Origin of the sequence: Wolbachia endosymbiont of Brugia pahangi (assembly GCF_012030695.1) — a bacterium.
Taxonomy (GTDB): Bacteria; Pseudomonadota; Alphaproteobacteria; order Rickettsiales; family Anaplasmataceae; genus Wolbachia.
In genome coordinates, this window is the sequence record NZ_CP050521.1 from 57,672 (window position 1) to 173,014 (window position 115,343).

Annotated in this window: 111 protein-coding genes, 5 tRNA genes and 11 pseudogenes (2 of these 127 cut by a window edge); 76 read left to right on the forward strand and 51 right to left on the reverse strand. The window is 33.7% G+C overall.

From position 1 onward, the window contains the following. Positions 1 to 735 carry the 5' portion of a 4-hydroxy-3-methylbut-2-enyl diphosphate reductase gene (gene ispH, locus WBP_RS00285; protein WP_011256248.1) on the reverse strand. Its footprint begins 195 nt before the window's first position, so only the first 735 of its 930 coding nucleotides appear in the window; its start codon is at positions 733 to 735; the stop codon falls past the left edge of the window. Between the two features lie 19 nt (positions 736 to 754). On the opposite strand from ispH, the gene WBP_RS05305 reads away from it, so the two are divergent. After that, on the forward strand, positions 755 to 976 hold the full coding sequence (locus WBP_RS05305) for a hypothetical protein (protein ID WP_246165979.1): 222 nt from the start codon (positions 755 to 757) through the stop codon (positions 974 to 976). Between the two features lie 364 nt (positions 977 to 1,340). Further along, complete coding sequence (locus tag WBP_RS05975) at positions 1,341 to 1,463, forward strand: hypothetical protein (RefSeq protein ID WP_255324091.1); 123 nt, start codon at positions 1,341 to 1,343, stop codon at positions 1,461 to 1,463. An 861-nt stretch (positions 1,464 to 2,324) separates the two neighbouring features. On the opposite strand, the gene WBP_RS00295 is transcribed toward WBP_RS05975, so the two are convergent. Further along, positions 2,325 to 2,672, reverse strand: a complete 348-nt coding sequence (locus WBP_RS00295; protein ID WP_011256249.1) for a hypothetical protein — start codon at positions 2,670 to 2,672, stop codon at positions 2,325 to 2,327. A gap of 128 nt (positions 2,673 to 2,800) precedes the next feature. Continuing rightward, complete coding sequence (gene elbB / locus WBP_RS00300) at positions 2,801 to 3,493, reverse strand: isoprenoid biosynthesis glyoxalase ElbB (protein ID WP_167895726.1); 693 nt, start codon at positions 3,491 to 3,493, stop codon at positions 2,801 to 2,803. Between the two features lie 396 nt (positions 3,494 to 3,889). Between elbB and WBP_RS05310 the strand changes: the two genes are divergently transcribed. Both WBP_RS05310 and WBP_RS05315 read left to right on the forward strand, forming a co-directional pair. Then, complete coding sequence (locus tag WBP_RS05310) at positions 3,890 to 4,159, forward strand: hypothetical protein (protein WP_246165982.1); 270 nt, start codon at positions 3,890 to 3,892, stop codon at positions 4,157 to 4,159. Between the two features lie 284 nt (positions 4,160 to 4,443). Beyond that, entirely contained in the window at positions 4,444 to 4,584 is a 141-nt protein-coding gene (locus WBP_RS05315) for a hypothetical protein (RefSeq protein WP_225416133.1), read from the forward strand. A 122-nt stretch (positions 4,585 to 4,706) separates the two neighbouring features. On the opposite strand, the gene ffh is transcribed toward WBP_RS05315, so the two are convergent. Continuing rightward, entirely contained in the window at positions 4,707 to 6,050 is a 1,344-nt protein-coding gene (gene ffh / locus WBP_RS00310; protein ID WP_167895727.1) for a signal recognition particle protein, read from the reverse strand. Beyond that, positions 6,035 to 7,585, reverse strand: a complete 1,551-nt coding sequence (locus WBP_RS00315; protein WP_167895728.1) for a proton-conducting transporter transmembrane domain-containing protein — start codon at positions 7,583 to 7,585, stop codon at positions 6,035 to 6,037. The genes ffh and WBP_RS00315 overlap by 16 nt, the downstream gene beginning before the upstream one ends. A gap of 2,645 nt (positions 7,586 to 10,230) precedes the next feature. Here WBP_RS00315 and WBP_RS05325 point away from each other — a divergent pair. The 5 genes from WBP_RS05325 (at position 10,231) to WBP_RS05340 (ending at position 11,156) form a co-directional block, all read left to right on the forward strand. Then, positions 10,231 to 10,359: an ankyrin repeat domain-containing protein gene (locus WBP_RS05325; RefSeq protein ID WP_246165984.1), complete on the forward strand. Its 129-nt coding sequence runs from the start codon at positions 10,231 to 10,233 to the stop codon at positions 10,357 to 10,359. Between the two features lie 154 nt (positions 10,360 to 10,513). Further along, positions 10,514 to 10,732, forward strand: coding sequence for a hypothetical protein (locus WBP_RS05330; protein WP_246166134.1), 219 nt, complete (start codon positions 10,514 to 10,516; stop codon positions 10,730 to 10,732). A gap of 17 nt (positions 10,733 to 10,749) precedes the next feature. Then, a complete protein-coding gene (locus WBP_RS05980) occupies positions 10,750 to 10,872 on the forward strand; it encodes a hypothetical protein (RefSeq protein ID WP_256366192.1) in 123 nt (40 codons plus the stop codon). A gap of 4 nt (positions 10,873 to 10,876) precedes the next feature. After that, positions 10,877 to 11,023, forward strand: coding sequence for an ankyrin repeat domain-containing protein (locus WBP_RS05335; protein ID WP_246165987.1), 147 nt, complete (start codon positions 10,877 to 10,879; stop codon positions 11,021 to 11,023). Then, positions 11,007 to 11,156 carry an ankyrin repeat domain-containing protein gene (locus tag WBP_RS05340; RefSeq protein ID WP_246166137.1) on the forward strand — a complete coding sequence of 50 codons (150 nt, stop codon included), beginning with the start codon at positions 11,007 to 11,009 and terminating at the stop codon, positions 11,154 to 11,156. Before WBP_RS05335 ends, WBP_RS05340 begins: the two co-directional genes overlap by 17 nt. A gap of 567 nt (positions 11,157 to 11,723) precedes the next feature. On the opposite strand, the gene rsmH is transcribed toward WBP_RS05340, so the two are convergent. The 3 genes from rsmH to WBP_RS00345 form a co-directional block, all read right to left on the reverse strand. Continuing rightward, positions 11,724 to 12,725 (reverse strand): 16S rRNA (cytosine(1402)-N(4))-methyltransferase RsmH, encoded by a 1,002-nt coding sequence (rsmH, locus tag WBP_RS00335; RefSeq protein ID WP_167895729.1) that lies wholly within the window; start codon positions 12,723 to 12,725, stop codon positions 11,724 to 11,726. Between the two features lie 272 nt (positions 12,726 to 12,997). Beyond that, positions 12,998 to 13,138, reverse strand: a complete 141-nt coding sequence (locus WBP_RS00340; RefSeq protein ID WP_167895730.1) for a hypothetical protein — start codon at positions 13,136 to 13,138, stop codon at positions 12,998 to 13,000. A 278-nt stretch (positions 13,139 to 13,416) separates the two neighbouring features. Beyond that, the gene (locus WBP_RS00345; protein ID WP_011256308.1) at positions 13,417 to 13,776 is read right to left on the reverse strand and encodes a hypothetical protein; all 360 of its coding nucleotides are present in this window, start codon (positions 13,774 to 13,776) and stop codon (positions 13,417 to 13,419) included. A 298-nt stretch (positions 13,777 to 14,074) separates the two neighbouring features. Here WBP_RS00345 and WBP_RS00350 point away from each other — a divergent pair. The 3 genes and pseudogenes from WBP_RS00350 to WBP_RS05350 all read left to right on the forward strand — a co-directional run. Then, positions 14,075 to 14,195, forward strand: a pseudogene (locus WBP_RS00350) (IS481 family transposase); the annotation flags it as partial. 429 nt (positions 14,196 to 14,624) lie between these two features. Next, complete coding sequence (locus WBP_RS05345) at positions 14,625 to 14,963, forward strand: MFS transporter (RefSeq protein WP_246165990.1); 339 nt, start codon at positions 14,625 to 14,627, stop codon at positions 14,961 to 14,963. A 244-nt stretch (positions 14,964 to 15,207) separates the two neighbouring features. Then, positions 15,208 to 15,477 carry a hypothetical protein gene (locus WBP_RS05350; RefSeq protein WP_246165992.1) on the forward strand — a complete coding sequence of 90 codons (270 nt, stop codon included), beginning with the start codon at positions 15,208 to 15,210 and terminating at the stop codon, positions 15,475 to 15,477. Between the two features lie 105 nt (positions 15,478 to 15,582). Here WBP_RS05350 and WBP_RS00360 read toward each other — a convergent pair whose 3' ends face one another. From WBP_RS00360 to WBP_RS00365, 3 genes are all read right to left on the reverse strand, one after another. Beyond that, a complete protein-coding gene (locus WBP_RS00360) occupies positions 15,583 to 15,774 on the reverse strand; it encodes a hypothetical protein (RefSeq protein WP_167895731.1) in 192 nt (63 codons plus the stop codon). Positions 15,775 to 15,850: 76 nt separating this feature from the next. After that, the gene (locus tag WBP_RS05985; RefSeq protein ID WP_256366193.1) at positions 15,851 to 15,973 is read right to left on the reverse strand and encodes a hypothetical protein; all 123 of its coding nucleotides are present in this window, start codon (positions 15,971 to 15,973) and stop codon (positions 15,851 to 15,853) included. A 56-nt stretch (positions 15,974 to 16,029) separates the two neighbouring features. Next, positions 16,030 to 16,191: a hypothetical protein gene (locus WBP_RS00365; protein ID WP_167895732.1), complete on the reverse strand. Its 162-nt coding sequence runs from the start codon at positions 16,189 to 16,191 to the stop codon at positions 16,030 to 16,032. Positions 16,192 to 17,463: 1,272 nt separating this feature from the next. Between WBP_RS00365 and WBP_RS00370 the strand changes: the two are divergent. The 4 genes and pseudogenes from WBP_RS00370 (at position 17,464) to WBP_RS06120 (ending at position 21,737) form a co-directional block, all read left to right on the forward strand. Beyond that, positions 17,464 to 19,748: pseudogene (locus WBP_RS00370) on the forward strand (AAA family ATPase). Between the two features lie 67 nt (positions 19,749 to 19,815). After that, on the forward strand, positions 19,816 to 20,712 hold the full coding sequence (locus WBP_RS00375) for a class I fructose-bisphosphate aldolase (protein ID WP_167896282.1): 897 nt from the start codon (positions 19,816 to 19,818) through the stop codon (positions 20,710 to 20,712). Positions 20,713 to 20,717: 5 nt separating this feature from the next. Next, positions 20,718 to 20,789 (forward strand) — tRNA-Cys (locus tag WBP_RS00380). Positions 20,790 to 21,572: 783 nt separating this feature from the next. Next, positions 21,573 to 21,737 carry a hypothetical protein gene (locus tag WBP_RS06120; protein ID WP_369799972.1) on the forward strand — a complete coding sequence of 55 codons (165 nt, stop codon included), beginning with the start codon at positions 21,573 to 21,575 and terminating at the stop codon, positions 21,735 to 21,737. Between the two features lie 630 nt (positions 21,738 to 22,367). Here the strand turns inward: WBP_RS06120 and WBP_RS00390 are convergent. Then, positions 22,368 to 22,730: a S41 family peptidase gene (locus WBP_RS00390; RefSeq protein WP_167895733.1), complete on the reverse strand. Its 363-nt coding sequence runs from the start codon at positions 22,728 to 22,730 to the stop codon at positions 22,368 to 22,370. A 356-nt stretch (positions 22,731 to 23,086) separates the two neighbouring features. Between WBP_RS00390 and WBP_RS00395 the strand changes: the two genes are divergently transcribed. From WBP_RS00395 to WBP_RS00405, 3 genes and pseudogenes are all read left to right on the forward strand, one after another. Continuing rightward, positions 23,087 to 24,127: a quinone-dependent dihydroorotate dehydrogenase gene (locus tag WBP_RS00395; protein ID WP_011256300.1), complete on the forward strand. Its 1,041-nt coding sequence runs from the start codon at positions 23,087 to 23,089 to the stop codon at positions 24,125 to 24,127. A 78-nt stretch (positions 24,128 to 24,205) separates the two neighbouring features. Then, on the forward strand, positions 24,206 to 24,907 hold the full coding sequence (gene rnc / locus WBP_RS00400) for a ribonuclease III (protein ID WP_167896283.1): 702 nt from the start codon (positions 24,206 to 24,208) through the stop codon (positions 24,905 to 24,907). Positions 24,908 to 25,222: 315 nt separating this feature from the next. Further along, positions 25,223 to 26,585 (forward strand): annotated as a pseudogene (locus WBP_RS00405) (type II secretion system protein GspD); the annotation flags it as partial. Positions 26,586 to 26,592: 7 nt separating this feature from the next. On the opposite strand, the gene WBP_RS00410 reads toward WBP_RS00405, so the two are convergent. From WBP_RS00410 to WBP_RS00425, 4 genes are all read right to left on the reverse strand, one after another. Then, positions 26,593 to 27,402: a P44/Msp2 family outer membrane protein gene (locus tag WBP_RS00410; protein WP_167895734.1), complete on the reverse strand. Its 810-nt coding sequence runs from the start codon at positions 27,400 to 27,402 to the stop codon at positions 26,593 to 26,595. A gap of 42 nt (positions 27,403 to 27,444) precedes the next feature. Next, positions 27,445 to 28,680 (reverse strand): tRNA (N(6)-L-threonylcarbamoyladenosine(37)-C(2))-methylthiotransferase MtaB, encoded by a 1,236-nt coding sequence (gene mtaB / locus WBP_RS00415; protein ID WP_011256303.1) that lies wholly within the window; start codon positions 28,678 to 28,680, stop codon positions 27,445 to 27,447. Positions 28,681 to 28,858: 178 nt separating this feature from the next. Then, positions 28,859 to 29,212, reverse strand: coding sequence for an Asp-tRNA(Asn)/Glu-tRNA(Gln) amidotransferase subunit GatC (gatC, locus tag WBP_RS00420; protein WP_011256304.1), 354 nt, complete (start codon positions 29,210 to 29,212; stop codon positions 28,859 to 28,861). Beyond that, positions 29,202 to 30,128: a ribose-phosphate diphosphokinase gene (locus WBP_RS00425; protein ID WP_011256305.1), complete on the reverse strand. Its 927-nt coding sequence runs from the start codon at positions 30,126 to 30,128 to the stop codon at positions 29,202 to 29,204. The genes gatC and WBP_RS00425 overlap by 11 nt, the downstream gene beginning before the upstream one ends. A gap of 1,800 nt (positions 30,129 to 31,928) precedes the next feature. Between WBP_RS00425 and nuoE the strand changes: the two genes are divergently transcribed. The 3 genes from nuoE to WBP_RS00440 all read left to right on the forward strand — a co-directional run bounded on the left by nuoE (position 31,929) and on the right by WBP_RS00440 (position 35,215). Continuing rightward, on the forward strand, positions 31,929 to 32,429 hold the full coding sequence (gene nuoE / locus WBP_RS00430; RefSeq protein ID WP_167895735.1) for an NADH-quinone oxidoreductase subunit NuoE: 501 nt from the start codon (positions 31,929 to 31,931) through the stop codon (positions 32,427 to 32,429). Continuing rightward, a complete protein-coding gene (gene tgt / locus WBP_RS00435; RefSeq protein WP_167895736.1) occupies positions 32,430 to 33,620 on the forward strand; it encodes a tRNA guanosine(34) transglycosylase Tgt in 1,191 nt (396 codons plus the stop codon). A gap of 89 nt (positions 33,621 to 33,709) precedes the next feature. Then, complete coding sequence (locus tag WBP_RS00440; RefSeq protein ID WP_167896284.1) at positions 33,710 to 35,215, forward strand: proton-conducting transporter transmembrane domain-containing protein; 1,506 nt, start codon at positions 33,710 to 33,712, stop codon at positions 35,213 to 35,215. 23 nt (positions 35,216 to 35,238) lie between these two features. On the opposite strand, the gene virB9 is transcribed toward WBP_RS00440, so the two are convergent. From virB9 to WBP_RS06125, 3 genes and pseudogenes are all read right to left on the reverse strand, one after another. Beyond that, positions 35,239 to 36,027: a P-type conjugative transfer protein VirB9 gene (gene virB9 / locus WBP_RS00445; RefSeq protein WP_167895737.1), complete on the reverse strand. Its 789-nt coding sequence runs from the start codon at positions 36,025 to 36,027 to the stop codon at positions 35,239 to 35,241. An 80-nt stretch (positions 36,028 to 36,107) separates the two neighbouring features. Continuing rightward, complete coding sequence (locus WBP_RS05355; protein WP_246165994.1) at positions 36,108 to 36,344, reverse strand: RluA family pseudouridine synthase; 237 nt, start codon at positions 36,342 to 36,344, stop codon at positions 36,108 to 36,110. A gap of 930 nt (positions 36,345 to 37,274) precedes the next feature. Next, positions 37,275 to 39,226, reverse strand: a pseudogene (locus WBP_RS06125) (ComEC/Rec2 family competence protein). A 96-nt stretch (positions 39,227 to 39,322) separates the two neighbouring features. On the opposite strand from WBP_RS06125, the gene WBP_RS00460 reads away from it, so the two are divergent. Together WBP_RS00460 and WBP_RS00465 are read left to right on the forward strand one after the other, a co-directional pair. After that, positions 39,323 to 39,396: transfer RNA gene (locus WBP_RS00460), tRNA-Met, on the forward strand. Positions 39,397 to 39,653: 257 nt separating this feature from the next. Then, the gene (locus WBP_RS00465; RefSeq protein WP_167895738.1) at positions 39,654 to 40,172 is read left to right on the forward strand and encodes a hypothetical protein; all 519 of its coding nucleotides are present in this window, start codon (positions 39,654 to 39,656) and stop codon (positions 40,170 to 40,172) included. A gap of 10 nt (positions 40,173 to 40,182) precedes the next feature. Here the strand turns inward: WBP_RS00465 and pdxH are convergent. The 3 genes and pseudogenes from pdxH to WBP_RS00480 all read right to left on the reverse strand — a co-directional run bounded on the left by pdxH (position 40,183) and on the right by WBP_RS00480 (position 41,716). Next, positions 40,183 to 40,776, reverse strand: a pseudogene (gene pdxH, locus WBP_RS00470) (pyridoxamine 5'-phosphate oxidase). A gap of 15 nt (positions 40,777 to 40,791) precedes the next feature. Next, a complete protein-coding gene (gene mutM, locus WBP_RS00475; RefSeq protein WP_167895739.1) occupies positions 40,792 to 41,607 on the reverse strand; it encodes a bifunctional DNA-formamidopyrimidine glycosylase/DNA-(apurinic or apyrimidinic site) lyase in 816 nt (271 codons plus the stop codon). Beyond that, positions 41,573 to 41,716: a hypothetical protein gene (locus tag WBP_RS00480; RefSeq protein WP_167895688.1), complete on the reverse strand. Its 144-nt coding sequence runs from the start codon at positions 41,714 to 41,716 to the stop codon at positions 41,573 to 41,575. Before WBP_RS00480 ends, mutM begins: the two co-directional genes overlap by 35 nt. Before the next feature lie 20 nt (positions 41,717 to 41,736). On the opposite strand from WBP_RS00480, the gene WBP_RS00485 reads away from it, so the two are divergent. Further along, a tRNA-Thr gene (locus tag WBP_RS00485) sits at positions 41,737 to 41,809 on the forward strand. Positions 41,810 to 41,862: 53 nt separating this feature from the next. Here WBP_RS00485 and WBP_RS00490 read toward each other — a convergent pair. Continuing rightward, positions 41,863 to 43,389 carry an acyl-CoA carboxylase subunit beta gene (locus WBP_RS00490; protein WP_167895740.1) on the reverse strand — a complete coding sequence of 509 codons (1,527 nt, stop codon included), beginning with the start codon at positions 43,387 to 43,389 and terminating at the stop codon, positions 41,863 to 41,865. A gap of 107 nt (positions 43,390 to 43,496) precedes the next feature. Then, positions 43,497 to 44,549 carry a hypothetical protein gene (locus WBP_RS00495; protein WP_218938837.1) on the reverse strand — a complete coding sequence of 351 codons (1,053 nt, stop codon included), beginning with the start codon at positions 44,547 to 44,549 and terminating at the stop codon, positions 43,497 to 43,499. Between the two features lie 136 nt (positions 44,550 to 44,685). Between WBP_RS00495 and der the strand changes: the two genes are divergently transcribed. From der to gmk, 8 genes are all read left to right on the forward strand, one after another. Further along, a complete protein-coding gene (gene der / locus WBP_RS00500; RefSeq protein ID WP_167895741.1) occupies positions 44,686 to 46,098 on the forward strand; it encodes a ribosome biogenesis GTPase Der in 1,413 nt (470 codons plus the stop codon). A gap of 25 nt (positions 46,099 to 46,123) precedes the next feature. Continuing rightward, on the forward strand, positions 46,124 to 46,636 hold the full coding sequence (locus WBP_RS00505; protein ID WP_179958978.1) for a disulfide bond formation protein B: 513 nt from the start codon (positions 46,124 to 46,126) through the stop codon (positions 46,634 to 46,636). After that, positions 46,599 to 47,141: a demethoxyubiquinone hydroxylase family protein gene (locus WBP_RS00510; protein ID WP_167895742.1), complete on the forward strand. Its 543-nt coding sequence runs from the start codon at positions 46,599 to 46,601 to the stop codon at positions 47,139 to 47,141. The genes WBP_RS00505 and WBP_RS00510 overlap by 38 nt, the downstream gene beginning before the upstream one ends. 573 nt (positions 47,142 to 47,714) lie before the next feature. Then, positions 47,715 to 48,230 carry an inorganic diphosphatase gene (ppa, locus tag WBP_RS00515; RefSeq protein WP_011256781.1) on the forward strand — a complete coding sequence of 172 codons (516 nt, stop codon included), beginning with the start codon at positions 47,715 to 47,717 and terminating at the stop codon, positions 48,228 to 48,230. Positions 48,231 to 48,380: 150 nt separating this feature from the next. Further along, a tRNA-Ser gene (locus WBP_RS00520) sits at positions 48,381 to 48,470 on the forward strand. Between the two features lie 256 nt (positions 48,471 to 48,726). Next, positions 48,727 to 50,067 (forward strand): ankyrin repeat domain-containing protein, encoded by a 1,341-nt coding sequence (locus tag WBP_RS00525; RefSeq protein ID WP_167895743.1) that lies wholly within the window; start codon positions 48,727 to 48,729, stop codon positions 50,065 to 50,067. Beyond that, positions 50,042 to 51,862 (forward strand): pentapeptide repeat-containing protein, encoded by a 1,821-nt coding sequence (locus tag WBP_RS00530; protein ID WP_179958979.1) that lies wholly within the window; start codon positions 50,042 to 50,044, stop codon positions 51,860 to 51,862. Before WBP_RS00525 ends, WBP_RS00530 begins: the two co-directional genes overlap by 26 nt. Positions 51,863 to 51,914: 52 nt before the next feature. Continuing rightward, positions 51,915 to 52,502 carry a guanylate kinase gene (gmk, locus tag WBP_RS00535; RefSeq protein WP_011256778.1) on the forward strand — a complete coding sequence of 196 codons (588 nt, stop codon included), beginning with the start codon at positions 51,915 to 51,917 and terminating at the stop codon, positions 52,500 to 52,502. Between the two features lie 14 nt (positions 52,503 to 52,516). Here gmk and WBP_RS00540 read toward each other — a convergent pair whose 3' ends face one another. Continuing rightward, positions 52,517 to 52,900, reverse strand: coding sequence for a TraR/DksA family transcriptional regulator (locus WBP_RS00540; protein WP_011256777.1), 384 nt, complete (start codon positions 52,898 to 52,900; stop codon positions 52,517 to 52,519). 178 nt (positions 52,901 to 53,078) lie between these two features. Here WBP_RS00540 and WBP_RS00545 point away from each other — a divergent pair, with 178 nt between their 5' ends. Continuing rightward, positions 53,079 to 53,654, forward strand: a complete 576-nt coding sequence (locus WBP_RS00545; RefSeq protein WP_369799993.1) for a heme exporter protein CcmB — start codon at positions 53,079 to 53,081, stop codon at positions 53,652 to 53,654. Between the two features lie 17 nt (positions 53,655 to 53,671). Here WBP_RS00545 and WBP_RS00550 read toward each other — a convergent pair whose 3' ends face one another. From WBP_RS00550 to WBP_RS00560, 4 genes are all read right to left on the reverse strand, one after another. Next, entirely contained in the window at positions 53,672 to 54,259 is a 588-nt protein-coding gene (locus WBP_RS00550) for an RlmE family RNA methyltransferase (protein ID WP_041571579.1), read from the reverse strand. 144 nt (positions 54,260 to 54,403) lie between these two features. Then, entirely contained in the window at positions 54,404 to 54,532 is a 129-nt protein-coding gene (locus WBP_RS05375) for a DUF2497 domain-containing protein (RefSeq protein ID WP_246166001.1), read from the reverse strand. 76 nt (positions 54,533 to 54,608) lie between these two features. Then, positions 54,609 to 54,911 (reverse strand): hypothetical protein, encoded by a 303-nt coding sequence (locus WBP_RS05380; RefSeq protein WP_246166003.1) that lies wholly within the window; start codon positions 54,909 to 54,911, stop codon positions 54,609 to 54,611. Between the two features lie 19 nt (positions 54,912 to 54,930). After that, complete coding sequence (locus WBP_RS00560) at positions 54,931 to 56,166, reverse strand: TolC family protein (RefSeq protein ID WP_167895745.1); 1,236 nt, start codon at positions 56,164 to 56,166, stop codon at positions 54,931 to 54,933. Between the two features lie 129 nt (positions 56,167 to 56,295). Here WBP_RS00560 and rplM point away from each other — a divergent pair, with 129 nt between their 5' ends. The 3 genes from rplM (at position 56,296) to WBP_RS00575 (ending at position 57,669) form a co-directional block, all read left to right on the forward strand. Beyond that, positions 56,296 to 56,754: a 50S ribosomal protein L13 gene (gene rplM, locus WBP_RS00565; RefSeq protein WP_167896287.1), complete on the forward strand. Its 459-nt coding sequence runs from the start codon at positions 56,296 to 56,298 to the stop codon at positions 56,752 to 56,754. 9 nt (positions 56,755 to 56,763) lie between these two features. Continuing rightward, a complete protein-coding gene (rpsI, locus tag WBP_RS00570; RefSeq protein ID WP_167895746.1) occupies positions 56,764 to 57,210 on the forward strand; it encodes a 30S ribosomal protein S9 in 447 nt (148 codons plus the stop codon). 147 nt (positions 57,211 to 57,357) lie between these two features. Then, entirely contained in the window at positions 57,358 to 57,669 is a 312-nt protein-coding gene (locus WBP_RS00575) for an HU family DNA-binding protein (protein ID WP_011256770.1), read from the forward strand. Here WBP_RS00575 and WBP_RS00580 read toward each other — a convergent pair. From WBP_RS00580 to WBP_RS00600, 6 genes and pseudogenes are all read right to left on the reverse strand, one after another. Continuing rightward, a pseudogene (locus WBP_RS00580) lies at positions 57,662 to 58,353 on the reverse strand (pyridoxine 5'-phosphate synthase). The gene WBP_RS00575 and the pseudogene WBP_RS00580 sit on opposite strands and share 8 nt — an antisense overlap. Before the next feature lie 316 nt (positions 58,354 to 58,669). After that, positions 58,670 to 59,428, reverse strand: coding sequence for a cell division protein FtsQ/DivIB (locus WBP_RS00585; protein ID WP_167895747.1), 759 nt, complete (start codon positions 59,426 to 59,428; stop codon positions 58,670 to 58,672). Further along, positions 59,418 to 60,412 (reverse strand): annotated as a pseudogene (locus tag WBP_RS00590) (D-alanine--D-alanine ligase). The gene WBP_RS00585 and the pseudogene WBP_RS00590 overlap by 11 nt, the downstream one beginning before the upstream one ends. A 189-nt stretch (positions 60,413 to 60,601) precedes the next feature. Then, positions 60,602 to 60,919 (reverse strand): hypothetical protein, encoded by a 318-nt coding sequence (locus WBP_RS05385; protein WP_246166007.1) that lies wholly within the window; start codon positions 60,917 to 60,919, stop codon positions 60,602 to 60,604. Then, complete coding sequence (locus WBP_RS05390) at positions 60,904 to 61,212, reverse strand: RDD family protein (protein ID WP_246166010.1); 309 nt, start codon at positions 61,210 to 61,212, stop codon at positions 60,904 to 60,906. Before WBP_RS05390 ends, WBP_RS05385 begins: the two co-directional genes overlap by 16 nt. A 483-nt stretch (positions 61,213 to 61,695) precedes the next feature. Further along, positions 61,696 to 62,070 carry a ferredoxin family protein gene (locus tag WBP_RS00600; protein ID WP_011256767.1) on the reverse strand — a complete coding sequence of 125 codons (375 nt, stop codon included), beginning with the start codon at positions 62,068 to 62,070 and terminating at the stop codon, positions 61,696 to 61,698. Between the two features lie 348 nt (positions 62,071 to 62,418). Between WBP_RS00600 and WBP_RS05990 the strand changes: the two genes are divergently transcribed. Together WBP_RS05990 and WBP_RS05995 are read left to right on the forward strand one after the other, a co-directional pair. Next, the gene (locus WBP_RS05990; protein WP_255324082.1) at positions 62,419 to 62,670 is read left to right on the forward strand and encodes a DNA-processing protein DprA; all 252 of its coding nucleotides are present in this window, start codon (positions 62,419 to 62,421) and stop codon (positions 62,668 to 62,670) included. A gap of 23 nt (positions 62,671 to 62,693) precedes the next feature. After that, a complete protein-coding gene (locus WBP_RS05995; protein WP_256366210.1) occupies positions 62,694 to 63,020 on the forward strand; it encodes a DNA-processing protein DprA in 327 nt (108 codons plus the stop codon). Positions 63,021 to 63,291: 271 nt separating this feature from the next. Here the strand turns inward: WBP_RS05995 and WBP_RS06130 are convergent. Then, positions 63,292 to 64,487: pseudogene (locus tag WBP_RS06130) on the reverse strand (iron-containing alcohol dehydrogenase). Positions 64,488 to 64,528: 41 nt separating this feature from the next. Between WBP_RS06130 and dapE the strand changes: the two are divergent. The 6 genes from dapE (at position 64,529) to WBP_RS00635 (ending at position 68,706) form a co-directional block, all read left to right on the forward strand. Then, entirely contained in the window at positions 64,529 to 65,734 is a 1,206-nt protein-coding gene (gene dapE / locus WBP_RS00615; protein WP_167895749.1) for a succinyl-diaminopimelate desuccinylase, read from the forward strand. Positions 65,735 to 65,859: 125 nt separating this feature from the next. After that, the gene (locus WBP_RS00620) at positions 65,860 to 66,459 is read left to right on the forward strand and encodes a peroxiredoxin (protein ID WP_167896288.1); all 600 of its coding nucleotides are present in this window, start codon (positions 65,860 to 65,862) and stop codon (positions 66,457 to 66,459) included. Beyond that, positions 66,446 to 67,402, forward strand: coding sequence for a thioredoxin-disulfide reductase (trxB, locus tag WBP_RS00625; protein WP_167895750.1), 957 nt, complete (start codon positions 66,446 to 66,448; stop codon positions 67,400 to 67,402). The genes WBP_RS00620 and trxB overlap by 14 nt, the downstream gene beginning before the upstream one ends. Positions 67,403 to 67,515: 113 nt before the next feature. After that, positions 67,516 to 67,857, forward strand: a complete 342-nt coding sequence (locus WBP_RS05245; protein WP_011256763.1) for an ankyrin repeat domain-containing protein — start codon at positions 67,516 to 67,518, stop codon at positions 67,855 to 67,857. Between the two features lie 131 nt (positions 67,858 to 67,988). Then, positions 67,989 to 68,111, forward strand: a complete 123-nt coding sequence (locus tag WBP_RS05250) for an ankyrin repeat domain-containing protein (RefSeq protein WP_179958980.1) — start codon at positions 67,989 to 67,991, stop codon at positions 68,109 to 68,111. Between the two features lie 442 nt (positions 68,112 to 68,553). Continuing rightward, positions 68,554 to 68,706, forward strand: coding sequence for a hypothetical protein (locus WBP_RS00635; RefSeq protein ID WP_160119451.1), 153 nt, complete (start codon positions 68,554 to 68,556; stop codon positions 68,704 to 68,706). Positions 68,707 to 69,183: 477 nt separating this feature from the next. Here the strand turns inward: WBP_RS00635 and WBP_RS00640 are convergent, their stop codons facing one another. From WBP_RS00640 to WBP_RS00650, 3 genes are read right to left on the reverse strand one after another with little or no spacing between them, the layout of a single operon-like run. Continuing rightward, positions 69,184 to 70,362 (reverse strand): tyrosine-type recombinase/integrase, encoded by a 1,179-nt coding sequence (locus tag WBP_RS00640; protein WP_167895751.1) that lies wholly within the window; start codon positions 70,360 to 70,362, stop codon positions 69,184 to 69,186. Between the two features lie 2 nt (positions 70,363 to 70,364). Further along, positions 70,365 to 71,753, reverse strand: a complete 1,389-nt coding sequence (gene lpdA / locus WBP_RS00645) for a dihydrolipoyl dehydrogenase (RefSeq protein ID WP_167895752.1) — start codon at positions 71,751 to 71,753, stop codon at positions 70,365 to 70,367. After that, positions 71,746 to 72,855 (reverse strand): outer membrane protein assembly factor BamB family protein, encoded by a 1,110-nt coding sequence (locus WBP_RS00650; protein WP_167895753.1) that lies wholly within the window; start codon positions 72,853 to 72,855, stop codon positions 71,746 to 71,748. The genes lpdA (WBP_RS00645) and WBP_RS00650 overlap by 8 nt, the downstream gene beginning before the upstream one ends. 622 nt (positions 72,856 to 73,477) lie before the next feature. On the opposite strand from WBP_RS00650, the gene lpdA (WBP_RS00655) reads away from it, so the two are divergent. Both lpdA (WBP_RS00655) and WBP_RS00665 read left to right on the forward strand, forming a co-directional pair. After that, positions 73,478 to 74,863, forward strand: a complete 1,386-nt coding sequence (gene lpdA / locus WBP_RS00655; protein WP_167896289.1) for a dihydrolipoyl dehydrogenase — start codon at positions 73,478 to 73,480, stop codon at positions 74,861 to 74,863. Between the two features lie 462 nt (positions 74,864 to 75,325). Then, on the forward strand, positions 75,326 to 76,357 hold the full coding sequence (locus WBP_RS00665; RefSeq protein ID WP_167895754.1) for a UDP-N-acetylglucosamine--N-acetylmuramyl-(pentapeptide) pyrophosphoryl-undecaprenol N-acetylglucosamine transferase: 1,032 nt from the start codon (positions 75,326 to 75,328) through the stop codon (positions 76,355 to 76,357). Here the strand turns inward: WBP_RS00665 and gshB are convergent. Together gshB and WBP_RS00675 are read right to left on the reverse strand one after the other, a co-directional pair. Next, complete coding sequence (gene gshB, locus WBP_RS00670) at positions 76,342 to 77,283, reverse strand: glutathione synthase (RefSeq protein WP_167895755.1); 942 nt, start codon at positions 77,281 to 77,283, stop codon at positions 76,342 to 76,344. The two genes, WBP_RS00665 and gshB, sit on opposite strands and share 16 nt — an antisense overlap. Positions 77,284 to 77,335: 52 nt before the next feature. Then, on the reverse strand, positions 77,336 to 77,926 hold the full coding sequence (locus WBP_RS00675; RefSeq protein WP_011256753.1) for a BON domain-containing protein: 591 nt from the start codon (positions 77,924 to 77,926) through the stop codon (positions 77,336 to 77,338). A 139-nt stretch (positions 77,927 to 78,065) separates the two neighbouring features. On the opposite strand from WBP_RS00675, the gene WBP_RS00680 reads away from it, so the two are divergent. The 6 genes from WBP_RS00680 to WBP_RS00705 all read left to right on the forward strand — a co-directional run bounded on the left by WBP_RS00680 (position 78,066) and on the right by WBP_RS00705 (position 84,704). Beyond that, positions 78,066 to 78,147 (forward strand) — tRNA-Leu (locus tag WBP_RS00680). A 159-nt stretch (positions 78,148 to 78,306) separates the two neighbouring features. Continuing rightward, on the forward strand, positions 78,307 to 79,650 hold the full coding sequence (gene tig, locus WBP_RS00685) for a trigger factor (RefSeq protein WP_167895756.1): 1,344 nt from the start codon (positions 78,307 to 78,309) through the stop codon (positions 79,648 to 79,650). Between the two features lie 11 nt (positions 79,651 to 79,661). Further along, positions 79,662 to 80,288: an ATP-dependent Clp endopeptidase proteolytic subunit ClpP gene (gene clpP / locus WBP_RS00690; RefSeq protein WP_011256751.1), complete on the forward strand. Its 627-nt coding sequence runs from the start codon at positions 79,662 to 79,664 to the stop codon at positions 80,286 to 80,288. Continuing rightward, on the forward strand, positions 80,288 to 81,568 hold the full coding sequence (gene clpX / locus WBP_RS00695) for an ATP-dependent Clp protease ATP-binding subunit ClpX (protein WP_011256750.1): 1,281 nt from the start codon (positions 80,288 to 80,290) through the stop codon (positions 81,566 to 81,568). The genes clpP and clpX overlap by 1 nt, the downstream gene beginning before the upstream one ends. 15 nt (positions 81,569 to 81,583) lie before the next feature. Continuing rightward, positions 81,584 to 83,995, forward strand: coding sequence for an endopeptidase La (gene lon, locus WBP_RS00700; RefSeq protein WP_167895757.1), 2,412 nt, complete (start codon positions 81,584 to 81,586; stop codon positions 83,993 to 83,995). Between the two features lie 499 nt (positions 83,996 to 84,494). Further along, positions 84,495 to 84,704 (forward strand): hypothetical protein, encoded by a 210-nt coding sequence (locus tag WBP_RS00705; protein WP_167895758.1) that lies wholly within the window; start codon positions 84,495 to 84,497, stop codon positions 84,702 to 84,704. 240 nt (positions 84,705 to 84,944) lie between these two features. On the opposite strand, the gene surE is transcribed toward WBP_RS00705, so the two are convergent. Continuing rightward, a complete protein-coding gene (gene surE, locus WBP_RS00710; protein WP_011256747.1) occupies positions 84,945 to 85,697 on the reverse strand; it encodes a 5'/3'-nucleotidase SurE in 753 nt (250 codons plus the stop codon). A gap of 202 nt (positions 85,698 to 85,899) precedes the next feature. On the opposite strand from surE, the gene ligA reads away from it, so the two are divergent. Then, the gene (gene ligA, locus WBP_RS00715) at positions 85,900 to 87,951 is read left to right on the forward strand and encodes an NAD-dependent DNA ligase LigA (protein WP_167895759.1); all 2,052 of its coding nucleotides are present in this window, start codon (positions 85,900 to 85,902) and stop codon (positions 87,949 to 87,951) included. A 642-nt stretch (positions 87,952 to 88,593) separates the two neighbouring features. Here the strand turns inward: ligA and WBP_RS05415 are convergent. Next, positions 88,594 to 88,881 (reverse strand): hypothetical protein, encoded by a 288-nt coding sequence (locus WBP_RS05415; RefSeq protein ID WP_246166019.1) that lies wholly within the window; start codon positions 88,879 to 88,881, stop codon positions 88,594 to 88,596. An 854-nt stretch (positions 88,882 to 89,735) separates the two neighbouring features. Between WBP_RS05415 and WBP_RS06135 the strand changes: the two are divergent. The 4 genes and pseudogenes from WBP_RS06135 (at position 89,736) to WBP_RS05425 (ending at position 92,796) form a co-directional block, all read left to right on the forward strand. Next, positions 89,736 to 90,289: pseudogene (locus WBP_RS06135) on the forward strand (CADD family putative folate metabolism protein). 1,528 nt (positions 90,290 to 91,817) lie between these two features. Beyond that, a complete protein-coding gene (locus WBP_RS05420; RefSeq protein ID WP_233417522.1) occupies positions 91,818 to 91,946 on the forward strand; it encodes a hypothetical protein in 129 nt (42 codons plus the stop codon). Between the two features lie 173 nt (positions 91,947 to 92,119). Then, positions 92,120 to 92,349, forward strand: a pseudogene (locus tag WBP_RS00740) (dihydrofolate reductase); the annotation flags it as partial. Positions 92,350 to 92,535: 186 nt separating this feature from the next. Next, positions 92,536 to 92,796, forward strand: coding sequence for a coenzyme F420-0:L-glutamate ligase (locus WBP_RS05425; protein WP_246166022.1), 261 nt, complete (start codon positions 92,536 to 92,538; stop codon positions 92,794 to 92,796). A gap of 21 nt (positions 92,797 to 92,817) precedes the next feature. Here the strand turns inward: WBP_RS05425 and WBP_RS00750 are convergent, their stop codons facing one another. Together WBP_RS00750 and WBP_RS00755 are read right to left on the reverse strand one after the other, a co-directional pair. Further along, positions 92,818 to 93,633: an SDR family oxidoreductase gene (locus WBP_RS00750; protein WP_167895760.1), complete on the reverse strand. Its 816-nt coding sequence runs from the start codon at positions 93,631 to 93,633 to the stop codon at positions 92,818 to 92,820. A 5-nt stretch (positions 93,634 to 93,638) separates the two neighbouring features. Beyond that, on the reverse strand, positions 93,639 to 94,283 hold the full coding sequence (locus WBP_RS00755; protein WP_167895761.1) for an alpha/beta hydrolase: 645 nt from the start codon (positions 94,281 to 94,283) through the stop codon (positions 93,639 to 93,641). A 153-nt stretch (positions 94,284 to 94,436) separates the two neighbouring features. Here WBP_RS00755 and WBP_RS00760 point away from each other — a divergent pair, with 153 nt between their 5' ends. Together WBP_RS00760 and WBP_RS00765 are read left to right on the forward strand one after the other, a co-directional pair. Continuing rightward, the gene (locus tag WBP_RS00760; protein ID WP_167895762.1) at positions 94,437 to 94,736 is read left to right on the forward strand and encodes an ETC complex I subunit; all 300 of its coding nucleotides are present in this window, start codon (positions 94,437 to 94,439) and stop codon (positions 94,734 to 94,736) included. A gap of 539 nt (positions 94,737 to 95,275) precedes the next feature. Then, positions 95,276 to 96,112: pseudogene (locus WBP_RS00765) on the forward strand (Rpn family recombination-promoting nuclease/putative transposase). 65 nt (positions 96,113 to 96,177) lie between these two features. On the opposite strand, the gene WBP_RS00770 reads toward WBP_RS00765, so the two are convergent. The 3 genes from WBP_RS00770 to WBP_RS00780 are packed head-to-tail and all read right to left on the reverse strand — an operon-like array spanning position 96,178 to position 98,201. After that, on the reverse strand, positions 96,178 to 96,792 hold the full coding sequence (locus WBP_RS00770; protein ID WP_011256742.1) for an SCO family protein: 615 nt from the start codon (positions 96,790 to 96,792) through the stop codon (positions 96,178 to 96,180). A 44-nt stretch (positions 96,793 to 96,836) separates the two neighbouring features. Continuing rightward, positions 96,837 to 97,532 (reverse strand): DNA polymerase III subunit epsilon, encoded by a 696-nt coding sequence (gene dnaQ / locus WBP_RS00775; RefSeq protein ID WP_011256741.1) that lies wholly within the window; start codon positions 97,530 to 97,532, stop codon positions 96,837 to 96,839. A gap of 12 nt (positions 97,533 to 97,544) precedes the next feature. After that, positions 97,545 to 98,201 (reverse strand): Tim44/TimA family putative adaptor protein, encoded by a 657-nt coding sequence (locus WBP_RS00780; protein ID WP_167895763.1) that lies wholly within the window; start codon positions 98,199 to 98,201, stop codon positions 97,545 to 97,547. 158 nt (positions 98,202 to 98,359) lie between these two features. Here WBP_RS00780 and secB point away from each other — a divergent pair, with 158 nt between their 5' ends. The 3 genes from secB (at position 98,360) to putA (ending at position 104,906) form a co-directional block, all read left to right on the forward strand. Beyond that, positions 98,360 to 98,863, forward strand: a complete 504-nt coding sequence (gene secB / locus WBP_RS00785; protein WP_011256739.1) for a protein-export chaperone SecB — start codon at positions 98,360 to 98,362, stop codon at positions 98,861 to 98,863. A 158-nt stretch (positions 98,864 to 99,021) separates the two neighbouring features. Then, complete coding sequence (gene acnA, locus WBP_RS00790; protein ID WP_167895764.1) at positions 99,022 to 101,625, forward strand: aconitate hydratase AcnA; 2,604 nt, start codon at positions 99,022 to 99,024, stop codon at positions 101,623 to 101,625. Between the two features lie 140 nt (positions 101,626 to 101,765). Continuing rightward, on the forward strand, positions 101,766 to 104,906 hold the full coding sequence (gene putA, locus WBP_RS00795) for a bifunctional proline dehydrogenase/L-glutamate gamma-semialdehyde dehydrogenase PutA (protein ID WP_167895765.1): 3,141 nt from the start codon (positions 101,766 to 101,768) through the stop codon (positions 104,904 to 104,906). A gap of 19 nt (positions 104,907 to 104,925) precedes the next feature. Here the strand turns inward: putA and WBP_RS00800 are convergent, their stop codons facing one another. Then, the gene (locus WBP_RS00800; protein WP_218938834.1) at positions 104,926 to 105,180 is read right to left on the reverse strand and encodes a hypothetical protein; all 255 of its coding nucleotides are present in this window, start codon (positions 105,178 to 105,180) and stop codon (positions 104,926 to 104,928) included. After that, positions 105,174 to 105,392 carry a hypothetical protein gene (locus WBP_RS00805; RefSeq protein ID WP_167895767.1) on the reverse strand — a complete coding sequence of 73 codons (219 nt, stop codon included), beginning with the start codon at positions 105,390 to 105,392 and terminating at the stop codon, positions 105,174 to 105,176. The genes WBP_RS00800 and WBP_RS00805 overlap by 7 nt, the downstream gene beginning before the upstream one ends. Before the next feature lie 110 nt (positions 105,393 to 105,502). Here WBP_RS00805 and WBP_RS05430 point away from each other — a divergent pair, with 110 nt between their 5' ends. The 13 genes from WBP_RS05430 (at position 105,503) to WBP_RS06005 (ending at position 114,643) form a co-directional block, all read left to right on the forward strand. Continuing rightward, on the forward strand, positions 105,503 to 105,751 hold the full coding sequence (locus tag WBP_RS05430; protein WP_246166025.1) for a hypothetical protein: 249 nt from the start codon (positions 105,503 to 105,505) through the stop codon (positions 105,749 to 105,751). A gap of 304 nt (positions 105,752 to 106,055) precedes the next feature. Continuing rightward, positions 106,056 to 106,397, forward strand: coding sequence for an efflux RND transporter permease subunit (locus WBP_RS05435; RefSeq protein ID WP_246166142.1), 342 nt, complete (start codon positions 106,056 to 106,058; stop codon positions 106,395 to 106,397). 142 nt (positions 106,398 to 106,539) lie between these two features. Further along, positions 106,540 to 106,749, forward strand: a complete 210-nt coding sequence (locus tag WBP_RS05440; protein ID WP_225416099.1) for a hypothetical protein — start codon at positions 106,540 to 106,542, stop codon at positions 106,747 to 106,749. 202 nt (positions 106,750 to 106,951) lie between these two features. Next, a complete protein-coding gene (locus tag WBP_RS06000) occupies positions 106,952 to 107,077 on the forward strand; it encodes a hypothetical protein (RefSeq protein ID WP_256366194.1) in 126 nt (41 codons plus the stop codon). 142 nt (positions 107,078 to 107,219) lie between these two features. Next, positions 107,220 to 107,675 (forward strand): efflux RND transporter permease subunit, encoded by a 456-nt coding sequence (locus WBP_RS05445; protein WP_246166028.1) that lies wholly within the window; start codon positions 107,220 to 107,222, stop codon positions 107,673 to 107,675. Positions 107,676 to 108,167: 492 nt separating this feature from the next. Then, positions 108,168 to 109,730, forward strand: a complete 1,563-nt coding sequence (gene nusA / locus WBP_RS00815; RefSeq protein WP_167895768.1) for a transcription termination factor NusA — start codon at positions 108,168 to 108,170, stop codon at positions 109,728 to 109,730. Position 109,731: 1 nt separating this feature from the next. Continuing rightward, a complete protein-coding gene (gene infB / locus WBP_RS00820) occupies positions 109,732 to 112,065 on the forward strand; it encodes a translation initiation factor IF-2 (RefSeq protein ID WP_167895769.1) in 2,334 nt (777 codons plus the stop codon). A gap of 9 nt (positions 112,066 to 112,074) precedes the next feature. Continuing rightward, positions 112,075 to 112,419, forward strand: a complete 345-nt coding sequence (locus WBP_RS00825) for a ribosome-binding factor A (RefSeq protein ID WP_167895770.1) — start codon at positions 112,075 to 112,077, stop codon at positions 112,417 to 112,419. A 3-nt stretch (positions 112,420 to 112,422) separates the two neighbouring features. Then, positions 112,423 to 113,289, forward strand: a complete 867-nt coding sequence (ubiA, locus tag WBP_RS00830) for a 4-hydroxybenzoate octaprenyltransferase (protein ID WP_167895771.1) — start codon at positions 112,423 to 112,425, stop codon at positions 113,287 to 113,289. Between the two features lie 305 nt (positions 113,290 to 113,594). Next, a complete protein-coding gene (locus WBP_RS05450; protein WP_225416096.1) occupies positions 113,595 to 113,735 on the forward strand; it encodes a hypothetical protein in 141 nt (46 codons plus the stop codon). A 297-nt stretch (positions 113,736 to 114,032) separates the two neighbouring features. After that, on the forward strand, positions 114,033 to 114,314 hold the full coding sequence (locus WBP_RS05455; protein WP_246166031.1) for a hypothetical protein: 282 nt from the start codon (positions 114,033 to 114,035) through the stop codon (positions 114,312 to 114,314). Between the two features lie 19 nt (positions 114,315 to 114,333). Further along, positions 114,334 to 114,504: a hypothetical protein gene (locus WBP_RS05460; RefSeq protein WP_246166034.1), complete on the forward strand. Its 171-nt coding sequence runs from the start codon at positions 114,334 to 114,336 to the stop codon at positions 114,502 to 114,504. A gap of 7 nt (positions 114,505 to 114,511) precedes the next feature. Beyond that, positions 114,512 to 114,643 carry a hypothetical protein gene (locus tag WBP_RS06005; RefSeq protein WP_256366195.1) on the forward strand — a complete coding sequence of 44 codons (132 nt, stop codon included), beginning with the start codon at positions 114,512 to 114,514 and terminating at the stop codon, positions 114,641 to 114,643. A gap of 296 nt (positions 114,644 to 114,939) precedes the next feature. Here WBP_RS06005 and trpS read toward each other — a convergent pair whose 3' ends face one another. After that, positions 114,940 to 115,343 carry the end of a tryptophan--tRNA ligase gene (trpS, locus tag WBP_RS00840; protein ID WP_167895772.1) on the reverse strand. It continues 595 nt past the right edge of the window, so the window shows 404 of its 999 coding nt (coding positions 596-999); its start codon lies off the right edge, out of view — the gene reads right to left on this strand; the stop codon is at positions 114,940 to 114,942.

The following is a 115,343-nucleotide window of genomic DNA, read 5'->3' on the forward strand; positions in this document are numbered from 1 at the left end:
GATTAAGTAAGCTCTTTTTCCTCTGGCAGTGCATAGATCTAACAAGCGATTTGAGTTCGAACTATTTTTACTTCCTATAATTAGCACTATGTCTACAATTTCAGTTAATTTTTTGACAGCATTCTGCCTATTTTGTGTTGCATAACATATATCTTTTAAGTTGGGGCCTGTAATGTTTGGAAATCTGAGCTTTAGGGCAGTAATGATTTCGCGGGTGTCGTCGGTGCTTAACGTGGTTTGTGTAACATAAGATAAATTATCTGGATTTTTAACCTTTAAATCGCGTACATTCTGTAGGGTTTGCACTAAAACTATGGGATTATTCACTCTTCCTCTGATTCCCTTAACTTCTGGGTGGTTTTTATGTCCAATTAGGATTAATTCTTTACCACTATCTTCATACCTTTTTGCTTCTTTATGTACTTTACTAACCAGTGGGCATGTTGCATCAATCACTTGAATGCCCTTTCTTTTTGCTTTGTCTTCTATATTTTTTGACACTCCGTGCGCACTGAAGATCAATATTCCTCTATTGTCCTTGATGTCCCTGATGCTATTCACAAAAATCACGCCTTGTCTCTTAAAGTCCTCTACTATATATTTATTATGAACGATTTCATGCAGCACATAGACTTTGCGTTTGTTTCGATATTTTTTTAAAGTGATGGCTAATATATCTACAGCTCTTTTGACTCCTGCACAAAAACCACGCGGTTCAGCTAAAATGATTTCCATTTTTTTAAATCGAGTAAGTATGCAAACATTGCTTAAAAATAGGCTCTGCTCACTGTACTTTATAGTACCATTATTTGTATTTTATATAATAATTAATTTTCATATATTCTCTTTAATTTTTGGTCAGTTTAGTGCTGTAGAGGATTTAAAAAAGGGTACTAAGGCATACAGGCAACCTAATATTTTAGATAGGAATGAAGTGGTAATAGCAACAAATGTGCCACAACATCACTATATATAGATCCAACTAAAGTGAAAAATCTGGAAGGTATAGTAGCACAACTGCGTTCTATTTTTAATGACCTTGAGTACGAAAACCTGTGTAAAATACTCACTTAAAAAAGAAACTTACTTGGATAAAACGGCATTTAATTTCAAAAGGGTGCTAGCGGTCAAAAGTGCCGGTGTGCCGGAAGTAAATTTTTGCGACAATGTAAGATGTGTCTATCCACACAATAATTTGTTTTCACATGTGCTTAGCTACACTGATATAGATGGCAAGGGCATTGCTGGAGTTGAGGTATACCATAAATAAGACTGGAATCCAGCCTCACGCTACTCGAATGACACCTGGTGAATATGTTCAACTATCCTTAGATACATGAGTGCAAGGTATAGTACATGAAGAACTAACTAAGGCTGTAAATGGATGTCAGGTACTTGGTGGAGTAGGACTTGTTTTAAATGTGAAAAATAAGCAAGATCATTTCAGTGGTCAGCTTGCCTGATTTTGATTCCGATCTGCAAAATAAAGCGAAAAAGAAGTACAAGAGTTTAGTCTCGTTAGTCTTGGAGTGTATGAGATGGGATCAGTGTTAAAATTTTTTACAATAGCTGCAACGCTTGATGCAAACGTTGTAAAAACTAGTGATTTGTATGACGTATCAAAGCCAATCACAATTGGAAAGTGTAAAATTTAGGATTTTCATAAATCTGAAGTCAAAAAAATTACCAAGATATATTTGTGAAATCGTACAACATTAGTGCAGCAAAAGTTGCAGCCGAGTTAGGTACTGAGAAGCAAGTAGAATACTTTAAAACTATGAAACTTTTTTCTACTTTGAAAATGAAATACTAGAGAAATCCACACCAATAACCCCGTATAAATAGAGTGAAAGCACTTTAATAACGGCATCTTGCGGTTATGGAAAGATGTAACCCAGATCCATCTTGTATAGACTGCAGCCGCATTAATCAGCAGTGGGATATTTCACAATGCAACTTTGATGTTAAATAAAGGAAGTATAGGAGAGCAGATTATTGCAAGAAGCGCTTACTGAGAAGTAAGAAAATTATTATGTGCAGCAGTAACAAATAGGATAGGTAGGAGAACAAGCATAAAAGCGTATTTGATAGGAGATAAAACTGTATCAGCAGAAAAAGTTGTAAACGATAAATACAACAAGAATGCAAACATAACATCATTTATAGGAGTGCTAACTACAGTTAACCCAGATATATAGTGCTAATTGTTATTAATGAACCTCAGGTCATACACCACACCTGAGGAATAATCACTGCACCTATAACTAAGAATATTATAAATAAAATAGCACCTATACTTAAATGTTACACCTGAGATGCAAGAATTATGATTTCTTTATTAAAATTTTAAGTTTATAATCTTGTTCATTTTTATCAATACAAAGAAACCCATCTTTTGTTGCACTGCAATTTTCAGGGGCGATGTCTAAATTAATTTTTTTGCCACTGTCATCCATACTCAAATGAACTCTTGGTTCAAAAAAGTCAATTATGTTAGCCTCAAATTTCTTTGTTATCTTTCTATCCGGAGAAACCAGATTAAATTCCCGAATATTGCTTAGGTCAATATTTCCTATATAATTACTACACCCACTGTCTGTGCAATATGAACTCTCAACTATATAGCCTTCACTTGGAACTTCTGTAAAAAAATTCCATAAATCACTTGACATACAAAATACCCTTAATATTTACCACTTGAAGAAGTATATATACTTTTTAAGTATATGTAACCATAATACATCTCAAAATACAAAATTCAACAGTTAATTGTGTGAGAGATAAAATTGCTAATGGCTACTTAAATCCTTTTATTAGTTTTTTTCACCATGCTGTCAATCATGTGTTTTATTCCTTGATATACAGAATATGTACTTTCGTCTCTACGCATATAAGCAGAACAGGAAAACACATTATGTTCTTCGTCTTCTATTGATAACCCTGTGTCACATTTTATGTGCTCACCACCTAGCTTTTCTATCAACTTTTCTCTGTCATCTCCTATAGTAACCTTAATCTTACTTTCTCCTTTACTTGTTTTACTACTTAAAATAGAAACAATTATTGCTGGAGATATACATATAGCTCCTATTGGTTTTTTTGTAGCAAAAAATTCTGAAACTAATCTCTCAAATTCGGGTATTACTGTTACCACTTCTTTATCTTCAGCTAAGTCAGATAGATTTTTTGCAACTCCATATCCACCAGGTACAACTAACATGTCAAAATCTTTGGCTTTAGCTTCTTTTAGGTCACATATTTCGCTTCTTGCAACTCTTGCTGCTTCCACGAGTACATTTCTTTTTTCTTTTACTGCTTCTGTTGTTTTATGGTTCACAACTTGTGTAATATTGATATCAGGTGCAAAGCATTTGACCTCCACTTCCTGCTGATCAAGTACAAGCAGACTTAAAACCACTTCTCTCACTTCTGCACCATCAAGATGACCGCATCCTGATAAAACCACAGCAGCTTTTAATTTTTTTTCACCCATAGAGTACCTTGATTTCATATAATTTAGGTATTGTAATACAAATTCTATGTTTGGAAAGGGGTAATTATATTAATTATTTTGTATTAGTTATAATACAATTAATATGTATAATTAGACATACTTATAATTGATGGAGTTTGGTATGGCGCCTAAAAAGGGAGAAGAACCTCTATTAGAGTAAGATAAATTAGAAGAAACTGTTTCGAGTGTAATAAAAATAATTGCGCAATCCTCACAGGGGAAAAAAAGCAGTTTATTTGAAGCTCTATCAGAACAAGTTGGAAAGATGGATTTTAATGGCTTGGGTTTAGCAATTGATTGCCAAAGTTTGCAAAAGGAAGTGAATAAAGAATTGTTTATAAAATTGATTGAAGGAGCACTTATAAAATCCAACTTTTGAAAAACCACTTAGAGGTAATAGAGGATATTCTAAAATCTGTTGAACATGAGGCGATAAGTAATATTATAAATAGTAATAAAGGCCCGTTAGGTAATCTTAACTATTTTAAATCAGCATCTGCAAATGAAAAAATTGCAATGGCTTCTGCTGGGGTGGTATTGAAAGTGACGTTTTCTCCACTTATTATGTTTGCCACATTAATGATGCTTGTAGCTATTAGAGCGGATTATACAGGGATAAGGATAAGAAAAGCTGTGAAAAAATAAAGGAATGGGTGATTGAAGTAGGGAAAGCGATGAAAAATTTACTTAAAGATTTTATCAATCAATTACCTGAAGTTCGAGCAAGAGAGAATAATTTCGGTAGGTTATATAGGAAGTTGTCTAAATCTATTTATAGATACTGGTAAGTCAGAGAAAGAAGGTGAGGTAAAGAATGCTCGAAATAAGGCAAAGGTAATAGAAATGCTTCAAAACAAGGGACAACAGTCGGCTATAAAAGAGTTAATAAAGGATGGAACATTGATTTTCCAAAGGAAGAAGAGAATATTATGGACAGACTTGTAAAAAAGGGTTACAGTACTCATGAGAAGAATAATATGGCAGTACTTAAGGAGCTTATGGAGAAATTTCTACCTGCAATTATGGCCATTATTAACAACATAGAAGAGGTAAAAGAAAAAGTTAATTAGAAGGTAAGAAAGAAGCCACTTTCTACAATAGAGAGTCTAAGTTCTAAGTGAGTGGGTACAAGAGGACAATTCAAGCACCAATGGCTTTGTTGCATACTCATTAACACCAAAAAAAAGCTGTTCTACTTCCTGCTTAACATATCCATTAAGTCAGATTCTTTGAATTTGCTATGGTCAACTTTGCTGAATTTATTAACCATTGCGCTCATTTGATCATATTGCTTAATTAAAAGATTGACATCTGGTACTCTTGTACCAGAGCCCTTCGCGATTCTAAGCCTCCTCTTGCCATTTAAAATATTCGGATCTTGCCTTTCTTTTTCAGTCATCGAATTTATGATAGCTATATATTTTTTCACTTTACTATCATCGGGCACTCCGCTACTTAGCTTTTTTGTAAATGAGCTTGGAATGAATTTCATTATATTGCTGATACCGTCCATTTTTTTTAGCGTTTTTAGCATTCTTACCAAGTCATTTAAGTCAAGTCTGCCTTTTTTTACTTTCTTTTGTAGTTTGTCAAATTCTTCCTGACCAACGATTTCGGCAGCTCTTTCAACCAATGAGATAACATCACCCATATCGAGTATCCTTTTTGCAATTCTATCGGGGTAAAAATCATCAAGGTCGCTTAGCTTTTCACCACAGGCAATGAACTTAATTGGGCAGTTAGTTACCATTTTCATAGAAAGGGCAGCGCCGCCACGTGCGTCACCATCAACACGGGTGAGAATAATACCGGTTACACCTATTGTTTCGTTAAATGATTTGGCTATGTTTACTGCATCCTGGCCAATCATCGCATCGGCTACTAAAATAACTTCTGCAGGTGAAGCTATTTTCTTCACAGTTTTCAACTCATTCATCATATTGTCGTCTATGTGAAGTCTACCCGCGGTATCTAGTATCAGCACATCATAATTATCGTTTTTTGCTGCCGCCAGTGCCCTTTTTGTAATTGCAGTAGGCTTCTCATCCGTTACTGTAGATAAAGTTTGTATGTCTATTTGTTTTCCAAGCACTTCAAGTTGTTTCTGGGCAGCAGGCCTGTAAATGTCCAAAGAGGCAAGCATCACTTTTTTCTTTTGTTTTTTTAGCTTTAAAGCAAGCTTTCCTGAGGTGGTTGTTTTACCTGCACCTTGCAAGCCTACCATCATGATTACAGCAGGAGGGTTGGCTCCTAGATTTAGATCACTTTTCTCCAGTCCAAGAATTGCAATTAAATTATCCTGCACGACTTTGATTATCATTTGTGCGGGAGAAACGCTTTTTATGACTTTTTCTCCTATTACTTTATCTTTAATGTCGTTGATAAATTTTTTTGCGACTTCAAGAGAAACATCAGCTTCAATTAAAGCTATGCGTATTTCACGTATAGCAAGGTTGAAGTCATCTTCAGAAATGATAGACTTTCCCTTGAGCTTATTAAATACAGAATTTAAACTTTCGGTTAATGATTTAAACATAGCAGCACTAACAAAATACTCATCAAAAAAAGAGAAGAAGCTGAAATAAAACTCACTGAATCATAACTTAGCGCTTCTTTAAGTTTATTAGCATTATTAAAGTATAAATTAGTGAGTGAATTAGTCAAGTTTTGCAGTGCACCAGCAGACATTTTCCTCATTTTGAAAATTAATTTATTGAACAGTGAAACAACATAGGGTATGAGAGCTCTAAAAATCCAATCGATATCCATTTTAAGATTTATTCTTGGCAAAAATAACTTACGTAAAGGAATAAATAGCAAAGTAACACATAGTAGTAAATTAAGTTGTGACCAGATGTTTTTTGTGTTATACGCAAGGTTAAAAATCGAGGGCTTGTTGTAAATAGGCAGGTAAGGATTGCCAGCGATCACGCATATAAATGCTAAAATAATCATAGCTACTCCTCCCCCCTTCTCTGCTAAAAGTTTGGACCTGCTTTTGGTAATAAATATATAATAAAGAAACTTGAGCCCCACACTTAAATAAAGTGATAAATTCAAAATCTTGTGTAAGTTTTTATACAATTCTAAGTTAGTACCATTCATTTTAATTTCGACTGCAATGTATGATTTGCTGATAAATCCAGCAGTTCCTGGAAATGCAGCCATTGTTAGTATTGCGATCAAAGCATATATTCCTTCCGCTGACATGAATTTACCCACTCTATTAAAATTTACTGCTTTTGTCCGCAAGATAATCGAGTTAGCAACAGTGGTGAGCAATAATTGATAGACAATGGAGAAAATTATGTTAAGTATAAGTAGTGGTATGGCATTTTTTGAATGGCTAAGCAGACTCCCTGTCATAATTAGTATGCCCATTTGTCCTACGACGTTGTAGGCTAAAAATCTACGGATGTTTTGTTCAAGGGAAGTAAATATAATACCATAAATTGCAGTGATAGTACCCAAGAATGCTAATATTTCAGCGTGATCTTGCCAAAGGTTGTAGGTATGTAAAAGTGCTATTAAAAAAGAAATCTTAGTAGTAAATAGGGAAAGGTATGATGCACCGTGCAATGACGCAGCAGGGTATGCGTCAACAACCCAGAATGAAAAAGGAAAACAAGCACAAATTATTAATAAACCCATGATTATTAAATTAGGATTTTGAATCGCTAACCCTGCTGTTAGTATAATCCCGACAAAAAAGTGTACGCAAGCGTATCTTATTGCAGGTCCATTATCTTTGCAGCCGGCTGCAATAATAAAAGATGCGCTGATGGCCATTAATTCACAGAATATTATAACCGATATTATCTGCTTAGATAATATTGCACATAGTGAACTAGTAGTGTAGGCAAAAAAAGATAGCATTTCTGAAAAGCTAAAATTTTTTGCTGGTAAGACAATTAAAAATGCAACTGATAAAAAAGATATTAGTATGATGCGAAAGGATAAATCAAAATTTAGAACTGGATAAGACCAATTTACTGTGACTTCAGGTAGTTTTAGAACTATAACCATTAATATAGTCAGCAGAAATAACAGTGAAGATTTGTAAAGTTGCACGATGATTTAAACTAATGTAGTTTATACTACCTTAATGTATAAGTAAAATCAATTTGCTTGTAGTTACTCTTAACTACTAATTAAACTAATTATCATATAATTATATCAGGGTTAAGGGGTTATAGGAGAACGGTCAGATTAGGTTTGTAATCTAACCTGACCGATAGCTTTAATAGTGAGGTAAGCTTTAATATAGCATCCTCGGTTTGTAGTGCTACACTCGTGCACAATTTGTTTTAAATTTGTGCAGGAGTGTTAGTAGATTATTTACTTTTTGAAATAAAATTTAGCATTAATTTTTTATGGCTAACATAAAATCCTTGCTGTTTTCTGTGTTGCCTATATTAAAATAATTATTATAGCATGAAGTTATTAATAATATATATTTTAGCATAGCAGATACAGAAAAGGATGGTGAAATAGCAGCAGTTTGACAGTGTCATTCCAGTGCGTGACTCACAACTGTACGAACATTGGGTTTGATAGACTAGGATTCAAGTAGCTGATATAGGAACGAAAAATTTACTTAACACACTTTGCCAGCTCTCTTAATTATGGTAATAGGACTATTTTATATAACTTCTAATTTGTGCAGATTAAATGACAAGAAGATTTTACATTTGGTGTACTGTTGTTTAATTTTTGCACTATATATACTGTAAGATTTCTAAATTAAAAAGCTTTTTAGACATCATCCAACGTCAAGTTTTTAAAGTTAAAGAGTTAGTAACTAGCTACTACTGGTCTCTTTACTTTTTTTCTGCTTAGTAAATTTCTTAAATATTTAAGCTAAGGTTAGTTACGGGTTAAAAGCAGCTAAAAAGATGTTCTACCCTTTTTCAAAATTTTTACATTAGTTGATAAAATCTTAAATCATCTACCAAATTTTATTTTTTTGCTTTTGTACCACAAATACTCTGTTGTTGAGTGACTTGAGCGCCTGGCCAATTTTGCTCACTTCAATATTTTTACTATACGCAAATCTTTCAAAATCTCTTGTCAAATGTGTCCAACATATCTATCTATTTTCAAGACTAAAATAATTGTACACAGCGTATTGTTACTTACAACTATGCCATTGTATTCTGGCAGTAAACTTTGCAACACCTTCTTGCCACGAGACTCGGTCATCTTTAGAAGTGTCAGAGCGCTTTGTTGTTATTACCCAACCCAGCCTCTTTCTCCTTGATTTCTGTGCTATGTTTCATCTATATGCAGGTTTCTTTCAATTCTTCCTTCATTTTCTCATATTCAGATGCGCATCTTTTGATACTCTGTGCTCAGTCTTTGATACTAAACTAAGACTTATATTGAGGTTAAATATACTGCTTAAAATTTGTTGTACTTTTCTTTTCGAGTTAATAAAAAAGCCACTTAGGCTGCTAATTGTTGTTTTAGCATTGAACCCTAGAAGACATCTTGAAACCCCCATGGTTAAACTAGCTGAACCCTTCCTATCACAAGCTCTGTAATAGTTTCTTTGCAACCTGTACTCAGTTACGATTAGTTTGATTTCTGGTAATTCTTACCTTTTAATGGACAATTTCATCTTCTAAAACAACCTTATTTCCACACACACAAACCTGATAAAATTGTATAGTCTACTACTATATTTGCTACCATCAAATCTCACTTATATACCTTATGCCCTGGCTGACCTCCTGGTTTTTTATCACTTTTCTTTTTTGTTTTTTTGCGATATATATCTTGCGATGGTGGTAGAGATGAACTTTTTGAGTTCAGCCCAGTTTATCTTCTAGCTCAATTATTTTTGCTTTTAAGCCATCATTTTCTATAATCAGAGCCTTTATTTCTTCTTTGAGATTAGCGTTTTTTGATTTGTACGCCACAATCTTTTCTGCAGCCCTGTTATCATACCCACTCCATACTTAGCTTCTCATGTCTTTACACTTTTACAATCACTTTGTAAATCCCTTATCTCCGTGAACGGTTATAAGAAATTTAATAAGTAGAAAAAAGGTAAAAAAACCTAGTGAGTGACTACTTATTTATATTTAATTTTCAAATATGGCGTTTTTTTATTCTAAACACTTAATAATCATGACTAGGTTGCTTTTGAGCTGCAATTAATCTAAATTATAAATATTAAGAAACTTACTGATAGAAAAAAAGACCTAGAACAGTTAGTTGTTCACTATCATTTTATCAGTTGGCGTTTTTTATCAAGCGCAATTTACAGTACTAGTTGGTAATAGATAACAATATAAAAAACATAAGGTGTACATAGTGCAGAAAATTAAATGCGAAATACTAAATATATTAAGTTTTTTGTTACTTAACCTGTATAGAGAAGATAAATAATTAAGCTTACTATGATAAGGAGACTGGCAAAGTTTATCAAGTATTTTTGTATTTAATCCGTTTTTATTGCTAAAAAACCTAGATGTTGGCCAGCTTACTTGAAAATACCCTCGCTTTGGCGAAGGGCACTCGTACAACCATGTGCAATATCTTAGCTATGATATATTTCTCACAGATTCATCTAAACTTAATTAAGTAGGAGTACTATTAATAAGGAAAAGAGTTTGGAGATTTAAATAATATGGCACATGAGGAAGATATAAACCAATTAGTGGAAAGTAGATTTGATTATTAACTAAAAAGATGCAAATGAAATCACTCTTTTGCGTAAATTTGCAAAAGAAGGTGATGTAATTAAAGTAAAATCATTATTAGAGCACGAAGCAGATTTTAATGTAATAGACAATGAAAATAGAAATCCATACCATTATGCATGGGCACAAGAAAATTGATAAACTCCTTGTTAATCAACTTACAATTAATTCTAAGGATAAAAATGGATTTACTTCGCGCACTACAAGATGATACAGAATTAATAGGTTTTTTGATAGAAAAGACGCAAAAATCAATGAAAAAGATGCCTAAGAAGGCTATACTCCTCTTCATATAGCTTCACTATGCGTTCCTAAAAAAAGTGTTCAAACTTTAATTGATAGGGAAGCAAATCTTGAATGTGAAGATAATAATTTCCGCACTCCTTTATTTTTAACTATTTATCAATGCATTGCGTATTACGAAAGTAGAGCAGAAATTATAGAATATCTGATAAAAAGAGGTGCAAACATAGAAGCAAAAGATACAAAAATAATACTACGCTTTTTCTAGCAGGATATAACAATAAAATGCAAATACTTAAGCCCATTGTAAAGAAACAGCAAGCAAAAGCTAACTTTAAAGGATTTATTTGTACAAAAAACAATCATGGTTTTGATGCATTAGATTACGCTATTGAGCATAATAATTAAGAGGATGGTAATATTTCTTGTTTCAAAGAGAATAGAAGCAAATGATCAAGATTTTAATGATAACACCAGGTTACATAAGGCTAGCTATAGTGGTAACACTAAAGCAGTTAAGTTCCTATTGAAGCTTAAAGTAGATCAATGCTGTCAGTAGATGTAACAGAGTCCCTTTACACTTAGCAGTTAAAAAAGACCATACAAAAGTTATAAAAATGTTATTGAAAATTAAAGCCAATATGAATATTTGTGAGCAGCAGGGTTATATGCCTCTACATCTTGCTGTTTAAGGAGATTTTTTGATATAGCTTAATTGCTAATAGAAAAGGGAGCAAACCTGAGCATTAAGTGCAATGATGGCTACACTGCAATAGATATGTCTATCAGCAAAGCTAATAGCACAAAAGACATCAAAAAAAATTATAAAAATTTTTGCAAATTTTTGTTGCTTCACTAAAAGAGCTACGTAGTAAGTGCAAAGAAGTAAAATATATAAAAAATTAAGGTTATGCTGAAAAACTTGCTCTACATTTAAGCAGAGAGTCGCAAAATCATCAACCTGGGTTTTTAAGTTGTGGCTGATACACTGCGACCATTTATAGCGTCAAGGTTTTTAATCTAACCAGCTAACACTAAAGAGTTATCTCTCAAATATTTCTTCATAAGCTTTACAAGCCTTTTCAGATTATTCAAATAGCTCCATTCTGCTTGTAGAACTCTTATGTCGCTTTACACACCAAACTAATCTCACTTCTTATTTCTATTAGCTCTTTATTTAATGACTGAACATGTAATTTTACCTTAAACAGGTCTATAATATTAAAAAAACATAATTATTAAGATAATACAGAAAATTCTCACGATAACCTCTGTATAGCTCTTAGCTTTGCTGAACGCGAACGTGGATTTGCATTTACTTCTTCTGCGCTTGCTTTGATCATTTTTTTATTTAGGAGAGAGAATACCTTACAATCGATAGATCTTGGCTCACATAAACTTTTAAAAAAAGTTTTGACTATACGGTCTTCCAAAGAATGAAAAGTGACAACTATTAACTTGCCATTCCTATTTAAAATTTCAGATGCTGCTTTAATGCCCTTTTCAAGTTCTCCCAGTTCGTCATTTACCCATATTCTAATTGCCTGAAATGTCCTAGTTGCAGGATCAATTTTATTTTTTCCACGAAACACTACAGAACGCACAATATTTGCAAGCTCAAATGTAGTTTTGATAGTTTTTTTCTTCCGTGCGTTTACTATTGCTCTTGCAATTCTACGAGAATGACGCTCGCCTCCATAGTTATATATAGTGTTTGCAATTTCTTCTTCGCGTAAAGCGTTAACAAATGTTGAAGCGTTTGTATGAGAAGAGTTATCCATTCTCATGTCAAGTGGACCATCATGTAAAAATGAGAATCCTCTATCTCCGTCATCAAGCTGCATAGATGAAACTCCTATGTCAAATACAACTCCATCTACAGTATTACTTGGTGTCACTCCAGTGCTTGACGCTGAGATCCATATATTTTTTTTCTGAATCCCAGATGAGATAATAGAAGAGAGTTTTGAGACAGCAGAGGGCTCTACAAGGTATTCAAGGCTATTACTATCTAATATACTTCTTATATTGCTAAATTTTTCAATAAATAGCTTTACTCTACTGGGGTACTTAATATTTAAATCCTCATAAAATTTAATAACAGTTTTATCTCTATCAATCGCATACACTTTGCAATCAGCTGATTCCAGTATTGCTTTGCTATATCCTCCAGCTCCAAATGTAGCGTCCACATATATACCACCATTTTGTGGTGAAAGTTGTAATAGCATCTCTTTTAATAAGACTGGAATATGTGCCATAGCGTTCTATTGAAAGATTTTGTATATATATAAAAATAACTTTTTTACTTAAGTATAGTATACTATAGAAATACATGGGCAATAATATAAAAATATTAAGATTTAATAAAATATTGTTATTAATATAATATTTATGTCATGCTCACATTTTCTTTCCATATTTGAAAAAATAAAACATACCATTATGATATAAAACAAACCGTGATGTATAGTCCCTGAGTGTGATGGTATAATAAATGAGAAGATCATACCACCGAAAAAGGAGTTATGGGTTAACTCGACGCATATAAGTTATGAACGTTGTCCAAAATTAAATTTTCCTCAGTTATACTTTTTACTTGTGGATCGATTATAATAGCTACATTCTTTGATTTGCTATCATTACCGCAATACTTATCTATAAGATTTTTCAATTCAGCCTCATGCTCTCTACGAAAAGCTGTTATACTATCAGCTTATATAATAGTGTTATACATTTGCGGCATTAATTTTTCGTTTAAGCAACACAAAATTGACAAATCTACTAAACAAATTACAAGCGATACGCTGGATTATAACCATATACTGCTACAACAATTCTAGCAACAACTGAGGTAAATAAGATAAACAGCTCGACAATATATAATTTGCTCATTCTTAGTAGCCATAAAATAATTGAGTTATAACCTCACATAGCTGTTCTTCTGTTAGGTCAAAAACTGCACCATAAATTAGGATCATAAAATGCAAAACTATTATCTGAATTTTTCTTTATTAGCATAATATGTACAGAATTTCGACTTATAACAGACTTATAAGATATTTTCATATACTGATTTTGACTTATTACTGCTAGATTTAGGTCTGCTATAGTTAATATCTTTAGCTTTTTCATTGCTAAAGAAGTTAATCTTTTTGCTTTTTCTGAGAAATCTATTTGTATTTGTTCAAACTCTTTTAAGAAATTCTCTTGTTTATCTTCTTTAAGCCAAGACACAATATATTTTAGTATTTCTTTTTTCTGCTCTATAAAAACTTTTATTTCATCAAAACTGTTGCTTACTTCCTGCACCCGTTCCTGATAATTTATTCCATCTGAAGCAATACTATATCCTTAACTTTCTTGATTAAATTATCTACTAGTAATCTCTTTTCTCAATACTATCAAATGCTCTAATAGTCTTGAAACATTTGTTTGTCAGATTCAATGATATTCATTAAATTTATCTGTTTATTAGATACAAATCTTTCTTTATATTTGGAAAATATTCTACTTTAAAAAAACTGTACTAGACAAAAATTTTTCAGATTTTTTCTGCATATATAATTATGCCAGAATATCGAGAGATGTCAAATTTTCTTGCCTTTAGCAAGTTGAGCATATGAACAAAACTTTAAAAGGTGCTACGGTTAGGAAGTCAGTCGCATCAGCAATTCAAAATCTATGACTTTGTTATGGTTTGTAATTATGCAAAAAGACTCAAAACTCTCACCTCCTTTTAGTTATATGTAATCAGTAGAAAAATCTCCTAATTTATTTTATCCTACCCTTCACATTCTGAATGTAGAAAATTGTGTGGTAAATTACAAAAGTAATGTTATCAAGTTTAATTTGTAACACTGTACTGTGGTATGTCACATGCTTTTTGGTCATTTAGTAAACATAATCGGCGATATTTTTTTCATTATGCGATCAGTTGGTTAGTCTACTAAAGGCTTTTGGAATATTTGTAGTGGGTTTCCTGATGGGACAACCGGTGCTGCTATGTTTAGCCATATTGGCCAATAAACATAGAAGAAAGTTTACCCTATTGCTCTCAATTATATTGATGACTCTATCAACCGTATTAATTGCTTTTATGCCAGGGTATCAAAATCTCGGAATACTTGCCATCAATACTGGTGGTATGTTTAAGGTTATTGCAGGGTATATCTTTTGGAGGAGAGGCAGGAAATATTCCATTTTTAGAGCATGCTCCTAAAAACAAGAAGAAATTCTTTGGCAGTATTGAAGTATTAAGCGCAATTCTTGGGTCAATCCTGAGTCTTATAGCAGTACTCATATGCAAAAAAGTATCTGATTTCAAATCTTGGGAATGGAGGTTAACTTTTAGTTTTAATTTAGTAGTGGGATTAATCAGCATAATACCAAGGTATATACTTGATGAGAGCCCAGAGTATAAAAAGCAGAGAAATCCACCTGAATTACCATTAAAAGAACTATTGAATTGCTATAAAAAACTTTTCTGGTATCATTAGGGGTCGACATAGTTGAAAATTCGTCCCTTTACATGTACCTAGTATTTTTCAATGTGCTTACATTAACAATAAATACTCATTCTTACCCATATAGTAAAAATACTGAGCCAAATTGCGCTCGGAGGATTAACTATATTAGTTGCAATACTTTCGACAAGATAGGAAGAGAAAAAGTCATGAAATTTGTATTCATAACTTTTGTAAATAGCAAGTTATCCAGTTTTTTCAATAATATTAAGTGGTAATGATTGCTGATTATAATGGTACACATTCTTTTATAATCCCAATAGCCGCATTGCTTGATCCTGTCAGTGCACTTATGTGCGATTATTTCCAACAAAGGTGCGGTACAGCGGATTTAGTTTATCAAGAAATATATCTGATGGATTATTGGTACACCATTCATATGCACAACAGTTATCAAGGGGTTACAGGACAAGAGACTTCAGCTAGTTTTTGTATGATTTCTTGTGCATTAATTGGGCTGGTTGCTATATCGCAAATTAAAAATTAGTTTTCTTCAAGTTATCTGTTCAGCGTAGAATAGATACTTTTCCTATCTTTAAATATTCTCCTTCTAATCCAGAGCTGTTATTAAAAAGTCTTCTACTCGCTACACTCAGCTTATTTCTTTTCTGTTATTAGTAACAGCAGGTTCATTTACTCTTCTATCTAGCACGAAAATATTATCAACATTACGTTCTATTCTATATTCCTTCTTAATAAATCCTGATTTTTCACATAATTCTTGGAAATACTCAGTAATAATATCGAGCAAACTTCTACCACTTCCTATAGTGTAATCCCTCATTAGTTTGCCATTCTATATTCTATATCGCTTGTGTTTTCATTAACTTTGGCTTCAAGCACAGATTCAAGTGAATCATCTAACTGACTACCCATTTCTTTTCTTGATTAAGCACTTCTGATGGATTAAGGTCTTCTACATCTGCTACGATTTTGGATCTCACTGCTATAAAATTAGTACCATCATAATGAATATTTACCATTTTCTTGCAATCATAAAGTCGTAACCCAAACCGAGTTTTAAGTGAATCGCTAAAAATTAGTCTATTAAAATACCAGCGTCATTACAATTAGTGATTAATTCCCCTGTAATGGCCTCATTAGGTACTATCCCATAAGGATCAGCATACTCAAACATTTTTGTATATGCTAATTCTTTTATTATCAGAAATTGATCTATAATAATCTTCCCATGTTTCACCAAATTTATGACCTTTCTTAGCTTTTTCAATTAACATGCGAGTCACATTACAATCTATTTCCTTTTCGTTGATAATAAAGTCTATTTCAAAAAAGTTTAGGTACATTATCTTACCAGAATTTGCTTTAGCATTATCTTTTTATCAGTCACTACTTGTTAAATGAGAAATTTTCTGCTTCAGCTTGTAGTGCATAAAATGGGTTCCTTGTTATTTATGAATATAAGTTACCTATTAAGTATTAAAAAATTTTTAAGTCAAGTTTCAGTCACATTTTAATATGACTTTACTAATTTATTACTAATACCAATTCCTACTGACTTTATCACTGTAAACATAGTTACCACCTTGCACTTTTGTTCATATCAATTGTCAATTGCTTCATCTGATAAAACGGAAAATATTTCTCCTCTCTTTGAGGAATTTATTGTATTCATTTTGGTTGCTGACTTTCATTTTACTGGCATGTTTTTTGTTAAGTGGTTAAGTGGCCATCTTATAATGAATTTTGTCGATAACCACCATATTTTTTTCGTGTGCTATGCAACAAAGCTATTCCAGCGTCGCGCGCTGGAATTGTACCATTTTCGTTTGCTCATAAGTTGCTTCAGCTACAAATATTTAAGAAATCCACCAAGTAAGAAAAAGACAAAAGAAGCCCTAGTTAATATCTATTTAAAAACACTAGCGTTTTTTTATGTTTTAAATACTTAATAATCGCGACTTAGTTGTTTTTTATTGCAACTAACCTTTAGTCATAAATGTTTTAGAAATTTACTAGGCAAAAAAAAGGCAAAAGATATATTGTGGTAGATAGTATTTACTCTCTAATCCTGCAAGTTAGCATATTATACTGTCCTAAACGCTTTATAAGCGAGTTTCAACTTATATAGGTAAAAAATTAGAAATATTGTGAAGACATAAGGTACATATAGTGCAAAAAATTAAACATAAGATGCTAACTATATAACACTTTATTATTTTAATCTGCACAGATTGAAGGTAACTTAACACCCCCAGTATCGGGATAAGGGGGCTAGCGAGGTTTGTCAGGTAGTTTTTTCGGCTTACCTAAATGATGGCCAGGCAAAAATTATATGGTTTGCAAGAAGCTTAATCTAAACTTGGTTTGTAATGCTGTATTTACACACCAATTTCTTTACAATAAGCTCCATACACAGGGCTTTCAGCTATAACAGACTGCTGGATTTTAATTTTTTTAATAATTGTACACTACTAATTATATAAGTTCCCATTTGCAAAGAGGGTAGAAGATGATTTCTAAGAATTTAGAGGCAAGTTTAAATAGAGTATTATTGATTGCCTCTAATTTTAATCTTAAATATGCAAAAGTAGAGCATTTATTACTTGCATTAACTAAAGATGTGGATGTAAACTACGTTTTATCAAGGTGTAATATTAGGGCTGATAAAATCATCAATATAGATAGCATTCTATATGGCTATAGTAGTGATATAAAAGTTTTTTTACAAGACAATTCTGAATTGACTATCAATGGAGTTGAGCATAATTCGCTATTTCTATGCCTAATACATAGAGCCATAATACGTGCTCATAGCTTAGGAAAAAAGAAAATAAGTGGAGTAAATATTCTAGTAGAAATTTTGTCTGAACAAAATTTCTACATTGAAGATTATTGTAGAGGTAAAACGCGAATGATTCCAATTTAATTTATCATATATCTAATATGAAATACTCCAGTAATATAGATGAATACACTACTAATCGTAAGGTAAAACTCGGTAAAAATAATGATGTTTCTGCTGCAGTAAATAAAGGTGAGTTGTTAAAAGATGAAAAAGTTCTACAAAGTTATTGTAAAAATTTAAATGATTATGCAAGAAGTAAAAAAATAGATTGCGTTATTGGTCGTGATTATGAATTAAACCGCACTATAGAAATACTACTAAGGCGCAGAAAAAATAACCCTTTATATGTTGGGGACCCAGGTGTTGGCAAAACAACAATAGTTGAAGGTTTAGTATTGAAAGTAATCGAAGGCAGTGTTCCAAATGTGCTTAGGTCGAGCGTAATTTATGCTTTGGATTTAGGATCACTTCTTGCAGGAACACGCTATAGAGGTGATTTTGAAGAGAGAATAAAGTCTATAATAAAGGCAATTGAGGCAAAGCCAGGTGCTATTCTTTTCATTGACGAAATACACACTATCATTGGAGCTGGTTCAACGAGCAGTAGTTTTCTTGATGCTGGTAATCTGCTGAAGCCTGCACTTGCAAGAGGTACATTGCGTTGTATAGGTGCAACCACATACAGAGAATACAGCAGTAGTTTTGAAAAAGATAAAGCGTTAGCAAGAAGGTTTCAAAAGATTAACGTGCAAGAGTCTTCTGTTAATGAGACAATAAAGATATTAAATGGTATAAAGCACTGCTATGAAGGATATCATGGAGTATATTATACAAAACATGCCATTAAGTCTGCAGCTGAACTTTCACATAAGTATATTACCGGACGAATATTACCTGATAAAGCAGTTGATATTATAGATGAAGCAGGAGCATATTGTAAGTTACTGAGAAACAGACGCAAAATTGTGAACAGTAGAGATATTAAAAACACTATCACTAGAATTACAAACGTACCTTGTAGGTCTGAGCTTGAAGATATGCAAAGAGTAAAGGCCCTAAGAGAAAATCTTGAGAAAGTTATTTTTGGCCAGGAACAAGCAATAGAATCCCTTGTCAATTCTATTAAAATTGCTAAGTCTGGGTTGAGAAATTATAATAAACCCTTGGTAAATTATCTTTTTACAGGGCCAACAGGTGTTGGCAAAACTGAACTTGCAAAACAGTTAGCAAAGAGTATGGGCATGAACCTCATACGTTTTGATATGTCTGAATATATGGAGTCTCATTCTATATCTAGAATAATTGGTTCTCCTCCTGGATATGTGGGTTACGATCATGGTGGACTACTTACAGAATCTGTGTCTAATAATCAGTATAGTGTTGTTCTTCTTGATGAAATTGAAAAAGCTCACAGTGGTATTCACAATATATTACTACAAATCATGGACTATGGTTGTGTTACAGACACTTATGGACGTAAAATTAATTTTTCCAATATAATTTTAATTATGACAACCAATGCAGGGGTATTTGAACGCAGTAAGAACTCTATTGGCTTTGGATATAAAAATTTCAATATTAGTGATAGCGAAAAAGTAATGGAACAGGTTTTTAGTCCTGAGTTCTGTAATCGTCTTGATGAGGTTATTTCTTTTTCTGACTTAAATATGGATGTGATTTTGCATATTGTGGATAAATTCGTTCAAGAATTGAAAAAACAACTTGCACAAAAAGGCATAAGCTGCTTAGTGGAAGGAAAAGTAAACTCTTATCTTGCGCAAATCGGTTACAGTAAGAAAATGGGAGCACGCCCAATAGAGAGACTGATTGAAAAGGAGATAAAGAGTTACTTAGCTGAGGAAATACTGAACCGTCGACTAATTAAAGGAAGAAATTTAAGGGTTTATATGAATAGGCAAAAGGATAAAATTTCCTTCGATATAACTTAAAATTCTTGTGTTGAATTTCATCTTTGCTATAATTTATAATTTAAGTTCAATTTGAGTTATAGTGATAATAAGTGATAAAGTAAGACAAATCCTAAGCTACTATGAGAGTGAAAATCCTGGGGTGAGGGCAAACCTCACTCGTATTCTCATGCATGGAAAGCTTGGTGGTACTGGTAAATTAGTAATTCTCCCTGTAGACCAAGGATTTGAGCATGGGCCAATAAAGAGCTTCGAAGTTAACCCTCATGCTTATGATCCGCATTATCATTTTCAGCTTGCAATTGATTCAGGAGTGAGCGCGTACGCTGCTCCACTTGGTATGATTGAAGCTGGTGCTTCAACTTATGCTGGAATGCTTCCACACATTTTGAAACTTAATAGTTCCAACTCTTTGCATTCAAAAAGTTTGACTTCCGATCAAGCAGTCACTGCTTCTGTAAAAGATGCACTACGTTTGGGCTGTACAGCTGTTGGATTTACTATATATCCTGGTTCTGCTAAGTGTTTTGATATGATAGAAGAAGCTCGTAAAATCATTGCTGAAGCTAAGTCTTATGGGCTTGCAGTTGTATTATGGTCTTATCCACGTGGTGAAGGCATTTCCAAAGAAGGTGAGACGGCAGTTGATGTTATTGCTTATGCTGCACATATAGCAGCTTTGCTTGGTGCTAATATAATAAAAGTAAAACTTCCAACTAACCACTTGGAAAAAGAGAAAATAGAAGCTGAAAATATTAAGTCATTATCCAAAAGGATTGAATATGTCAAAAAATCTTGCTTTGCAGGAAAAAGAATAGTAGTTTTTTCTGGTGGTGAGTCGAAGTCAGTAAATGATATATATAATGAGGCAAAAGAAATTAAACAAGGTGGGGGTAATGGTTCAATTATTGGGCGTAACACTTTTCAACGAAAGAAAGAAGAAGCTTTATCTATGCTAAAAGATATAATGGATATCTACACATAAAAAACGGCTGGGTGGCAGAATGGTTTATGCGGAGGACTGCAAATCCTTTTATACCGGTTCAATTCCGGTCCCGGCCTCTTCTATAGCTTGTAGAGGTTGCTTAATTTGACAGTAACTTTAAGTATCTATTTAGGAGTGCGGCAGAGAGAGTTTTCAAGCAAGCACGACTAAGTAGGTTAAATGTAGCAATAAAAACAAGACTAAAAAACTACTTGACAAGCTTCGCTAGCCTTCTTACCACAAAACTGGAGCTATTTTATATAATTTTCCAGTCGCGCAGATTAAAATGACAAGAAGATCTTTTATTTGGTGTACTATGTTACCGTAAGTCTTTAATAAAATTTTTAGCCTTCTTGCCTATAAAAGTTGAAGCTCGCTTGTAAAGCGTTTAAGATATCACCCAACGTCAAATTTTTAAAATGAAGAGTTAGTAACTAGCTACTTTGGACTTTTTTGCCTTTTTTTTATTTAGTAAATTTCTTAAATATTTTTAGCTACCGCCACCCCAATTAATAAAATAAAAAATATTTCTCCTGTCTTTGAGAAATTTGTTATATTAGCTGTGGCTACTGGCTTTCATTTTTAATAGCATATTTTTTCTTAAGTAGTTATAAATGGCCATTTTACAATGAATTTTGTCAGTAACCACACTAAGTTTCTTGGTTGCTATGCAACAAAGTTCAGTAGCTATATATAACTTGAATTTATTTATGGTGTGCATTATGAGGTTGTCTTTCTTAGATTCAAAAATTACTGTCTACTTTACTCCATGAGAAGATTGTGCTCAGCAAGTAATTAATACAATAGATCAATCTGAGAAATCCATTTTGGTTCAATAATACAAATTTACTCTTGAGAAAGTGGCTAATTCTCTAGTTGAAGCAAAAAAACGTGGCGTTGATATTAAAATTATTCTAGATAAATCACAGCACATTCAAAACATAGTGTTATGCACAAGTTATTTGAAGAAGGAATACCAATTTGGATTGATTACAAGCCAGAAATCGCTCATAATAGAATATTAATTATGATGACCACAAGGTTATTACAGGGTCGTCCAACCTCAGTGATACAGCTGAAGAAAGAAATGCTGGAAAATTACTAACTATTGCGAATTACCCTGAGATTACTGGGTGATATAGAAAAAATTGGGAAGTGTAGCAGTTATAATCTCACAGTACCCATTCCAGCAATTGTGTAGGAAGTTAATAGAAAAATATTGAAAAAAGTATCCGTTTAGAGGTGTAAGCAAAAAAAACCGTCAAACAAACACAGGTGTTAAAATAAGGTAGGCTAAACATAAAAAAAATATGGTTTCTAGTATTTTTGGGATGAAAAATGGACTTTTAAAACCTTCATAGTAGGCCTTTTATCTACACTCCTGAATAGATACACTTTAAGCATGTTTGATAAGCCTAAGTTTACTTAGCCACATACGAGTTTAAAAATTCAACTCCTTTGATAAATCGATAATTCTTTCTATCGTTTTGGTTTATAACTATTATATTCAGTATTACATCTGTTATAAGGTTACCAGAAGGAAGATAATATAATTTATTTGTTACCTAATTACACTACCATTTTCGTAGAAGAATTGTTCGTTTAGAAGCCTTGCCATATGATCTCACCTCAACAATTTTAGTGCGTTTATTATTCTACAAAGCAGCAGCAACTATTTCAGATGCAGATGCAGATTTTTCATTAATTAATACTATTACAGATAATCCAGAAAATATATCTCCTTTGCTTGCTTTGTAATATTTTTTCTCTTTACTTTCCTCAGTAACTGTTTCTCCACCATCAAAAAAACTATCGCATATTAATACTGCTTGAAAAAATAATAAGCCGTAATTATCTCTCAAATCTAGAATTACATCTTTTATGGTACTGTTATTTTCTTTAATGTTGAACCATTGCTTTCTGAAATGATTGTCAGAGCTTTCATTAAATTCAGAAATTTTAATGTAGACTATATTGTCTATAATCTTATTTGAAACAGTATTTATTTGAAGTTGCATTGTCTTGAATTCTTCACTATCAAATAGTAAGAATATGAATCTAGTTTAGAAAATATTTCATCTATTGCATATTCAAAACAAGAGTTTTTTGATTAATGGGCCAGACATACTCCTTTTCTATTTTTTGATTATGTTCTCGAATAATTCAATATGGTCTATTTGTTGAGCAAATGAACCATAAGTAAATAAGGATAAAATAATAACAATAATAAATTTCATGAAGAGAGTTTATCTATGATTCATAAGTAGAATCAACGAAAACGTCTTCTTTGAAAATGTCTTCTTTTAAAGTTATGGTTATACTCTGCATTTTGTGGTAGAAAATAAGCTAAGAGTAAGTAGAGTGTTTTACAAAAATGATACTACGTAATTTACTGTTTTTGCTGCCGCCTGAAATTGCTCACTCCTTAGCGATCATGATGTTGAAAAGGATCTCTTATAGAAAACCTATAGAACTACCAGAATCTTTAAGTGTGAACTGCTTTAATAATAAATTTAGGAGTCCTGTAGGTCTTGCTGCAGGTTTTGACAAAAATGCAGAAGTTATCAGGTCCATGCTTTCATTTGGTTTTGGGTTTATTGAAGCTGGTACTGTAACTAAGCATCCTCAATATGGAAACGCAAAACCGAGAATTTTTCGGTTAATTGAAGATCAAGGAGTAATAAATAGATTGGGATTCAATAACAAGGGAATAGACTATTTTTTAAAGCAAATAAGTGAAACCAAGCTTGATGACTGTATTTTAGGTATAAATATAGGGAAAAATAGTGCATCGAAGGACCAAGTCAGTGATTACATTGACTTAATAAAGATGGTGTATGGGAAAAGTAGTTATATAGTGCTAAACATCTCGTCTCCGAACACACCTAATTTACGCAATCTGCACAATAGGCAAGAATTATCAGAGTTGTTAAAATCCATAACCCTAACCAGAAAATCAATTGATAATTCTGAATCTGTTCCAATAATGTTAAAAATTTCTCCAGATATAGATCAGCAGACAAAGGAAGATATTGCTGGGCTTGCGTTGGAGTATAAAATTGATGGCTTGACAATAAGCAACACTACAGTCAGTCGAGATAACTTACATTCTCACCATAATGAAAGTGGTGGATTAAGTGGCAGACCATTGTTTAAGCTTTCAACAGAGTTATTGAGTGACATATACAAACTTACTCAAGGCAAGATATTATTGATAGGGTGTGGAGGCATTTCAAGTGGTGCCGATGCGTATAAAAAAATAAAGGCAGGGGCATCTTTAGTGCAATTATACACTGCTCTCATATATCACGGACCTCGAGCTGTGAATAAAATTAATCTGGAACTTGCAGAGTTAGTGAGGAAAGATGGACTGAGTAATATTGGTGAGGCAGTGGGTTGTGATTGTAGATTCTAGAAGCTTGTTTTAATAGAATAAAACTAATTTTTTTGGTATAAAGATATGATGGGTGATACTCCTTTTAAAGCAACAAGCATGGAAGACTTGAACGACACTATATCTAAGATCATTAACTATAGATTTAAAAATGGTGCGATATTAGAGGAAGCATTAACTCATCCAAGCTTAAATAAAAGAAATAGTAAAAATCAAATTGAAAATTACGAAAGGCTAGAATTTTTGGGCGATAGTATTTTGAATATGATTGTATCTGCTATACTGTTTAGATTATTTCCTAAAGAAAAAGAAGGGGCGTTGGCAAGAAGAAAAACGGATTTAGTTTGTGGTAATACCATTGCTAATGTTGCTAAAGAAATAAAGTTGGGTAACTTTATTATCATGAATAACAGTGAACGTTGCAATGGAGGAAAACGTAACCTAAAGAATTTAGAAAATGCACTTGAAGCACTAATAGGTGCAATTTACATTGATGGCGGATTCGCAAATGTTAAAAAATTTGTTACCAAGCATTGGAAAGAGCGGGCCAAAGGCATGCTCAGTCTCCCTCAAGATCCTAAAACTTCACTGCAAGAGTGGACTCAGAAAAATAAGTTACCCTTACCAGAGTATGAGCTTATGAAACAAACTGGACCAGCACATAGTCCTGAATTTACTATATCAATTTGCATAGAAAATTATGGTAAAGTTTTTGCATGTGCTTCTAGTAAAAAGGTTGCTGAACAAAAAGCTGCTGAATTAATGCTAGAAAAGATTAATAATAGTGAAAAGACAATTTAGCTTGAACAAAAACGGACAAGTTTTAAGAAAGCTAAGACCACAGTTTTAGTATTTAGCGTTGCTGCTGCCTGATGAAAACAAAATTAAATACATTTTTAATATTTTTATAGAAACCTATTAGAATGGTTTTGTATGCTTTTTCTAATGGCTATTTTAAAATGCTTGATGCTTCTTTTTATCATTTTTTGTATATGCCTACCTACTCAAGGATATGATAAAAGCCTTACTGAAATAGAAGGTGAAGATCATCATGATATAAGTGAACACGGCTGTTCGGTAGAGCAATGTAAAAATGAAATCTCTCTTTCAGAGGGCAACGGACCAGCAGTACCAGAAATTGTGCCTTTGCCTGTAGAGTTTCCTGATCTTACAGTCAGCAATCAACTTATTTCTATTAATGTTAGTGAAGAAGTGTCAGTAAAGGGTTTGCTGATTGAGATAGGAAAACTCTCTGATATTAACTTGGATATAAACCCCAAAATATCAGGTAATATTATTTTAAAGCTAAAAGATAAAAATATAAATGAAGTAATCCAGAGTATAGCTGATAGCGCTAAACTGCGTTATTCAACAAGTAATGGTGTGATTAAAATTAAGCAGGATTTACCATATGCACAAAACTACTACGTAGATTTCATCAATATTCAACATTCTGCTCAGAGTAGTTTTATTGTTAATAACAATATTACTAGCGGCAATAGAGGCAACGCTGATGAAGATTGCAATAGTGTTATAAAGTCTCAATATAGCAGTGATTTGTGGAATTCATTGGAAAAAGGTCTTAATGCAATAATGGACATTAACGAGGTGGATAATAAGGAATTTCTTTCATCTAACAGAGAAACAGGTGTTATTATTTTAAATGCTAGAAAAAGTATCCATAAAGCTGTTGAAGAATATATTAATAAGGTTAAACAATTGGCATCTTCTCAAGTGATGATAGAGGCAAAGATAGTTGAGGTTGTGTTAGACGACAAATACCTTTCTGGTATTAACTTAAATGATTTATGCAATGTAAATAAACCTGTGGTGAATCAAGATAATTCTATTATTGATCTTGCGGTAAATTTAGGTGCAAGTGACCTAGGGAATTTAGTGAAAAGTTTAGACAAATTTGGCACTTCAACTGTAATTTCAAGCCCCAGAGTACATGCCATAAATAATTAGCAGGAAATGATTTCATTCACTAAAAATCACATTTATTTTACTTCTGACATACAAAAAAATACTAAAAATTCAAATCAGATCTTAGTGACCAAAATGAATAGCGTGCCAATAGGTGTCGTGTTAATAGTTCATCCAAGCATTAATACTGATACTAGTGAAATATTCATGAATATACACCCAACTTTATCAAGAATTAACGGCTACACTAAAGATCCAAATATAGAGTACATCGCACAGCAGAGTAGAACAAAATTGAATAGCAATATTTCAATTGTTGAAATTAGAGAAATGAACTCTATGTTAAAGATCAAGAGTGGTGAAGTTATGGTAATTGGTGAACTTATAGAGCATAGAGAAGATAAGCAAAGCTTTAAAGCCGCATTAAGTCAGAAGTCAAAGAGACTAGCAGACAACATGAGAACAGTAGAAACTGTCATCTTTTTAAAAGCAACAATTGTGCCAACATTTAATTTGTTGGATAAATAAAGATAAGAACTTGTATATACATTGAATCGTTACTAAAAATTAAATATTAAGCCAATTTCAATGTTATGGGTTGATATGTCATCTGCAATAGGTATCGGAATGCTAAAATAACGGTAGCCGAGGAAGGTTTTAATTTCTGGGATTATCGAGTAACTAACACCAAGCTTTACTTGATAAGCAAACCAAGGAACGTTCAGTGGCATCGAGTTTTGAGGTGACCCATTAATCTTTCTTAATCTAAAAACCGTTGGTCCTATACCAAGGCCGACGTAAGGAGCAATTTGTGTATCTTGAACACTGGGATTATAGTAAAAGTTTAACAAAAATGCAAATATACCAGCTGATCTATCAAATATCGGAAAAGAATTACCATTTTTAATGTTGACCTTAGAATACATGGTTTCAAAATCAATACGGCCGTTTTCTCCAGCATAGTAGCCTAAAGATATACTGTTAAGCCACTGGAAATCAATTTCATCATCAAACTTTTTTACGCTTTCAATCTCATCTGCTACCATATTTTTTATTATAGTACCATAACGGCTCTCAACTAAAGTAGGAACTCTTTCTCCAATTGCTTTTATACCATTCACAAATGTTTCTGAGTTATCAGAGTATATTTTACCGCTATTAGCGCTAACATAAAAATCAAGTTTTTTATCCTTTACTGATATAACCTCTCTTCCATTATATTTTCTAGATTTGTGGCATGTAGATTCGTCTGCAAGCATTAAATTTTCCACAAACTGTCCATCATTTGAACAACTTTCATTAGCATGAATAGGAAAAAAGCTAATACATAAGATTAGTAATGCATCAAAAACAATAGATCTTTTCATCATAAACAAGTTTACAATTTATAGTGCTTTCCTCATATCAAAAAATTAGGGAATAATACTTCCAACTAAGTAACCACTTTCCATTCCTATAATGGTAGCTTTTACAATACTTTTAGCTTGAATCTTTGATGTAAATTTTACTAATGCAAAATTTTCTGCTCTACCAATATTATTTTGCTCAACTAGAACACTTTGTTTAGTGCCTATCAAAGATTGATAAAAGTTACTCATCATTGCTTTATTTATTTTCCTTAAGTTTTTTACTCTTTCTTTACGCACATTCTCTGGCACTTGTGGCATTCGTGCAGCTGGTGTATTTTTCCGCTTCGAATATGGAAAAGCGTGTAGATAAACTGTATTTGTTTCTTCAAGTAGATTAACTGTATCCTGAAACATCTCATCAGTTTCCGTAGGAAATCCAGCAATAATATCAGCACCGTATGCTATATTAGATCTCAAACTTTTCACTTTATGACAAAATTCTATCACTTGTTCCCTACTATGACGACGTTTCATTCTTTTTAGAATTAAATTATTACCAGATTGTAAGCTTAAGTGTAAATGTGGCATAAATCTTGATTCGTTAACTATTAAATCCATTAATTCATCATCAACTTCAGCAACATCAATAGAAGAAAGCCTGAGCCTCTTTAGTTCTGGCACATCCTTTAAAACTCTTCTGACCATTAAACCAAGTGAAGGTTTGCCAAATAGATCTGTACCAAAATCAGTAATATCAACTCCTGTAAATACTACTTCTTGATAGCCATTTGCTACGAAAATCTTGATTTGCTCAATAATATTGTTTATTGGTACGGATCGGTTATTCCCTCTTGCTTCAGTAATCGAGCAAAATGTGCAGCTATGATCACAGCCATTTTGAACTTCAATGAATGCTCTTGATTTATCTTTGAATTTATCAATTAGAGCAGGTTCTGACTTACTTGCCTGGTTATCGTTAACTAATATTTTATTGTTACTTAATAAGTAATTTTCGGTCTTTAGCTTATCTTGATTACCTAACACTTTACTCACACCAGGAATATTACTATACGATTCAGGGTCTAATTGAACGGCACAGCCAACTACGATAATTTCTTTATTTGGGTCATTTTTATAAATCTTACGTATTTTTTGTTTTACTTGACGTTCTGCTTCATTTGTCACTGCACAGCTGTGTACCACTACAACATTTTCTCTCTCTGCTTTTCTTAATGCTTCCTTAATTAACTCACTTTCGTAAAAATTTAGGCGGCAACCAAATGTCACTACTTCATTCATGCTAGGCTTTAATAGGCTTTACAATTTAATTATTATATCAGACATCCAGGTAAAGTCATTAAACCTCTTAACCATGACAAGTGGTAACCCTATGTTTCTATAGACCTGTTCTTCTACATAAACCCTGAACCTATATCAATCCACTCTCTAAATCTTTCTTTGAAAAATGAGCCTTATTTTAATCATTTATAACCTTTGGCACTACAAAATACCCATGCTCAGATTTTGTATTAGATAGTATCTCCTCTTTCATGCTCTGGAAATTGACAACGTCGTCGCGTACGTGAATATCCTTATCTATACTGCCATAGCGTATAGGGGAAACGTCTTTAGTATTAACTCGCAATAAAATGTCATGTATCCAATCTAACATTGTCAGTTCTTTGGAGTAATGCTCTATTTCGTCATTTGATAACTTAATTCTTACAAGCTGTGCGATTTTAAGCATTTCTTCCCTAGTGATTGTTACTTTTCTCTTATTTACAAATTCTATTAGCGAAGTGATGACATCTTCTGCTGACCTAGCTGGCATCTTTACCTCCTTGAATGAAATGAGTCAAAATATTTGCAATTGAAACAATTTCTATTTTATCAGTCTTTTCAAGTTTGTGAAATATGGTATCTGTAGTCACTAATTTATCTAGAGAAGAGGAAGAGATTTTTTCAATTGCATTCCCTGAAAGTACGCCATGTGTTATGCATGAAATTACAGACCTTGCTCTACGATTTTTTAAAGCGAGAGCTGCATTACATAATGTTCCACCGGAATCGACTATATCATCAACAATGACACAATTTTTATTTGTGGCTTCTCCTATTACATTCATTACATGAGATGTGCCTGCTTTCTCCCTATATTTATCTATTATGATAATCTTATCACTCAATTTTATCTCGTACTTTTTCTCTAAAGTCTTTGCAAAAGCACGTGCTCTACCGATTGCTCCAACATCAGGTGCAACTATTGCCAAGTTTTCTATATGTATAGAGTCAGCGAATGCTTCAAAACAACTCAAATTAGTTAGTGGTACATCAAAAAACCCTTCAATTTGACTTGAATGCAAATCAATGACTGCAACACTGCTTGCACCTGCAGTCTGAATAAGATTTGCGACTAATTTGGCGTTTAAAGCAGATTGCATGTTGTTGTTTTTAATGATTCTGTCCTGCCTACTATACCCATAGTAGGGAATAATTGTCGTAATTCTTTTAGTTCCTGACCTCTTTACTGCATCAATTATGAACAGAAGCTCCATGAGATGGTCGTTCACAGGGGGAGAAATGGACTGTATTATATATACCTCTTGACTGCAGAGGTTACTTTCCACTTCCGCATTTATCGCACCATCGGCAAACTTTGATACCTGAGCGGAAAATGGCTGAACATTCAGCTTGTTAGCTATTAATTTTCCTAGCTCTTTACTAGCATTACCTATTATTATCTTCATAATATACCAATTAAACTTGTAAGATTATACAGAAATTATGAGATGATAGAAATTGAGTTTCTTTATTTTAACGTTCTTGTCAATGAATTAGTTGCATAGCTGTCGATCGTTCAGTAACTCACAGAAACACAAAAAACTACCTGACAAACCTCGCTAGCCCCCTTATCCCGATACTGGGGGTGTTAAGTTACCTTCAATCTGTGCAGATTAAAATAATAAAGTGTTATATAGTTAGCATCTTATGTTTAATTTTTTGCACTATATGTACCTTATGTCTTCACAATATTTCTAATTTTTTACCTATATAAGTTGAAACTCGCTTATAAAGCGTTTAGGACAGTATAATATGCTAACTTGCAGGATTAGAGAGTAAATACTATCTACCACAATATATCTTTTGCCTTTTTTTTGCCTAGTAAATTTCTAAAACATTTATGACTAAAGGTTAGTTGCAATAAAAAACAACTAAGTCGCGATTATTAAGTATTTAAAACATAAAAAAACGCTAGTGTTTTTAAATAGATATTAACTAGGGCTTCTTTTGTCTTTTTCTTACTTGGTGGATTTCTTAAATATTTGTAGCTGAAGATTTACTGACAACAGCTGCTTATTGGTGCCGCGGCGGTATAACGTCTAGTCTGCGTTAGCTACAGATAAGTAAATTGCCTTTTTTCTGCTGAGTTTGAGTTACGCAAGAAGTCTACTGGACCACTCGCAATTTTTGCAGGTAGTTATATAGTTTGAGTTAGATATACTTCTTGACGGCAATCGTGTATCATTCTATAATGAGTATAATTGCAGTACGAGGTTATATGGGCCTTTTTGCGGCATTAAAGAATTCTTTAGCCCTAGTGAGCCAAATTATTGGCCTAGAGATAAACTTGAAGCTGAAATAAGTAAAGTTCTTTCTGATAAATATATTTATAATGTTGAGAGAAGTAATTTAACAGTAGAGGTATTTCATAAAAATCTTAAAGATGAGAAACTAAAAGATATTGAAGACACTACCAACAATGCTTTAAAAAGATGCTGTAGGTTTTTTGATATTCAAGTTAACGATTATGTAAATTTCCTTATTTTTATGCTGGAGAGTAGGAACTAACTTGCTGGGTTTTGAAAAAGTATATGACTTTGATCTACCAAAACTTGAACTGGATTGACAGTTAATAACAACTACCTTCAGTATAAGGAGCTTTTAAAATCTTCAGCTTCAAATATGTTTTTCTTTCTTAATGACAGTAGAGTGATTACGTTAAATATCATATTTTTCATGAATTTACCCATTGTATTCAGTTTCTTAAGTTTTATCAGCCAGTAATTGAGGATTTTTCGCCAAAACTTCAATTACCAGTTTTTAAAGAAACTGCAGACTTTATGGCGTATGAGAAAACATATAGTGGGCTTGAAAAAAGCTATATGTAAGTCTCGTTTTGAGCAGTGGTTGATAAGGTTAAATCCGAACACTTAAGTTTATACAATATATATTATGGTTATTATGATCAAACACATGATAATCCTTAATAAAACAGGGATTATAGTATCAAAATACTTGAATGGTCAGCATTCTGAGGCGATTGTTGAACAATTTTACTGCACTGCATAAGGAGATTATAAGTGTTACCATGATCTGCAAAATGAAATATAAGAAATGAGTAGAAACAAAGAGTTCACAGACTGGGTAAATAAATAATATCACTCTGCAGATAGTATGATGCTATAGAACGCTGTTTCTCAAAAATCAGCAATTGCAATTATTAGCTCTTCAAGTATAATCTATTGAGATTTACATGAGCTTTACGGATGAAAGGAAAAGAAGAGCAGTTTAGTTTTACATCAGAAAATCTCAAAAAAGCAAAAAAATTTATAGAGGTGTACCCAAAAGGCAAAGAAGGAAGTGCTGTTATGCCTTTACTATATCTTGTTCAAGAGCAATGTGGATGGGTTCCTGAACCCGCTATGTGCTACGTTGCTGACATGCTGCATATTCCACATATTCGTGTATATGAAGTGGCAAATTTTTATACCATGTATAATTTAAAACCAGTGGGTAAATATCTGATACGAGTTTGTAGGACAACTCCCTGCTGGTTATGCAGTAGTGAAGAAATTTTAAATACCTTTAAAAAGAAACTTGGAATTAACATAGGTGAAACTACTAAGAACAATCTGTTCACTTTAAAAGAAGTTGAGTGCTTTGGTGCATGTGTCAATGCTCCTGTTGTGCAGATCAACAATGATTTTTATGAAAATCTTACTCCTGAAAAAGTAGAAAGCATTATAGCAGAACTTTCTAATAAGTAGATGAGAGGAGACTTTGCATTCAAGATAATTAAACAATCAAATTCTGCAAGAACTGGAACAATTAAAACTCCGAGCGGAAACGTAGAAACACCAGCATTTATATTTTGTGCAACAAGAGCTGCAATTAAAGCTGCGGATATCGAAAGGATCAGTGAAGCAGGTACTCAAATAATACTTTCTAACACCTATCATCTAATGCTCCAACCAGGGGAGAATACTGTTGCAAAACTTGGTGGTCTGCACAAGATGATGGGATGGAATGGGCCAATGCTAACTGACTCAGGTGGATACCAGATATTTAGTTTGGGACACGGATCAGTTTCGGAAGAGATAAAGGGAATAAGAAAAAAACAAAAAACTCTGATTAAAATTGATGAGGATGGGGCAATTTTTCGTTCTTACATTAATGGTAAAGCTTATTGTTTAACTCCTGAGAGATCTATACAAATTCAGCAGAAATTAGGTGCAGACTTAATTCTAGTTTTAGATGAATGCACTCCGTTTCACGTCAGCAAGGAATACACAAGAAGATCAATGCTCATGAGTCACAAGTGGGCTGAGCGTTCTTTGAATGAATTTGGAAAAGATGATAATGGCAAACAAGCGCTGTATGGAATTAGCCAAGGCGGAGTATACCGAGATTTGCGTAGAGAAAGCTGTAATTTTATTAATAATTTACCATTTTTTGGTCAAGCAATAGGTGGATCGCTTGGTCGAAGTAAAGAACAGATGTATGATGTAGTTTTCTTTACTATGGAGCACTTAAAAAAAGATAGGCCTACTCATTTACTTGGTATTGGTAGAATTGTGGATATTTTTCATGCAGTAGAGGCTGGAATTGATACATTTGATTGCGTACATCCAACCCGCTTGGCAAGACATGGTGGTGCACTTATTAAAGTGAAAAATAGAAATACCATTTCTTCAAGGTACAAAGAACATATTAATTTGCGAAATCAACAATTTGAACTAGACGGTAATCCAATTGAGAGTGATTGTTTATGTTTTACCTGCAGAAAATATTCGAGAGCTTATATACATCATTTATTGAAAACTAAAGAACTGATAGCCTATACTCTCATTACCATTCACAATGTTTTCTTTATGAATAAATTGATGAAGTCGATAAGACAAGCAATATTAGATGATAGGCTGGATCAGGAGAAAAGTAATTGGGTTGGTGAAGTATAGTTAGTTGACTATGAAGTATAAAAACATAGCAGTTTTCTGTGATTTAAGTATAATTCTAACTTTACCTAATTAAAAAGATGAATTATTTGGTGGACTATATTTTAGCATCTCTTTCCTTACCATTTTTTATTACTGAAAATTATTTGTTAATTACTGCACTGGTTCCGCTTTTAAGCGCAGTAGTTATTCTTTTTACTGGTAAATGGCCTACGGTAAGTAATGGCATTACTGTTGCTTCTTCTGTGCTTCTATTTGTATATACATGTCTATGCACTTTATATTGGGCATATGGCGATCATTCTCAGTTTATCCTCATGAATTTTGGCAACAATTTGCATGTTAGTTTAAAGCTAGAGTCTACTGGAGTAGTGTTTAGTTTATTAATATCATTTTTATGGATATTAACCAGTATATACACAATATATTATATGCAGAACAACTATCCTGATAGTAATTACTCAGATTTCCTATGCTTTCTTTTGGTATCGATCAGCTGTACAATGTTTATTGCTTTTTCCGGCGATTTGCTTACTACGTTTGTTTTTTATGAACTTTTGACTATCAGTACTTACCCTCTTGTTACTTATAACGCAACAAATGAGTCAACGATAGCTGGACGTTATTATTTTGGTGTGTTGTTTTTTTCTTCCTTAGTACTGTTTTTTCCGGTTCTTGGTCTCTTGTATAATGAATTTCATACTTTAGACTTTGTGAGCAGTGGAATATTTGAATTTGATGCCTCACTCGTTACTTTTACTGCAGTGTGTTTCACTATGCTAATTTATGGCTTAGGCAAAGCTGCATTAATGCCAATGCATTTTTGGTTACCAAGAGCGATGGTTGCACCAACTCCTGTAAGTGCATTGCTACATGCTGTTGCTGTTGTAAAATCTGGGGCTTTTATTATCGTAAAAGTCATATTATACACTTTCGGTATCGATAATTTGCAGCGCTTTGCACAACAAAATTGGTTTGCTGGAGGGTGGCTTCCATATGCTGCAGGATTTACCATCATTGCTGCTTCACTTATTGCGTTAAAGCAGAAAGAATTAAAAAGATTGCTTGCTTACTCTACTGTTTCTCAGTTGTCATATATTATACTATTTGCTTCAATTTTTAGCGACCTCAGTGCAAGAGTTGCAATTTTTCAATTAGTTTGTCACGCATTTGCAAAAATCACTTTATTTTTCATTGCAGGCAGTATAATAACGAAAACAGGTGAAAAATATATAGATAGAATTCACGGCATAGGACGAAGTATGCCAGTTACCATGGTAGCATTTGCTATAGGTGCGTTATCTATGATAGGAGTGCCACCTGCTTCAACTTTCTGGGGTAAGTTTCTCATTTTTCAAGCTGTTTTTAACTCTGGCAATATAGCGCTTTCTGTATTTGTCACTCTAGTATTAACTGTAAGCACTGTACTCAATGCTATGTACTTTTTGCCAATAATTTACAACGCTTTTTTCTCAAAATCTTCCAAGAATTTTTTTATTAAAAAAATACCTGTTTTTCTAATTTTACCACCAGTTATCACTGCGATATGTACTTTTATTATTTTCCTTGTGACACCATTTATTTTGCCACTTTGCTGAATAGATGTGACTTTGAGTTTATATTATCGCTTACCCTTTGCAAAAGGCATGTTTTCGTTAAATAAACAGACTGTACTTGATCCGTTTCTTAAGGTAAACACCGAGCCTACTCTTTCAATTATAAGGTAATCATCAACTGTACGAAAATTTACTAGAGACTCGTACCCTGCAGAATCAACCATAAAAACTGCCGGAAAATCAGAATTTACCTTATTAAATTGCAGATATGTAAATCTCCCATCATCGAAGGCTTTAGTTGGTATTATTGACTGGCTGCCCTTAACATGTGAGATGGAATAATTAAAATTTATGCCCTTCTTTACAACTTCAATATCATTTATATCGGGAATAGTGGTGGGGTTAGCTTGTTCAAGGATATCACCATTGTTGGTTGTGTAAATTTCATCACTGCTAAATAGTGGATAAAGAAATCTTACTTCATATGCTAATCTTGGATCATCCAATCCGGTTGCTTCTTCAGCATGAAGTTCAAAGTAATAGACTCTTTTATTAGTAATTACAGTTGCGTTAGTGTCAGCAATATCATCTATAGGCTTGATAAACAACCTGTTACCTTGAGGAACAAGCTGCCAACCAGTTGGATCACCCATTGAAAGGTTTTGTATTGTCTCACCTGGTTCAAACAATATACTAGATTGGTAACCATAAAAACCAGTGTATTTATGTATAGCCTGTGGATTATAGTTTATTACCTTTATGTGACTATCTGCAGCTATTGAACGTGGTTCCTGTTTTGCAAATGCGTCACCACCACAAAAAAACAACAGTACAACAAGCAGTAAACTAATCATGATATTAAAACTATATACTAATCCTCATTTTATCATTGAGAGACATGAACTGCAACTGTTAAGGCATCGACTCTTATGTACTACTTATTTGTCATTTCTTCAAACTCGCCAATTAAAATTCTCATGTCTTTTGGTAAGTCAGATTTAAATTCTACATATTTTTTACTTTTTGGATGATATAAACCTAGTTTATAGATATGTATGCTTGTCCATTGAATTTGCGGATAAAGTCGGAGCTTTTGGCGTATTTTTACACTTTTGCTACTATTTTTTCCGTAAACTTGTTTACCGATAATGGAATGTCCTATGTGACTCATGTATACTCGATTTGGTGTGTTCTATCTGTTTCTAAAACACATCCAACTAGGCTTGCTTGCCCTATAACTTTCTGCACTGAGTAATGGGTGACTGCTAACTTCCAATTGTTTTTGTTACGTACATCATTTCTTTGTTTACCAAGTTGGGAGCAATATTGGTTTTTATAGTTTCCAGGTTAAAAAGTAATATTCCCCAAACTACTGCTCAATATTCGCGCTTTATTTCACGATTTAATAATATTTCAGACAGAAAACCATGGATTTTCTCATTTTTTGCAATTACCATTAGTCCACTCTGGTATCTTTATCGAACCTATGAACAATTCCTGGCCTTATGTGGATATATAGGATTTTACTAAGATGCCGATAATTGTATTTAAGAGCGTGTCATTGTTTGTTCCAGCACCTGAGTGAACGGTTAGTCTACTTTATTTGTTGAGAACTATAATGTCCTCATTTTTGTAGATGATATCAAGTTTTATGTTGTGATTAGGCTCAATTAATGTAGATTTGTTGTTGAAAAGTAAGATGCATTACATACTCCTCACCTAGTTTTACTACGTGATCGTTATTAATTATGGGCACGCTAAATAATTTTACTTACTTATTTTGTATCAGTCTTTGAGCTTTACTGCATGATATATTGCGTTTTTCAGCTATATAGGTATCTAATCTTAATTTTTCTCAGCACTATTGATATTTAAGGTTTTATCTTGTGGCAACTAACCTACTTCATTAACTGAGCTATATCGTGATCTACTTTGAGATAAAAAAACTTTCTGTAGTGCCTGGACCCATGAATTTTCTTATACTTCAATTTGGTTAATTGTATATGAAGCACACTTCAAAAACGAGCTTTTTGGCTCAAATGCACATGCCGAGGCCACGGTTAGAACGCACTTTATTAATCTTTATGTTGTAATTTGTTAACTAAATTGAATGTGTGCTATATGTTTCTAGGTCAGCATGTTTAATAATTTGAGTGTTACAAGCTGGGTGGTCAAATTTGCTTAATTGAACTATTAGATCAACATTGTTACAATTTTCTAACATATCTTCTTTTTTTATAAGCTAGCAGCACTGATTTATCGTTTCCCTTGTTATATATATAACTATAATTATAGCATTTTAATCTTTTGTCTGGATTGTTATATTTGGTATGATTCAAAATTTAATTCTGCCCATTTTGCTTTGCCCAAGTTTTAACAACAAAGTTTCTGCTTTTTCTGGTAAGAGAATATAGTAAGTTGTTGCTCTCCTTTACTGCAACATTATCAGAACTGACTAAGATGTTAGGAGTTCTATGTATAGCACTAGAGAAAATACTCAGCACAATAAACAAAACTCCAAAGAAACGCCAATTCCTTTCCCATAAGCACGGCCATAATAATCCAAATATTATGATGAAAATTGATGATGCAGGAAAAACACGAATAGGAATAACTAAATATTGAAGACTAACGATTACTTTTGTTATATACAAAACGCTATACAATAGGACGCTCTATAAGTGGCGCTATAATTCACTCAATACCTAAAGGAGTTGATAAAACATAAATTATTCCAAATGGAATAATGATCAATGTGGCTATTGGTATAGCAATTAAATTTGTAATAATGCCACTGATTGAAAAATAGTTAAAATTGTATATTGTGTAAGGAACAGTTGCTAAGCTTGCTATTACTGAGCTAATCATTATTGACACAAAATATTTCATTATTTTTATTTTGAATATTGTTGGCATTAATCTGATAACTGGTAACCAGCACCAAAACAGCAGAAAACGATATCTGAAAACCAGGCTCTAAAATTGCTTCTGGTTCTATTATGAGTATCACTGAAGCAGCAAACGCAATTACTATTAACCCTCGATATTTTCTATCTATCATTATTGCAACAAGTACTAAATTACCATAATGTATGCGCGCTAAGCGGAAATTTGCATACCAGTGATTAATAAATAAAACGTGGTTAGCAAAATGGTAAGAAATGAAGATATTTTCTTAGTATTGTACTTAAGAGTCAAAATTTCAGATATTGCAAATAAATTACAGAATACTATAAAAAATAGACCATCAACGAATGTGATAAATATAGACCAGGTATAGCGAACAAATGTGCTATATCTGAATTCTCATATTGCTATTCATAGTTTTTTGTTCTATTCCATCTTTTTTACCAATTATTAATGCAGAGACTATATCTGCATGTGGTTCTTTAAGTATTTTGCTTCGGATTTTCGTAAATGTATTGGCGAAAGATTCTATATGCTCCTTGAAATTTCCTTGCTTTATCTTTTTTGTACTAGAGCTATTTTACTTGTTGCAAAACCTGTTGCACTTATTTTTTTATGATATGCTACTCTTACAAAACCATATGCCTACTCTGAAGGTGCAATTTAGAGGAAAAAGCTTTGCTGATAATTTTACCTGATCGACCTATTTTAATGCTTTCTTCCACTTTAGTTCTAACTGATATTCTTATGTTGTTCAACTTAAACTTAGTGTTTTTTTTCATAAAGCAAAATTGTTTATATGAGCTCCCTTTCATTAACATCCTTCGCTGTGGCAACGATATTTTTTACGTACCTCTCTTTCATAAGAATGTTGAGTATCAACTACTATAAAACTGTTCTTAACTTGCTGACTGTAAATCCTATGAGCACCGCAATTAAAGCAGTATATAATATTGCATATCTTTTATGCAGTGTTGCAATCAAAATTAATGTAGGTAAAAGCGCAAGAAAAATAGGTATAACAAAGCTGGATTCAAAGTTTTAAGAGAAGTAAATTAAAGTTCCCACACACTGAAAAACAGGAAACTACAGTATTGAGTTATATTTTTCATTGCGTAAGTTGTTACGTATATAACTAACTATTATGTCAAGGAAAGTTAACAAATACGCAAAATATACACCAAGTGTAATTTTATTCTTTTATTTCCTATTATTCATATATAATAACTAAATAAACAACGATGCGGGGTGGAGCAGTTCGGTAGCTCATCAGGCTCATAACCTGAAGGTCGTAGGTTCAAATCCTACCTCCGCAACTTTTACCTGCATCTCGAAAAAGTGATGTTTTAGGTGGTATACAGGATTTAAATACTAAAAAAAGACTAAAATTTTGAACATAAAAAAGGTGCATTTACTTATATTGTTATTTATAATCTGCACTACAAACTTGGGCTATGCAAAAAATATCTTATTGCAAGCACCACCAAAATTTCTGAAGAAATTATCGATAAAACAATTGTTCAGACTATTCTAAGTGAAATGAAGTGGACTACCTGTTTTAATTCAGAATCTTGTGTCACGACTGAGATTACTGCATAATCTAAGTAGTGATGTTGATGTGTCTCAATATATAATCAAATTTATACGTAAGATGCTAGTACAACCAGATAAGATTATCAAAACCATAAGTGACTTTAACGAAGGCTGTTTGTATGGTAAGCCAACTACGGCTCATTATACAGTGAGAAATATAGTTCTACTAAAAAATTGGCAACTCTTAACTGAGAACCCTGACTTACTTCACCAGAGTTCAGGTATGGAACTTTTGTGCTATGCTAATATAGCAGATAAAATGGATTTTTCTTGGTTAAAGGAAAATATGAGAGGTCAGTATATTAAAGAAGTTGATTTTATCATTACAGCTGGACTAAATAGTGATGAAGTTGGGTTTCTTGCTTTATATAAAAGCACAACCCTAAGGGAAGATAATTGTAATGAATCTTATACAGCCAAACATCTTGGAAATGGTGATATATTAATGGTGGGAGATGTGCAGAAAAATTTGCCTGATCTACTCAAGAACTTATCTTAAATGACATAACTTAAGGATACAACTGCTCTATTTTCCAGTTTCTTCTCTTAAAGAGAGTGTACCTAAACTTAGTATGTCTTCTGTGCTTACCTTCTTGCCAGAATTCAATTATTTTTGGAATTATGGAGAATCTTACCCAAAAATCAGGACGAGGAACTTGTGTATTGTAAAATTCTTTCTTCTTCAGTCCGATAACTTGCTCGAAGTCTTGCCAATTTTTCAAAACGCTCGATTGTTTTGAACACCATGCACTAAATTGACTATTGCGTGCTCGAGATGAGAAATATTGATCAGCTCTTTCCTGCCTAGAAGCTTAACCCCTCCTTCAATTTGTACTTGCCTAAAAAACTCTATCCAGTGAAATACTAGTGCAGCCTTGGAGTTCTTGGTCAATTCTTTCCCTTTTCTACTATTTACAATTAGTAAAGAACATAAAACCTTCTTCGCTATATTCCTTTAGCAATACTACCCTTGCAGATGGAGTGCAGTCTTTGCTACAAGTTGCTAGTATCATTGCAGTTGGTTGTTTATATGGAGAATTAAGTACTACTTTATACCATTTTGAAAACAAATCAAACGGATCTTTTTCAGGCAAAAACATCATACCCAAAGTGAAGTCTTAGTTCTGACATGCATTGCAAAAATAAGTGCTGCGACCATTTTGTCGTATAAGTGTTATAGTATTATTGCAAATTTTGCAAGGTTTTTGAACTTTACCATATACATAAAAACTATTTTGAAAGTATCCAACAGATCCAGATGGCTGTGCATAATCTTTTAACGTCGACCCACCAGCTATGATTGCATCACTCAGAGTATTTTTTATTTCAGTAGCAAGTTTTTCGCACTCTTTATACGTCAAATCTTGTGCTGATCTTAATGGTGATATGCGAGCTCTAAACAGACTCTCAGAAGCGTATATGTTGCCTATACCAACTATTAATTTATTATTCATTAATGCTGACTTGATATTGACCGTTTTGCTTTTCAGTAGCTTCTGTAAATAATCTCCATTAAATTCATCTGTGAAGGGCTCTATTCCAAAATCATTAAAAAAATTTACTTCTTGTTCTTTATTTAAAATAATGACTAATCCGAATTTTCTTGGATCATTAAAAATTATTGAAGTATTGTCAGAAAATGAAAATATCACATGGTCATGTTTATTCTGTGCTTGCTCCCCTTTAGCATATATGAGCTTTCCACTCATGCCAAGGTGTACGGTGACAACTATATCATTGTCTATGTGCCAAATTATATATTTGCCTCTACGCTTGATATTATTTATTACTTTACCCTTTATTACATCATCGATATTTTGTGTAATTGGTACACGCAAATTCCAATTGTTGACTGTAACATCGCTTATTTGCTTGTTTTTAATCTTATCAAACAGAAAATTAGAGATTATTTCCACTTCTGGGAGCTCTGGCATCTTGCCTACCCTGCTGCTGTTTTTTTCTTTTTACAATATTTTGCTTTAGAGCTTTTACTAACCTTTTTCTCCCCTCTTTTTTTTCTTTATTCTTTTTTATATTATTCATTATCATTGTATATAAATTCTGCCGTTATAGCTCAGGTGGTAGAGTACATCATTGGTAATGATGAGGTCCCAAGTTCGAATCTTGGTAACGGCATACTGATTGTGTTTATAGTATTGCATGCTCCATAATAAAAACTTGAAAAAGAGTTACAGAGGTAAGTTATCATGCTTTTTCCATATTCTTTCTATTTTTTTGTTTTTTAGTAGCTCTAATGCTTTGTAAAGATGATACCTCGTTTTACTTGGCACTATTATGTCATCGATATACCCGTGTGATGCAGCAAAAAATGGATTAGCAAATTTTTCTTTATATTCTTTAATTAGAGTTTGTTGATCTTTTTCATGCCGAAATATAATTTCAACTGCACTTTCTGGGCCCATCACAGCTATTTCAGCAGTTGGCCAAGCATAATTTATATCGCCTTTTAGATGTTTAGAATTCATCACAATGTATGCACCACCATACGCTTTTCTGGTAATAAGGCTAATCTTTGGTACAGTCGCTTCAGCATAGGCATAAAGCAGCTTTGCTCCGTGTTGTATTATATTATTGTATTCTTGATTTGTACCTGGCAGAAATCCTGGAACATCAATAAGTGTAGTAATAGGAATGTTAAATGCGTCACAAAACCTTACAAATCTTGCAGCTTTTCTTGAAGAATCAATATCCAAACATCCTGCAAGATACATAGGTTGATTTGCAACAATGCCAACAGTATTTCCTTTAATTCTACCGAACCCAATTATAATATTACGAGCAAAATCAGGTTTTAGTTCAAAAAAATTCCTTTCATCACAAACTTTTTCAATGAGCTCATGCATATCATAAGGGGTATTAGGATTGTGAGGAATGAGGGTATTTAAAGATTCATTAATGTCATCAACATCATCACAGATTGGTACAGATTTCGGTAATTCTTGATTATTTGCTGGTAGAAAGGTAAAGAATTCACGTATTTTTAGCAACATTTCAACATCATTATTAAACGCAAAATCTACCACTCCTGTCTTACTTGTGTGAATTTTTGCTCCGCCGAGATCTTCGTGATTTACGTCTTCGTAGGTAACTTTTTTTACTACATCTGGTCCGGTTATAAACATATATGAACTGTTTTTTACCATGAAGGTAAAATCAGTCAATGCTGGGGAATAAACCGCACCACCAGCGCATGGACCCATAATTAAGGAAATTTGTGGTATCACGCCTGATGCATTTACATTTCTTTGAAAGAGTTCTCCGTAACCAGCAAGAGAATTTACTCCTTCCTGAATTCTGGCCCCACCAGAGTCATTTAGTCCAATAATGGGAACTCTTACATTAATTGCCATATCTATAATTTTACATATTTTTTTTGCATGTGACGCACCGAGTGACCCACCAAAAACAGTGAAATCCTGAGAATAAACAAAAACTTTTCTGCCATAAATAGTGCCATGGCCAATTACAACACCATCACCTAAAAAACTGGCGTTTTGCATACCAAAATCAGTTGTATGACGCTTTACAAATTTATCGTATTCTTCAAACGAATTTTCGTCGAGCAATATACTAAGCCTTTCTCTAGCAGTTAATTTCCCTTTTTTGTGTTGTTTGTTAATCCTATCAAGACCACCCCCTTTTTCAGCTTCTAACGTTTTGGTCTGTAAGTTTTCCAGTGCTTTAAAGTCTTGCATGTGGTAGAACAACTTTCAAATTGATTGTAAACCTTATTAAGCTTATAAACTCCATTAACTATACACATACACCTTTGCTGTATGCAACAGTGTATATATAGTAATGGTTAATTTCCTGGTAACTCCTGTCCATTGCTCTGAGAATGCTGTGATTCACTGACTTTTTCTAAAGCAAAGGAAGGTGGGCTAACTTCACTCTTTTTTGCTTGCACGAAACCTTTGGCAGCCTCAATGACCTTGCTTATACGAGGTTCTTTTGCTAATTCTTCACAATATTTTGAAAAAATTTCACAATTTTTGTCATCTATATACACCATTATTTTGCCAAAGCCTGAGGTATTTTCAGAAGATAAAATCATTTCAATTTTTTTCTCACCTACTGGGAAAGTCATCTGAAGTACGCCCTTCATATCACAATATTGCCCGTTTTGTATTCGGATTATATTATCTCTTTTCCCAATCTTTAATGCTCCATCTAAACCTTGAAATTCTGGATTGTTCAGAAACTTTGCAGGAACCACAACACTTTCTTCTGGACATCTTACATAATAAAATCCATTATCTCTTTCTACCGTAACACCTTTTATCACATCTTTTTCTTTGCTTTTTTCAATGCCGCCACGTACAATCTGTTTTAGACTTGACAAGTAATCTTCACGCTTTTGCAGTATATCGCTTGGTAGTATTTTCGAGACTCTTGTGCTTATATCGTTACCTTTTGAAACTAGATCAGACATTTCTAACCAAAAAGGCCGTAGTTTGCTTTTTCCAGTCTCAGTAACATTGGCATCGCTTTCCATAAGATGTTGTAAAACCAGCATTAAATAATCTATTACTGATAACTTTTCTCCTTCTCGAAATACATCAATATGACATGGCACGCTAAACATGATCTTGTTCTTTTTTGCATCTTTTATAGATTTTCGAAATTCCTTTGCCATATTTTCTATGGCTACATCATTAGGTAAGTTTTCCGATTCATTATATAAGATAAGAGCATTATATATTTCACGCAGCGTATTTGAAATATTTTCTTCCATATGTTCATTAACATGTCCATAAATTGTCTTGCTTGATTGCAAATTCCCCATTTCTTCTGAATATCCTAGTTGTTTTGATCTTTCACTACTTGCACTTTCTATTTTCTCTAACACTGACATAACCACCCCCTACTTTACATAATAAAGTTAAAATAAAATACCTTAATTTTAGGATATTGATGTAATCTACAAAGTCAATAGTTAAGTTGAAAAGTTTCAGTTATAATTTACTTCATACAGGACATGCTTTTAAACTATGTTAAAAATCGCTATAGTAGGCCTGCCAAATGCTGGCAAATCAACCTTATTTAATAGGATATTGGGAAGAAAAGCAGCAGTAGTTAGTAACATTCCAGGGATAACAAGGGATAGACAAGAAGGAGTCGGAAGAATTAGTGATTTGGAGCTTAAAATTATAGATACAGGGGGGTGGAATGATCGAACTAATTTCTTCCTTCAGATTATTGAACAGATAGAATTTTCTTTATTTAGTGCAGATATAATTTTCTTTCTTGTTGATGCAAAAGTGCAAAATGAGCAAAACAAAGAATTTGCAAAATGGTTAAAAAGAAGGACAAATAAGTCTGTGATACTTATAGCAAACAAATGTGAGAGTTATAAATCTGAAAATATTGATTACCTGCAGTTTTTTGATTTCATAGGCCCAGTATACATCTCAGCTGAACATAATCTTGGCATGGTTGATCTTTACAATGCATTGGCTGGCGTTATTGATTCTTCTACAAATTTCTCCTCTGTTATTCCAAAACCCTTGCCTGTCATCAAAGTAGCTGGAACTGGGATCCAGGAAAAAAATGAGCAGATTTCAACGTTACATGCTGAAAATCAATCTAATGAACCTAATAGGCTTAGGGTTGCAATAATTGGCCGTCCAAATGTTGGAAAGTCGACTTTTTTAAACAGTTTACTTTCAGAAAATAGGCTAATAACAAGTTCAGAACCTGGCACCACGCGTGACTCTGTAGATATTACATACAATCATAATGGAAAACTTATTACTCTCATCGATACTGCGGGAATTCGCAGAAGGGCAAATCTTATAGATGATCTAGAATTAAAGTTTGTTAAAAAAAGTATGGAATCAATAAAGCGCTCTCATGTGGTGGTTTTGATGCTAGACTCTCTACTTGGCATTAAGCAGCAGGATTTATCAATTGGTGAAGCTGCAATCAAAGGAGGGAAGGGGATTATCATTGTTTTAAATAAGTGGGACTTAATAAATAAAGATGATAGAAGCAGGTTGATAAAATTTGTAAGACAACAGGAGATAACTAGGTTGTTCTTGGAAGTGCCAACTGTAACGATTTCTGCACTGAAAGGCATTCGTTGCAGTGATGTAATAGACAAGTGTCTTGAAGTGAACGAATTCTTGAATAAGAAAATCAGCACTGCAAAAGTGAATAAGTGGCTAGTTGATGCTTTAGGTAGGCATCCTCATCCGTTTGTAAAAGGTAGAGCAATTAGGATGAAATATATTGCTCAAATTGGTACTAAACCTCCGGCTTTTTCTTTAACATGTAATGTGCCTGAAGGTGTTGATGAGAGTTATAAACGCTATTTAATTAATGATCTCAGGAAGAATTTCTTTATAGATGGTATACCTGTTAGGCTTCTTTTAAAAAAGAATAAAAATCCCTATGTAAAATGAAATTCTGCTTTATACTTTCAGAGGTATGTATAATAATTCACTTAAAGTTATGTGTAATAACTCTAGAGTTTCTGCAATCTTTTTATTATCAAGTGCTATTGCTCTAGTTTTTGCATACGTACTAGAGTATTTTTTCAATATGCTACCATGTAAGTTATGTATGTACGAGCGGATAATTTATTATGTTGCAGGATTACTTACAGTGGTTTATATGCTCAAAAATAACAAGGTTCTAATTTATGCAATGTTTTGCAGCTATCTTATAGGTGCAGTAATATCTTTTTATCATGTAGGTCTTGAATTCCACTTATTTCATGATGTCTTAGGCTGCGCGGAGCAAGCAAGTAGTAACGCTAGCGTAGAAGAGCTGAGAAATAATCTATTAAACCCTGATTACTCTCCATTTTGTGACAGGCCTCGTTATATCTTAGGTGTTTCCCTAGCAACATGGAACCTTATTTATCTTATAGCAGCTCTGTTCTTATCAGGTAAAATTTATTGTGGAGAAGGAAAGAAATCTGAACAGCTTAAGGTATAGCAACAGTAAGTTCTTGCATCAAACAATTAGAGTAAACCATGCTGGGGAATATGGTGCTATTTGCATTTATTACGGTCAAAAATTTATTCTTAAGAAATCTTCTATAATCAATAAAATAATCGAAATGGAAGGGCAGGAAAAGAAACATTTTCACTATTTTAACGGAAAAATTAAAGAGCAAAAAGTTCGCCCTACTATTTTATTGCCAGTTTGGTATGTATTAGGAGTGTCACTTGGTGTTATCACTGCAATTATGGGCAAAAAAGCTGCTATGGCTTGCACCGCTGCAGTTGAGGAGGTGATCGGAGAGCACTACAGAGAACAGGTTTCATATTTAGAAGATGGGGAATTAAAAGAAATAATAAGTAAATTTTGCAATGAGGAGCTAGAACACAGAGATATTGCAATTGAACACAACGCTGAAAGTGCGCTTGGCTATAATATTTTATCTTCGTTTGTAAAAACAGGCTGCAAAGTTGCTATTTATTTATCTAAGTTGATTTAGCTAATTTTCAGGCGGCTTTTTGTTCATAAAGATGAAATTATGTAAATATGGCAACTCGAAAGTATATATTAGACCTTTTGCATAGTTTTTGGCAACGCGCTAGCGTATAATAACTGTTGTTCAATAGAAACGAAAAAAAATTGCTTGACACATTTTGCCAGCTTTATTATTATCAATAATAAAGCTGTTTCATAATTTAAAGACTATTGAAAGCTAAAATCTGGGGTTGTGTATTTTTTATTGCATTGTACTTAGTTTCCAGAGTATCCTTATTATATTCTTTCTTAACTTTTTCTATAGCAGGGTTGTTATACCTAATATCATGAATCGCGCTTATAAAGCGTTCAGGAGATTAAAAAACGTCAAATAGACAACGAAAAATGTTGATAATTAGTCACTATAGGGCTTTTTTTACCTTTTTTCACTTGATAAATTTCTTAAATATTTATAGTTGAAGCAATTTAAAAGCAGCAGCGTTATAAAAAACGCCAATATTTAAAATAATTGCCTTTTTTCTAGATTATTCAAGAAGTCTATTGTATAATGCTTACTCTTAAAGATAAGAGATAATTTATGGATTTGAGTAAGATAACTATAGCATCAGATGCAGTAAATGTGATTATTGAAATAAGTGCAAATGCTGAGCCCGTAAAGTATGAATTTGATAAAGAACTCGGATTATTACGGGTTGACAGGTTTTTATCTACTGCAATGGTCTATCCTTGCAATTATGGATTTGTGCCAAATACCTGTGCGGGTGATGGTGATCCCGTAGATGTTCTGGTGTTAACTCAATTTCCCTTAGCGCCTGGTGTTTTAATATCGGTGCGTCCGGTAGGTGCTTTGCTTACTAAGGATGAGAAGGGAAAAGATGAAAAAGTATTAGCTGTGCCTGTTTCCAGTGTTGATAGCTATTATGATCATGTGAAAAACTGTTCTGATTTGCCTAAAAACCTACTGGATAAAATTACTCACTTCTTTTTACACTATAAAGACCTAGAGAAAGAGAAAACAGTGACAGTTGGAGAGTGGGTTGATGCAGAAAAAGCGAAAAAAATTGTTGAGAGCGCTATTAAAAGTAGAAATTAATGCATGTTAATTTTAGTTATTGTGTTATAGTAAAGTCATAGTTGTTAACTGGTTTGAAGGATTTTTAGTATAAGATACTATTATTAAAAGGTTAGGCAGGTTGTAAAGTCTTAGTATTATATAGAGTATTTGTCTTGAAGTTCAAGATTTGGAAGGGTGGCTGAGCGGCTGAAGGCGGCGGTTTGCTAAACCGTTATACGATCAAAAGTCGTATCGAGGGTTCGAATCCCTCTCCTTCCGCGTGTTATTAGCACATTATAAGATTCACTGTGTTAACCTATTTTCACCTTAATCTAGACATACACAATATACCTAACTTTATTGGATTTTTTGTGAAGCTATAGAGTTCAGATGAGTTCTTATATTTTCCTGTGGCCATACTGCTCCTATAAAATAAAAGTTCTTAATCGCTCTTTGTTCCTCATGCTCGTTTTTTACTATAGATTAATTATTTGATTATAGTATTATCTTAATTAAGCCTATGCTTGGAATATTTATGAGAAGTGTTTTATACTTTACGTTGTTATTTGTCGTATTTGGATCACTAAACCTATTTGCTGTGGAACAAGTTGAAGAAAAAAAAACTGATGCAGATGAATTAGTTGATTCTGTACATGAAAATGTAGGTGTGAAGAAGGATCTAAAACAAGATTTGCTGGCTAAAGAAAAAAGATTTGATGTAGATGAATCAGTTGGTTCTGTGTATGAAGATGTGGGTATGAGGAAAAATCTGAAACAAGATTTACTGAAAAACATGACCCAACGGGGAGACGAACTAAAATCTTCCAGGAACGATTCTACAAACGTCGATAAGTTGAACGCTGAAGGAATACAGGATACTAAGTTCGAAGGAGCGACCAATAAAAAAAAATTGCAACACGATAAAAATAAAGTCCCTCCGGTTGAGAAAATTGTGAGCGGAGATGAGAAAATTGGTAAAGATTTGCTAGACCTTAGTAATAATCCACCGGAAAAAAGTACAGATAGATCTGCTCAAGGTTTACCGGATGTTGCTAGTGAGGAAGTGAAAAAAGATGTAAAAAAAGAGCCTTCAAGCGCTGATTTGAATGAAGATATGAATAACCAACAGATAGATCTACAAGTTGATAAAGAGGTCGATGTAGAGAAAAATAAACCTTCGGAAAGTAATGCAAGTCAATTGTTGAAGAAAAAAAAAGAAAAGGCAGAAGATCAGGCAGGAAAAGAAAAAGTGGAAAAAGTAACTGGGGACCTTAATGGAAAAAATCGAGAAAAACCTATCACTAAGAAAGATGAAGAAAGCAAACAAGAGGAAAAGGAGAATCTACAAAAATGGACAAAGCTAGATAGAGAACCAATAAAGGAATGGTGTCATAAAAATGCACAAAGCAAGTCAATATATAAGCGACAATACGATAATCTTAATGAGCATCTTCCGACAATCATATTTATTGATGACTACAGTAAGCAGCTTTTTTACTGTATTAAAAAGAATAACTTGGTTTGCTTAAGAGGAATAATAAATAAATTGGAAGAATTTGGATTAACAGTTCGAGAGATATTAGAATTTAGAAATAAACTTGGAGATACTCCTTTAATTTATGCAGTTAAGCAAGGTAAGATAGATATAATACGCTTTCTCTTATTACAAGGTGCTAATCCTAAAGTAGTTAATAATAATTTTCAATCTCCTATTGATATAGCAATTGAAAGAGAACAAGTTGATATAATAAATGCAATTGCTGAAATGATACCACATCTTTTAGAACATAAGAAAGTAGATAATAAGAAAAGCCAAATGTATGATTGGGCTGTGAAGACAAAAAAAGATAATGAATTACAATGCAATGAAGACTGAGCAAATAATTAGATTTTTGATATTAATTTTAGTTGGTCATTTGTGTTACGGGAATGAAATAAATGATGCAAAAAATCCAGTTAGTGATTTTTTAGATGCTTTGCATAAGATAAAGTATGTGTCTTACAGTAAAAAAGACTTTGCTAAATTTCTAGTACAATGCCACAAAAAAGGTATTCAAGAGGATTTTAGAAAAGGTTTTGGCTCTAACTTAAATGGAGCAGATTTTAGTAAATTGTACCTCAATGGATCTATTTTTAATGGAGTGAGTCTAATTGGTGCTGATTTTTCTCATACTGACTTGTCAGGTGTATCCTTTATTAATTCTGATTTACGTGGTGCTAATTTTTCTAATGCTAATTTGCAAGGTATAAAAGTAAAAGGTACGAATTTGGGTTTTACAAAATTTATTTCTGCAAATTTGACAGATATTATACTTGATCAATCTGATGTTAGTTGTGCTGAATTTGTCAGCTCTGACCTCAAAAAAGTGAGAATGCACAGTATGACCGGTTTACATACTAATTTTTCAGATGTAAAAATAAATTTTTCCAGCTTATCAGACTCAAATGTGGGCTATATAAGTTTTAGTGATAGTGAAATAAACAATACTGTTGTGCAAAGAAGCAGTCTTGATAATGCAAATTTTTTTGGAGTGGATTCATATAAACTAAAAATACAATTTTCCTCATTGAAAAATGCTAATATATATGGCACGGAAATAAAAGAATCAGACTTCACAGGCAGCAATCTTTCTAATGTTTGCTTTGATTCTTCTGCTATAATTGACAGCAACTTTGGTGGAGCTAATTTAAGCAAAACTCGAATTTCCTATGTAAATGGTGATAATTCAAGTTTTGTTCAATCTATGTTAAATGGTTCCAAGATAAAACATTCATATGTTTCTGAAGTCAGTTTTCAAGATGCTGATTTATCCAATGTTGGTTTTAGTTTTAGCGAGCTGCATCAAGTTGATGTTTCTGATTCTGACATTCGCCATGGAGAGTTTCATAATACTAGAGTTGTACATTCTAACATGAATGGTTCGTTTTTTGACCATTCGTTATTTACCTCTGCGAAGATAGAAAGTACAGACCTTTCCTCAACTTCGATGTATAGGGTAAAAATAAGAGACTCTCAGGTTTATAATAGTAGACTTTTTCACAATAGCATCGATTCTAGTGAAATAGAAAGCTCAACTTTTTTTAATTTAATAGCGAATAACTCAATCTGGTCTAATCTAAAAGTAACTAGTTCAAATTTTGTTGAAAGTAACTTTGAATCTTCTTTACTTCGCGGTAGTGCCTTTAAGAAAGCCAGTTTTTTTCTTAGCAACTTCAATAATTCAACGGTCAGTGGTACGTCTTTTCGTTCTTCTAGCATATATAAAGGCTCAGTTGTTGATGCTCATTTAGCAGATTGTGAATTTGATCATTCGATTTTGATTGATAATGAAGGGCAGGAGAAACTTGCTGGCTTAGAAGGTGCTATAACTTCAATTGAGAATTTGCAAGAAAAGATATTACAGGGTGAAAAGTTTGATGTAAATTATTCTTGCTTTGAATTTAAGGATATGAATCTAGAGAATGCCGATTTCTCCAATTCGATATTGAGTAGAGCGAAATTTGTAAATGTTAATTTAAATAAGGCAAACCTTAAAAAAGCTGATTTACGCCATACTATTTTTGATAATTCTTCTCTTATTGGTACCAATTTATCGGATTCCAATTTAGATCATTCTAGCTTTTTAAAACCTGATTCAAAAAGTGCCATATTAGAAAATGCAAAGTCCTAATCAAATGAAGAACCTTGTAGTGTGCTTGTTAACTTATACTTAGAAGAAAATAATGGCTGTAGAGAATGAAGGTGTATTATTAGTTTTATCTTCTCCTTCTGGAGCTGGCAAAACTACTATATTAGAGAGATTACTTGAGCGATCGACTAATTTAGTTAGATCGGTTTCTATGACTACACGCAAACCTCGCCCAGGCGAAATAAATGGAAAAGACTATTTTTTTGTTACCAAGAAAGAATTTCATGAGTTATGTGAAGCTGGTCAAATGCTTGAGTACGCCAGAGTTTTTGAAAATTTTTATGGCATACCGAAAAGTTTTATAGAACAGAACCTGAGCAGTGGAATAAGCGTTTTACTAAGTATAGATTGGCAAGGAGCATTTCATTTATTTGAGCTTATGAGGGAAAAAGTTATAAGTGTTTTTATACTTCCCCCTTCAATGGAGGAGCTTAGGTTGCGTTTGCAAAAACGTAATAGTGACAGTGCAAGTGAAATAGAACACAGGTTAGCCGAAGCTCAAAAAGAGATGAGCAAGCGCGATAAATATGATTATGTAGTAATCAATGATGATATTGATAAGAGTGTAGAAGAGATAAGTTCTATATTAGATAAAGAAAGACTTAAGAGATCAGGGGTTTAGGTGACCATATGCAATTAATCATCAGTCTTATATACGTTCTTTTCCTTTTCTAATCTCTCTTGCTCTTCAATGCAATATACAGCAAGCGGATTAGCTTTAAGTCTTGCAATTCCTATTTCTTCCCCTGTTCTATCACAATAGCCGTAGGTGCCTAATTTTATTTTTTCTAATGCCTCCTTAATTTTTTCTTTTCTATCTTTTCTGCGCTTAATTAATTTTTCATTTCCACTGTCTTCATCAAAATAGTATGCACTATCTTCTAGTTCCTGCTTCTCTAGCTCAGCAAGGATTGATTCCAACTTTAAGTTGAAGTATTCCAACTGTCTTACGCTCATATATTCTTCATCTTCTGAAGGAGTGTAATCTTCTGATAATTTTGTTTTTGATGACTCTTTCATAATTATATTATTAATTAATTAATAAATCTTGTATAATTTGTGAGTAAGAAATTATACTATCTAAAATTAAACACTATAATTTATAATAAACATTTAAAAACCTAGTATGATTAGCTCAATAGGAAGATTAGCGATAGATAGTAAAAATTTTATCTATACGATATGTGTTTTTATTATAATGTTAAGTCTATCTTCATTTGCACTTGAAAGCAGCAATAAGCAAGAAATCATGTTAACGTTAATATGGATATGCGCTACGTTTGTTTTGCAAATCTCTACAAGTAATTTATTTGTTTTTGATTATCATGATGGAATATTAGAGCAAATCTTTATACAGCCATTTTCCCCTAGGTTTGTAGTTGCTTATAAAATTTTTGTTCACTGGTTATTGTTCGGGCTGCCAATCTCAGTGATTTCTTCCATATTTAGCTTCGTAGTTTTGGATAGTAACATTGAACACTCAGTAGTGGTAGGCTTATCTTTATTACTTAATACGCTGATAATAATTAATATCTCAGCTACTGGAAATGCATTAGTGGTTGGTCGAAACAATTTAGCATCGGGAATATCACAAATTCTTGTTTTGCCAATCATAATGCCAACATTTGTGTATTTTAAATTACTAGTTCATTTTGAGGGTTTGTTCTTAAGTATTCATATGTTACTTATTACTGCTTTAATTTTTGCCATTTTAATGGTTAACGGTACTATAGCTACTCATATGGCATTGAAATTTGCTGTAGAGCAGAATTAGAAATTTTTGCCATTAATCTATATAGGAAAACTGTTGCTGATAAAACCTAAACCTACCAAATACATTTCTGTAGATTCAGATCTACTTGATTTTGGTTTAAAGTACTTTACTATTTTGAACATTTTTTTTAATTCATTATAAAAGTCTTTGTCAGATTCTCCTTGAAAAATTTTTACTACAAACTTACCACCGTAATTTAGGAAATGTTTTGCAAAGTTCAGTGCTGCTTCGCATAAAAGCATGATTCTAATATGGTCCAGCGATTTTAACCCACAAGATTCTGGGGCCATGTCAGATAGAATTACATCAAATTTTTGATCTTTAAATCTTTCCCTTAAAGTTTCAAGTTCATTTATATCGTATTGTATATATTTCACTCCACTAATTGTGTTTACTGGCTTTATATCAATAGCAACCACTTTTACACCTTTCTGAGATGCAACTTGTGACCATCCACCAGGAGAAGCACCAAGGTCAACAATTTTTTGCCCTGCTTGGAGTAATTTAAATTTATTATCTATTTCTATCAACTTATATGCTGAGCGTGATCTATAACTATCCTTATTAGTTTTTTGTACGTACTGGTCATTTAAATGACGGTGCAACCACCTTGTTGAGGATAGTTTTCTACCTTTAGCTGTTTTTACTCTAGTTTTTATTGCTGACACCTTGTAAAAATCACTTATTATTGATGATATCTTTGAGCTCTTTTTCGACTACTTCTTTTACCAATGTATGGAGATAATTATTCAGCCACTCGGCAACTGAGGCTTTAAAAGAGATATAACTAATTCTTCAACAGTGAGGTTTGATTTTTTTTGTTGTTCGTGCTGTAGTTCGTTTTGCATTTTTTCAAGTAGCTTTTTAATCTCTTCCATGTTCTTTTTAAATTAGGTGATCGCTATTTTGCCCTTGTAAGCCACTGTTATTCCTTTGTTGTTACTGTTTGAGGTATTATTGTGCAAATGAACGTCCTTTTCTTCTCTGTGAGTTATAACTGTGGTTGTTAAATTGAGTATTATTAAAAACTATTTCCTCGCTCTTATGATCATTGTTGACATCTTGTTTTTCGTTATTCTGCTCTTTACTATCTTTTTCTGAATCTTCTAAATACTCCTCTTCAAGGTACAAAACATCGTCATCCTTCTTCTCCTTTTCTATTTCTACTGCATCATTACTTGAGCTTTTACCAGATATAGCTTTCTTTATATCTTCTAGGATATCTTTTACAGATTGATTGCTTTGTTTATAATTCATAACACTAATGCCATCAGATTTAGAGATTTATACTGTTTATTATAAAAAGTAAATTATAAACACTAATCACATAATTGCTTTGTGCTTCAACTAAGTCCGAACGTGCTTTGAATAACGTGTCTTCAGTGTATAAAAGATCAGTTATACTCTTTAAGTTTAAGCTTACTTCTTGTTCAACCCCTTCCAACGCTAGAGCTGCTGCTTTTTCAGCTTCTTGACTTGCTTTAATGATAGCCTTTGCTGTCAACACATCATTCCAAGCATTTACAACCATTTGCTCTATGTTTTTCACTGTTTCATAATAATCGTAAGTAAATTTTTTTGCATCCATTCTAGCTTTACTAATGCCAAAAGCATTTATTCCTCTTTTAAAAATTGGAATATCGAGAGTAAAAGCAACACTAGCACCTTCTAAAGGCTTTTTGATGTTGATATTTCTTATGTCAAAAATTTTATTTATACTAAGGTGCAGAGAAGGTAGCCACTTAGAAGTTTCAGCAAACACTCCCATTCCTGCTGCTTTTTTTTGATAAACTGCTGTTTTCAAAGATAGATTATTGGTTCTTGCTAACTGTAAACATTCATTTAATTCTGGAACAGAAGGTAATTTATCACTAGCTTCAGAAAGTTCATCAGGTTCTTCCCCAATTAGGTGGAAGTAAGCAATGTTTGCCGATTTTAATTTGCCTTCGGCATCAACTCTTTCTGATACTGAAGATGAAAATTTTGCTTTTGCCAGCGAAACTTCAGCATTGGTCACTTCCCCGAGAGAAAAACGTTTTTTTGCCTCTGATAAATTTTCCAAAGAGACGTGTTCTTTATGCTCTTTAAGCTGTAATACTGCCCTACTTCGTAGAACGTCAACGTATACTTTCACGGCATTAAGTGCAAGCTCTTGCTTTGACTTTTGAAATTGAGTCTTTGCTGCTTTGAGAAGATGATTTGATTGACTGAATGTAGCAAAAGTACCGCCTCCATCTATTATTCTCTGACTTAATGTAAGGAGTTCTCCTGGGTTTTGTATACTGTTGATGATATTAAAATTACTATTAAAATAGTATCGAAGATTAATATCTGGCAAAAACCCAGCTATTCCTAAAGATTTATAGTATTTTTTAGCGATTTTATATTGGTAAAATTGAGACTTGAGCTTTGAACTATTTTTAATGGCTTTATTTACAGCTTCTTCAAGATCAATTGCATAGCAATTTACAGTACTAAAAATAGCCGCAAGTGTAATAATCAAATGAAACATTCTACTCCCATATATATTGGCTGTGCAACTAAGTTACTAGCATAAATTGCTTTAATAATCAATAACTAATATTGTTGACACTGCTTAGAAATTAAGTGTATCATAGCCTACTATTGTTCAGTTAGAGTGATGAAGACTTTTTTCCTAAAAGAGGGACAAATCGATAAAAAATGGTTTGTTATAAACGCAGAAGGGTTAGTAGTAGGAAGACTTGCAGCATTTGTAGCAACACTGTTGCGTGGAAAACATAAACCTGAGTATACACCTCATATGGACTGTGGCGATAATATAATTATCATCAACGCAGAAAAGGTGCATTTTACCGGGAAAAAATTTAAAGAGAAAGTTTACTACAAGCATACAGGTTATCCTGGTGGTTTAAAAAAAACTACCCCAAATAATATTCTTAATGGTAAATTCCCTGAGAGGGTAATAAAAATGGCGGTGAAAAGAATGCTTGATGATGGTCCTATGGCGCGTAAACGTTTTGGAAATTTATATGTTTATTCTGGTCCAGAGCATAAACATCAAGGGCAGCAGCCTAAAAAGATAGATTTTGCTTCTTTAAATCGTAAAAATAAAAAATAATGGAATAAGATGGAAAGTTCTGTAATAAATCAATCAGAAAAAGTAACTAAGCCAGCAATTGATTTGTTTGGTTGTTTATATGCTACAGGTCGAAGAAAAGAATCTGCGGCAAGAGTATGGATAAAATCAGGAAGTGGAAAGTTCAGCGTTAATCAGCAAGACAAGCTGATCTCTTACTTTAAGAGAGAGTCAGTGTGCCAAATAGTGAAAATGCCACTTATTGTAACATCTATGCTAGATAAATATGACGTATTTGCAACTGTAAAAGGTGGAGGACTATCTGGTCAAGCAGGTGCATTAGCTCATGGAATAAGCAAAGCTTTAAGTAAAATAAGCCAAGATTTATATTCTATATTACGTAAGAGTGGGTATTTAACACGAAACTCGTGTGTTAAAGAACGTAAGAAATATGGTCAACGTGGAGCTCGGGCAAAATATCAATTTTCTAAGAGATAATTATTTTGTAGTGATATTTTTTTTGTGTATATTATACAAATGTTAAAAAAAATGCATAGTATATTCTATTTTCATGATAAATTTAGTTGACTATCGTTATGAACGTAATATGCTGTTTGTGTAATTTTTTCAATATTAAGGTAATTTATGAGTAAAGAAGACATAATAAATAAATTAAAACAAGCTTGTTCTAGTCAAGATGTAGAAATAACAAAGTCTGATTTGAGCAAGATTTTTGATGCGCTTATGAAAATAATAAAGGGTAAACTAGATGAGGAAGGTGAAATACGCCTGCATGGAATAGGCACATTTTCTACTGCTATAAGCCAGGAGAAGCAATGTCGTAATCCTCAGAATGGTGAAATCATGACTGTTCCTCAAAAGACAAGAGTGAAGTTTAAAGCAAGCCAAACTCTTTTAAGTATTTTAAATAAGGAGAAAGAAGAAGTAATTAGTTAGATATTATCATCTTCATTGTTTTTACTACGCTGTATAACCCATCAAATATAGCTTCGCTGATTAAAGAGTAGCCTATATTCAGAGTTGAAATGTGGGGTATTTCTTTCATTCTTTGAGCGTGTTTATAAGTTATGCCATGCTCTGCATGGCATTAATATACTCTGCAGTATTGGTAATTAATTTTAGTTTTTTTCTAATGGACTATTGCAGTAACCACCCGTATGGATTTCTACTATGTCAGGCTTTATTTCTGACTTTTCAAGATATTTTAGTTGATTAATATTTGGATTGATAAACAATGAAACCTTTATATCAAAATTATGCACCTCTTCTATTATACTAGAAAGTTTACTATACATGTTAATTATATCCAGACCACCTTCAGTTGTTAATTCTTCCCTTTTTTCTGGTACTATGTTAATTGGATAAGGTTTTACCTTTTTTGCTATTTCAAGCATTTCTTCCGTGGCTGCAATTTCAAGGTTTAGTTCAGTATTAGTGTTTTTTTTCAGGGTAAACACATCTTCGTCTCTGATATGCCTCTATCTTCTCGTAAGTGTACAGTGATAAAATCTGCCACGGCGTTAATGGCTATTTCTGCAGCTTTCAATGGATCTGGATAAGGGGGGTTCCACGTGTGTTGCGAAGGGTTGCAACGTGGTCGATATTAACGCCTAGTTTCATGATTTACTACATAAGCTACTTAATAAGTATACATGTTATTAGGTCTTTTGCTATGAATATTACAGCCATGAAAGCAAAGCTACAAAAAACCGCTTGATAACTTCTCCAGCCTCCTTATCATAGCAATGAAGGTGTTTAGTTATTTAATCTGAGTAAACCCTATCTACTATGGTGGTGTCTTTTGCCTTTTTTTTCTATTTGGTAAGTTTATTAATGTTTGTAAATTTAAATCTACCGCTGATGGTAGCGCGTAACGCTGGGATAACATCATAGAAGCATTATTACATAAAATTTAGATGAAGAGGAAGGGGTAGGATTATCTCTTTATAAAGATTTTATCGATAATACGCATATCAATTATACTCCAATCGCTAAAAGTAAAATCGGTTGTATTTTGTAAGTGATTTAAATAATTCCATGCACTATGAGGATCATCTTCAGGCAATTTTACTGTGGAGCCGTTATCAAGTATGATGTTCCATCTTCTATTTTCTACATAAACACAAGAAGAAATGTGATCACTTAATTGAGTTTTGCTTTCTAGTATATCTTTAATGAATTTTAGGTTTGATAGTGCGTTTTGTCCTGTAATTACGATAAAGTTATCTGTAGGATAATCATCTACAATCACTTTACCTTCGGAATCAATTACTGAAGTTTTGTTATTATCTTTCCATAGAGCAAACGGTTTATGTTCATCTACATTAATGTATAGAGTGTTAGGCAAAATTCTATGAATTCTTACGTGCTTTATCCATTTGCTCACGGATTGTATGCTATCAGCAAGCTTTGAAGGTGATATATATATAATTGGCTGCGTTTTATTTACCAGATTTAAAATGTCCTTCTCATTTGTAAATTTATTGCCATTTACAACTACTTCATCGATTGAAAATCCACTACTGAGTAGTAGACTAGATAAATAGTCATTACACCAAGTGAGATAATGATTAAATCGACTTGTGATTTTATCAAGTGAGCTATAGAATACTAACGTAAAAAAGAGTGCTGTTATGATAACCAAAGCACACTTATGTAAAAAACTCCTTTGACTTCTGGTAATATTACTCAACATTTACTTGATCTCTAATATTTTTTTGTGCTGTAGACTATCTTCAATAATAATTTTAACTAATTCATTAAAATCAATTCCTTTTGTCAATTTTGCAATTTCTGGTACTAACGATAATTCAGTAAAGCCAGGGTGTGTATTGATCTCAAGCATTTTTAGAGTATTATCCTTAGGATTATAGCGAAAATCTGAGCGAGAAATAGTTTTACATCCTAGAAATCGATGAACTTTCAATGCATGTTCCAAGGTCATTTCATATATGTTGTCAGGAATTTCAGCAGGAAATATGTGCTCTGCAAACCCGTTTGTGTATTTTGCTTTATAGTCATAGAATTTATTTTTTGGTCTTATTTCCATAGTGCCAGCTGCTTCATCTAGTAACACGGCAGTGTGTAACTCTATACCTGGTATGTATTCTTCTATGATCATCAAATCTCTTGTTATCCAAACTGGTTCTTCTTCCTCAATTCCAGCGTCACGCACTGGAATGACACTAAACATGTTTTTTAATTTTAAATAATCCTCATGCGAGAAAGTTATGTGCACTCCAATACTTGAACCTTCATTAATGGGTTTTAAGACATACGGATAATCAATTTTAATATTATTTTTTAGTATATCTCCTCGACTGATTATGTACCCTTTTGGAGTATCAATACCAAGGGATCGGAATATATGCTTAGACATTGCTTTATTCATAGCAATAGCTGAAGCCATAACTCCAGAGTGTGTATATTTTATACCTAAAATCTCCAATAAACCTTGAATGCAGCCATCTTCGCCATAAGGCCCATGTAGAGCAATAAAAGCAAGGTCAGGATTAATTTTTTTAAGCTTTTCAGCAGTGTTGCTGTTAACGTCTATTTCTATTGCATTATATGAAAGGCTATCAAGCGCCTTCTTTACTGCTTTTCCACTCATCAATGATATTTTCCTTTCACGAGAAAATCCACCGCTTAAAATTGTTATAGTTAGGACCATAAGCACTTTTAGAAGAACTATATTAATAGTGACTACATACATGAACTTCGTAAATAAAAGAGAAAATTATCTTGAAGATTTATGGGTTGTTGCCACTGTCCTTGCAATTTTATCATGAAAAAACTGCTTGCGTCGGTTAAATATGCACATATGAAAATTAGTATTATGATCATAAAGATTAAACCTAATGAGGAGTCAAACTACTATTAGAGATATACTTATAAAAAAATTCCTTCTCATGAAAAATATAGGAAAGTAAATAACTTCAAACGAGACATGCCTAATTATTGCTTGCACTGGAGTGATATTTAAAAATGTATTTGCATCTTTTATATTAATATTGCACATATTGCACAACAATTGCCCTGGAGTATCACCAAATCTTCTTATCATGAATGCTCCGAATACTATCGATAGCAAAAAAGATAAGCAACTACGTGTAATGAATGACTTAGATCCAGCGATGTGAGAGATTGTTCCTACAAGAATCAAACAGACTAAAGAAATTCCCATAATAATAAGATGGTCAATAATATGTGCTGTACACGTCTAGTTACTCCCACATAGCTTAAATTTAAATAATATTCTTCAGGTTTATACTCTATTACTAACGTGTTTGCAATTTTATCGTGAAAGAACTGCTTGTATTTATCAAGTGCTGCAAATATTAAAACTAATATTAATAAAATTAGAAACCACTCAGAAATATAGAAGAGTACAAACAAAAGCACCTTGAGAGTACTTCTTACTACTATTTGCAGTAAAGCAGTGTTTTTAAGTGTATTTGCATCTTTTATATATACCAAGTAACAATTTTCCCTAAGTCCAACCAAGTCTTGTTATCATTAATACTTCTAATACTATATATAATAAAATTTCTTAATATACTTAAGTCTTCTAATATTTCATGTTGTTCTAATATAAGGTCAGTATCAGTGTCAGGAAAGACATGATTTAAAGAGTCGGCAAGAGGTTCTTCTGGTAATATAAATGAAATTAATAAAAAAATGAAATTAATAAAGATGATGGATAGAAGATTAGGAATATCGTATGGTCAACTATATGCGCTGCAACACGTTTAGTAATTTCCGCCTAGTTTACTTTAACATCCATTTTTATTCTCCATATGATCGTCTAATATACCTGTTAACAGTTAATAGTAGTAAAATTACTGTATTACTTAACCTATTTTCAAGTTAATATTGTATGTTATCAAGAACATAAATAACACAACTATAATCAGCAACCAAACCATGAGGTACAAGAAGTTTCTTTTTCCTTCAGTAGCATTACTCTAGATTTTCGTTGAAATAAGCTGTTTTGTCTTTTTTTTCTTTATATTTTTCTGCAGTATGGAGAGGTTGCTTTTTAGCTGTGATATTTGGCCACTTTTGCGAGTATTCTATGTTTATGTTATAAAATGATTTGAAGGTTTTTTGTTCATTGCTCAGTAACTCTTCATCTAGTTCTAAAATGTCTTTTATAGAGTCGTCGGTTACGATTGCATCTACTGGACATTCAGGTATGCACACTCCGCAATCAATACATTCATCAGGATTGATTACGAGCATGTTTTTGCCTTCATAGAAACAGTCGACAGGACACACTTCCACACAATCCGTATATTTACATTTTATGCATTTATCTGTAACAAAATGCGTCATAAAGTACTACATATTTATAATTTTAGGTACACTAAACTAATAAGAAATTCAAGTCTTTTGGTTGTATTATAGCTTAAATGCTGATAAATATTGGGTATCTTTTAAGTAATTGGAAAAACGTTCCTTTATGAAGATAAATAAATTGAACAGTGAGAAATTGAAAATATGGCTGAGCCTACAGAACCTCGGGACCGAAAAAGTTTTTTAGTATGCTAAAAACACGTGGCCATTGGATGAGGCATTAGAATGTTTCGATGAACTCACTAAACGATAAAAAGGTATATAGCATTCAGGATGCGCGAAAAGAAATCAATGATACAGAAAAATTCTGGCTAAAATCATGCCTGAATGTGGTCTAGATTACCCCAACATTTTAGGGAATATACCGGGTTATCCTCTGTAATAACTGCGCTTGGTGATGTGTCATTATTAAGCTGTGAGATGATTATAATAATTGGTAGACGTAACTCTTCAGTAAATGGAAGAAATTTTGCCAGTAAGCTGGCACTTGATTTAAGCGAAGCTGGTTTTGTTATTGTTTCTGAGCTTGTAAGGGGGATAGACACTGTGGTGAACAGCATAATATACAAAATCATCTAATTATTGCTGTCACAGCAAGCGGAATTGATGTAGTATATCCAAGAGAAAATTTTGATCTATACAAGAAAATCGCTGAAAATGGTAGATTAGTAATTACTGAGCTTCCATTTGCTACTAAACCCAAACCTCAGTATTTTTCTCAGAAGAATTGGATTATATCTGATTTATTGCTAAGTGTAACAGTAATTGAAGCATCGAAAAGTTCTGGTTCCCTAATAACAGCAAATTTTGCTTTGGATCAGGTAAGGGAAGTGTTTGTGGTTTCTGGTTTTCTTTTAGATTTGCGCTCTATTGGTAGCAGTTATCTAATAAGAAAGGTGCTAAACTTATCGAATCTGCTAATGATATAATAGAAAGTGTGAGGTTTAATTTACCTTTTTGGCAAAAAAGCCTGTTTAATATTGAGCATTGTCCTGTTAACCAAAAATAGAAAAATTATAACAAACAAGATCTGTTATAGTTAATCATGTCAACTCTGTCTCCATTGGTATAGATGGGCTCATCTTAATAAGTGGGTTATCTAAACTTGGCTTTGATGGCTCTCTTAGAACTGGAGTTGGGAAGCAAAATAGAACGATCAACAAGGAATAAAGTATCAATGATTTTTTTTTATTGTTTTAGCTACAACACTTTACTTTCTTTTAAGCAGTTGGCCAAGTCAAGAAAGGTGAATCTATCTCTTGTTGCAAATGCAAGATCTACCACTTTGCAATATTGCTCTTTCATTCCAATTGAGGTGTTCTGGTAAATGTGGAATTGACAGATCTTCAAATATTTTCTGCAGACATTTTGCAGGTAATAAATTTTGTTTGATTAAACTGGAAACATTACTCCATCCTTTATGAAGGATCTCTTTGATTTTCTGCTGCAGAATTTTTTTGTTCTAGAATTTTTGTAAATTCAGTATTACCAGAACACTTAATTATATGTTCTGTGTCTAGAGTAGTTGGTTTGATGATGGGATTTTGTATTAATAATCTTTTTTCCTGCAAATTAGCCATGGTAATCGTTGTAACGGCAATTTTTTCACCATGTAGTGAGGAGTAATCTTTTGTTACCATTTATTGCGTGAGCTATTATGGCTCTCCTTGGCTTGCAGAATAGCTACCTTTTGATATTACCATTCCAAGTCCTGAGATCAGTAAGGCTTCTATGAGTAATAGGACTTTTTTGCTTCTTTTAACAAGCGCTAGATACTCTCTTAGCAAAATTTGCTCCAGGTCGCGGACAAGTGTAAAGGGTGATTCGTTGTATTCTGTGCCAAGTAATAGGTGAGATAGTAACCAGTCTGCTTGCACTTTGAACGACAAGTGAAATCTGCAGATCCACTTAGTGTAAGACGCGGTGGTGCATTAGCGGTTATATCAATGTTAATATATATTGCCTTAGGAAGATGTGCTTTGAACGATTTTTTATATCCATCTACTAATATTGAGGCATTTGCAGAAGTATATCCATTCATAGAAGCAGCTGTTGGAAAAGATATGTAATTTTTGCCTTCTAGGTAGTTTGCGTACTTACAGACATCATTAACAGTGCTGCTACCGAGCGCAACTATTAAACCACTATCTTCCACCCCTTATTTCTGACTGAATTTGTGATGTCAAGAGAGGCGGTAGAATTGCCAGAAATAATTAAGTTGGGAGTTTTATTGAGTACGTTTTTATTAAAAGCTCTGCTGTATTTTTATCTACAACTAAAAAAATATCATTTTCGTATTGTGTGCATATTTCATAGATATTGTCTACAAAGTGATGACCTACTATTACTATAGAGGTTTGTTTGGTTTGATGTAATATTTGTTTTAAATAATGCATAAAATGTTTACAATATAGTAATATCAGTATTTTAAGGTGACATGAAAATTGATCCTGTAGAGCTAACTAAGAAATTAATTTCTTTTAAGAGTATAACACCAAGGGACGATGGAGCAATAGAGCATATAGCGGCGATCCTCGAGAAAAGTGGTTTTGACTGTGAGATTTTAGAGTTTGGTGATAATAAAACTAAAGTTAAAAATCTTTATGCAAAATATATAAACGGGGTACAAAATTTGTGTTTTGCAGGCCATGTTGATGTTGTACCACCAGGTCAATTAAAAGATTGGATATCTGACCCGTTTAGTCCAGAAGTTAGGGATGGGTTGTTGTATGGGAGAGGGGCAACTGACATGAAAAGCGGGATAGCTGCGTTTATTACTGCTATGGTAGATTTAGTTGCAGAAAAGTTTAGATTCAACGGTTCGATAAGTGCGTTGATTACCAGTGCTGAAGAAAGTACGGAAGAATATGGAACAAAGGCGGTTTTGAAATGGATGGAGAGTAAGCATAAGAAAATAGATTATTGTGTAGTTGCTGAACCAACCAGTAGTGAGAAATTAGGTGATACTATAAAAATAGGCAGAAGAGGTTCTGCAACATTTGAGCTAATTTGCCATGGAAAACAAGGGCACGTTGCTTATCCAGATCTAGCGGACAATCCAATATATAAGATGATATCAATATTGAATAGGATAAAAGATACTACTTTTGACGGCGGTAATAAATATTTTCAGCCTTCAAATTGCGAAATTACTACTATCGATGTTGGAAACAGTACTGACAATGTAATACTTGATTCAATAACTGCAGGCTTCAACATTAGATACAACAATATGCAAACACCTGATGGTTTATATAAGTTGATTGATGAAATATGCTTCAGTGTAACTAACGATTATAAACTCTCTATGCATAGCAGCAGGGGTGCTTTTCTTTCTACTCCCGATAGAAATACTGATGTTATGTTTGATGCAATAAACAGAGTTACCAATATTGATGCTGTGCTGGCTACAAGTGGTGGCACATCTGACGCTGCATTTATTAAAGATGTTTGTCCAGTGATTGAATTTGGGATGATTAATAAAACCTCACATCAGGTAAACGAGTGTGTATTAGTGAACGATATACACAAATTAACAGCTATATATAAGGAATTTATAAAAAGTTATTTTTACCCCACTAATAGGATATTAAATCAGATTAATGTAATTGGTAATGTACCTGATAGCCCATTGTTAGCTTGAGTATATTTTAGGCTAGTAGAGACAGCTAATTGGAAAAGATCCTTAGGTGGTAAAACTAAAGAAAACTTGCATGTAAATTTCTCAAGGTGTAAAATTAAAGATGTTTTAAAATGAATAGGTTAATTATGAATCTTGTGACAAAATCTGCTATCAATTTTACTGCTCCAGCTGTTCTTCCTAATGGGAAAATAGTTGATGATTTCTATCTGAGTGAGCACATAAAAGGTAAGTATGCTATCCTTCTTTTCTATCCACTTGATTTTACCTTTGTTTGTCCAACTGAATTGATATCGTTGAATAATAGAATAAGTGAGTTTGCAAAGCGTGATGTTGAAGTAATAGGAATAAGTGTAGATTCAAAATTCTCGCATTATCAATGGCGAAAAACTTCAGTTAGCAATGGTGGTATCGGAGAAATTAGCTACACTTTGGTGTCTGATATTAAAAAGTCTATATCAAGAGACTATGGAGTGTTATATGATGACTCAATTGCACTGAGGGCAACTTTCGTTATTGATGATAAATTTATTGTGCGTCACCAGTCAATAAATGATATGCCTTTAGGGCGTAATATGGATGAATTTATTAGAATCGTTGATGCAATAAAACATAACGAAGAGCATGGTGAAGTGTGTCCAGCTGGGTGGAAGAAAGGCAAGCCAGCAATGCAGGCAAGTGATGAAGGAGTGACTGATTATCTAAACTCATACAGTGAAGAATTATAGATTTGGTACAAAAGTTCTTATTATTGGATCTGGGGCAGCAGGTTACGCTGCTGCTATATATGCAGCACGTGCAAACTTGGAGCCAGTTGTAGTAACAGGAATGCAGCCTGGTGGCCAGCTTACGATCACTATGGGTGTTGAGAATTATCCTGGTTTTGTTTCAATACAAGGTCCAGAACTAATGAAACAAATGAGGTTGCATGTAGAAAAGGTGGGAGCAGAAATAGTAAATGATGAAATAAAGAGCGTTGAACAACTTGAGCATTCTAATGAGTATAAATTTAGGTCTTCTGGTAATAACGATGACTACTATTCCAATGCAGTTATAATTGCAGCTGGTTCACAAGCGAAGTGGCTTGGTTTGGAAAGTGAAAGGAAATTTCAAGGTTACGGAGTTTCAGCATGTGCAACTTGTGATGGTGCGTTTTTTAGGAATAAGATTGTAGCCGTGATTGGTGGAGGAAATACCGCCGTTGAAGAGGCGATATTCTTAACTCGCTTTGCTAAAGAAGTTATATTAATACATAGGCGCGATAAATTGAGAGCGGAAAAAATAATGCAAGACAGGCTCTTTGCGAATAATAAAATAAAAGTCATATGGAATCATACTGTAGAACAAGTTCTTGGAGAAGAGAATCCAAAGAAAGTTACTGGTATTACAATTAAATCAACGAAAATTGATGAAATCCAGGAATTGAGAGTGAATGGGGTATTCATTGCAATTGGGCATGCACCAAATACAGGTGTTTTCAAAAGTTTTATTGAAATGGATGAGCAGGGTTATATAATTACAAAACCTGGAACAACTTTAACTAGTAGAGCAGGGGTGTTTGCTGCAGGTGATGTTCAAGATAAGGTATATCGTCAAGCAGTGGTTGCAGCAGGTACAGGGTGCATGGCTGCACTTGATGCAGAGAAGTTTTTAGAATGCACAAGTAAATAAAGAGTTAAAAAGTAGGGAATGTATAAGATTGCTTTTTTAAGAAGAAGGGAGGATTTATCACTATTTTCTTTTTTTGTTGTATGGTAATAGTGAATTATTGAAGTAGATTTGATGTGCATAGTAATAGAACAAGTACTACTGGTTACGGATTTAGTTGGATAACTCCTGGACCACTTAATGAATCAACACAAAAGCTATTTCAGGCTATTGATAATGAGAACCTAGAAGATTTTGAACGGGCTATAGCAGAAGGTACTGATGTTAATACGTTTGATGAAGAAGGTATGACACCTTTAATGTCTGTTGCTAATACCTACATAGCTAGCAGTAATCAGCCTACACTGAAAGAAATGACTAAGTTGCTTATACAAAAAACAGAAATATCGATGTTAATGCTCAAAGTAAGCAATCTGTTTGTGAGTAAAGACGAAAGAGAGATCAATTTGGGCGTCTAGTATATTTATTTTGTGGTTGGAAAGTGGCAGAGGTACGGCCAGGTTATTACAGATGTTGTAATAATGGTCAAGTTGTGAATAGTGTGAATGATTAAGGTGAGTGTGTATACTTAGGTGACTTATACAATGATATGGTGGAGTCTGTTGAAACTTCTAATATGAAAAAAAATAAGGCCTTGCATATTGCTTGCCGGGTTGGGGCTAAGGATATAGTAGAAATGTTGCTCACACCTCAAGATAAAAACTTATATTAGAGATTATGGATATAGGAACCTTCTAGGTTGTACTGCAAGAGGATTTGAGGATACAATAGACTAGAATTTGAAAAAGCATAAAAAGGGAAAGAATTATTGAATCCTCTGCATAGTAGAAACGTTTATCTAGTGAAGGTTCTATTAAATACAAAACTTAATCCTAATTGCTGAAGAATAGCCCCAAATGGAGAAATAGAAACACCACTTGACCTGATCGTCAAATCGTGTTTAGAAGGAATAACACAAGATAAGCAGGAAGTATTGATAAAGCTTTTAGAACATAAAAATCTATACTTTAGTCAAATAAAGTCGACACCTCCAATAGAGCTTAATGTACAATTGAAGCAAATAATTGAACTGGCTATTATAGAACGATTAACTGATGCTATTAGTAGGAAAATTTAGATGATGTAAAAAAAAGTTGGTAGAAGGTAATTGTTTCATGAATCGTGCAATTGTTACTGCTATATTGAGGAATATTAGTGATCCAATCGGATCTATTATAAATTATCTAGATGAAGAATTTTCTGCAAGTGCAGTGCAACATTTTGCAAGTACAAATGATATACCGGTAGATTTTGAACAGTTTGTGTGAAAGCTTGTAGATGAACTTGAAAGTACAAAAGCTCAACTTATAGAAGAAGAGCAAAAGCTGAATAGGGTTGTGCATGAAGAAGCGGTTAAAATTAGCAGAATTTCACAATTAAAAAGAAACTTGGAACGAATAGAACTAGAAAGAGTGAATCAACGAGTCAAATAGCTCGGCTTACTGATGAAAATGCTCAACTTTGTACTCAAAGCCAAAGTTTAAATAGTGGAAACCAAAAACCTCAGAAGCAAGCGCTCAGAATAGAAAATAAAGCAACTACGCTTTTGCATCTTTTACGTTGTTTGGGAATATGCGCTGTTGGTGCATGTTTAACAATATCTGATTTAAGCAATATGCATTTCGCTTGTTGCCGGCTACATCGGTTTTTCTTACAGCAGAATGTTGTTTAAAGCTAACACAATGCTTAGTAGGGATGTTAAACGCGATCAAGTTGCAGGCTGTCTCAATTGACTAAAAGATGATTTAGAGTTTTAACTTTTTATCTTTTTCCAGACTCTGTTGGAAATTTTTATACATATTAAAAACATCCTGATAATTTAGGTGAGTATAAACCTGAGTGGTTTCGAGGCTTGAATGACCAAGAAGTTGTTGTATAAATCTTATGTCAACATTTTCTTGAAGCAAATGAGTAGCAAAGCTATGACGGAATGCATGTGGAGATAAAATTTCCGGCAAATTTAACATTCTTCTTATTTTTTGCAAACGATTAGCGACATAAGTTCTTCCTAATTTTTTTCCTCTTACTCCCACAAAGAGATGTTGTGCTTCATTGTTAACACTAAGATAAGGGCAAGCTTTTACGTATTCTTGTATAAACATTTTTACTACTGGAAGAATAAATACCTGTCTTTGTTTATCTCCTTTGCCTGTTACTATTAAACTTTCATTGCTGGTATCACTGACTTTAAGATTCAATGCTTCACTGATTCTTAAACCTGTGCCATATAACAGGACAATAATCGCAATTTCTCTTTTTATTATCCAAGGTTCGCCTAAGTCAAGCAATTTTATTTCTTTCACTGAAGTTTTTGTATTGCCTTCTGTCGTTCCGATGCTTAACACTGGAATCCAGTTTTTGATCGAAAGTGTGCGCTTGTTTATGATTAATTTTCTGGTGTCTGAGCACTGGAATCCTGGCAAGCTGAAATTGCAATGTTTGTACAGTTGTGTGCTTAGCACCGGTTCTTTTTTTTTGGTCGCATACTGGAATGACAAAGAGGAGTGAGTTTCTTGTAAAGAATAGTTATGCAAGAAGAAATCTACTAAAGTTTTTATATCAGATATTGATAATGCTTTAGGCAAAGTTCTTCTTTGAATTGGCCTTGACAGGGAAAATACAGCCTCATTATTTACTTCATAATTGTTTTTTATATACTTGAAGAAGTTTCTGATTACTGATAATGCACGAGTGTTAGATCTTGCGTTTATACCTCTTGCATAGCGAAAACTAAACCAACTCCTGAGCTCAGGTACGCTCAATTTTTCCAAAGAGCCAACATTTACTTCTTCACCAATGTGAGCACTGAGGAAACTGATAAAATCTTTTAGATCCCTCATGTATGATTCTAAAGTGTTAGATGAATAAGACCTATAGCACCTTAGCCACTCATGCCAATTTTCAATGATTGGACCTAAGTCCATAGTTACTTTTTAAAGAAAGCATCTATGCACGCATCACGGAAAGCTTCATTTATGTCAGGATGAGAGTGACAAATTCTATATATATCTTCTGCTGCTGCACCGTATGCCATTGCCACCGCTGCCTCGTTAATTAGGGTATCAGCATATGCACCTATGATATGCACACCTAATATTGTATCTGTTGTACTGCAAGTTAGCACTTTCACGAACCCTTCAGCATCATCAGTGATTTTTGCTCTGCCGTTTGCAGCAAATTGGCATTTACCAACTTTGTACTTTCGACCAGCACTTTTCAATTCCTCTTCAATTTTACCAATTGAAGAAACTGCAGGATGAGTATAAATGACCGAAGGTATGATTTCATAATCAACGTGAGGGGACTGCCCAGCTATTATCTCTGCAACTGCCACTCCTTCTTCTTCTGCTTTATGAGCAAGCATTGCTCCACCGATCACGTCACCAATGGCAAATATTCCTTTCACATTAGTTTCATATCTATTATTGACTTGAATAAAACCACGGTTATCTTCCTCTATTTTTTCATCGATACCAAGATCCTCAGTGCATGGTTTGCGGCCTACTGCAATGAGCACCTTATCTGTTTCTATAGTGTTCGTTTGATTATCTTTAATAGAGGAAACTTTCACACTCAAAGAATTACTATTTTGTTTTATTTTCTCAACTTTAGTGCTAAGCAAAAATTTTATTCCTTGTTTTTGTAGACTGGAAAGCAAAGACTTACTTAATTCTCCATCCATTGTTGCAGCAATTTTATCAAGAAATTCTACTACAATAACTTCAGACCCTAGTCTGCTCCATACGGAAGATATTTCAAGCCCTATTGCCCCAGCTCCAATTACGACGAGCTTTTTTGGCACTTCAGTTAAAGATAATGCACCAGTGGATGAAATAATATTCTTCTCATCGATATTAATTCCTGGTAAAGAACTGACATTGGAACCGGTTGCAATTACTATGTTTTTTGTCTTCAACACCTTGTCTTCAACTGAAACTTTGAGGCTATCTTGATCAAAAGAAGTAATTTTTCCAAGGCCGTTGATTTTAGTAATTTTGTAAAGATTAAACAGATAATCTATACCTTTTCCAAGCTCCTGAACTCTGGCGTCCTTGTACCCTAGCATTTCTTTTAGGTTGAAGTTTACATCTTTAGTTTTTATGCCAAGTTTTGGCAGGTTATTTTTCGTGCAGACATACTGGTAGGAGGAGTGAAGTAACGCTTTAGAGGGTATACATCCAACTCGTAAACACGTGCCACCAAAAATGCTATTTTTATCTATGCAAGCAACTTTCAATCCAAGTTTTGCAGCAGCGATAGCACACTTATAACCACTTGGACCGCCACCTATAACAATCAGATCATAATTATTCATAAAAAACGAACCTATTTTCTAAAGAATAAACACCATTTCCTTCAGTTGTTATGTATATCTTGCCATGGGTAAACACTGGAGTATGAAACACATTACCCGGTATTTTAATAGTTTCTTCTACACTTTCAGACCCAGGGAAAGCAAGCATTGAACCTTTATTACTTGTAACCCATAGCGTATGAGCATACATAACTGGAGCAAATAATTGCGTATTTTCTATTAAATCAGACGTCCAGACTACTTCTCCGCTTTGTATATCGATGCCAATTACTTTGTTGTCTTTAGTCACTATAAAAATTCTACCACCTGTTTTTTGTTCCTTTACAGGGATAAGTGGACTATAATATGACTCAATGTCTGATACACTTTTTACCTTTAGTGGCTTGGACCATAAAATATTTCCTGATTTTACGTCAATACTATAAATGTAAGAGTTATTTTTGGCTATTAAAATGTTATCACATACTCTTGGTGTGGTAGTTATATCTGTGAGCGGTGTATCAAAAAGGTTTGTGAACAATTTTTGGCTCCACAATTTTTTACCATCTTCATTAAAGGCTATTAGTTCACCGTTTGAAAATGGTGCTATTATTTTATCGTTGAAAATTGCTGGTGATATGGAGTATAAACCTCGAATCTCATTGATACCATTTTGGTAAGTCCAAGCAGGACTGCCGTCTTTTACATCAAACGTATGCAGATAGTTATCAATGGTCAAAACTATCAGTTTATTATTTATTACTACTACTTTTCCTCTTGCAGGAGCTCTCAGCTCTTTTTCCCATTGAATCTCTCCAGTTTTTGCATCTATTGCATGTAGAACGTTATCTACTACAAAGAAAACATTTCTTCCATAACGCGATAGGCTTATGTTACCAATCTTTTTTCTGTGTGGAAGGTGTAATTTCCAGTTCATAACCCTTGAGTTGTCAATATCAAAGGAATACAAGGTGCCATGCTTATCTGCCAAAATAACACTATTTTCTGTGAGCACTGGGGCCACATATCCTTGGGATAATTTTTTATTCACTAGACTTATTCGTTCGCTTGCCATTGTGTAGCTGCTACACGATAATATTATCATAACAATTATTACTTTCATTACTTATTGAAAACAAGATTTATTAATATACATGCTAGAAATCTTAATTACAATAAAAATGTTCTTATTGCATGTTGAAAGTGTAGGGCTTTTTCACAAAAAATCAGTTGCATTCTTTATAGGAATAACGATTTTCAAATCTTCAAGGTATCATGCGAGTAACTGACATCATTTGTTGTGTTTAACAAGTTGGCTTCACGTTAGCCATAGATATTTAAAAAATTTACCAAATAGAAAAAAGGCAAAAAAAACAAAGTAGCTAATTATTAACTCTTTACTTTATTTGATATTGGGTAATACCTTAAGCGCTTTATAAGCGCGTTTCAGCTGTAAAAATCTAAATTTTATAAAGCGGTGCACATAGTGCGAAAAATTAAACAGTAGTACACTAAATGCAAGATCTTCTTGTCATTTTAACCTGCCCAGATTGGAAAGTTATAAAATAACTTAAATTCCATAGTAAGAGGAATGATAAAGCTTGTCAAGTAGTTTTTTTAGTCCTGTTTCTGTGTGGCTAGAAAGATCTAGATGCTAGTTTTAACTATTTAAGTAACAAGAGGTAACGTCATTGATTACACGTATTCCATCTGTTATATATAGTCTTTTGAATATGAGAAAACTAGTGAGTGAATATGATATTGTAGTTATAGGTAGCGGTCCTGGTGGTTATATAGCAGCAATTAGAGCGGCACAACTTGGATTTAAAACTGCAATTATTGAAAAGGAAAAAAGTTTAGGTGGTATATGTTTAAATTGGGGATGTATACCAACTAAATCGCTACTTAGAGCGTCCAAAGTCTATGAACTCATAAAAAGATCAGAGGAATTTGGTATAAAAGTAAAGGATGCAAGCTTTGATATACAGTCGATAGTAAAATCCTCAAGGAACGTTGTTGGTAAATTGTCAAGCGGTGTTGCGTATTTGATGAAAAAAAATGGCATTAAAGTCTACCAAGGTTTTGGTAAACTTGCAGGTAATCATACTATAAAAGTTTCTAGTGGTAGGGAGGAACAAGAAATTTCTTCCAAACATATTATTTTAGCAACAGGTGTGAGAATGCGAAATCTGCATGGGATAGAAGCAGATGGAGATTTATTATGGAATGCACAGCATGCTATGACCCCGGATAGATTGCCAAAGTCACTACTAATTATAGGGTCTGGTGCTATAGGAATAGAATTTGCGAGTTTTTATAGTACTTTGGGAGTTGATGTAACAATCATAGAGGTAAAGAACGCTATTTTGCCGCTGGAGGATAAAGATATTTCAAATTTGGCACAAGAGATATTTACAAGAAAGGGAATAAAAATATATACAAACAATAGTGTAAAAGCCTTTACTAAAGGTAAGAACTCTATTAAAGTGCAACTAAGCAGTGGTGAAAGCAAAGAGTTTGATAGGGTAATTGTTGCAGTTGGTATTCAGGCAAGCACTGAAAGTATAGGTTTAGAAAATACAAAAGTTAAATTAAGTGCTTCTGGTTTTGTTGAAACGAATGAATGGTATGAAACTGATGAATCAAGTGTATATGCAATAGGTGATATAGCTGGTCCGCCATGTTTAGCACATAAAGCAAGCCACGAAGCCGTGATCTGCATTGAAAGAATTGCTGGTAAAAATGTTCGTGCGTTAAGAAAAGAATGCATACCAAATTGCACTTACTCTCATCCGCAAATAGCAAGTGTTGGCCTTACTGAAGAGCAGGCAATAAAAGATGGGTATGATATAAAAATAGGGAAGTTTCATTCCAACTTTAATGGTAAATCTATTACGCTAGGTGAAACCGAAGGGTTAGTAAAGGTGATTATAGATAAAAAAACAGGTGAGCTTCTTGGAGCTCACATGATAGGAGTAGGAGTAACAGAGTTAATTAGCAATTTTGTCCTTGTAAAGCAGCTAGAAGGAACAGACTGTGACATAAAGTCTGTGGTCTTCCCTCATCCAACCATTTCAGAGATGATACATGAATCAGTACTTGCTGCATATGATGAGTCGTTAAACAGTTGAGTTAATGTTCTATTGTTTTGGAATTGTCAATATCTTGAGTAGTAGCTTGATTTGATACTTCAGTTCCAACAGATTGATTGCCAGCATCAGATTTTTTTATGCCTCTTTCAACTCTGCAGCTGCTTCTTTCATTTCACGTTTTTTCTCTGGTTTAAGGTCTTCTGAGCTTTTTTCTTTGCTATCTAAACCTTGTTGTTGATCAGTATTTCTCATTTTATTTTGAGCTTGCTGAGGGAGATCAACAGTTGATTTGAGGAGAACTTTTATTATGTTTTTAACAGTTTAAAAAAACTCCGCTCTGCTTTCTCTTTGTTCTTTAGGTTTATTTTTTTTCACATTAGATTCTTTTTTGCTATTACTACTTTTGGGCATTGTAACTCAACTATCATAAAGCTTAATAAGATTCTGCGTGCAAGTTATTAAATTATAGTTAATAATCTAGCATCATTTTGTTATTCACAGATGGATATCATTCTAGCAACAGGTGGTACAGGTGGACACATTTTTCCAGCTATAACCTTAGCAAGAGCAATAAAAAGGCAAGGATACGATAGCATATTATTTGCTGATAAAAAAACAGGTAAAAATGCTGACGTGAAGGACTATACCCTGCCACTAAATAAACCTGGTGGCAATAAGTTTAGATTTTTTCTCTTGTTGATATATAGTTGTGTGTTAGCATTATATCAAATAAGAAAGTTAAAACCAAAACTGGTCATTGGTTTTGGTGGCTATGCTTCTTTTCCAACTCTTCTTGCAGCAAAAGTTCTTTCTATACCTATAATTTTACATGAACAAAATGTGGTTTTAGGGAGAGTAAATAAATTCTTTTTCAATAGTGCAGAATTGATTGCAACTAGCTTTCCAGAAACTAAGTATGCAAAAGGCAATAAATGTGTTTTTACAGGAAATTTTGTTGATATAAAAGCAAAGAGCCATTCTGGCACTAAGAAAATCCTAACTGTATTAATCATAGCAGGTAGCCAAGGTGCAAATTTTTTTGATGATGTAGTAAGTAGCGTAATTTGTAACCTGCCTATTGAAATAAGAAAGAAGATTAGAGTAGTACAACAATGCATGAAGAAAAATATGAATAAGGTAGAGGGCTTATACAAAGGAGGACAGGTTATTTGTGAGTTGAGTGAATTTTTTGATGATATGGGAAGCAGATTAACCGATGCTCATTTGGTAATTAGCAGGGCAGGTGCAACTTCAATAGCAGAGATCACTCTTGCTAGACGCCCTGCTATATATATTCCTTATCCTTGCTCAAAGGATGATCATCAATTTTATAACGCGGAATATATTAAAGATTCAGGGGCAGCTGTAGTAGTTGAGCAAAATAGTGAGGTGAAAAAAAATCTAACGAAGTTACTAGTTAATCTATTAGGTGATTCTCAAAAACTACGTGATATGGCTAATAATACTAAGAAAATAAGGATAAAGAATGGGGTTACTGAGTTTATTAAAATAGTAATTCACAAACTTGGTTGACTAATATGGCTGCTGGCTTTTTCTTCAAATGTGTTCCATAGGTCTTTTTCTAGTGATGTATTATATAGTTTATTGATGTAAACTACTCCCGTGGGTGAAGTTATGTTGATTTCGAGAAGAAAGTCATCTACAATATCAATGCCAACAAATATTAGCCCTCTTTTCTTTAATTCAGGGCCAATTTTATTACATATTTCATTGTCTCTATCGTTCATTTCAACGGGTTCAAAACTTGCTCCAAGCCGCAAATTTGTTCTAATTTCTCCACTGACCCTTGGAACTCGTTTCATTACTCCAATTGGTTGACCATCCAGCAACAATATTCTTTTATCTTTGTTTACATTTTTACAAAATGCTTGTGCAATTACAGGACATTTATATTTTGTGATCATGAGTTCCACTACTACTTGAATACTGTTTTCATTTTGTATTCTTATTACATCGTTTCCTCCATAGCTGTACAATGGCTTCAGAATAATACCTCTGTAATCGTGGTAAAAATCTCTGATCATTGATATATTTTCAGTAATCAAAGTTGGAGGAATTAACTCTGGAAATAATGAAGTTATCAATTTTTCAGGACAATTTCTCATTTCTGTTGGATTATTAATTACCAGTGCTCTAGTTTTTTCTAAAATATAGGTAGTTGTAATGTAACGCATATCAAAAGGTGGGTCTTGTCTGATAAATATGATATCCATTTCATTCAAGTTAATAGCTACATCTTCTTTAGAGGTAAAATTACAATCATCAACACTGACTTTCTGAGCAAGAGCAATTGGCTGATTTAGCTTTAGTGCTAAATTGCTAGGGGCATAGGCAAAAACTTTGTACTTCCTTCTTTGTGCCTCTTTTATTAATGCAAATGTAGTATCAGTTTCAAAGTTTATATTTTCATCCATTTGAAAAGCTACTCTTGTTTGCATATCACTTTTGATATAAAAATTACTGCTGAAAACTAAGTTTCAAAGAAGTCCGTTAATGACGTAACTTGCTATTTCTATACCGTATATAGCTCACGACTTGTTTTACTCCCTTTACTTTTCTTGCAATTGCTATTACGGCTTTTAATTCTGCTTTATTTTGGGCTATACCCATCAAATAAACAACTCCATCAACCGTATTGATGCTATAGTTAATTGATTTGATGTTTCTTTTTCCCAGGAGTCTTGTTCTTATTTCTGCCGTTATCATATAATCCACAGTGGTATCAAACATGGAAGTAGTTTGAATTGGTGTTACTCTTGTCTCATTTATCACTTCTTTAACTTCTTTTTGCTGCCAAGCTATTTTTTCTGCTGTGAGTTGCTTCTCAGGAGTGTCAACGTTTCCAATAAGCAATACTCTTCCTTCACTTACTCTAACCTTAATAGATGAAAATAGCCCATGTTTTAAAAGTTCCTTGTTGATTCTAATGACCATGGTTGTGTCATCAACGATATTTCCCAGGGATTTATCTTGCATTGTTATTGCTGTTGCTGTTGCCACTACACCACCTATTATAAGGGTTGTGCAGCCACTCTGTGTGATCAGAAAAATTGCAAGTAATAAACTTGTTATTAATTTCATTATTGGTTTTTAGAATTTAGAGCTCTTATTAAGAAATGTTAATAAGCTTTTTTGATTGTGTAAATACCATAAATTAAGTAAGACTTTAAATCTTGAATATTTTAATAGTGTACCTATAATGGAGTACTGAAGATTTTTTGCGGATATGATGGAATTGGTAGACGTGCCAGGTTTAGGTCCTGGTGAGCTTGCTCATGGGGGTTCAAGTCCCTCTATCCGCACTTGAAATCATGTAACTTAGGTTTTAAGAAAAAATTTATAATCACTGAATACACTTTTAGCTGTGTGAAAAAACCTGTTCTTAAAGATTGTATTTAACTTAAATTCTGATAGAATGACTCTGTTAGAATATAAATTAAAATGTTGATAAATGGATTGTAATGTCTAGTAATATACCTCAAAATGCAGTAGAAGTAGATACATTAAGTAGTATATATACTTATAAGGAACTTAGTATAGATAAACTAAAGCATGAGTATGAAATCACGGTTGGTAGCAATTATATAGAACAAAAGGTGAATTCTAGACTACAAGAAATAGCAAAAAACGCAAAATTGCCTGGATTTAGGTCTGGAAAGATGCCCTATGATCTTGTTGTTACAAATTATAAGAACGAAGCTTTGGAATATGTAGTAAATAGTACAATTGACTATTGCTCAAGTGATTTAATGAAAAAAATTGAAGTCAAGTCTCACATTTATCCTAAGGTTGATATTATATCATTACCAAATTTGAATGAAGAGGGTGAGAAGAGCAATTTTGTATACAAACTGTCTTTTGAATCAATGCCGGAAGTACCAGCAATAGATCTTGATAAAATAAATTTGAAAAAAGTTGAAGCAAGGATTGAAGAGGAGGACATAAAAGGGTTTGTCGATTCTATAAAAACAAGATTTCCTAGCTTTGTTTCTGTTGATGATACTTCTTATCAGGCAAAGAATGGAGATAAATTGGTAATTGACTTTGAAGGACGAATTAGAAATAAGCTTTTTCAGGGTGGGAGCAACAAAAACTTTAAAGTTACTTTAGGGTCTGGCACATTTATTAATGGTTTTGAAAATCAATTAACTGGTATGAAAAAAGGAGAAACAAAAAGTTTTAAGTTGAAATTTCCTGAGGATTATCAAACCATTTCCCTTGCGGGACAAGAGGCTAATTTTTCTGTTCGAGTTAATGATATTCAAGTTGCTGAAGATTTTGGAGGTGATGATGAAATGGCTAAGAAAATTGGGTTTAGAGATTGTTCTTCGCTAAAAAATCATGCAAAAGAAGTAATTGGTGGTCAGTGTGAAGAAATGAGAGATCTCTTGATTAAGAAGGAGCTATTTGACTATTTGGATGCTAATTATAGCTTTGATTTACCTACAGATGTAGTAAGACAGGAGCAACAGAGAGTGGAAAGGGAGTTGGGCTCTAAGGATGACTCTTGTAAGGAAGCTGAAAGGCGTGTAAAACTTGCAATGTTATTTATGAAGTTTAGTACAGAGCATAAGATATCGTTAACTCAAAATGATATTTTAAATGTTATTGTAAATCAGTATATCAGTAAAGATGTGCCATTTGATAGGGTATTTAAGCATTTTAAGTCAGACAGACAATTTCAAGAGTTAGTTAGAGGGCAAGCTCTAGAGCATAAAGTTACGAGTTACATAATAGAAAAAGTTAATAAAGAAGAGCAAATTGTTTCTGTGAAAGAGTTAAAAGAATTGTTTGGTAATATTTAGTAGGAAAAGGTATGACTCTTATACCAATTGTAATTGAGCAAACTAGTCGTGGTGAGCGTGCTTATGACATATATTCTAGGCTAGTAAAAGAGAGGATAATTTTTGTAACTGGTCCTGTTGAAGATAACATGGCCAGTGTAATAGTAGCACAGCTTTTATTTTTAGAATCGGAAAACCCTGATAAAGACATTTATATGTACATTAATTCACCAGGTGGTGTTGTAACTGCTGGTTTGTCGATTTATGATACAATGCAGTATATAAAGCCAGATGTTTCAACTTTGTGTATAGGTCAAGCTGCGTCTATGGGTTCTTTATTACTTGCAGCTGGCACAGAAGGTAAGCGTTACTCTCTACCTCATTCAAGAATTATGATACATCAGCCATCTGGTGGTTATCAGGGTCAAGCAACTGATATAGAAATACATGCTAATGAAATTTTGCGGGTTAAGAGAAAACTGAATCAGATTTATGAAAAACATACTGGAAATTCACTGAAGAAAATTGAAGGAATGATGGAAAGAGATAAATTCATGGATCCTGAAGAAGCGAGAAGAATTGGCTTGATTGATAGAGTAATAGCTGAGCGTAAGGATATTAAGGTCGAGAATATTAAAGTTGAACAAAAGGTAGGTTAATGGATAACAACAATGACGATTTACACTACTGTTCTTTTTGCAACAAGGCACAAAATGAAGTAGACAAGTTGATTACTAATTCTTCAGATGGTTTGAAAGTGTTTATTTGCAACGAGTGCATAGAGTTATCCCATAAAGCAATAAGTCAAAAGAAAGGTGGGTCTTTTAATTCAGATTATATGTCTGATGTAAAGTTATTACTAAAAAAGCCTGAGGATATAAAAATTTTTCTTAGCAAGCATGTTGTAGGTCAAGAGCACGCACAACACGTTTTGTCTGTGGCTATGTATAACCATTGTCAATCCATGGCACAGTTTAATGCCATAAGTGATGTCGAAATTGAAAAATCGAATGTGATGCTCATTGGTCCCACTGGTTCTGGTAAAACTTTACTAGCTAAAACGCTTGCTAAAGTTTCAGATGTACCATTTGCTATGGCTGATGCGACAACTTTGACCGAGGCAGGTTATGTAGGTGATGATGTAGAAAGCGTGTTATCGCGTCTATTGCAAGCTGCAAATTATGATGTTGCAAAGGCACAGCGTGGTATAGTGTTTATAGATGAAATAGACAAGATCACAAGAAAATCTGAAAGCACTTCGATAACACGTGACGTTTCAGGTGAGGGAGTCCAGCAAGCTTTGCTTAAGATAATGGAGGGCACAGTTGCTTATGTTCCACCACAGGGTGGGCGAAAGCACCCACAACAAGAGTTTATACAAGTAGATACTAATAACATACTATTTATTTGTGGAGGAGCTTTTGAAGGTCTAAATAAAATTATTGAAGCAAGAAAAAAGGGAACATCAGTTGGCTTTGGAGCAGATATAAGTCAATCTAAAGAGCAAAAGAAAAAGAATACTTTGCATGATGTTCAACCTGAAGATTTGATCAAATTTGGTTTAATACCAGAATTTGTAGGACGGGTTCCAATAACTGCTGTTTTAGATGAGCTGGACCATGAAGATCTAGTACATGTATTGATAGAGCCAAGAAATGCGCTAATAAAGCAATACAAGGCGTTACTTGCTTTTAGCAAGGTAAACCTTGAATTTTCAGATGAAGCAATATCAGCTATTGCTGAAAAAGCTATGAGTTATAAAACAGGTGCAAGGATGTTACGTGCTATTTTAGAATCACTTTTGCTTGATGTTATGTATACAGCTGGAAATGGGGGTTTTGAGGGTAGTACAATAGTAATCACTAAGGAAATGGTAGAATTAGGGAAAGCAGTGATTAATCATAATAACAAGGGCAATGTTATAACAGTTAATGATTAATTTGAGACATGTATTATGAAAGTTGAATGTGCTGTAGATTCTGGTTTTGCTACATTGCCAGTATTGCCTTTAAGAGATGTAGTAATTTTTCCAAATATAGTGGTGCCTTTATTTATAGGCAGGGAAAAATCTATTAGCGCACTAGAGTATGCAATTAATAATCGCAGTCGTCAAAATGAGATTTTTCTCGTAGCACAGCAAGATGGCTCTATTGATAACCCAGAGCCAAAAGATCTGTATGAAGTAGGTGTGTTGGCAAATATTGTGCAACCCTTGATAAAATTACCTGATAATGCAGTAAAAGTTGTAATCCAAGGAGTGAGCAGGGGGAAAGTTATAGAGTATATTGACTCTCATGCTTTACTACAAGCTAGGGTAGAGTTAGATAGTTATCATGAGTATGAGGAAAGTGAGGATAATGTTGACCTGGAAGCTTTAAGGCGAGCTGTTATAAATGCGTTTGATAGCTGGTGTAAACTAAACAAAAAAAATCATCCTGAAATTATTGTTAATCCCGTCGAGCAGATCAAAAAAATTGGTCAGCTTGTAGATACGGTAATCTCATATTTAAGTATAAAAGCATCAGATAAACAAAGTATACTTGAAACTTATGGCTTGGAAGAGCGTTTAAAAAAAGCTTTTGCCTTTATTGAAAGAGAAATAAGTATTTTGAACGCGCAAAACCGTTTATATAAAACAATTAAATCACAAGTTGAAAGTACTCAGAAAGTTTACTACCTTAATGAGCAGTTGAAGGCCATACAGAAAGAATTGGGTGAATTTGAGAATGGAGAGGAGGGAAATATAATAAATGAATTTGAAAAAAAGATAAATGAAATAAAGCTTTCCCAGGAAGCAAGGGAAAAAGCTATGACTGAGTTAAAGAGATATAAGAAAATGAATCCCATTTCTCCTGAAGCTACGGTTATATCTAATTATCTATATTGGTTGCTTGATCTACCATGGGGAAAGTATAAAGATACGAAAATTAATTTAAATGCAGCTAAAAAGATCTTAGATGAAAATCATTATGGCATAGAAAAAGTAAAAGATAGGATAATAGAGTTTTTAGCAGTATTAAAGAGAGTAAAAGAGATAAAAGGTCCTATACTTTGCTTGGTTGGACCACCTGGTGTTGGTAAAACTTCTTTAGCTAAGTCTATGGCAAGAGCGGTAGGTAGAGATTTTGTTCGCATAGCTCTTGGTGGTGTACGTGACGAATCTGAGATACGTGGCCATAGAAAAACTTACATTGGTTCAATGCCTGGCAAAATCATTCAGCATATGAAAAAAGCTAATTCGTGTAACCCGCTTTTTTTGCTTGATGAAATAGATAAGATGGGTTCTGATTCGCGTGGTGACCCTGCATCTGCATTGCTTGAAGTTTTAGATACTGAACACAATAAGCACTTTACTGATCATTACTTAGAAGTTGAATTTAATCTTTCGAGTGTAATGTTTGTAGCTACAGCAAACAGCTTAAATTTGCCACACCCTTTGCGTGATAGGATGGAGATTATACAATTGTCTGGTTATACTGAGGATGAAAAAATCAATATTGCTAAATATCATCTAATTCCCAAATTAAAAAAAGAGCATGGCTTACGTCAGAGAGAATGGGGCATAACTAATGATGCACTATATGAGTTAATACGCTTGTATACACGTGAAAGTGGTGTCCGTAGTATGGAAAGGGAGCTTGCAAAGCTCATGAGAAAAGCAGTTAAAGAAATATTGGCAGGTCAAAATAAGAAAATATCTGTAGGAGTTGATAACTTACAAGATTATTTGGGAGTGCGTAAATACACCTTTGGTATTGCAGAAAAAGATAGCTTAGTAGGGGTAGTAACTGGACTTGCCTATACTGAAACAGGTGGTGATATTTTAATGATAGAATCAGTCCTGATTCCAGGCAAGGGGGAAATAAAATACACAGGAAAGCTTGGAGAGGTTATGCAAGAATCTATAAAGGCTGCATATAGTTATGTTCGATCAAATTGTCTATTTTTTGGTATAAAACCTGAAAAGTTCAAAAATAATGATATACATTTACATCTACCTGAGGGTGCTGTACCAAAAGATGGTCCTTCTGCTGGTAGTGCAGTATGTACATCCATTGTTTCTCTTATGACAAATATACCGATTAACAAGAATGTTGCTATGACAGGTGAGGTAACATTACGTGGTAGAGTTTTAGCTATTGGAGGTCTGAGAGAAAAGTTACTTGCGGCGCTCAGAGGATCAATCAAGACTGTGATTATACCTGGCGAAAATGAAAAGGATATGCAAGAAATTCCAGCAAATATTAAAAAAGAGATCAACGTAGTTTTTGTTAAGAACATTGATGAAGTTATAAAAATTGCTTTAATACGACCTACTATTCCAATTGAAAGCGATAATGGAAGCAGTGCACTTTTTTCCCTATAAAAAATAAAAAAGATGATTTTCCTGGATTATAGAAACACTCAAGTGTTGAAATATTGCTATATTTGAATACATAGGAGTTTTTACTAATAGACAGTGTAGGTATTCTGCTATTAATTGTTACGTTCCTGGGTAATTTGGTTTATTGCCCTTTTTGTAAAAATATTACTAATTTTTTACCGCTTTTTCTGGGTAAGATCAAAATAAGTAGTTAAATTTTATCTTGTATTGTTTTTATGTTTATGGTATATTTATTATATGTTAATATTTAATAATTAGAACGAAAATTTAATTATTTTATATACATTGTTTACTTCTTTTTTTGTCCAGCCATGCTTTGGAGTTGATTGGATTAGAGATAGGGTCTACTGTGATGTGCCTCTATATCATAATGACTTTTTTTGTAGCTGATATCGTCTATCATTATACAGGCATCACTAAAGTTTCAATTGGAGCTCTAGGCATTATGCTCTACTTATGATTCTACAGAAAAGGATCTGAAGTGGGATTTCTTGCAAAATTACATTATAACTATAAGATTAAAGGTACAGATATCGCTCTATATATTACTGCTAGAATAGGTATTACTGGAATCAAGCAATCTTACAAAAAATTTATAGATAATGATATTTTTTTCGCTTATCAGATAAGCTCTGGTATTAATCTTCCACTTTCTTTAAAGACAAGTATTTTTGCTGGTTATAGGTTATAGAAACTGCAAAAACTTCTCACAGTGTAGAACTTGGGATAAGGTTTAATCTTAGTGTATGGTTCCAGGGTGTGAGGTGTTATATAATAAGTGAGAAAATTGTGATACTTCTTCTTTAGTTGCTCAAAAACCTAATTATACCTGCCAAATGCCTCAATTCGCACCTAAAAGGTGCGAAGTAGGAGGTTATTATGTCTGACTACCATATGTTATTCAACTAATAAAAGATTTGCAAATGTTTTTTCAATTAACTATAGAAGAAAATTCCTCTGCATAAGAATTTTTCATAGCATTCAGTGTATCATAATCTGTAAAATCTAATTTTATTGGTGTAATGGTAATAAATCCTTCTTTGATTTTGCCTACACTACCGCTACCTAAATGTTCTCGAGACCAATTTAAACTTAAAGAACCGTCCGGATTTTCAGTGAAAGTTAAGTCTCCATCAATGTTGTATTCACCTTGTTCAGCAAATTCTACTCCTTTTACTTTTTCTGTAGCGGAAAAATTTATGCTCATCGCTATATTTTTAGGCCAGCCAACCTTAACTAGTTTAGCAATAACCTTTGGGGCAAAAATCTTTGTATTGTACCAGTTTATTCCACCATGGTATGCTTGACTTAGCGCAATAGAAGGTATAGATCTTGCAGCACCTTCCATTACAGCGCCGATTGTTCCTGAATAACAAACATCATCTCCAACATTTGACCCAATGTTTACTCCAGATAATACTAAATCTGGCTTTTTATCCATAATCTTATTTAGTGCGATAATTACACAATCTGCAGGGGTGCCAGACACACTGAACTCCCTTTCATTGTGTTGGTTTATTCTAATAGACTGCTTCACTGGATGATCAAGAGATCTTGCTGCTCCACTTCTATCAGTATCTGGTGCCACTATCCAGATTTCTGATGCAAAATTTCGTGCAACCTCTTTAAGTAATTTTATTCCTTCACTTTCGAAACCGTCATCATTTGTTATTAATATAATCATATAAAATTTTGTATAGTTCCAAAGTTATGATAAATAATTCCAGTCATCAATTGCAAATAAATATATCACTCTTAAGCCGTTTAACTATCTGCAACTTCTTTTGTTGTTTCTCAGTACTTTATCAAGTATCATACGCTGAATTAAAGGAAATTCGCAACTTGACGATGAAGCTAACATGGTATTATATTAATGTAATTTAAGCATGGCTGATTTGGAAAAGATGATAGAAGAGTTTACTAAACTGCGAGATCAGATCAATTATCATGATGTTTTATATCACCAAAAGAGTAAGCCAGAAATCGCTGATGCTGAGTATGATAAGCTGAAGCAAAAGTTAGTTGAAATGGAAGGACAACTTCCGGGAGCGTGTGCAACACAAGATGGTATTGGTGCTGCACCTGATGAGAAGTTTTCTAAGATAAAGCATCGAGAACCTATGCTCTCTCTTGAAAATGCTTATGATGAACAAGGTGTAGGGCAATTTTTATCTAGAATAAAGAGGTTTTTAATTGAAGAAGAAATAGAGGTGTTCTGTGAGCCAAAGATTGATGGGTTATCATTTTCTGCAGTTTATGAAGATGGAAGATTTGTCAAAGCTGCAACTCGAGGTGACGGTTTTATAGGAGAAGATGTCACACGCAATGTTGCAACAATAAAAGGCTTTCCCAGATTTTTGCAAGATGTACAAGATAGGTTAGAAGTAAGAGGTGAAATATACATCAATAACAGTGACTTTTTAAAATTAAATAAAGACAACGAATTTGCCAATCCTCGAAATGCAGCTGCTGGTTCTCTAAAGCAATTAGATGCAAGCATTACAGCAAATAGACCGTTGAAATATTTTGCTTATTCTTTGATTGGTGGAAAAGAGAAAAGTCAAAGTGAAGTACTGAATAGGCTTGAGTCACTTGGTTTTTGCGTAAATGAACATCGGTCCTTAACGAACAATCTGGGCGGAATGCTGGAGTTTTATAACAAGGTTTATAATTGCCGCTATAGTTTGGATTATGATATTGATGGAATAGTCTATAAGGTAAATGATTTGATACTACAAAGTCGTCTAGGAAGTACCCATAAAGCCCCGCGCTCAGCACTTGCATACAAGTTTTCTGCAGTTTATGCAAAGACGAAGTTGAACAAAATATTTATACAGGTGGGTAGGACAGGAGTATTAACTCCAGTTGCAGATTTAATACCAGTCAATATTGGCGGAGTGCTAGTAAGTAGGGCAAATTTGCATAACCAAGATGAAATAAAACGTAAAGACGTAAGAGAAGGAGATATTGTAACAATCAAGAGAGCAGGGGACGTGATTCCCCAAATTGTTAGAGTAGATAAAGGTTCTCGTCACGCAGATGCACCTGGATTTGTATTTCCTGAGATATGCCCTGAATGCGGTGGTAAAGTGCAAGCTGAAGGAGCGGCAATAAGATGCTCTGAGGAATTAACCTGTAAAGCTCAAATAATAGGAAAATTAAGGCATTTTGTATCGAAAGGTGCATTTGATATTTTTGGCCTTGGTGAAAAACAGATAAAGTTTTTTTATGACCTTGGTCTGATAAAACAAATTCCCGATATTTTTAACTTAGAAGAAAGGTTGAGTGAGTTTAGTCTAAAAGAACAGCCTGATTGGGGCGAGAGGTCAATAGCTAATTTATTAAATGCTATACAAAACAGAAGGGTAATAACTCTAGATAGGTTTATATTTTCTTTAGGTATTAGATTTATTGGCCAAGTTGCAGCAGAATTGCTCGCAAATTATTATGTTTCTTATAATAATTGGTATAATTCGATGATAAAACTGTTATCAAATGATGCTGAAGTGGGTGTAGGTGGCGTAGAGAAGAAAATAGCCAAGTCTTTTAGTGATGAGCTAGTAGGTATAGATGGCATAGGGGAAAAAGTGGCTGAGTCTTTGAAATCGTTTTTTTCTAAAGAACATAACATCAAAATGTTGAAGGATCTTACTGATTATCTTCAAATCCTTTCTGTGAACTCCAACTCTAGTAATTCTGTTTTAAATAATAAAGTCATAGTGTTTACCGGTAAACTACTTACTATGAGTAGAGGAGAGGCGAAAGTGAGAGCCAAAGCTCTAGGAGCAAAAGTCAGCTCAAATCTTTCTGCTAAAATTGACTACCTAGTTGCAGGAGAAAAACCAGGAAATAAGTACAAAAAAGCAGTGGAATTAGGTGTAGGAATTTTGAATGAAGACCAGTGGTACAGAATGATAAATTCGGAATTGTCCGAATAACCATACCTTTTAGGTAGTACACGAGTTTTAATATCAATTTCTATAGATAAGTAAGGCTAATTGCCGATTATAGGTACTCTTTATTAACTTGTTATCTTATTTCTAGGGTTTAGTGCAACATTATAAATCATACAAGGGTTCTCTTATTGGGGGTAGACCTGCTTCTCTAGCATTAAATCTCTTACATAGTTTTTGGTAGTGCATTGGGCATATAACAACGTTATTAAAGACGAAAAAACTACTTGGCAAGCCTCGCAGCCCCTTATCGTGATACTGAGGCTAATCATTTATCTTTATTGACAAGGGAGAATGTGAATACTAGCTACCTCGGGGTTCTCTTGCCTTTTTTTATTTAATAAATTTCTTAATATTTATAGCTGAAGCAGTTCAAGGGCACACAAAAAACGCCAATTTTAAAATTTTAATTTGGGTTATGTAAGAAGTCACGCATGAGTTCTTTTTTGATGAATCTGAAATATTTACTTCTGACATCTAGTTTATATGTTTGGAATAAATTTTGGATTCTTGTTCTTGTGTGAGTCTTTCTTTTGCATGCCCTTGATTGAGTGAACCTTCCTTTCAAAATAGTTATCTGTGAGTTCTAAAAAGAGTGAAATCAGCTTAGGGAGAGTGTAGTTATGTTTATTTGATGAATGTAACTCTGTAATTAGAAAAAAGTGAATGTTGTTGTTTTAATAGGTAGTAATGATAAAAACTTATTCGGCGTTTTTTTGTTACTCCAACTTTAGGTTCAGGATTTTTTGCTCTGGGTATTTTAGGTAAGTTAGTATTCTCTATGAGAAACTCTTTGTATTGTTCAAAACCTTCAAAATTTTTCTTTTTTCTAATAGTCTTTTTTTCTATATCAGCAATTTTAGCACCTATAGCTGCCTGTTGACTTATAAGTCTGTCGTTTTCTAAATTGAACAAATTGTGTATGGAGTAATGTTATTAGTTGTCGTGTGTGGCTTAAAATGCTACCCAAAACACTTAAGTACAAATTCTATTATAGGGGGAAATGGCTATTTAGGTTTTGATATGTGTAATAAATTAACTAAAAGTTTTTTAAGTGAGCTGAAGGATTTATTAATAATGCACCTTAAATGGACATTGTCATCTTTAAACTTTTTATAAACCTCAGCAGCTGTCGGTCTTCCAGTGCAACTACCATATAACACTATGTTGTCTGAACGAATGCCTCGTTTTAAAAGATCTGAAATAACTTCGATACCTGCATTTACTCGATCTACCCATTTAAAGAATGGCCTTTGCTTTTTCCAGAACCAGGAAAATTAATGAAGTGAACATCCATACCTGCTTCGACGCGGTTCAATTCAATTCGCTTTTATCTTCGTCTGATTCTTTTGCGGAAGTATATGTAAGTTCTGAGAAATAAACTATATGATTTTTCTTTCTGTTATCTACATTGCTCTTTGGGTTCAACATCACTATCTTTTGAATCCACATCCCGTTTTGAACTTCTATAAACTCTTTCCTAGTTTTTATTGTGTTTTCTTTTATTGCTTTCGTTTCATACTTCCTATCATACTAATTTAGTAATATATAAAATTTTGAAAAAAGTCAATCTTTATTAAAAAGTCAACTTTTTATATACCTATTTTTATGTCTATCGAAATTACAAGCTAGATTTAAGCTTGTAATAGTAAGAACTGGTATAATATCTCTTGACATCTAAAAAGCCTGTGAGTAGCTTAAAGTAACTTTAGTGTTAATTAAGGAGGGGCTAGGTACTCGTTCGGTTATTTAATAAGGAATTAGATAATTTGCACTTATTAAAACATCAGTTTTATCAATCATGGAATGAGGGAAATTTAAGCTTTGAGGCTTTACAGTCTATGCGAAGGAGTATTATCATCATGTTGCTGCGTTTCCTCGTTATATTGGTAGTATACATTCTTTGTGTCCAAATCTTAAAATGCGGTAGGTTTTACTTGGTAGTTTAAGAAGAACGAAGTGATGAGAATCATCCCAAGTTATGGCAACGTTTTGCTGAAGGTTTTGGTGTTACACGGTCTGATTTTCGTGAAGACGCAAGGAGACAAGAAATTAGTCGATGGTTACTTCGGTATCGTACGATCAAACTTTGCAATAGGCCTTGGTGCTCTATATGCCTATGAACGTCAAGCTCTAAAGGTTTCGAAATCTAAAATTGAAGGTCTGAAAAAACACTATTTAATAAATGATGGGCGTTCTTCTCCAATTTTTTACTGTTCATATGGATTCTGATAAGTGGCATTCTGAGGAGTCTACAAACCTTATTGCTGATTTAGATGAGAAGATTATGCGAAGTGCTAGAAAGGGCGTGAAACTCTTATGAGATTTTCTTGATGGAATGCTCTAAGCGTGCATGCATATTGCTGAAAATTTTACATTGATAAGAGGGAAGGCTTCTTGTAAACAAATGAGCTAACTTCAGGGACATATGAGTTTTAAAACTATAAAATAAGGAAATGGAGTTAAATATATGAAACCTTTGTGTAACCTACTTGTCCGAAATTTATGGCTTTAGGTTCATTTATGGTATGGTGCAGAAGAGAAATTTCATCTCCAGTTAGTTGGTATTGATATTGATTTTACCTTTAAATCTCCTTGGGCTTACAACTGACCGACTTGAGGATACTGTTTGCTATCTGCAGGTAGTATAGAATATTTAATCTCTCGTTTAGGACAAGCAGTTCAATTTAATCGAGCATTTTACTTGTAGTGTGTATATAATTATTAATAACCTTGATGTAAAAAAAGCATATTATTTCTTCTGTAAGAGTGACTACTCACAAAGTTACACCATCCGTTCCAAATGTGCATGTAGGTGTTCTCTTTTTACTTATTGTGATATACTGCAAAAATAAAAAGATAACTAATGTTTATATTTCTATTGGCTCAAATGTAGGGGGATCGCTTTTCTAATTTACAAAAGGCTGCTTCCTTCTGAAGGAAGGCTGTTTTAAGGATCTAAAATTTTCAATTATTCTGGAAATTAAGGATATTCTACCAAGTGGTGCTCCAGTTGAGTGGGACAAGCCATTTTAAAACATGGTTTTGTATGGAAGTTGTTCTTCTTCTGAAGAGCTATTAAAAGGTCTAAGACAAATTGAGTGTGACAGGCCGTCTACAGGTCTATGAAAAATGGGAACCTCGTCTTATTGGTTTTAATATTTTATTACGGGATGATTTGACACTTGATACGCCCTACCTTAAGATCCCTCATCCAGAATTAATGAATAGACCATTTTTGCTTCACTTGATAGCAATGCTTAATTCTGGGAGTAATGCTCCAGTAATTAGCAAAACATTCAATATATTGCTCATAATATCCCTCATACTCAAAACTGCTTTCTAAAGAGTTTTACGCTTCTACTAAAACTTGTAAGTATCGTCAATGTTACTCCTGATTCATTTTCAGATGGTGGTCTTTATCTTGATGCAGATTATGCAACGAAGCAAGCGCTGCAACTAATACTTTGATGATGCAAGCATAGTTGAATTTGGTGCTCAATCAACAGGACTTGGATCTCCTATTATGCAGACTCCAAAGGCAGAACATGCATGCTTAAAACCAGTGCTTGATAAGCTTATCACTATATGAAAGTTGACAATATTAAAGTCAGCATTAGTAGTTTATGGCTAGATGTTATTTTGAATACTTTCGAACACTACGACATTACCTGAATAAATGATATCAAAGGAGATCTAGATGATAACACTTTAAAAGCAATTGCTAACTAGTAGATGTGGTATTGTTATTATGCATTCGCTCTCTACCTACATAAGGATACAATTATTTTAGGTGACATGATCCAGCTGATACCATAAATAATTGGGCAGAGAAGGGCATTAAAAGACTACTGGCTCTAGATTTTGATAAAAGTTCGGTAATTATTGATCCTGACATTGGTTTTGGAAAATATCTATATCAGAATATCTCAATTTTACCCAATATAGAGGCATTACAAAAATTTGGCTGCAAAGTTTAGTGGTCATTCTAGGAAGTCATTTATTCCTTCCTTTTCTACAGAACCTGTCTTTAATCGAGATTTAGAAACAATTTCTGCATAATCGATGTTATAAACAAGGTTGATCTTCCTCTGAGTGCATAATGTGCATGATCACATGCGATTTTTGTAACTCAAGCTGCCTTACAGGGATGATGGTTAGAAAAATTATGGGTATTATGGCTATTAATCTCAATGGGGTGATGGGAGTAAATAATGAATTGCCTTGGTGTTATCCAAATGAGTTGAAGCATTTTGTCAGGTAACTGACAAACAAGTCATTGTTATGGGAAGAAAGACATTTGAAACAGTACCTCAAAGTTTATTAAGGGATCGTATCCCTGTTGTTTTTTCTCGTAACAAGTTAAATTCTTGTTTTAATAGATGTGAACCACAATCCTTACGATCTCTACCTGACAATTAAAGATGATATCTTGATTCCATCTGCAGGTATTGATGAGTCAAATGGTGACGAAATGTACATTCTATATCCAAAAGATGTTCAAAAAGTGGCTGTGTCGATATAGAAAACTATCTCAAGACAAAACATTGCATAAAATATCTTGTTATCTTGATTACAGATAGTAACGTAACACCTATGCGTCGTGGAGTTACAGCTACCGCTCTTGTTTGGTGTAGGTTTGAACCGCTTATAGGCAACCCGAATCTTTATAATCAACCACTTAAGGTGATACAAGTCAATCTTCTTGATGCACTGGCAACATCTGCTGTTTTAGTTATAGGGGAAGGGGCAGAACAAACATCAATGGCAATTATTGAGATGCACCAAAGGATTTGCTTTCTTATTCATCCATCAACTGAAAAGTATTAAGATATCGATGAAAAAAGACTTTTATTCTCCTCTAGGAGCTTGTTGGTTAGAAATTAGATTTTCCAACCCCACTTTATAGTTAGGGTAAACTAGAGAGGTACCAAGATCTCTTTTGACTTTAATATTACTTACTTTTTTCGAGCCTAAATAAAAACTCTGTGCATGATCAGACAGGGAAGAAATCTCTACTGGCTCTGGAACGCTAACATTCAAAAGCTCGGCTGCATATGCTACCACTTCAGATTGCGTAGCAGGTAAATCGTCTGCACAATTGTATATTTCACCAGGTTTTATATTTTGCATGGAAGAGAACAGGATATTTGATATGTCTTCAACGTGAATACGAGAAAAAAAATGTCCTTCTTTTTGTACATTTCTTGCTTTATTAAGCTGTAAATCAACTAGTACGTTTCTACCAGGACCGTATATTCCAGCCAAGCGGAAAATGTGTACAGGTAACTTACTATTCAGCCACTTTTTTTCGGCTCTAAGGCGGCTTTTTCCTCTGCTTTCTATAGGTTTTGTTTCAGATTCTTCTTTAACCCAGTTACCAGCATGATCACCATAGACACTAGCTGCAGACAAATAGCCAAGCCATTTGGTATTTTGAAAGTAATGACCATATCTCTCCAGCGCATCATCACCATCTGGTGGAATAGAAACTAAAACATGCGTTACGTCTTGAAACGTATCCTTATTTACTTTATCATAATTGAAAAAATTGGTGTTATGTACGTCTTGATTTCTTGAAGTGCCGCTAACTTTCCAACTTAAACTTAGTAATTTTTTTGATAGAAACCTAGCCACATATCCATAACCAAAGCAAAATAAGTGCATAGAAGTTATTTTTTGAAATTTTTCTTAATAAATTCTACACCTAATTTTATTCCTTCTTTATTAATAAGATGTCCCAGTGTGCGAATTGGGTATCCTTCAACATTTACCCCATTTTCTTTTAGGGCTTTTACCGTCAAGTCAAAAAAAGAGAAAGGTACCACATTGTCAGCGTCGCCATGGATAACACACACGTTAGGTCTTGATTTAATCTTAGGTGCAACTCTTGAAGGTGAAAGAAACTTACCAGAATATGCAACAACTGATGCACAACACTGAGGGCGGGTAAGGGCTGTATGTATTGCAAGCATTGCTCCTTGAGAAAATCCAACTAAAGAAAGTTGTGTATCTTTCAAGCTAAACTCTTTTAACTTCGTGTCAATAAAATGATTTACTATCGATGCAGCATTCTTTACTCCATTATATAATACTTCTTCACTGCGGTCTTCTAAGCTGAACCATTGGTAACCGTTGCCTATTTCTCTTTTAGACGGAGCATTGGGTGCTACAAAACATGAATTGGGTAAAGACTTACTCATAACTTTAGCGAGATGAACGAAATTATTGCCACTTGATCCCCGGCCATGTAAACAAACAATCAAATTTTCCCTACTTCTATCTGTGTAAATTTCTGGACCTTTAAGTTCAATCATTTCTTTTCTTTTTGTATCTGTACTCCTATTTAACACTGATTTTTTAATTTGTAAAAACTATATTGATGCAATTATAAAGAGAAAGGTAAATCGTGCTAATTACTTGTGCGAGGATTTATTTAGAGATATATTTCAGTTTATTTAATAAGAACTATGGGCATTGATGGTAAAATAATTTTTAGGATTTATAAACCAACAAGAACTGCAACACAGTCTGGTTTGGGCAATACGCGTTTTTGGTATCTAAAAATTGAGCCTGAGTCTTACTATATTGAACCTCTGATGGGGTGGGTTGGCTCAAAAAACCCAAAAAAACAGATTGTGCTAAAATTTGATTCCCTTGAAAAAGCAGTATTATATGCAGAAAAGTGCGGTATTAAATATATAATTGAAATGCCAAAAGATGTTAAGAGACGTCCGAAATCTTACGCGAGTAATTTCACACCAAAGTAAGTTTTATTGGTGTAGTAGCTTAGATTCTACAGATACTCTTAAAATGATGTTATCCAAATAGCTCACAGAATACAAAAAAACTACTTGACAAACCTTGCAGCCCTATAGCACTAAAGGTATTCAGTTATCTTTAATCTGTGCAGGTTAAATGACAAATTATTACGTAGTTGGCGTCTTATATTTAATTTTTTGCACTATATGTACCTTATGCCTTCACAACATCTAGGTTTTTACCTATATAAGTTGAAACTTGCTTATAAAGTGTTTAGGACAGTGTAATATGCCAATTTGCAGGATTAGAGAGTAAATATTATCTACCACGGGATATCTTTTGCCTTTTTTTCACTTTAGTAAGTTTCTTAAAGTTGTATCTATTCTAATGTAGCAGAAAGAAACATTATGAAGGCTTTAAAAAAAAAGCTACTTTTCACCATTAGCACACCCTATCTTCTGGGAATGGCTATGAGATAACGATTTCAAACGTAAAGAAGTTGAATATTTGTGCAGAATAGTATATAATTTTCTTAATTGCGTTTACTGTGGTTTTTTCAAAGTTTTTTGATCCGAAAAATGGTTTCGCGTTCTATCATATCTTTAGTACTAAGAAAAATAGAGATATTCTCATTCATTTTTTTAATGATATTCTAGGTCTCACTGGTGAAGCTGAAGTAAAGGATGTAAACTTTTTAAGTCACGTTCAAAATCCTGGAATTGCTGCTAAAAAAGAGAGTATTGTCGATGTACTATACAGGGATTCTACAGGTGTTCAATTTATTTGCGAAATGCAGGTCGCTAAAATCACTAGCTTTTAAAAGCGCGCACGATATTGTACTGCCAAAACTTATTTAAGTCAAGCTGATGTAGGTAAACAATATCAAGATCTTAAAGAAGTTATCTTTATTGCTATTACTGATTTTATTCTATTCTCTAACAAATTAGCCTACAAATCAGGTTACGTTACTCTTGATCAGATTACTTATGAACATGATCTGAAGGACTTTAGTTTTACTTTCATAGAATTACTGAAATTTCCAAAAACAAAAGAGGGCCAATTAGAAAATGTAGTTGAAAAGCGGTGTTATTTCTTTAAGTATGCAAGCGAGAGCAGTGAAGGGAGTTTAGAAAGAATAATAGGAAGTGATGTAATTATTAGTAGAGCTTATAATGAATTGAACAGATATAATTAAAGTGAAGAAGAGCAATTTGCGTGTAATCAAGCTAAGAAATATGCCGATAATTATCTTTCTTGCCTTGAACAAAAGTTCAACGAAGGAAAGATTGAAGTTGCAAAAAATCTACTTAAAGCTAGCATATCTATCAAGTTAATAACTGAATCTACTAATCTTCCTCAAGCCGAAATTGCACAACTCAGATAAGAAGTCACTAATTGATCTGCGTGAAATTGCGATTTGCAGGTGATGTTATTCCGGGCGGAAGAAATCTACAGTTCATTTATATATTTTTTAATCTCAGCTGCAATTTTATCTGATTGACTTTCATCCGAATTTAGATCGGCTGCAAAGTGTGTAACATACTTTCCCCCAGGGCCAATGAGATATATTATTGAAGAATGATTGATTCCCTCTTCTCCACCAACTTTGCTAGTGTATACTTTATAATTTGCAATTACCTCATCTATTTTTTTTCTTTCACCAGTTAACATTTGTATCCTATAGTCAAATTGCTGTTGAAATTCTTTGAGTTTTTCTGTGCTATCGCATTCAGGGTCAACTGTTATGAAAAATGTTTGTAGCTTGTCACTGGTTTTTTCATCTAGTTTTGCAAGTGTTTCTGAAATTATCCCAAGATTCATAGGACAAATCTTTTTACATGAAGAAAACCCGAAGAAAATCATCATATACTTATCTTTAAAATCATTACTGCGTATAACCTGCCCATCTTGATTGATTAAAGAAAAATCTCCTCCTATTTTAACTTCTGCGTTGTGAATTACTGCTGGAGCAAATATGCCTTTTTTAGTGAAATAACAATAGCCGAGAAAAATGACTGATAATGCTACTAATATACTAGATAATAACCTTACAAACTTTATCATTGGAACACCTTGGATAAAATGAGATTATATCTTCATTAATTAATTTATTCAATACGTTCTTTCCAAAGTGGATTGTCAATTTTACCTAACAATTTCCTATGTTCATTAATTTCTTCATTACTTGGTGAATGTTCTCTGCAAGTTAAATTACGCACTTTATGCTGAATAAATGCAGAGTTATGATCTTGCTTGCATTCATTGTCAAACAGAAAAGTTTGTAATCCTCCTGTAAGTTCAACGTACACCTTTGCAAGCAATCCAGCATCAGTTAGTGCTCCGTGCAATTCTCTATTCTCTAATGATATATCAAAACGCTTACATAATGCACTTAAAGAAGCGGGTGACCCTACAAACTTCTTTCTTGCAAGTGGCAATGTATCTAGCACTCTATCTGAAGAAATTAACCTAGCGTTCAACTTGCCTAACTCCATGTTAAGGAACTTAATATCAAATTCAGCGTTGTGAATTATCAAAATATCACCAGATATGAAATCAAGAAATTCAAATACAACATCCGAAAATAACGGTTTATCTTCTAAAAATTCTTCACTAATGCCATGAATTTTAAATGAATGGTAAGGTATATCTCTTTCTGGATTAAGATACTTATGAAATACCTTGCCTGTTGGGATACGGTTGATTAATTCCACACATCCTATTTCAATAATGCGATGGCCGGATTCGATGTCAAGGCCGGTTGTTTCAGTATCAAGTACTATTTCGCGTAATTTATTTTCCATATTAAATAAAATTTAATTATACTTTCCGTTCGTTTTACCATCATCTGCTTTTTTATAATTTATGGAAGTAAGCAACCAGCTTGGGTTTGATGAAGTAACATTCTTTTTAAATTGCCATACATCCTCAACTTTATTGATAGTGGATGTGCTACCTGATATGACATCTCCCTTGTCGTTCTTGACAAAATTAATTTGTTCTGAAAGGAAATATACTGCAATAAATACTACATTTTTTACTAGTTTTATTTCTAAAATCTTTTGTGAAACGATAGAGACAATTATAGACTCGTATATCTCTTTACGTTGTTTAATCTTCCCTGCAAAGTTATTATATAAGTCTTTATCTAAGAGAGGTTTTAACTGAGATAAATTCCCTTGGTTAAAATATTTTATTATTAATTCGAAAACTACGCCTGAACCTTCCATAAAATGGGAAATGGAGAAATCTTTGTTTTTTTGTAATATTTGCTCGTAAGTAGCTTTTATTGGATCTTTATCGTTGCTATCAATGTAATCTTCAATATTCTCTACTACATCTTCTCTAACTTGGCTTATATCCAGTACACTAGTCAGTTTTTTTAGGTTGAGGCTTGTTGATCTTCCTAAAGAATTGTATAAACGTGAAAAAACGAATGCAGCTAGTAAAGCATATATTACGAGTTCTATCATAGTAACTCAACTCCTTAGTATACAAAATATCTTAACATTATTAATGAAGATGTGCTTATCCTGTACTAATCTATAATTAGATTTGCTATTAACTTGTAAATGGTTTATTGTACAAGAAAGTATTAAATGCTTCAACTTAATTATAAGGAGAGTAGGAAATGTCACAACAAAAAATGAGAATTCACAATCAATATGTTAAAGATCTATCGCTTGAAAACCCAAATTCACCATTCCTTTCTCTAAAAGAAGTTCCCAATATTGATGTAATGGTTAATGTCAATTCAGTGAAATTAGAAGGATCTGAAGGCACAGAAGGGGAAAGTGAAGAAAAGTCTTTCCATGAGATTACTTTGCATATAGAAGCTAAAGCGATGATAAAAGATGAAAACATAAAAGATGGTGTTGCTTTCATCTGTGAAACAAAATACTGTGGTATTTTTTCAGTAGAAAACTTTGCGGAGCTGAGTACAGAAGAGGTAAATCGAGCCTTATTTATTGGCGGGCCTACTTTTCTTTTCCCTTTCGCACGAGAAGTAATCGCAAGAGTTACAAGCAGTGGTGGATTTCCCCCACTGATGCTAGATCCTATAGATTTTGAAGCCATGTATGAGCAGCAAAGTCGACAACAAAAAAGCAATGCTAGTAATGAAAATTTTAACTGATACAACACTATTTTTGTCATTCCAGTGTCAAAGGTGATTAACACTGCACACTTGCTATTTTAATGTAACACGGAGAATTTATATAGTTATGTACATGATACCGGAATGACATTATTGTGGATAATGAATACTTTTCACTCAAATAATGATTATGTAAGATGAATAACTCTTTAAATTCAAAAACAACTTTAAACGTTAGCGGAAAGTCATACGGCTACTTCAGTCTTAGCGCTGCTAGTAAATTTTTAGGAATAGATCTAGCCAAATTGCCTTGTTCACTTAAGGTATTGCTTGAAAATTTATTGCGTAATGAAGATGAAGTGAACGTAAGGTTAGATGACATAAAAACACTAGCAGGTTGTGTTAAAAAACATGTCAATCACGAAATTAGCTATAAACCAGCAAGGGTATTGATGCAGGATTTTACAGGAGTTCCTGCCATTGTTGATTTAGCCTCAATGCGTAGTTATGTAAAAAAAAGGGGGGGTAATCCAAGTAAAATCAATCCATCTGTGCCTGTTGATCTTGTGATCGACCATTCTGTTCAAGTAGATAGTTATGGAAATACTTCTGCATTTGGTAAAAACGTTGAATTGGAAATAAAAAGAAATTTGGAGAGATATCAATTTTTAAAGTGGGGAGAATCATCATTCACAAATTTTAGAGTAGTGCCACCTGGTACAGGAATTTGTCACCAAGTGAACCTCGAATATTTAGCGCAAGTTGTATGTAACGAAAGTGGAGTTGTGTATCCTGACACCTTAGTAGGTACAGATAGCCACACTACAATGGTTAATGGTTTATCGGTTCTTGGTTGGGGTGTTGGTGGAATAGAAGCTGAGTCCGTGATGATTGGTCAACCGATTAGTATGGTAATTCCAGAGATAGTAGGATTTAAATTAATGGGAAGGCTTCCAGAGGGAGTAACTGCAACTGACCTGGTACTGACAATCACAAATATCTTAAGAGCAAAGGGCGTTGTTGGTAAGTTTGTGGAATTTTATGGTGATGGTTTAGATTACCTATCCTTGGCAGATAGAGCAACTATAGCCAACATGGCTCCAGAGTATGGTGCAACCTGTGGATTTTTTCCAATCGATCAGAAAACACTAGACTATTTAAGCTTAACAGGAAGACCAGAAGGGTTAATCAAGTTAGTTGAAGTCTATGCAAAAGAGCAAGGACTGTGGCGCAGCGGTGAAGAATTAGCGTTTTTTGACATATTGGAGCTTGATTTATCAGGCGTAGAGCCAGTAATGGCTGGCCCCAAGAGACCACAGGATAAAGTTTCTCTCTCACAAGTAGCAGAGTCTTTTTCTACATCATTTTCAGTTAATGAATCAAAGGAAAATGATAAGCTTCAAGACGGAAGTGTAGTTATCGCTGCAATAACAAGCTGCACCAATACCTCAAATCCAAGTGTGATGATTGCTGCTGGTCTTATAGCCCATAAAGCAATAAAATTCGGTATAAAATCAAAACCTTGGGTTAAAACCTCTCTTGCCCCGGGATCACGAGTTGTAACAGAATATTTAGAAAAATCAGGATTACAGAAAAATCTAAATACTCTAGGCTTTAATTTGGTTGGGTACGGTTGTACAACTTGTATTGGAAATTCTGGTCCACTTAATAAAGATATAGAGGACGATATTAAAAACAAAAATTTGACCGTTGCTGCGGTTTTATCCGGTAATCGTAATTTTGAAGGGAGAATCCATCCTTTAGTCAAGGCTAATTACTTAGCATCTCCGCCACTTGTTGTTGTGTACGCACTTGCAGGTACTGTGCAGGTTGACTTAACAAAAGATTCTATATGCAAAGACAAAAATGGAAATAACGTCTATCTCAAAGATATATGGCCAACGAACGATGAAATCGAGGACTGTGTTAGAAGTGTTGTAACGTGTGAAATGTTCATGCAAAAGTATAAGGATGTTTTTTCTGGTGACGAACATTGGCAAAAGATAAAGTATGAGAGAGGTGAAATTTACAACTGGGACACGAAAAGCACTTACATACAAAATCCTCCTTATTTTGATGATTTATTAGCTGGAAATGATAAAGATAATGTAATTGATATAAAAAATGCACGAGTACTAGCAATGTTTGGTGATAGTGTAACCACAGACCACATTTCCCCCGCTGGAAATATTACCTCAAATAGTCCTGCAGGTATATATTTAAAAAATCTTGGAATTGAACCACAGGATTTCAATTCATATGGGTCTCGTCGTGGTAACCACAACGTGATGATGCGTGGGACCTTTGCTAATATCAGAATAAAAAACGAAATGATTAGCAATGAAGGCGGCTATACAAAACATATTCCTTCTCAAGAGACTATGTCAATTTTTGACACAGCAATGCGTTACAAAGAAGAAGCTGTTCCATTAGTTGTCATTGCAGGGAAAGAATATGGCGCAGGTTCAAGCAGAGATTGGGCAGCAAAGGGTACTTTGTTGCTAGGAATTAAAGCTGTGATTGCAGAAAGCTTCGAACGCATACACAGATCAAACTTGGTCGGCATGGGTGTTCTTCCGCTTATATTTCAAGGCGGAGTGACCAGAAGGATATTTGATAGTAGTGAGATTATAAGCATAAAAGGTGAAATAGTACCAAGTGGGAATCTAGAATGTATCATTAAAAGAAAAGACAATTCGGAGCAATCAATTCAACTAAAATGCTGTGTACAAACTGCAACTGAGGTGAAATACTTAATGAGCGGTGGAGTGTTAAGTTACATACTTGCACAGTCCTCTTGACTTAGTGAAGTTATCGCAGTAGACAGTAGACTTTTTTAGTTGATCCTAGCCCTTTATATAAATAATAATTTATTCTACGCGAGGTTATGGTATAATTCTACCTTACATATGGTAAAGGGTGTTTTTGTAGATAATTATATATGATCAGCTCTATACAAGAACCTAACGAATTAAGAAAACGTTTACAGGGGTTTTATCGTACTGATGAAAAAAGCTATGCACGTTATCTTGTAGAAAAAATAGAGCTTTCTGCTGATTCGAAAAATAGGATTTACAATATTGCAAAACAAGTTGTTGAAAAAATTAAAGGCAGCAAATTAGATGTCATAGATTCTTTTATGCAGCAGTACTCGCTTTCTAGTGACGAAGGAGTAGCACTAATGTGTCTTGCTGAGTCACTACTTAGAATACCAGATGATTATACGATAGACGAACTAATCAAAGATAAAATTGCCAATCAAGAATGGAGTAAACACTTAGGGCGTTCTTCTTCATTGTTTGTTAATGCTTCTACGTGGAGCTTGATGATAGGAAGTAGTGTATTAAGAGGCAATGAAGAAGGTCCGAGATTCTATCACGTAATTTCTAAACTACTCAAAAATTTTGGAGAGCCAATAATCCGCAAGGCAGTGAAGCAGGCGATGCTGATGCTTGGTAAGCACTTTATTGTTGGAGAAACTATAGAAGAAGCATTGGAGAGTATAAGGTCGGATAGCCATAGCAAATTTTTATGCTCTTTTAGTATACTTGGTGAAGCCGCTCACACAGCTGAGAATGCTGAAGAATATTTTAATTCATATATGCATGCAATAAAAGCTATAGGTGAATCCACTGATACAAGCGATTGTTTTAAGTCACATGGAATTTCAATCAAGTTTTCTTCGTTGCATCCACGTTATGAATTCTGTCAATTCGGTAATATAGCCGGAGAGCTGAAGACTAAGGTATTGGAACTTTGTCATGAAGCAAAAAAGTACAATATTTCATTATGTATAGATGCAGAAGAGTCAGAAAGACTTGAGATGTCATTAGTTTTATTCGAGCAATTGCGTCTTGATGAGTCACTTTCACAGTGGGAAGGACTTGGCTTAGCTGTGCAAGCGTATCAAAAACGTGCTTTGTCTGTTCTTGACTTTGTTGAGGATGTTGCTATTCGATCAAAGCATAAAATTATGGTAAGACTTGTGAAAGGAGCATATTGGGACTCAGAAATCAAGCGCACGCAAGAGTTGGGGTTAAGTAGTTACCCAGTGTTTACTAGAAAAAGCTACACTGATGTATGCTACCTTGCCTGTGCGCGGAAACTTTTGAGTAAGGCAAGTCACTTTTATCCATGCTTTGGAACTCATAATGCTTATACTTTTGCTACTATAGTAGAGCTCGCTGATAAAAATCATCCTGGATTTGAGTTCCAACGCTTATACGGAATAGGTAAGAATTTATATGATTATGCAATGTCAGAACTTGCAACAAGTATCGATTGTCGTATATATGCACCGGTTGGTAAACATAGTGATTTATTGCCATACCTTATTAGACGCCTTCTTGAAAACGGAGCTAATAGCTCATTTGTCAATCAAATAAATGGTTCTGATGTTAAGATTGAAGAGTTAATTTCAGATCCATTAGAAAAAGCTAAAAGCTTAGGGTATGAACCTCACTCAAGCATTCCATTGCCACAAGATATTTTTGGAGAGGAAAGAAAGAACTCCTTAGGAATGGACATTGGTGATTCAGTTACAGTTTCACAATTTGCAAATGATATAAAAGAATTAAGTGGGAAGAAATGGCAAGTTGGACCAATAATTAATGGAGAGTCGCTGTTTGACAGTGCTAAATTTATCGAAGTGGTTAATCCAGCACACTTGGAAAACGTAATTGGGGAAGTGTCAAATACAACTAGCGATCAGGCTTTAAATGCTCTTGAAGTAGCCCATAGTGCTTTTATTAAATGGCAAAATGTTTCAGCAGAAAAGCGTACTGGGTACCTTGAAAAAGCTGCAGATTTGCTTGAAGAAAAGATGAAAGAATTGATTTACATTCTAATTGTGGAAGCAGGGAAAGTTCTATCCGACGCAATAACAGAAGTAAGAGAAGCAGTAGACTTTTTGCGTTACTATGCAATAATAGCAAGAAATGAACTGAGTAATTGGAAAAAACTGCAAGGCCCGACAGGCGAAGATAACTTCATCTTTTTTGAGGGTAGAGGAGTTTTCTTATGCATATCACCATGGAATTTTCCACTTGCTATCTTCATTGGGCAGGTTTCAGCTGCACTTGCAGCAGGTAATGCAGTACTGGCAAAACCAGCAGAGCAAACGCCGATTATTGCCTATGAAGCTGTTAAGATATTACACGAAGCTGGGATACCAAAAGATGTACTGCATCTTATTCCAGGAGATGGTCAATATTTAGGTAAAGCACTAGTGCCAGATAATAGAATCTCTGGTGTAGCTTTTACTGGTTCAACACAAACTGCTCAAATGATTAATAGAATGCTTGCTAGCAGGAATGGTCCCATTGTGCCATTTATTGCTGAAACTGGCGGATTAAATGCTATGATTGTTGACAGCTCTGCTCTCTTGGAGCAAGTGACTGTAGATGTTCTGCTTTCTGCATTTCGCAGCGCTGGCCAACGCTGTTCTGCGCTTAAGGTGCTATTTATTCAAGAAGATATAGCAGAAAAACAGATAAAAATGATATGTGATGCGGCTCAAGAGTTAAAGGTTGGTGATCCGATACAACTTAGCACTGATATTGGTCCAATAATTGACAAAGCATCTATTGATATGCTGACTAAATATACGGAGAAGATGTCAGGAGATAGGGATTCAAGCCTTTTATCCAAGGTGCCTATGGATACAAATTCTCATAACGGTCATTTCTTTTCTCCATATATTTATGAGATACAAAAGATTTCGCAATTAAAACAAGAAGTGTTTGGCCCTATTTTGCATATCATACGTTTTAATAAGTCGCAATTAAATGGAGTTATAAGTGATATAAATAATACAGGATATGGGCTTACTTTTTCTTTGCAGAGCCGCATACAAAATCAAATCGATTCAATAAGTAGAAAAATATCAGTTGGAAATGTGTACATCAACCGCGATCAGGTGGGTGCAACAGTTGGCGTGCAACCATTTGGCGGTAGAGGACTATCTGGCACTGGACCGAAAGCTGGAGGTCCTAATTATTTGCAGCGTTTTTCTACAGAAAAAGTTGTAAGTGTAAACACTGCAGCATTTGGCGGTAACACTAAACTTATGTGCTTGGATTGATTCACAGATGTCTTTCTCTTTAATAGGATGGAATATTTATTAGACTTAGGGGTGATGATTTGTATCCTGCGTACCTTTCAAATTCAAGCTCCATATAAGTAAATTTGCTTTGCAGCAGTAAAAGTGGATTACCGCATGCATCTATATGTTCAGGAAAAGATTGCATCAAATCCATGTAGTTTTCTTTAAATTGAGTTTGACCTGTGTCATCTTGGCTAGTACTTTGTTTCTCGCCATCTTGCATATAAAGGACGATTCTATCAAGTACTACCATATAGTTTTTGTATAATTAATAGAGCAACTATCAGTTTTAGCTTCAGTATTTTCAGGCAGTGCATTACCTTCGTAGTCCATATGTTTAGGTAGTCCATTTTTCATTTCTTCCTCTGACCTTTTTCTTATCATTTTCTCTTTTAAATTAGCTTCAGTTTCTTCTGGGCTCTTTACAGGTACTACAATGTTATTTTTCTCACCTTCATATTCCAATAGAAAATGAACTGAGGTCTATAGAAGGAATTAAGGAACTAAAAGTCCTAGCAACTAATGATGGTGCACATATAGTACTTAAATTTGGCGCAGAGTATAGTAATAAGGAAGTGCTAGATAATGTTCATTCAAAATTTTCAAACATAAAATCGAAGCTACTTGTTGAAGCAGAGCCTCCGATAATCAGCGAAATAAATTTAAGCTTATTTCCTATACTAAATGTTGGATTAATTGGTAATTCACCAGAGAGGACTTTAACTGGGGTAGCGCATAATTTTAAAAAAGAAATAGAATCTCTGCCAAATGTTCTCAAAGTTGAAATGGCAGGTAGCGTAAGGAAACATAGAAGTAATAGTTGAACCTATAGCCCTAACAAAATACAACATTCAATCAGGTAAAATATTTTATGCTATATCAAACATAATAAACTGGTCGGAGCTGGATCACTTGACAATGATACAAGCAAATACTCGATTAAAATATCAGAGTTATAAAAGACATAGAAGATATTATAAACATTCTTATCAGGTCTTAAGATAATGCAGTTTTGAAAATAAAGGATATAGCAAAAGTGTACCCTAGATTTGAAGACCACAAAGGATTTGCTCGTATCAGTGGGCTGTCATAGTATTAGAGATTTCAAAACGTAATGGAAAAAACATAATAGATACAGTAAATCAAGTAAAATACTTAGTGGATAAGGCACGAGACCAGCTGCCTAAAAATCTAAAAGTGGTGTATTTAAATGACCAGTTGAAAGATGTCCGTAATGTATTGGATAACCTAGAAAACTGCATGATATTTGCCGTATTGCTGACATTGATCATAATGATATTCTCTATGGGAACAAGGATTGCTATCCTTGTAGCACTTTCGATACCTGGCTCTTTTCTTATTGGAATAATAGCCCTTTACTTTATGAGCATAACTTTAAATATTATCGTACTTTTTAGTTTAATTATGGCGATTGGTATGCTAGTTGATGATGCAATTGTAGTCAACTAATATGCTGGTAGAAAGATGATCTGTGGAATGGACAAAGTAGAAGCCTTTCACACTGCAGTTCATGATATGTTCTGCCCAGTTCTATCATCAACGTTGACAAAATTAGCAGTGTTTTTTGCGGCCTAATGCGGTCGGTAAACTTATGCAGCGTATACCAATTACAATAATTCTAACTCTGACTGGTTCGCTCATTATGGCTTTGGTTTTCATACTAACACTTGGTGCAATATTTGACAAGCCTTCAGTGGCTTCAAAAGAGGAAGTTGAAAAAATGAATGCAATAGAAAGTGGTGAGATAAAGAATACTGGACCTGTAATAAGAGCTTACATACTCATATTAGAGAAAGTTTAGACCATCCTAAAAAATTTGTGTGTGCTGTGTATTAATTTTATTTTCGTTTAGTGTGTTGTACTTTACCTTTGGCCCTTGGGGTAAAGTTTTTTTTCGAAGGTGGACTCAGACAATATCTTATATTAGTGTTAAAGCAAAAGAAAGCTTATAAACCAAAGAACGAGGTCTGATACTTAGAAAAGTAGAGGATCGTGTTTTAAATATGAAGAAGGAAGTTAAAGTTTTCTATGCTAAGTCAGGGTTATTTGATGATAGTGTTGTCGCCAGAATTCAATTGGAACTTGTGAATTGCGTTTTAGGTGCAAAGTTAGGTTATATTATGATATAAGAAGCAGTGTGTAGGGTATGAAAGGAGTAATAATTGATCTCCAAGGAGAGAAGTTAGGGCCATCGGCTGATAAGCCAATACAGATTAATCTCAGCGGAAACGTGTCTGGCTTGGATTTAGTAGCAGAGAAATTCTAAAAATTATGGACCAGCCTTTATCAGGGTTTGTAAAGATTCAAGACAGCAGATCAATACCTGCAATAGAATGGAACATGAGTATTGACAAAAACAAGGCTACAAGTTCTGGGGTAAGTGTTGCAGCTATTGGCGACTTTATAAAAATGATTACAAATGGAGTATTCATTGGAAAATATAGATCAAATAACCTGAATAGAGAAATCGACATTGTACTTTACTTTCCTGAAAAGGACTGCAACATGAAGGCTGTGGAAAATCTTTTTATTAATATGGCTAACAGCCTGTACCCTATGGGCAACATAGTAAAATATGCTCCAGAAAAAAAGATAAATAAACTGAGTAGAATTAATGGATTACGCACAGTGACAATCTCTGCTGATGTTGACCCTGGTTATTTAGTTGATGAAAGGGTTAAGTTCATTCAAAATTCAATTGCTCGAGATTGGAACAAGGAAGTTTAAGTTGACTTTAAAGGTGATAAAAAGAAGATCAACAAAATCAGAAGCCTTTTTGTTAAAGGCTTTTATATTGGCAATTACATCAATGATCTTGGTATTAGTAACATAATGCTTTCCATCGCCAAATCAAGATATATGAAAATGATATTAAGCGATGTGTAATAAATGCTTCGATTTCTCGTATTAGACTAATATTGCTTACCGTTGAAACCACAGTCCTTGGGCTGATACCTGTGATTACTAAGTTAAATATTGATTTTTTTGCTTTACAAATCATATATGACGCACCATCAAGCCAGTGGTGGTTGATATTTTAACGACTATAGCAAATGGAATATTAACTGCAACGGTTTTAACTTTATTTTTTCCCCTGCATTGCTTGTAATGCAAAGACATGAAAAAACTTGACTTAAATTAGTAATTATTTAATATTGAGAATAGAGTTCTTTGCCCGTTGAAACTATAATTATAACTAATTGTATAGGATTTATTTGTATGATTGCTGATCGCAAAAGAAGTGTTAAACAGAGAAGTGACAAAAATAACTTAGTAGGAAATCTTGATATGATAAAGACAGCGGGGGAGATTTCACTTCAGAAAGGTCTAGATTTTGAAGTTATAATGAAAGCGTTAGAAAGTGCTATAGAAGCAGTAGCTTATCAAAAGTATGGTAGCAAAAGTAAGGTTGTGGTTAATATAGATAGAAGCACAGGTGAGGTTATTTCGTACAGAGAATTAAAGGTCGTTGATGATGAACCAAATGGAGAAGAGCATAACGGATATGGGTCAATTACGCTTACACAAGCCAAATTAATAAAGGAGGATGCAAAAGTTGGAGACACTATTAATGAATTGCTCTCTCTTAATACTGATCTTGCCTCAGCAAGAATTGCCCAGCAAAGGATTGCTCAAGTAATTAAATATGAAGAGTTAAAGAAGCAATATGAAGAATTTAAGGATAAAGTAGGGGAAATAAGGTATGGTATTGTTAAACAAGTAGAATATTCAGATCTGATTATAGACATGAATGGTACTAGGGCATATCTTCCATTGCGAAATTTAATCGGTGGTGAATTATTTCGCGAAGGTGATAAGATTAAAGCTTACATACAAACTGTTAAGCGCTCTGACGATGGACGTCAAATTATTCTTTCTCGGGCAAATGAAGGCTTTTTGGAGGCATTACTAAGTCAGGAGATACCGGAGATTGCTGATGGGTTAGTGACAGTTAAGGGTATAGCTAGAGATGCTGGTTCAAGGTCCAAAGTTGCCGTTTTCTCTCCCGATAAGAATATTGATCCAGTAGGTGCATGTGTTGGAGTTAAGGGAGAGAGAATAAAAGCCATCATACATGAATTAAATGGTGAAAAAATTGATGTCGTGCATTACTTTTCAGACTTAGGCCAATTTGTTATTAAAGCAATCACTCCTGCGGAAGTATCGAAGGTTATTATTGATGAAAGTGAAAATTGCGTAGAACTAATAGTCGCTGAAGATCAATTGAGTTTGGCAATAGGAAAAAAGGGTCAAAATGTGAGACTAGCTTCGGAGCTTATTGGGTGGAAGATTGAGATACTAAGCACTCAACAAGAATCGGAAAGGCGCAATAGAGAGCTTAGTCAGTGTTCAGCTCTATTCGCTGAAGCTTTAAACTTAGAGGAGATTATGGGTCAACTGCTAGTCACAGAAGGCTTTTCAAGCGTAGAGGATATATCGAATGCTTCCATTAAAGAGCTTGCTTCAATAGAAGGCTTTAACGAGGATATTGCAAGTGAACTGCGTAACAGGGCAAATAGATATCTAAAAGCAGAAAATGATAGAAAAATAGAAGAGTTAAAAAGTTTAGGTATGGAAAGTGATGTGATCAATTTACCTTTATCAATAGATGATAAAATTGCTCTTAGTGAACATGGTATTAAAACTTTAGAAAACATAGCAGATTTGTCAAGCTATGAATTTTGTAGTATACTTTCTTCTTCAGCGAGTGATAAAGAAAACTTAAAAAACACAGTGAACTCAATAATCATGGAAGCGCGCAAGAAGCTTGGTGTAATATAATATGAATAGTAAAGATATCAGTAGCAAAAAATTAACACTCCAAGGCTTTAGTAAGCTTAAATTAGACTTCAATTTGAGCTCTTCAGCAAGTCCAAGTATGGGAGCTACAATAGTAAAAAAAAGAAGAAGAAAAACTCATGACACAGAAGAACAAGATGAAAATAAATTATTAGGTTCTTTAACAAAAAAAGAGCAAATTTCTCGTATTAATGCTGTACAGAACGCTGCTTTGCTGAAAGAAAGGAATCTAAAAGAAAAAGAAGCCATAGTAAAAAAAGATAGTATAGTAAAAGAAGATAGTAATGAAAAGACTAACGACAGAGATAGCGCCACGAATACTTCATTTAAAGAAACTGGAAAGGAAGTTTTGAATGATGTTAGCTTAGTTAAGCTAATAGAGAATAACACTGACAACGAAGATAATAATAAAAAGTCTTTAAAGACTAACAAAGATATATATTCCAAGCATTCTAAGCGGATAATTGCACAATCAATAGATGACAAAATTGAGCAACCTTCTGTGTTTAAGCAAAGATTTGGTATAAGAAATAGAAAATCAGAATTCACTAAGGGTAAAAATATCTCAAGGGAAGTTATTATACCAGATGAGATAACAATTAAGGAATTATCTATTCGCATGGCAGAAGATAGCAAAAGTGTGCTAAAGATGTTGAAAGAAGAAATGGGTGAGAATTATGGAGTGGATGATTTAGTAGATCCAGAAGTAGCATGCGAAATAGTGGAGAAATTCAATCATACGGCTAAACGAGTGAGCGGTGCTAACAAAGAAAAGAATTTGTTTTTTATAGAAGAGAGAGAAAGTTTACCTAAGAAACCTAAACCACCAATTGTCACCTTTATGGGACACGTTGATCATGGTAAAACTTCCTTGCTTGATGCATTTCGTGAGTCTAATGTTGCAGAAAGAGAGTTAGGCGGAATAACTCAACACATAGGTGCTTATCAGATAATTACAAAAGATAAAAAAATTACTTTCATTGACACGCCGGGACATGAAGCATTCACTGCGATGCGTGCGTGTGGCGCTAACATCACTAATATAGTTGTAATAGTAGTTGCGGCTGATGATGGAGTCATGAAACAAACAATTGAAGCAATGAATCATGCAAAAGCGGCAAATGTTTCTATTATAGTTGCTATTAATAAAATTGATAGGTCACAGTCTGGTGATGTAGAGAGGATAATTAGTAGTTTACCTCAATATGATCTCATTCCTGAAGAGCTCGGTGGCGATGTTATAGTTGTGCCAGTATCAGCAAAAAAGAAAATTAATTTGGATAAACTAGAAGAGGCGATTTTATTGATCGCTGAATTAATGAAGCTAGAAGCAATAGAAGATTGTAGGGCACTTGGGTGGGTAATAGAATCTAAAATAGATAAAGCCAAGGGAATATCGGCTACATTGATAGTTGAGGAAGGAACGCTAAAAGTTGGTGATATGTTGGTAGTTGGTACAGCATATGGTAAAGTGCGCAGTATGGTTAATCACCTTGGGCAAAGAGAAAAGGTGGCACTACCATCCTCTCCAATTGAGATTACTGGTCTAAATGGTATACCAAATGCTGGAGATAAATTTGTTGTAGTAAGTTCTGAAAAGCAGGCACGTGAAATTGCTGAGTATAGGTTAGAGTTAATCAAGGAAAAGAAAGAAGATTTAAGCAACAATAATTTAGACATGTTCAGTCGCAATGATAGTGAAGTAGAAGAATTATCTGTAGTTTTAAAGTGCGATGTAACTGGTTCTATTGAAGCAATATCGAATTCAATTGATAAGCTCGGTAAAGACCAAGTAAAATTGAATATCTTACACAAAGCAGTAGGGGGAATAACAGATTCAGATGTGCTGCTTGCAGAAGCATCAAGTGCAGTAATTTTAGCGTTCAATGTCAAAGTAGATTCAAAAATAAGGGATTTAGCAAAAAGGAAGGGTGTAGAAATACATACTTATAGCATAATATACGAACTTATCGACGACATGAGAATGTATTTGACTAAAATGTTAAAGCCTGTGACACGAGAAGTGCGTATTGGCTCTGCATCTGTGAGGCAGATATTTAATGTATCTAGAGTAGGCAATATTATTGGATGTTATGTAAGTGATGGAGTTGTAAAAAAAGATTCTTTAATTAAGGTAATGCGCAATAATAAGTTGATATATGAAGGAAAGTTGAAAGCTTTACGTAGATTTAAGGATAACGTTAAGGAAGTAGGTACAAACTTTGAATGTGGAGTATCTCTGGATGGTAACGTTGATATAAAAGTTGGAGATATTCTTGAAGCTCATCAATTAGTACAAGAAGAAAGGGTGTTATAGTAGTTTAATATGAGAAAGGAAATCAGAAACCTAAAAATAGCATCTGTATTGCGTAGAGCAATATCCAAAGTCTTAATGGAGGGTAAGGTGTTCAATAAAAATGTAGTAATATCTGATGTAAAATTAAGTGGAGATTTGAAAAAAGCAGATGTATATATTGTGTTATCCTCATTAAGCAAAAAAAAATATAATATTAATACTATTGTTGATGAAATTAACCAATCTGCATGGTTAATACGCAAATCCATATTGAGTTATGTTGATTTGCGATTTATACCAAAGTTAGTTTTTAAGGCTGATTTAGCGTTCGATAATTTTGTTAACATAAGCAAAATACTAAGTAATTATACTTAATAAATGCATTTCAATTGTTACTTTTCATTGATGAGGTTGCACAGCTTAACAGGTTTGTGGCTTGTGTTATTTCCTGGTTTAAGTGGTATTGTGCTAGCCTCAACTTCTCTATCTTGGCAGACTTTTCTTCTCCTTATTTTGTTTACCATAGGTGCATTTTTAATGAGACCTGCAGGTTGCATAATCAATGATATTTTCGATAGAAAAATAGATGCGCATGTTGAACGCACAAAATATAGACCACTTGCAAGTGGCAAGTTAAACGTAAAGCAAGCTTTGATTTTACTTTTTCTGTTACTATCTATTGCCCTAGTCGTTCTACTGTTTACTAACAAAACTACACTTATACTTGGAGTAATTTCAATGTGTATGGTAACTATTTACCCCTTATTGAAGCGTTATGTTTGGTGGCCACAATTGTTTCTAGGGTTTACTTTCAATATGGGATCACTTATAGGCTGGGCAGCAGTGAAGAACCAGATCAGTATAGAACCCATGCTCTTTTATATAGGATGCATCTTTTGGACGCTGAGTTATGATACCATATACGCCCATCAGGATAAAAGGGATGATGAAAAACTCGGAATAAAATCAACTGCATTATATTTTGGTGATAAAACAAAATCTTGGCTAAAAAGGTTTTACTTAATATCTCTCATGGTGTGGCTATACGCCGGTATTTTATCATCATTGAACAACATTTTTTACATTGCTCTGCTTGCTGTAGGATTTATATTTTATCGCCAGTACAAACATTTTAATCCTGACAACTCTAGTCAATGCATGTCCATATTTAAAAATAATTCCTATATAGGACTACTACTTTTTTTCGGCATCTTTTTAGATAGGATTGTGAACTTTGCCAATTAGATTGTAAAGTCTGCATGCTAATGAAATCAAACTGTTTAAGCGTACTCAATAGAGCTTAATCTGGATCCCATGGATTATACAAATGATATTTACTAGATCTTAATTTTTTAAGTCTATATTTTAATAAATAGTAAGTTGTAATTAGTGTGAGTGACCCATTCAAAAGTAACAACTATGAAAAAAAAACTTGATTCTCTGGTCAAAGTTGTAAGGTTAGGAAATACAAAGGAAGTCGACAAACAATATACTGAAACAGTAAGAAATTTATCTTAAGCACTAGAAGATTTTACAAACGAGGCAAAGACGTGGCTAAGTTTATTATGTATACTGACTTGGATAATTATGTAGAACCGGTTGATGAAAAGCCATCAGGTCTTTTTGAAACATTAAAGAACATATGGAACACAATCTTAGGAAAAGATGTTCCGATTAAGATGACAACATAAGAAATGTTGCTAAAGATAAATTGCCAAATTTTACTTTAGAAAAAGCAGTAAGATACACGAATATTTTGAGAAAAATTAATTTCCTTAAAGAAAAACTCAATGTTTTGAAAGAAATTTTGGATTCAGAGCAGGGTAAAAAGTTCAGGAAAAATATAAATTATAAGAAGTAAATGTGGAAAGCAAAATAGCTTTAAAATAAAAGGGAGAACAGCCAAAAGAAGAATTAGGTAGTAATCTCCAAAGGGAAAAATAAAACGACCGACAACTGCACCTCCACTACCCATAACTGCTCCGAATTTGAAGAAAACTTTCTCATTAGAAGAAGCTAATCTTTCCATAAATGAGCTTAAGCCTGAGTCTGAGAAAAAGGTTTCTGCTACTGAGAAGAAGGTACGTTTTAAATCAGAAGTAGAGATTATACCCTCAGATAGCAATAAACTTTCTTATAGTTATAAGGACTCAGGCTATGGAAGTTTGTTAGATGAAGAGCCTGATAAAAGAATGTCAAATTATCAAGAGAAAGAGGCAATTTATGCAACGGGTTCTAAAAAACATATAGAAGCAATAAAGAGAACGTAAACAGCAATCTAAATTTTCAATGCCACCAAAACCATCAATAGCACTGCCAGTATTAAAGAAAACGTTCGCTACTAATCAAAAGATTGGGCAAAAACCGAGAAAAGATAGACCTAAAATACTGCCAAAGTCTAAAAATCTAGGCCGTGCTGATCAAAAAGAAGAAGTAAATACGAAGCCAGGAATAAAGTAAACCTGAAATGTCAAAAAAAACTAAAAATCAAGATCGTAGGCAATCTATGCAGGAAGCTTCTAGTAAAGCGATACCAAAAGTAGAAGCGGTTACTATGAAGGGGTCAATCACAAGACGGACAGCAAAGTCAAAGCGTTAAAAGAAAAATTTAAGCGAAATCAAGTAAAGGAAAATGCAGGTGTATGACCTGTTGAAAGCAAAGTCATCCCAGCAGCACAAGTAGATACTGGTGTAAAGCAAGATCCTACACTCTCACTAAAAACAGCTTCTCAATCTCGTTTATTTCCAACAGAGAACGAAAGATCTGCAATTGAATCCTCTATAACAGCAAAGTCTGGTCCTAAATCTCCATTAGCAAAAAACCTCTTCTCACACATGTAAGTATAAAGGAAATAGTTGCACGATTTAAAAGTCATGGAAAGAAATAGCTATAACTTATTGAACAAACCCTATAATATTTTTGATTTCCTTTATGTTATGGCCAACAATTTCCGCTGCTTTTTCTGTGCCTTTTTTTAACACTCTATATAAGTGAGATTGATCTTTTAAAAGATCATTTATTTCTTCACGTATGGGTGATATAACACTTATGATTAAATCAGCTAACTCTCCTTTAAAGTGCTGCATATCATACTTATTCATTTCTTCACACACTTTATCTACATCTAAATTACTAAGCACTGAGTAAATGTTTATCAAATTGCTTATTTCCGGACGACACTTTAAAGTAGCAAAATCAAAGCCTAGTATTGAATCTGTTTTTGCTTTTCCTACTTTTTTAATAATCAAGTCATCTGTGTCGTCAAGGTTAATGCACGAATATTCTGAAGGGTCAGATT

Bases quoted from the DNA above. Each gene is read 5' to 3' on its own strand.
- WBP_RS05305 (WP_246165979.1), top strand. From the start codon at position 755: ATGCAAACATTGCTTAAAAATAGGCTCTGCTCACTGTACTTTATAGTA.
- WBP_RS00295 (WP_011256249.1), bottom strand. From the start codon at position 2,672: ATGTCAAGTGATTTATGGAATTTTTTTACAGAAGTTCCAAGTGAAGGC.
- elbB (WP_167895726.1), bottom strand. From the start codon at position 3,493: ATGGGTGAAAAAAAATTAAAAGCTGCTGTGGTTTTATCAGGATGCGGT.
- WBP_RS05315 (WP_225416133.1), top strand. From the start codon at position 4,444: ATGGACAGACTTGTAAAAAAGGGTTACAGTACTCATGAGAAGAATAAT.
- ffh (WP_167895727.1), bottom strand. From the start codon at position 6,050: ATGTTTAAATCATTAACCGAAAGTTTAAATTCTGTATTTAATAAGCTC.
- WBP_RS05980 (WP_256366192.1), top strand. From the start codon at position 10,750: ATGCAAATACTTAAGCCCATTGTAAAGAAACAGCAAGCAAAAGCTAAC.
- WBP_RS05335 (WP_246165987.1), top strand. From the start codon at position 10,877: ATGGTAATATTTCTTGTTTCAAAGAGAATAGAAGCAAATGATCAAGAT.
- rsmH (WP_167895729.1), bottom strand. From the start codon at position 12,725: ATGGCACATATTCCAGTCTTATTAAAAGAGATGCTATTACAACTTTCA.
- WBP_RS05350 (WP_246165992.1), top strand. From the start codon at position 15,208: ATGATTGCTGATTATAATGGTACACATTCTTTTATAATCCCAATAGCC.
- WBP_RS00360 (WP_167895731.1), bottom strand. From the start codon at position 15,774: ATGAGGGATTACACTATAGGAAGTGGTAGAAGTTTGCTCGATATTATT.
- WBP_RS05985 (WP_256366193.1), bottom strand. From the start codon at position 15,973: ATGGTAAATATTCATTATGATGGTACTAATTTTATAGCAGTGAGATCC.
- WBP_RS00390 (WP_167895733.1), bottom strand. From the start codon at position 22,730: ATGCAACTTCAAATAAATACTGTTTCAAATAAGATTATAGACAATATA.
- WBP_RS00395 (WP_011256300.1), top strand. From the start codon at position 23,087: ATGATACTACGTAATTTACTGTTTTTGCTGCCGCCTGAAATTGCTCAC.
- rnc (WP_167896283.1), top strand. From the start codon at position 24,206: ATGGAAGACTTGAACGACACTATATCTAAGATCATTAACTATAGATTT.
- WBP_RS00410 (WP_167895734.1), bottom strand. From the start codon at position 27,402: ATGATGAAAAGATCTATTGTTTTTGATGCATTACTAATCTTATGTATT.
- mtaB (WP_011256303.1), bottom strand. From the start codon at position 28,680: ATGAATGAAGTAGTGACATTTGGTTGCCGCCTAAATTTTTACGAAAGT.
- gatC (WP_011256304.1), bottom strand. From the start codon at position 29,212: ATGCCAGCTAGGTCAGCAGAAGATGTCATCACTTCGCTAATAGAATTT.
- WBP_RS00425 (WP_011256305.1), bottom strand. From the start codon at position 30,128: ATGAAGATAATAATAGGTAATGCTAGTAAAGAGCTAGGAAAATTAATA.
- nuoE (WP_167895735.1), top strand. From the start codon at position 31,929: ATGAAAGGAAAAGAAGAGCAGTTTAGTTTTACATCAGAAAATCTCAAA.
- tgt (WP_167895736.1), top strand. From the start codon at position 32,430: ATGAGAGGAGACTTTGCATTCAAGATAATTAAACAATCAAATTCTGCA.
- virB9 (WP_167895737.1), bottom strand. From the start codon at position 36,027: ATGATTAGTTTACTGCTTGTTGTACTGTTGTTTTTTTGTGGTGGTGAC.
- WBP_RS05355 (WP_246165994.1), bottom strand. From the start codon at position 36,344: ATGAGTCACATAGGACATTCCATTATCGGTAAACAAGTTTACGGAAAA.
- mutM (WP_167895739.1), bottom strand. From the start codon at position 41,607: ATGCCAGAGCTCCCAGAAGTGGAAATAATCTCTAATTTTCTGTTTGAT.
- WBP_RS00480 (WP_167895688.1), bottom strand. From the start codon at position 41,716: ATGAATAATATAAAAAAGAATAAAGAAAAAAAAGAGGGGAGAAAAAGG.
- WBP_RS00490 (WP_167895740.1), bottom strand. From the start codon at position 43,389: ATGCAAGACTTTAAAGCACTGGAAAACTTACAGACCAAAACGTTAGAA.
- WBP_RS00495 (WP_218938837.1), bottom strand. From the start codon at position 44,549: ATGTCAGTGTTAGAGAAAATAGAAAGTGCAAGTAGTGAAAGATCAAAA.
- der (WP_167895741.1), top strand. From the start codon at position 44,686: ATGTTAAAAATCGCTATAGTAGGCCTGCCAAATGCTGGCAAATCAACC.
- WBP_RS00505 (WP_179958978.1), top strand. From the start codon at position 46,124: ATGTATAATAATTCACTTAAAGTTATGTGTAATAACTCTAGAGTTTCT.
- ppa (WP_011256781.1), top strand. From the start codon at position 47,715: ATGGATTTGAGTAAGATAACTATAGCATCAGATGCAGTAAATGTGATT.
- WBP_RS00525 (WP_167895743.1), top strand. From the start codon at position 48,727: ATGAGAAGTGTTTTATACTTTACGTTGTTATTTGTCGTATTTGGATCA.
- WBP_RS00530 (WP_179958979.1), top strand. From the start codon at position 50,042: ATGAATTACAATGCAATGAAGACTGAGCAAATAATTAGATTTTTGATA.
- gmk (WP_011256778.1), top strand. From the start codon at position 51,915: ATGGCTGTAGAGAATGAAGGTGTATTATTAGTTTTATCTTCTCCTTCT.
- WBP_RS00540 (WP_011256777.1), bottom strand. From the start codon at position 52,900: ATGAAAGAGTCATCAAAAACAAAATTATCAGAAGATTACACTCCTTCA.
- WBP_RS00545 (WP_369799993.1), top strand. From the start codon at position 53,079: ATGTTAAGTCTATCTTCATTTGCACTTGAAAGCAGCAATAAGCAAGAA.
- WBP_RS05375 (WP_246166001.1), bottom strand. From the start codon at position 54,532: ATGGAAGAGATTAAAAAGCTACTTGAAAAAATGCAAAACGAACTACAG.
- WBP_RS05380 (WP_246166003.1), bottom strand. From the start codon at position 54,911: ATGAATTATAAACAAAGCAATCAATCTGTAAAAGATATCCTAGAAGAT.
- WBP_RS00560 (WP_167895745.1), bottom strand. From the start codon at position 56,166: ATGTTTCATTTGATTATTACACTTGCGGCTATTTTTAGTACTGTAAAT.
- rplM (WP_167896287.1), top strand. From the start codon at position 56,296: ATGAAGACTTTTTTCCTAAAAGAGGGACAAATCGATAAAAAATGGTTT.
- rpsI (WP_167895746.1), top strand. From the start codon at position 56,764: ATGGAAAGTTCTGTAATAAATCAATCAGAAAAAGTAACTAAGCCAGCA.
- WBP_RS00575 (WP_011256770.1), top strand. From the start codon at position 57,358: ATGAGTAAAGAAGACATAATAAATAAATTAAAACAAGCTTGTTCTAGT.
- WBP_RS00585 (WP_167895747.1), bottom strand. From the start codon at position 59,428: ATGTTGAGTAATATTACCAGAAGTCAAAGGAGTTTTTTACATAAGTGT.
- WBP_RS05385 (WP_246166007.1), bottom strand. From the start codon at position 60,919: ATGGGAATTTCTTTAGTCTGTTTGATTCTTGTAGGAACAATCTCTCAC.
- WBP_RS00600 (WP_011256767.1), bottom strand. From the start codon at position 62,070: ATGACGCATTTTGTTACAGATAAATGCATAAAATGTAAATATACGGAT.
- WBP_RS05990 (WP_255324082.1), top strand. From the start codon at position 62,419: ATGTGGTCTAGATTACCCCAACATTTTAGGGAATATACCGGGTTATCC.
- dapE (WP_167895749.1), top strand. From the start codon at position 64,529: ATGAAAATTGATCCTGTAGAGCTAACTAAGAAATTAATTTCTTTTAAG.
- WBP_RS00620 (WP_167896288.1), top strand. From the start codon at position 65,860: ATGAATCTTGTGACAAAATCTGCTATCAATTTTACTGCTCCAGCTGTT.
- WBP_RS05250 (WP_179958980.1), top strand. From the start codon at position 67,989: ATGGTGGAGTCTGTTGAAACTTCTAATATGAAAAAAAATAAGGCCTTG.
- WBP_RS00635 (WP_160119451.1), top strand. From the start codon at position 68,554: ATGAATCGTGCAATTGTTACTGCTATATTGAGGAATATTAGTGATCCA.
- WBP_RS00640 (WP_167895751.1), bottom strand. From the start codon at position 70,362: ATGGACTTAGGTCCAATCATTGAAAATTGGCATGAGTGGCTAAGGTGC.
- lpdA (WP_167895752.1), bottom strand. From the start codon at position 71,753: ATGAATAATTATGATCTGATTGTTATAGGTGGCGGTCCAAGTGGTTAT.
- WBP_RS00650 (WP_167895753.1), bottom strand. From the start codon at position 72,855: ATGAAAGTAATAATTGTTATGATAATATTATCGTGTAGCAGCTACACA.
- WBP_RS00665 (WP_167895754.1), top strand. From the start codon at position 75,326: ATGGATATCATTCTAGCAACAGGTGGTACAGGTGGACACATTTTTCCA.
- gshB (WP_167895755.1), bottom strand. From the start codon at position 77,283: ATGCAAACAAGAGTAGCTTTTCAAATGGATGAAAATATAAACTTTGAA.
- WBP_RS00675 (WP_011256753.1), bottom strand. From the start codon at position 77,926: ATGAAATTAATAACAAGTTTATTACTTGCAATTTTTCTGATCACACAG.
- tig (WP_167895756.1), top strand. From the start codon at position 78,307: ATGTCTAGTAATATACCTCAAAATGCAGTAGAAGTAGATACATTAAGT.
- clpP (WP_011256751.1), top strand. From the start codon at position 79,662: ATGACTCTTATACCAATTGTAATTGAGCAAACTAGTCGTGGTGAGCGT.
- clpX (WP_011256750.1), top strand. From the start codon at position 80,288: ATGGATAACAACAATGACGATTTACACTACTGTTCTTTTTGCAACAAG.
- lon (WP_167895757.1), top strand. From the start codon at position 81,584: ATGAAAGTTGAATGTGCTGTAGATTCTGGTTTTGCTACATTGCCAGTA.
- surE (WP_011256747.1), bottom strand. From the start codon at position 85,697: ATGATTATATTAATAACAAATGATGACGGTTTCGAAAGTGAAGGAATA.
- ligA (WP_167895759.1), top strand. From the start codon at position 85,900: ATGGCTGATTTGGAAAAGATGATAGAAGAGTTTACTAAACTGCGAGAT.
- WBP_RS00750 (WP_167895760.1), bottom strand. From the start codon at position 93,633: ATGCACTTATTTTGCTTTGGTTATGGATATGTGGCTAGGTTTCTATCA.
- WBP_RS00755 (WP_167895761.1), bottom strand. From the start codon at position 94,283: ATGATTGAACTTAAAGGTCCAGAAATTTACACAGATAGAAGTAGGGAA.
- WBP_RS00760 (WP_167895762.1), top strand. From the start codon at position 94,437: ATGGGCATTGATGGTAAAATAATTTTTAGGATTTATAAACCAACAAGA.
- WBP_RS00770 (WP_011256742.1), bottom strand. From the start codon at position 96,792: ATGATAAAGTTTGTAAGGTTATTATCTAGTATATTAGTAGCATTATCA.
- dnaQ (WP_011256741.1), bottom strand. From the start codon at position 97,532: ATGGAAAATAAATTACGCGAAATAGTACTTGATACTGAAACAACCGGC.
- WBP_RS00780 (WP_167895763.1), bottom strand. From the start codon at position 98,201: ATGATAGAACTCGTAATATATGCTTTACTAGCTGCATTCGTTTTTTCA.
- secB (WP_011256739.1), top strand. From the start codon at position 98,360: ATGTCACAACAAAAAATGAGAATTCACAATCAATATGTTAAAGATCTA.
- acnA (WP_167895764.1), top strand. From the start codon at position 99,022: ATGAATAACTCTTTAAATTCAAAAACAACTTTAAACGTTAGCGGAAAG.
- putA (WP_167895765.1), top strand. From the start codon at position 101,766: ATGATCAGCTCTATACAAGAACCTAACGAATTAAGAAAACGTTTACAG.
- WBP_RS00800 (WP_218938834.1), bottom strand. From the start codon at position 105,180: ATGGTAGTACTTGATAGAATCGTCCTTTATATGCAAGATGGCGAGAAA.
- WBP_RS05440 (WP_225416099.1), top strand. From the start codon at position 106,540: ATGCAGCGTATACCAATTACAATAATTCTAACTCTGACTGGTTCGCTC.
- WBP_RS06000 (WP_256366194.1), top strand. From the start codon at position 106,952: ATGAAGAAGGAAGTTAAAGTTTTCTATGCTAAGTCAGGGTTATTTGAT.
- WBP_RS05445 (WP_246166028.1), top strand. From the start codon at position 107,220: ATGGACCAGCCTTTATCAGGGTTTGTAAAGATTCAAGACAGCAGATCA.
- nusA (WP_167895768.1), top strand. From the start codon at position 108,168: ATGATTGCTGATCGCAAAAGAAGTGTTAAACAGAGAAGTGACAAAAAT.
- infB (WP_167895769.1), top strand. From the start codon at position 109,732: ATGAATAGTAAAGATATCAGTAGCAAAAAATTAACACTCCAAGGCTTT.
- WBP_RS00825 (WP_167895770.1), top strand. From the start codon at position 112,075: ATGAGAAAGGAAATCAGAAACCTAAAAATAGCATCTGTATTGCGTAGA.
- ubiA (WP_167895771.1), top strand. From the start codon at position 112,423: ATGCATTTCAATTGTTACTTTTCATTGATGAGGTTGCACAGCTTAACA.
- WBP_RS05460 (WP_246166034.1), top strand. From the start codon at position 114,334: ATGCCACCAAAACCATCAATAGCACTGCCAGTATTAAAGAAAACGTTC.
- WBP_RS06005 (WP_256366195.1), top strand. From the start codon at position 114,512: ATGTCAAAAAAAACTAAAAATCAAGATCGTAGGCAATCTATGCAGGAA.